Annotated in this window: 81 protein-coding genes (1 of these 81 cut by a window edge); 47 read left to right on the forward strand and 34 right to left on the reverse strand. The window is 69.7% G+C overall.

Features of this window, described 5'->3' with window-relative positions; all coding sequences use genetic code 11:
• The 12 genes from FL344_RS04760 to FL344_RS04815 all read right to left on the reverse strand — a co-directional run.
• On the reverse strand, window positions 1-97 hold the start of the coding sequence (locus FL344_RS04760; protein WP_228564789.1) for a hypothetical protein. Its footprint begins 1,409 nt before the window's first position; the window shows 97 of its 1,506 coding nt (coding positions 1-97); it begins with the start codon at window positions 95-97; its stop codon lies off the left edge, out of view.
• Between the two features lie 228 nt (window positions 98-325).
• Window positions 326-1,618 (reverse strand): hypothetical protein, encoded by a 1,293-nt coding sequence (locus FL344_RS04765; RefSeq protein ID WP_141588063.1) that lies wholly within the window; start codon window positions 1,616-1,618, stop codon window positions 326-328.
• Complete coding sequence (locus FL344_RS04770; protein ID WP_011556698.1) at window positions 1,615-1,926, reverse strand: 4a-hydroxytetrahydrobiopterin dehydratase; 312 nt, start codon at window positions 1,924-1,926, stop codon at window positions 1,615-1,617. Before FL344_RS04770 ends, FL344_RS04765 begins: the two co-directional genes overlap by 4 nt.
• A gap of 53 nt (window positions 1,927-1,979) precedes the next feature.
• A complete protein-coding gene (locus tag FL344_RS04775; RefSeq protein ID WP_228564790.1) occupies window positions 1,980-3,341 on the reverse strand; it encodes a hypothetical protein in 1,362 nt (453 codons plus the stop codon).
• On the reverse strand, window positions 3,338-4,828 hold the full coding sequence (gene glpK, locus FL344_RS04780) for a glycerol kinase GlpK (protein ID WP_141588061.1): 1,491 nt from the start codon (window positions 4,826-4,828) through the stop codon (window positions 3,338-3,340). The genes FL344_RS04775 and glpK overlap by 4 nt, the downstream gene beginning before the upstream one ends.
• Window positions 4,829-4,920: 92 nt before the next feature.
• The gene (locus FL344_RS04785; protein WP_090487895.1) at window positions 4,921-5,145 is read right to left on the reverse strand and encodes a hypothetical protein; all 225 of its coding nucleotides are present in this window, start codon (window positions 5,143-5,145) and stop codon (window positions 4,921-4,923) included.
• A 168-nt stretch (window positions 5,146-5,313) separates the two neighbouring features.
• Window positions 5,314-6,948, reverse strand: a complete 1,635-nt coding sequence (locus FL344_RS04790; protein ID WP_141617683.1) for a hypothetical protein — start codon at window positions 6,946-6,948, stop codon at window positions 5,314-5,316.
• 163 nt (window positions 6,949-7,111) lie between these two features.
• Entirely contained in the window at window positions 7,112-7,996 is an 885-nt protein-coding gene (locus FL344_RS04795; protein ID WP_141617684.1) for a hypothetical protein, read from the reverse strand.
• A gap of 179 nt (window positions 7,997-8,175) precedes the next feature.
• Window positions 8,176-9,414 (reverse strand): lipocalin-like domain-containing protein, encoded by a 1,239-nt coding sequence (locus tag FL344_RS04800; protein ID WP_141617685.1) that lies wholly within the window; start codon window positions 9,412-9,414, stop codon window positions 8,176-8,178.
• Window positions 9,415-9,417: 3 nt separating this feature from the next.
• Window positions 9,418-11,958, reverse strand: a complete 2,541-nt coding sequence (locus FL344_RS04805; protein ID WP_141617686.1) for an FtsX-like permease family protein — start codon at window positions 11,956-11,958, stop codon at window positions 9,418-9,420.
• Window positions 11,955-12,683 carry an ABC transporter ATP-binding protein gene (locus FL344_RS04810; protein WP_141617687.1) on the reverse strand — a complete coding sequence of 243 codons (729 nt, stop codon included), beginning with the start codon at window positions 12,681-12,683 and terminating at the stop codon, window positions 11,955-11,957. The genes FL344_RS04805 and FL344_RS04810 overlap by 4 nt, the downstream gene beginning before the upstream one ends.
• A 65-nt stretch (window positions 12,684-12,748) precedes the next feature.
• Window positions 12,749-13,555 carry a carboxylesterase gene (locus FL344_RS04815; protein WP_141617733.1) on the reverse strand — a complete coding sequence of 269 codons (807 nt, stop codon included), beginning with the start codon at window positions 13,553-13,555 and terminating at the stop codon, window positions 12,749-12,751.
• A 75-nt stretch (window positions 13,556-13,630) separates the two neighbouring features.
• Here FL344_RS04815 and FL344_RS04820 point away from each other — a divergent pair, with 75 nt between their 5' ends.
• The 8 genes from FL344_RS04820 to FL344_RS04855 all read left to right on the forward strand — a co-directional run bounded on the left by FL344_RS04820 (window position 13,631) and on the right by FL344_RS04855 (window position 19,141).
• Window positions 13,631-13,921 (forward strand): DUF3467 domain-containing protein, encoded by a 291-nt coding sequence (locus FL344_RS04820; RefSeq protein ID WP_011556689.1) that lies wholly within the window; start codon window positions 13,631-13,633, stop codon window positions 13,919-13,921.
• Between the two features lie 91 nt (window positions 13,922-14,012).
• The gene (locus FL344_RS04825; protein ID WP_141588054.1) at window positions 14,013-14,771 is read left to right on the forward strand and encodes a hypothetical protein; all 759 of its coding nucleotides are present in this window, start codon (window positions 14,013-14,015) and stop codon (window positions 14,769-14,771) included.
• A gap of 83 nt (window positions 14,772-14,854) precedes the next feature.
• Window positions 14,855-15,760, forward strand: coding sequence for an oxygen-dependent coproporphyrinogen oxidase (gene hemF, locus FL344_RS04830; RefSeq protein ID WP_141617688.1), 906 nt, complete (start codon window positions 14,855-14,857; stop codon window positions 15,758-15,760).
• Between the two features lies 1 nt (window position 15,761).
• Window positions 15,762-16,265, forward strand: coding sequence for a hypothetical protein (locus FL344_RS04835; protein WP_141588052.1), 504 nt, complete (start codon window positions 15,762-15,764; stop codon window positions 16,263-16,265).
• 78 nt (window positions 16,266-16,343) lie between these two features.
• Window positions 16,344-17,276, forward strand: coding sequence for an Immediate early protein ICP0 (locus FL344_RS04840; RefSeq protein WP_228564791.1), 933 nt, complete (start codon window positions 16,344-16,346; stop codon window positions 17,274-17,276).
• A gap of 81 nt (window positions 17,277-17,357) precedes the next feature.
• Window positions 17,358-17,972 carry an RNA polymerase sigma factor gene (locus tag FL344_RS04845; RefSeq protein WP_186817864.1) on the forward strand — a complete coding sequence of 205 codons (615 nt, stop codon included), beginning with the start codon at window positions 17,358-17,360 and terminating at the stop codon, window positions 17,970-17,972.
• A gap of 72 nt (window positions 17,973-18,044) precedes the next feature.
• Window positions 18,045-18,689 carry an anti-sigma factor gene (locus FL344_RS04850; protein ID WP_090487919.1) on the forward strand — a complete coding sequence of 215 codons (645 nt, stop codon included), beginning with the start codon at window positions 18,045-18,047 and terminating at the stop codon, window positions 18,687-18,689.
• A gap of 23 nt (window positions 18,690-18,712) precedes the next feature.
• Window positions 18,713-19,141 (forward strand): hypothetical protein, encoded by a 429-nt coding sequence (locus FL344_RS04855; protein ID WP_043612483.1) that lies wholly within the window; start codon window positions 18,713-18,715, stop codon window positions 19,139-19,141.
• A 16-nt stretch (window positions 19,142-19,157) separates the two neighbouring features.
• On the opposite strand, the gene FL344_RS04860 is transcribed toward FL344_RS04855, so the two are convergent.
• Window positions 19,158-19,943, reverse strand: coding sequence for a hypothetical protein (locus FL344_RS04860; RefSeq protein WP_228557514.1), 786 nt, complete (start codon window positions 19,941-19,943; stop codon window positions 19,158-19,160).
• A gap of 59 nt (window positions 19,944-20,002) precedes the next feature.
• Entirely contained in the window at window positions 20,003-20,578 is a 576-nt protein-coding gene (locus tag FL344_RS04865) for a hypothetical protein (RefSeq protein ID WP_011556680.1), read from the reverse strand.
• Window positions 20,579-21,047: 469 nt separating this feature from the next.
• On the opposite strand from FL344_RS04865, the gene FL344_RS04870 reads away from it, so the two are divergent.
• From FL344_RS04870 to FL344_RS04905, 8 genes are all read left to right on the forward strand, one after another.
• Window positions 21,048-21,287 carry a chaperonin gene (locus FL344_RS04870; protein WP_167371056.1) on the forward strand — a complete coding sequence of 80 codons (240 nt, stop codon included), beginning with the start codon at window positions 21,048-21,050 and terminating at the stop codon, window positions 21,285-21,287.
• 20 nt (window positions 21,288-21,307) lie between these two features.
• The gene (locus tag FL344_RS04875) at window positions 21,308-22,969 is read left to right on the forward strand and encodes a phospholipase D-like domain-containing protein (RefSeq protein ID WP_141617691.1); all 1,662 of its coding nucleotides are present in this window, start codon (window positions 21,308-21,310) and stop codon (window positions 22,967-22,969) included.
• 151 nt (window positions 22,970-23,120) lie between these two features.
• Window positions 23,121-23,615: a hypothetical protein gene (locus FL344_RS04880; protein WP_141617692.1), complete on the forward strand. Its 495-nt coding sequence runs from the start codon at window positions 23,121-23,123 to the stop codon at window positions 23,613-23,615.
• Between the two features lie 132 nt (window positions 23,616-23,747).
• Window positions 23,748-25,163 (forward strand): hypothetical protein, encoded by a 1,416-nt coding sequence (locus FL344_RS04885; protein WP_141617693.1) that lies wholly within the window; start codon window positions 23,748-23,750, stop codon window positions 25,161-25,163.
• Between the two features lie 127 nt (window positions 25,164-25,290).
• Window positions 25,291-25,674 (forward strand): BlaI/MecI/CopY family transcriptional regulator, encoded by a 384-nt coding sequence (locus FL344_RS04890; protein ID WP_090487935.1) that lies wholly within the window; start codon window positions 25,291-25,293, stop codon window positions 25,672-25,674.
• A 4-nt stretch (window positions 25,675-25,678) separates the two neighbouring features.
• Window positions 25,679-28,111, forward strand: coding sequence for a M56 family metallopeptidase (locus FL344_RS04895; RefSeq protein ID WP_141617694.1), 2,433 nt, complete (start codon window positions 25,679-25,681; stop codon window positions 28,109-28,111).
• A gap of 223 nt (window positions 28,112-28,334) precedes the next feature.
• Window positions 28,335-29,504, forward strand: a complete 1,170-nt coding sequence (locus tag FL344_RS04900) for a tetratricopeptide repeat protein (RefSeq protein WP_141617695.1) — start codon at window positions 28,335-28,337, stop codon at window positions 29,502-29,504.
• A 260-nt stretch (window positions 29,505-29,764) separates the two neighbouring features.
• Complete coding sequence (locus tag FL344_RS04905) at window positions 29,765-30,535, forward strand: SDR family NAD(P)-dependent oxidoreductase (RefSeq protein WP_141617696.1); 771 nt, start codon at window positions 29,765-29,767, stop codon at window positions 30,533-30,535.
• A gap of 52 nt (window positions 30,536-30,587) precedes the next feature.
• Here FL344_RS04905 and FL344_RS04910 read toward each other — a convergent pair whose 3' ends face one another.
• The gene (locus tag FL344_RS04910; RefSeq protein ID WP_141617697.1) at window positions 30,588-31,751 is read right to left on the reverse strand and encodes a sorbosone dehydrogenase family protein; all 1,164 of its coding nucleotides are present in this window, start codon (window positions 31,749-31,751) and stop codon (window positions 30,588-30,590) included.
• Between the two features lie 114 nt (window positions 31,752-31,865).
• Entirely contained in the window at window positions 31,866-32,768 is a 903-nt protein-coding gene (locus FL344_RS04915; protein ID WP_141617698.1) for a DUF1684 domain-containing protein, read from the reverse strand.
• 84 nt (window positions 32,769-32,852) lie between these two features.
• Here FL344_RS04915 and FL344_RS04920 point away from each other — a divergent pair, with 84 nt between their 5' ends.
• The 4 genes from FL344_RS04920 to FL344_RS04935 all read left to right on the forward strand — a co-directional run bounded on the left by FL344_RS04920 (window position 32,853) and on the right by FL344_RS04935 (window position 34,836).
• Entirely contained in the window at window positions 32,853-33,743 is an 891-nt protein-coding gene (locus FL344_RS04920; RefSeq protein ID WP_228564792.1) for a 2-oxo acid dehydrogenase subunit E2, read from the forward strand.
• Window positions 33,744-33,773: 30 nt separating this feature from the next.
• Window positions 33,774-34,001: a hypothetical protein gene (locus FL344_RS04925; protein ID WP_141588040.1), complete on the forward strand. Its 228-nt coding sequence runs from the start codon at window positions 33,774-33,776 to the stop codon at window positions 33,999-34,001.
• A gap of 79 nt (window positions 34,002-34,080) precedes the next feature.
• Entirely contained in the window at window positions 34,081-34,428 is a 348-nt protein-coding gene (locus FL344_RS04930; RefSeq protein ID WP_141617700.1) for a TipAS antibiotic-recognition domain-containing protein, read from the forward strand.
• Window positions 34,429-34,530: 102 nt separating this feature from the next.
• Window positions 34,531-34,836: a cyclic-phosphate processing receiver domain-containing protein gene (locus FL344_RS04935; RefSeq protein WP_141617701.1), complete on the forward strand. Its 306-nt coding sequence runs from the start codon at window positions 34,531-34,533 to the stop codon at window positions 34,834-34,836.
• Between the two features lie 28 nt (window positions 34,837-34,864).
• Here FL344_RS04935 and FL344_RS38930 read toward each other — a convergent pair whose 3' ends face one another.
• The 3 genes from FL344_RS38930 to FL344_RS04950 all read right to left on the reverse strand — a co-directional run bounded on the left by FL344_RS38930 (window position 34,865) and on the right by FL344_RS04950 (window position 39,706).
• Window positions 34,865-35,881, reverse strand: a complete 1,017-nt coding sequence (locus FL344_RS38930; protein ID WP_228564793.1) for a hypothetical protein — start codon at window positions 35,879-35,881, stop codon at window positions 34,865-34,867.
• A 544-nt stretch (window positions 35,882-36,425) separates the two neighbouring features.
• Window positions 36,426-37,136 (reverse strand): transglycosylase domain-containing protein, encoded by a 711-nt coding sequence (locus tag FL344_RS04945; protein WP_141617734.1) that lies wholly within the window; start codon window positions 37,134-37,136, stop codon window positions 36,426-36,428.
• Between the two features lie 260 nt (window positions 37,137-37,396).
• Entirely contained in the window at window positions 37,397-39,706 is a 2,310-nt protein-coding gene (locus tag FL344_RS04950) for a TonB-dependent receptor (RefSeq protein WP_228564794.1), read from the reverse strand.
• Between the two features lie 121 nt (window positions 39,707-39,827).
• On the opposite strand from FL344_RS04950, the gene FL344_RS04955 reads away from it, so the two are divergent.
• From FL344_RS04955 to FL344_RS04965, 3 genes are all read left to right on the forward strand, one after another.
• Entirely contained in the window at window positions 39,828-40,712 is an 885-nt protein-coding gene (locus tag FL344_RS04955) for a hypothetical protein (RefSeq protein WP_141617704.1), read from the forward strand.
• Window positions 40,713-40,911: 199 nt separating this feature from the next.
• Window positions 40,912-48,348 carry a HAMP domain-containing protein gene (locus FL344_RS04960; protein WP_141617705.1) on the forward strand — a complete coding sequence of 2,479 codons (7,437 nt, stop codon included), beginning with the start codon at window positions 40,912-40,914 and terminating at the stop codon, window positions 48,346-48,348.
• 122 nt (window positions 48,349-48,470) lie between these two features.
• On the forward strand, window positions 48,471-50,453 hold the full coding sequence (locus FL344_RS04965; protein WP_194862992.1) for an ATP-binding protein: 1,983 nt from the start codon (window positions 48,471-48,473) through the stop codon (window positions 50,451-50,453).
• A gap of 111 nt (window positions 50,454-50,564) precedes the next feature.
• On the opposite strand, the gene FL344_RS04970 is transcribed toward FL344_RS04965, so the two are convergent.
• Window positions 50,565-51,737, reverse strand: coding sequence for an ankyrin repeat domain-containing protein (locus tag FL344_RS04970; RefSeq protein WP_194862993.1), 1,173 nt, complete (start codon window positions 51,735-51,737; stop codon window positions 50,565-50,567).
• Window positions 51,738-52,166: 429 nt separating this feature from the next.
• Here FL344_RS04970 and FL344_RS04975 point away from each other — a divergent pair, with 429 nt between their 5' ends.
• From FL344_RS04975 to FL344_RS04990, 4 genes are all read left to right on the forward strand, one after another.
• Complete coding sequence (locus FL344_RS04975) at window positions 52,167-52,949, forward strand: aldolase (protein ID WP_141617708.1); 783 nt, start codon at window positions 52,167-52,169, stop codon at window positions 52,947-52,949.
• Between the two features lie 180 nt (window positions 52,950-53,129).
• Entirely contained in the window at window positions 53,130-54,023 is an 894-nt protein-coding gene (locus FL344_RS04980; protein WP_141617709.1) for a dihydrodipicolinate synthase family protein, read from the forward strand.
• Window positions 54,020-54,442 carry a hypothetical protein gene (locus tag FL344_RS04985; protein ID WP_141588030.1) on the forward strand — a complete coding sequence of 141 codons (423 nt, stop codon included), beginning with the start codon at window positions 54,020-54,022 and terminating at the stop codon, window positions 54,440-54,442. Before FL344_RS04980 ends, FL344_RS04985 begins: the two co-directional genes overlap by 4 nt.
• A gap of 151 nt (window positions 54,443-54,593) precedes the next feature.
• The gene (locus FL344_RS04990) at window positions 54,594-55,499 is read left to right on the forward strand and encodes an NADP-dependent oxidoreductase (RefSeq protein ID WP_141617710.1); all 906 of its coding nucleotides are present in this window, start codon (window positions 54,594-54,596) and stop codon (window positions 55,497-55,499) included.
• A 3-nt stretch (window positions 55,500-55,502) separates the two neighbouring features.
• Here the strand turns inward: FL344_RS04990 and yedA are convergent, their stop codons facing one another.
• Window positions 55,503-56,486, reverse strand: coding sequence for a drug/metabolite exporter YedA (yedA, locus tag FL344_RS04995; RefSeq protein ID WP_141617711.1), 984 nt, complete (start codon window positions 56,484-56,486; stop codon window positions 55,503-55,505).
• Between the two features lie 233 nt (window positions 56,487-56,719).
• Between yedA and hrcA the strand changes: the two genes are divergently transcribed.
• Window positions 56,720-57,751: a heat-inducible transcriptional repressor HrcA gene (hrcA, locus tag FL344_RS05000; protein WP_011556651.1), complete on the forward strand. Its 1,032-nt coding sequence runs from the start codon at window positions 56,720-56,722 to the stop codon at window positions 57,749-57,751.
• 6 nt (window positions 57,752-57,757) lie between these two features.
• On the opposite strand, the gene FL344_RS05005 is transcribed toward hrcA, so the two are convergent.
• Both FL344_RS05005 and FL344_RS05010 read right to left on the reverse strand, forming a co-directional pair.
• Window positions 57,758-60,607, reverse strand: a complete 2,850-nt coding sequence (locus FL344_RS05005) for a carboxypeptidase regulatory-like domain-containing protein (RefSeq protein ID WP_141617712.1) — start codon at window positions 60,605-60,607, stop codon at window positions 57,758-57,760.
• Window positions 60,608-60,686: 79 nt separating this feature from the next.
• Window positions 60,687-61,796 (reverse strand): lipid kinase, encoded by a 1,110-nt coding sequence (locus FL344_RS05010; protein ID WP_228564795.1) that lies wholly within the window; start codon window positions 61,794-61,796, stop codon window positions 60,687-60,689.
• A 134-nt stretch (window positions 61,797-61,930) separates the two neighbouring features.
• Here FL344_RS05010 and FL344_RS05015 point away from each other — a divergent pair, with 134 nt between their 5' ends.
• Window positions 61,931-62,404, forward strand: a complete 474-nt coding sequence (locus FL344_RS05015) for a transcriptional regulator (protein ID WP_141617713.1) — start codon at window positions 61,931-61,933, stop codon at window positions 62,402-62,404.
• A 56-nt stretch (window positions 62,405-62,460) separates the two neighbouring features.
• On the opposite strand, the gene FL344_RS05020 is transcribed toward FL344_RS05015, so the two are convergent.
• From FL344_RS05020 to FL344_RS05030, 3 genes are all read right to left on the reverse strand, one after another.
• On the reverse strand, window positions 62,461-63,177 hold the full coding sequence (locus FL344_RS05020; protein WP_141617714.1) for an HAD family hydrolase: 717 nt from the start codon (window positions 63,175-63,177) through the stop codon (window positions 62,461-62,463).
• A gap of 46 nt (window positions 63,178-63,223) precedes the next feature.
• The gene (locus tag FL344_RS05025; protein WP_141617715.1) at window positions 63,224-64,027 is read right to left on the reverse strand and encodes a hypothetical protein; all 804 of its coding nucleotides are present in this window, start codon (window positions 64,025-64,027) and stop codon (window positions 63,224-63,226) included.
• A 78-nt stretch (window positions 64,028-64,105) separates the two neighbouring features.
• Entirely contained in the window at window positions 64,106-64,453 is a 348-nt protein-coding gene (locus FL344_RS05030; protein ID WP_011556645.1) for a hypothetical protein, read from the reverse strand.
• Between the two features lie 211 nt (window positions 64,454-64,664).
• Here FL344_RS05030 and FL344_RS05035 point away from each other — a divergent pair, with 211 nt between their 5' ends.
• From FL344_RS05035 to FL344_RS05045, 3 genes are all read left to right on the forward strand, one after another.
• Window positions 64,665-65,663 (forward strand): site-2 protease family protein, encoded by a 999-nt coding sequence (locus tag FL344_RS05035; protein ID WP_194858170.1) that lies wholly within the window; start codon window positions 64,665-64,667, stop codon window positions 65,661-65,663.
• Window positions 65,660-66,415: a hypothetical protein gene (locus tag FL344_RS05040; protein WP_141617716.1), complete on the forward strand. Its 756-nt coding sequence runs from the start codon at window positions 65,660-65,662 to the stop codon at window positions 66,413-66,415. Before FL344_RS05035 ends, FL344_RS05040 begins: the two co-directional genes overlap by 4 nt.
• A gap of 163 nt (window positions 66,416-66,578) precedes the next feature.
• Window positions 66,579-68,567, forward strand: coding sequence for an ATP-dependent DNA helicase (locus tag FL344_RS05045; RefSeq protein ID WP_140868363.1), 1,989 nt, complete (start codon window positions 66,579-66,581; stop codon window positions 68,565-68,567).
• Window positions 68,568-68,570: 3 nt separating this feature from the next.
• Here FL344_RS05045 and FL344_RS05050 read toward each other — a convergent pair whose 3' ends face one another.
• Window positions 68,571-70,862 carry a TonB-dependent receptor gene (locus FL344_RS05050; protein ID WP_141617717.1) on the reverse strand — a complete coding sequence of 764 codons (2,292 nt, stop codon included), beginning with the start codon at window positions 70,860-70,862 and terminating at the stop codon, window positions 68,571-68,573.
• The gene (locus tag FL344_RS05055; RefSeq protein ID WP_090488753.1) at window positions 70,859-71,137 is read right to left on the reverse strand and encodes a LysR family transcriptional regulator; all 279 of its coding nucleotides are present in this window, start codon (window positions 71,135-71,137) and stop codon (window positions 70,859-70,861) included. Before FL344_RS05055 ends, FL344_RS05050 begins: the two co-directional genes overlap by 4 nt.
• 77 nt (window positions 71,138-71,214) lie before the next feature.
• Here FL344_RS05055 and map point away from each other — a divergent pair, with 77 nt between their 5' ends.
• The 7 genes from map (at window position 71,215) to FL344_RS05090 (ending at window position 77,993) form a co-directional block, all read left to right on the forward strand.
• On the forward strand, window positions 71,215-71,997 hold the full coding sequence (map, locus tag FL344_RS05060) for a type I methionyl aminopeptidase (RefSeq protein WP_090488008.1): 783 nt from the start codon (window positions 71,215-71,217) through the stop codon (window positions 71,995-71,997).
• A gap of 95 nt (window positions 71,998-72,092) precedes the next feature.
• Window positions 72,093-72,749 carry a DUF2231 domain-containing protein gene (locus FL344_RS05065; protein WP_228564796.1) on the forward strand — a complete coding sequence of 219 codons (657 nt, stop codon included), beginning with the start codon at window positions 72,093-72,095 and terminating at the stop codon, window positions 72,747-72,749.
• 134 nt (window positions 72,750-72,883) lie between these two features.
• On the forward strand, window positions 72,884-73,486 hold the full coding sequence (locus FL344_RS05070) for a hypothetical protein (protein ID WP_141617719.1): 603 nt from the start codon (window positions 72,884-72,886) through the stop codon (window positions 73,484-73,486).
• Window positions 73,483-75,216, forward strand: coding sequence for a hypothetical protein (locus FL344_RS05075; RefSeq protein WP_141617720.1), 1,734 nt, complete (start codon window positions 73,483-73,485; stop codon window positions 75,214-75,216). The genes FL344_RS05070 and FL344_RS05075 overlap by 4 nt, the downstream gene beginning before the upstream one ends.
• Entirely contained in the window at window positions 75,213-76,073 is an 861-nt protein-coding gene (locus FL344_RS05080) for a hypothetical protein (protein ID WP_228564797.1), read from the forward strand. Before FL344_RS05075 ends, FL344_RS05080 begins: the two co-directional genes overlap by 4 nt.
• Window positions 76,074-76,228: 155 nt before the next feature.
• Window positions 76,229-77,686, forward strand: coding sequence for a S28 family serine protease (locus FL344_RS05085; RefSeq protein WP_141617722.1), 1,458 nt, complete (start codon window positions 76,229-76,231; stop codon window positions 77,684-77,686).
• Window positions 77,687-77,789: 103 nt separating this feature from the next.
• Window positions 77,790-77,993 carry a hypothetical protein gene (locus FL344_RS05090; protein WP_090488020.1) on the forward strand — a complete coding sequence of 68 codons (204 nt, stop codon included), beginning with the start codon at window positions 77,790-77,792 and terminating at the stop codon, window positions 77,991-77,993.
• A gap of 60 nt (window positions 77,994-78,053) precedes the next feature.
• Here FL344_RS05090 and FL344_RS05095 read toward each other — a convergent pair whose 3' ends face one another.
• The 5 genes from FL344_RS05095 to FL344_RS05115 all read right to left on the reverse strand — a co-directional run bounded on the left by FL344_RS05095 (window position 78,054) and on the right by FL344_RS05115 (window position 82,728).
• Window positions 78,054-78,617, reverse strand: a complete 564-nt coding sequence (locus tag FL344_RS05095; RefSeq protein ID WP_141617737.1) for a regulatory protein RecX — start codon at window positions 78,615-78,617, stop codon at window positions 78,054-78,056.
• 66 nt (window positions 78,618-78,683) lie between these two features.
• Window positions 78,684-79,073, reverse strand: coding sequence for a VOC family protein (locus FL344_RS05100; protein WP_141617723.1), 390 nt, complete (start codon window positions 79,071-79,073; stop codon window positions 78,684-78,686).
• 36 nt (window positions 79,074-79,109) lie between these two features.
• Window positions 79,110-80,219 (reverse strand): type IV pilus twitching motility protein PilT, encoded by a 1,110-nt coding sequence (locus tag FL344_RS05105; protein ID WP_141588012.1) that lies wholly within the window; start codon window positions 80,217-80,219, stop codon window positions 79,110-79,112.
• A gap of 1 nt (window position 80,220) precedes the next feature.
• Entirely contained in the window at window positions 80,221-81,939 is a 1,719-nt protein-coding gene (locus FL344_RS05110; protein ID WP_141617724.1) for a type IV pilus twitching motility protein PilT, read from the reverse strand.
• 252 nt (window positions 81,940-82,191) lie between these two features.
• Window positions 82,192-82,728 carry an N-acetyltransferase gene (locus FL344_RS05115; RefSeq protein WP_011556629.1) on the reverse strand — a complete coding sequence of 179 codons (537 nt, stop codon included), beginning with the start codon at window positions 82,726-82,728 and terminating at the stop codon, window positions 82,192-82,194.
• A gap of 288 nt (window positions 82,729-83,016) precedes the next feature.
• Here FL344_RS05115 and FL344_RS05120 point away from each other — a divergent pair, with 288 nt between their 5' ends.
• The 5 genes from FL344_RS05120 (at window position 83,017) to FL344_RS05140 (ending at window position 88,352) form a co-directional block, all read left to right on the forward strand.
• Complete coding sequence (locus FL344_RS05120; protein ID WP_141588010.1) at window positions 83,017-83,736, forward strand: ATP/GTP-binding protein; 720 nt, start codon at window positions 83,017-83,019, stop codon at window positions 83,734-83,736.
• Window positions 83,733-85,226 carry an ATP-binding protein gene (locus FL344_RS05125; protein ID WP_141617725.1) on the forward strand — a complete coding sequence of 498 codons (1,494 nt, stop codon included), beginning with the start codon at window positions 83,733-83,735 and terminating at the stop codon, window positions 85,224-85,226. Before FL344_RS05120 ends, FL344_RS05125 begins: the two co-directional genes overlap by 4 nt.
• Window positions 85,227-85,296: 70 nt before the next feature.
• The gene (locus FL344_RS05130) at window positions 85,297-85,884 is read left to right on the forward strand and encodes an NYN domain-containing protein (protein ID WP_011556626.1); all 588 of its coding nucleotides are present in this window, start codon (window positions 85,297-85,299) and stop codon (window positions 85,882-85,884) included.
• A 143-nt stretch (window positions 85,885-86,027) separates the two neighbouring features.
• Window positions 86,028-86,858, forward strand: a complete 831-nt coding sequence (locus FL344_RS05135) for a hypothetical protein (RefSeq protein WP_228557508.1) — start codon at window positions 86,028-86,030, stop codon at window positions 86,856-86,858.
• Window positions 86,859-86,954: 96 nt separating this feature from the next.
• Window positions 86,955-88,352, forward strand: a complete 1,398-nt coding sequence (locus tag FL344_RS05140) for a di-heme oxidoredictase family protein (RefSeq protein WP_141617726.1) — start codon at window positions 86,955-86,957, stop codon at window positions 88,350-88,352.
• A 24-nt stretch (window positions 88,353-88,376) separates the two neighbouring features.
• Here the strand turns inward: FL344_RS05140 and FL344_RS05145 are convergent, their stop codons facing one another.
• Window positions 88,377-89,906, reverse strand: coding sequence for a hypothetical protein (locus FL344_RS05145; RefSeq protein ID WP_141617727.1), 1,530 nt, complete (start codon window positions 89,904-89,906; stop codon window positions 88,377-88,379).
• A 129-nt stretch (window positions 89,907-90,035) separates the two neighbouring features.
• Between FL344_RS05145 and thiL the strand changes: the two genes are divergently transcribed.
• The 3 genes from thiL to FL344_RS05160 form a co-directional block, all read left to right on the forward strand.
• Window positions 90,036-90,983: a thiamine-phosphate kinase gene (gene thiL, locus FL344_RS05150; protein WP_141617728.1), complete on the forward strand. Its 948-nt coding sequence runs from the start codon at window positions 90,036-90,038 to the stop codon at window positions 90,981-90,983.
• 56 nt (window positions 90,984-91,039) lie between these two features.
• Window positions 91,040-92,425, forward strand: coding sequence for a methyl-accepting chemotaxis protein (locus FL344_RS05155; RefSeq protein ID WP_141588004.1), 1,386 nt, complete (start codon window positions 91,040-91,042; stop codon window positions 92,423-92,425).
• Window positions 92,422-92,945 (forward strand): MmcQ/YjbR family DNA-binding protein (locus tag FL344_RS05160; RefSeq protein WP_141617729.1); only part of this gene is annotated, 524 nt, incomplete at its 3' end. The genes FL344_RS05155 and FL344_RS05160, both read left to right, overlap by 4 nt.

Here is a 92,945-nt window from a genome sequence, read left to right on the forward strand (position 1 = left end):
GGTCCTCCGTACAGCGCTCCTCGCCAGGACGCTCGCTCGTGCTTTTCCCACCACAGCCCAGCCACAACCCCGCCCCACCCAGAACCGCCGCACTCACGACGGTCCGGACCCATCGCCACGCTGGATGCATGCAGTCCCCCCGCTTCGCCCAGGGGAGGGTCGGCATGCGTGTCTGTGTCAGCAACACCCACTGGGGCGTTTGCCTGCCTGGCCGCCCGGATGCGTGAGGCGGCCTCGCTGACCGTGGGAAATGCCGCCCCGAAGGTGGCACTCCCGTTGCCCCATCAGGGGCCTGGCATTCCATGGCCGTGGCGCCCGAGGTGCCTCAGCGCCAGAAGCCCACGGACAGGCCCACGTTGGTGTAGCGGCGCGCCAGGTCGAAGGAGGCCGTCACGGACCAGTCCTCCCAGTAGCGGAAGACGAACACCTCGAATCCGCCGGTGACGTGGGGGCGCGCGGGCCGCTTGTCGAACGGGGACGGCTCCGCGTACGCGCCGGCCCGCAGCCGAATCATGCCCGGCACCGTGTCATGCTCCACACCGATGCGCGGCGCGAAGGAGGTGCCCTTGCCCACCGTGGCCTCGTCCGCCGTGGACGCGAAGGTGCGCGCGGGCACCGCGTTGTCCACGCTGGAGATGAGGTCCACCTGGGCGCTGATGAGCCAGCGGCCAGCGGGCGCGTCCAGGGGCTCGGCTTCCGGCACCGGCAGCGCGTCTCCCTCCACGAGGAGCTGCCGCCGTGCCGCGGGGGACAGCCGGTTGTAGCGCTCCGAGCCTTCGCCCAGCCGCCAGCTGGCGCCCACCGACAGCACGGCGGGGGACACCACCGCGCCGAAGAGGGTACGCCCCGCCAGCTCCGGGAGCTGGTTCGGCTCGCGCCGCCAGTCTCCCACCACCTCCGGCCGCACCGTCACGCCCATGCGCCAGGGGCGGCCGTGTGGCCGGTACAGGATGTCCACCGCCACGCCCGTGTCGCCGTAGCGCAGGTCCGTGCCTCCGGAGTCCAGCCGGAAGGAGGCCTGCGCCGCGTAGATGCCCAGCGCGAGGATGAAGTCGTCCTGGCCAAAGGACATGGCCCCCGCCAGCACCGACTGCGTGAGCGACACGCGGATGCGCTCACCGGGCCCCGCGCACGCGGCCGTGGCGCAGTAGGACACCACGCTGTTGCGCATCGCGAAGCCGATGCCGAAGCGCTTGTACTGGAGCAGCAGGCCGCCCAGCAGCTGCCGGCTGTCGTGGGACTCGTCGGGCTGCCCGTCGTTGTCCACGTCCCGCTTGCGCGAGCCGGTGAAGGGCAGGTCCAGCCAGGACAGGGTGACGCCCAAATCCCAGTCCTTCTCCAAGGCCGGACCCCGGTGCGCCAGCGAGGCCAGGTTGCTGGGCAGCCCCGCGGCGCCCTCGGCGATGCCCACGTACGCGCCGCCCATCGCCACCATGCGCGCGGAGCCCAGCAGCGCGCCGGGGTTGAGGTACAGCCGCTCCGGGCGAGGCTCCAGCGGAGGGGGCGTCTCCTGCGCCCATGCCGCTGACGTGGCGCCCAGCACCAGCGCGCACCCGAACGCTTTCACCCCCCCGCCACCGCGTCCTGCCGGACGCGCCACCGACCTGGAGGGACTCACCGAGCGCGCGTGGCCTCCGTGAAGAGGCGGTCCGCCTCGGTGGCCAGCGCGGTGTCGCGGGCGGTGAGGCCCCCGGCGTCATGGGTGACGAGCGCCAGTGTCACCTTGCGCCAGCGGATGTCGATGTCCGGGTGGTGGTCCGCCTTCTCCGCCGCCTGCGCCACCTGCTCCACGAAGGCGATGCCGGCGAGGAAGGTGGGGGCCTCGAAGGTGCGGCGAATCATCCCGCCCTCGTGCTTCCACTCGGTGTGCTGCGAGAGGAAGGACTGGAGCGCCTCGGGTGCGAGCAGCGTGGGTTTGGAAGCCATGGCTGCCTTTCTACCCGCTCTCAGGCTTGAGGGAAGACACCCGCCGTCCATCGTCATGGGGTGGACGGCCGCGCGTACACTTTCACGCCGTACAGAATGTTCCAGTGCTCCAGGTGGAAGTAGCGCCCACCGACGAAGGGAGGCTGGCGCCCGTCAGGAGACGGCAGCAGCTCCAGGGTGACGGTGCCCGTCTCCGCGCGCCAGCGGGGCACGGCGTAGGACCTCGATGTGCCCGTGGCCGGCGACACCACGGGGAGTCCGAAGCCCGTCGTCCGCAGACGCCTGGCGCTCTGCAACTGGAAGGAGGAGGTCATCTCCAGGACGCCGTCCAGGCGCAGGCGGCCGCTCGCCGCCGAGTACCGGAGCAGCTCCAGGTTCTGCGTGCCGGAAGCGGCGCGCGCCCACAGCACACCCTCCTCGTGGCCCACGGGCAGTCCGGGGACGCTGTGGCAGGGCTCGTCGGGGACGGGCTGCGGCGCGCCCGCGGCGTCGAGCTGGTAGGGGCAGGCCTCGATGGCCATGGTGGCGGGCGCTGGCGCCTCGGCGATGCGGACCACCAGAAGCCGCTCGCCCGCGCGCATCAGCAGCGAGGGGATGTCATCGCTGAACGTGGCCAGCCGCGAGGGGGGAACGGGGGTGGAGCCCATGGCGCGCAGCCCCTCCTCCTCCGAGAAGGCGTAGCGGTGCAGATGCGTTTCATCCAGCAGCAGCAACTCAGTCGCGGTGGCGAGCCGCGCATGGGGCGGCGCATCGGCGGGCGCGCCCGTGGCGGGGAAGGGCGCATCGGCGGAGGTCGCGAGGGGCCCGTTTCCCATGTCGATATAGCGGCGCACCCGGGCGGCCTCCGTCACCCACACCACGTCGCCGGCCACGACGGCGGGGGCGAAGTAGTCGCCCAGGGGCTGGGGCTCCTGGTCCGGCGTGCGCAGCGCCTGGCTGCCGCACAGCCACGTTCCCGACGACGTCCGGTCCACGCCAGGGCACGCCACCACGGTGGACAAGTCCGCCAGGGGCGCCTGGGCGCTGTGGTCCTCCACCACGTAGAGGGAGGACTGGCGCACGCTGCCCACCGGAGAGAAGGAGACGACGAGGTGGTGGTACCCCGTCTGCTCCGGCGTGAACCGCACGATGGCGGACGCCCCATGCACCATCAGCTCCGCGGTGGCGGGGACCACGCGGTTCTGCGGGTCCCTCACCTCCACGGAGACGGACTGCGCCCGGTCTTCCTGCGAGGCGCCACACCTGCTGAAGACGCCGTGGACGGTGAGCGCCTGCGGCTGGCCCACGCCGACCATCGTGCTGTCGAAGAGGGGGGATGGCGCGTGGTCCTCGCAAGGGCCCATGGGGCACCCCACCCCCGTGCCCACCGCCAGCAGCACCGTCAGCAACCGAAGGACGTGGGGTGCCCGTCTCATGCGCGCTCCACGGCCCGCTTCCACTTGGCCAGGTGCCGCTCGCGGGCATCCGGTTTCATCTTCGGCTTGAACGTCTTCTCCGCCTTCCAGGCGCGGCGGATGGCCTCGGGGCTGTCCCAGATGCCGGCGCCCAGGCCGCCGAGGAAGGCCGCGCCCAGGCTCGTCGTCTCCAGGTTGCGCGGGCGCACCAGCGGCACGCCCAGCACGTCCGCCTGGAATTGCATGAGGAGGTTGTTGGCCGCCGCGCCGCCGTCCGCCTTGAACACGGGGATGTCCCGCCCGCTGTCGCGGCGCATGGCCTCCGCCAGGTCATGAATCTGCAGCGCGATGCCCTCCAGCACCGCGCGCGCCATGTGGGCCACGGTGGTGGAGCGGTCGATGCCGGCGAAGAGGCCGCGCGCCTCGGGCCGCCAGTGTGGCGCGCCCAGTCCGGCCAGCGCGGGCACGAAGACGACGTCCCCGGAGTCCTTCACGCTGGCGGCCAGCGCTTCGATGTCCGGCGCGCGCTTGATGACCTTGAGCCCGTCGCGCATCCACTGCACCGCCGCGCCGGCGATGAAGCTGCTGCCCTCCAGCGCGTACGTGGTGGTGCCGGTGCCGCCCAGCCGCCACGCCACGGTGGTGAGCAGGCCCGCCGACGAGCGCACCGGCTCCGAGCCGGTGTTCATCAGCAGGAAGGCGCCGGTGCCATAGGTGCACTTGGATTCGCCGGGCTCGAAGCACGCCTGGCCGAAGAGCGCGGCCTGCTGGTCTCCCGCCATGCCCGCCACGGGGATGCCGTCCGGCAGGCTGCGCATGCCACGCGTGGTGCCGTACACCTCCGCGGAGCCGCGAATCTGCGGCAGGCACGCGGCCGGGACGGACAGCATGGCGCGCATCTCGTCGCTCCACTGGAGCGTCGTCAAATCCATGAGCAGCGTGCGGCTGGCGTTGGACACGTCGGTGACGTGCGCCGCGCCGCCGGTGAGCTTGTAGACGAGCCAGGTGTCGATGGTGCCGAAGCACACGTCGCCCTTCTCCGCCTTCGCGCGCGCGCCCTTCAGGTGGTCGAACATCCACGTGAGCTTGGTGCCGGAGAAGTACGGGTCCACCACCAGCCCCGTCACCTCGCGCACGCGCGGCTCCACGCCCTGCTCCTTGAGCCGGCGGCACTGCTCGGCGGTGCGGCGGTCCTGCCAGACAATGGCGTGGGACAGCGGCTGTCCGCTGCCGCGCATCCACAGGCCCGTCGTCTCGCGCTGGTTGGTGATGCCGATGGCGGCGATGTCCTTGCCGCGAAGGCCCGCGTCCTTCAGCGCCCGGGCGATACACCATTCACTGCTGGCCCAGATTTCATCCAGGTCGTGCTCCACCCAGGACGGCTTGGGGAAGTGCTGGGTGAACTCCTTGTAGGAGCGGCCGACCACCTGCAGCTTCGTGTCGAGGATGGAGACGTGCGTTCCAGTGGTGCCCTGGTCCAGGGCCAGGACGTACTTCGCCTTCGGCATGGGGTGTGCCCTCCCTATGGTGGATGCCAGCGGGGAGGGACCCTACTCCAGTCGAGGGGCCGGGCAGGCGAGCTTCCTGCCCGGCGGCGCGGCTAGTAGCCGTAGGGGCGCCGGTTACCGAGCACCTTCCGGAGGCCGAACGCGGCCAGCCCGCCCAGGGCGATGCGGCCCAGCGAGCTGCCGAACACGCCGCTCGAGGCCGCCCGGCCGCGGCCGTAACCGCCGTGGCCCCGGCGTCCATACCTGCTCCGGCCACGGTTCCATCCACCGAAGCCCGAGCTGCGACGATTCCCCAAGATGTTGTCCAGTAGCGACATGGTGGCTCCTCTGTTCGTCGATGCGTTGAGAGCCCCCGCCGGGGCGGAGATGCCCCGCGGGCGCGGAGTGCCCTCAAGTTGACGCTTCCCTCCGCCGGGGGCAGCCCTGGCCGAAGGAAGTGCCTCCCGGGCCCCCTGGCAGGCACGGGAGGCAATCAGGCGGTCTGCCTACTTCCCGCTGTAGATACCGATGGCCCCAGGGCGGACGATGGCGCCCGCCGCGTCCCGCTGGGCACTGAAGGCCACCAGCACCTTGCGCGCGTCACCGCTGCCCACCATCTGGATGTCCCAGACGGGCAGGGCGGACAGCCCCCCAAGCGCCGGGTTGTGGCTGACGAAGGCCCCCTCGCCGTGCATGCGCCTCAGGCCCTTGCCCCAGCGGTGGCCAATCCAGAGACTGCCGTCGCGCGAGTCCAGCTCCAGCGAGGAGATGTTGCGGTCGCCGTCGCCCTCCAGCAGGTAGCCCGTCACCAGTCCGGCGTCGCTCATCTTCGCCAGGCCCCACGCGAAGCTGGACACCCAGACGGTGCCATCCGGCATCAGCACCAGGTCGCTCACCAGGTCGTCCTTGCGCTGCGCATGGGTGGGGAACTGGGGCTCGGCCACGGCGTCCGGCCACAGGTCGATGCGGTTGGCGACGTGCTTCTTCTCCTCGCTCTGCTTGCGCGCCATCTCGAAGTTCCATGGCGCGCCGGTGCCTTCGTGGCCCACGGCGTTGGTCATGATTTTGAACCGCGTGGTCCGGATGTGCGTGCCCAGCCAGACGTCGCCGTCGGGCCGCACCGCCACGCCCCAGACGTCTCCGGCGAGCCGGCTGTCCTCGCTGGTGCCGTCGCCCATCGCGATGGCGGGATGGATGTGCTCCATGACGCCGAACTTGCAGCGCTGGCGCTTCTCGCCCCCCGTGTAGACCCACGCGTTGGCGGCGACGACCTCGGCGTTGGCGCACGCCTCGCCGCCCTGGTAGTCGGGCTCACCCCACGCCAGGCCGTGGTTGGACGCGAACCACAGGCTGTTGCGTGCCTTGTCCCAGATGATGCGGTTCACCGAGCAGAGCTTCTCGCGGTGGCCGTAACCGGGCACGGAGTGCGCGGGCGAGTGGATGTCGTAGTGCACCACGCGGAGCGTTCCGTCCGGCTGGAGCTCCACGCGGTCCGCGTCACCGCTCTTGTAGATGGCGGGGTCCTCGAACACGCCGGGGGCCTTGTAGAACTCGCTCTCGCAGTTGGGCCGGCCCTCGTAGCCGACGAAGACGGTGCCCGCGGGGCCACCCGTCACCGAGAGGACCTTGAGGTAGCGCGCTTCGGGCGCTGGGTCCTTGCCCTTCCACGGCGCCCAGGGCTTCAGGCCGTCCGCCAGGGTGTAGCAACGCAGGGCGGTGGCGCCCGGGCGCAGGAGGCACAGGCCGTCCTCGCCGCCCGCGACCCAGATGTTGCCTCCCTCGTCCTGGGTGACACCCAGGACCTCGCGAGGGCCGCCCTCGGCGGTACCCCAGAAGCGCCAGCTCGCGCTGTCAGGAGGAATGGGTTCTCCGCCGCCCACGGGACCGTTCGTGCCCGCGTCGGGCTCCACCGGGGGTGGATCCACGGGCGTCCCCGAGTCCGGGCCCTCTTCGGGCGGCGGCTCCTCGCCTTCGCCCGGTGGTGGCTCTCCGGGCGGCTCGGTGGGGGGTGGTTCGTTCCCTTCGCCAATCCCATCGTCTGTGGACGGCGGCGACTGGAGCTGCTCGCTGCCATGACAGCTCAGCAGCAACGTCAGCCCGAGCACGCCCGCCCACCATCTGCCCTGTCCAAGTCCGCTCATACCTGGGTCCGCCTCCGGCGTCTGTCTTTGGACGCGTCACTTCGCGTCCTGACTCCAGAGGCAAGCAGGGTGCCAGGGGGGAATGTCAGGCAGTGGGGTGGAGCAGGGGAAGGCCGAGGAAGCGGCAGGGCTCCGCGCTGCTCTCACGAGGAACCCGGACGCCTCACCCTCGGGGACGTGCCGTGTGTCCGTTGGCCGCGGAGGACAGGACGCGAGGCCTGCGCACGGGCGGGAGCGCGTCGGGGTCCACGTGGTGCGCCACGCAGCCGGGCCGGAGCCGCTCGAGCTTCAGGGCCTCCTGGTGCCCCAGGCCCGGGTTGCCGTCGAACCAGACCTCTCGCAGGTTCTTGAAGGCGGCCAGGATTTCGACGCCCTCCGCGCCCACGCGGGTCTGCACCAGCCGGAGTCTTGGGACGGCGCCGATGTCCGTCTGCTCCCGCAGCGTGTGCAGCATCGCCGTGTCGACCGCGCCGCCGAGCATCTGGAACTCCTCCGTCGGCGTCAGCGCGCTCAAAATCTCCATGTCCAGGAAGCTCGCGTCCCGCAGCACCAGCTCCCGCAGGTGGCCGTCGTCCCGCGTGTTGAGGCCGTAGACGAGCTCACCCTTCAAGCCCCGGCGCTGGATGCGTCCGTCGGGGAACCAGGACGTGTACTCACCGCCGTCCACGTGCATCTTGGGTTGTCCCGACACGTACCAGCGCCGCTCGGACACCTCGGTGGCGAAGCCGCCCGCGTACTCCACCTCGGAGGTACAGTAGCCGTTGCGCGTGAAGGCATAGGCGATGCCCGTGAAGGGCCGGCCCTGGAAGAGGCGAGGGCCGTAGTCCTCGGGCATCTCCAGCAGCGCGCTGTTCACGCGCAGCCCGCCTTCGGGCAGCGGGAGCCAGTCGGGGGAGGGGCCGGTGATGACACCTTCCGACGCCGCCATCAGCGAATCCAGCGTGCCGTCGTGCCTCAAGGAATACGCCAGGCCCGAGAAGAGCGCCTTGCCGTGTCGCAATCTTCCGTCCACGCCCCGAATCAGAAAGCTCGCTCGCATCCGTTGCATGGTCCGCTCCCGTTCTCACCGGGCACGCGCCGGTGAAGGCCCTGGCACCTGCTTCGTGCCACTGGAGCGGAGGCCCGGGCAATCCAGGCAGGCGGCAAAGCGTTTGCCCAAGCCGTTCGGCGATTCCGGCTGTCTGGAGTTGGCGAACGGGATGCCCCCGGGTTGGAGGCGAGGATGCGCTACCGGATGTTCTGCGTGGTTTGCGCCTCCGGCGTGCCTCGCGCCTGGGACTCCCTGCGCCGAGGCCCCTGCGTGTCCGCGTAGCCCGTCAGCTCCACATACCCGCGCCCCGTGAGGGGCTGGCCCGCGCGCGTCCCCTCCAGTCCAACCGTGCCTTCCCAGTACAGCACGCTGACGGGGAGCTCCTGGTCCGCCAGGCGCGGTGTCACGGTGAGGTCCAGGCCCAGCGAATCCACCTGCATGCGCCAGCGTGACGGGTATTCACCGCCACTGTGTGGGCTCTTCCAGGTGTCCAGCACCGTGAGCTTCATGTCGTCGCGGCCGACGTGCACCGCTTCACCCGTGCCTTCGGGGGGCACCCACAGGCCGGTGCTGAACGCGTCCGGCGAGCCGTCCCGGTGACGGAGCTGGTAGTACATCAGCTCGCTGCCATCGGAGAGCTGGAGCGAGAACCAATCCCAGCCCACCTGGTTCGCGCCGAGCGCGCTGGTGCTCCACTCGCGGTCCATCCAGCTATGGCCCTTCACCGCGTACGTGCGCCCGTCCACCCGCACCGTGCCGTGCGAGGGCATGCGCGTCATGGAGTAGTAGTAGGACGCGTTGCCGCGCTCCGCGCTCTTCTGGCTCAGGCCCCGGTCGCCCTGGAGCACCGGGGGTTTGCCCGGCTCCAGGAGCAGCTCCAATGTCACCGCGTCGGTCCGCGCGCGCAGCCGCATGGGCCAGGTGGACGGGCCCGCGCTGGCCGCCTCCCAGTCCTCCAGCCACACCTTGAAGGGTTGCGCGGTGGCGCCGGACAGTCCCAGCGCCACGCGGCTGAAGCGCTCCGAGGCGTGGAATCCGCCACGGGCCACGTCCGTCACCGCGAAGTGACCCATGTAGACCTGGCTCGCGCCCCAGGCGGAGTCACGCGGCGTGGCCTCGGGGGCCAGCGCGTTGCGGAACAGGGTGAACTGGTAGCCGAAGGCGCGCCCGTCCTCCGTCTCCAGGTTGCCGGTCCAGTACCACCACTCCGTGCGGTACTCCGGATGCGGGCCGTGGTCCTCGGGGAAGTGGAAGTCCCGAGGCTCCTCCGCGCGCGCGTAGCCCTCCGTGCTGCCGCTCATGGCGCTGGCCACGGTCAGCGTGCCGCCCTGGCGCAGCGCGGGCAGTGGTGGCTCGCGGGTGATGGCCACCACCGCCGCCGCCAGCCCCACCAACACCACCGCCGTTCCCACGACGAGTCCCCGGCCGTTGCTCATGTGTCACTCCTCCCGCAGCGCCAGCGCGGGATGGGCGCGCGCCATCTTCCAGGCGGGGTAGAGGCCCGCCAGCGCCGCCGCCACCAGCGCCAGCACCACGGCCTGCACCAGTGTCTGGGGCGTCAGGGCCAGTTGCAGCGTCCAGCCGAAGGAACGCTGGTTGATGACGTGCACCAGCACGTAGGCCAGCCCCACGCCCAACGGCACGGAGAACAGTCCCGCCAGCAGTCCCAGCAGTCCCGTCTGCAGGGACACCAGTCCCCAGAGTTGCTCCGGCGTCAGGCCGGTGGCGCGCAGCACGGCGAACTCGCGTGCCCGCTCCAGTTGCAGCGCCATCAGCGCGCTCAGCACGCCCACGAAGGCCACGCCAATGGCGAGCAGCCGCAGCACCTGCGTAATCGTGAAGGTGCGGTCGAAGACGTCCAGGGACGCCTGCCGCAGGGAGCGGTTGGCGCGCACCAGCAGCGCCTGGGCGTCTCCGGCGCGCTCGCGCACCGAGGCCACCAGCGCATCCACGTCCTGGCCGGGCGCCGCGTACAGCGCCACGCCGCTGATGCCCCGGTCGTCGAACCAGTGCTCGTAGGTGGTGCGTGGCATCAGCAGCGTGCCCACGTCGGAGCCGTAGTCGAAGTACACACCCACCACGCGGAAGTCGCGGGGGCCCTTGTCCGTGGCCAGTCGCACGGTGTCCCCCAGGTCCACGCCCCGGTGGAAGCCGAAGGGCTCCGAGACGAGAATCGTGTCGGGCGAGGACTCCAGCTCGCGCCACGCCGTCTCCGCGTCGCCCTGCTTGAAGGTGTAGGGGCGCACCGGCGTGCGCGAGAAGTCGACGGCCATCAGGTCCGTGGGCACACCGTCCACGCGCACGTTCGCCACGCGAAGGGTGCTGCTGCCCGCGACGCCCGGCGTGGCGCGCAGCGTCTCCGCCAGACCGGGGAGCAGCGTCGCGCCTCCGCGCCGCGCCACGAGCGAGGGCGGCGAGATGAACACGTCCGCCTGGAGCGAGGTGTCCAGCCACGACACCACCGTGCCCCGGAAGCTGGACACCATGAGGCCCACGCCCACCGTGGTGGCCACCGCCACCATCAGCGCCGCCAGCGCCACGGACGTGCGGCTGAGGCTGGTGTGCACACCCCGCGCGGCCATGCGCCCCAGCAGGCCAAAGGCCATGCCCAGCGGTCGTGCCGCCAGCGAGGACACCGTCTGCGTGGCCCAGGGCACCAGCAGCGCCGCGCCCAGCAGCACCGAGAAGAGGCCGCCATACGCGGGAAGCAGCGCCTGGGTGGGCCACCGCAGCAGCACGGTGCCCGCGGCCAGCACCCCGAGGCCCAGCAGCGCCAGCCGGGGCGCCCGTCCGCGTGACACGTCCTCCAGCGTGGACCTGCGCATCGTCGTCACCGGCGGCGAACGCGCGGCCTCCCACGCGGGCACCAGCGCGGCCAGCAGCGTGGCGCCCAGTCCCAGCGCCAGCCCCTTGAACAGGGTGAAGGGCTCCAGCGCCAGCCGCCGCACGCTCACCACGAAATACAAATCATTGAGCGTCTGGGTGACGAGCTCCACCAGCCCTCGCGCCAGCAACACGCCCAGCAGCAAGCCCGCCACGGTCCCCACCGCGCCCAGTACGGCCGCTTCGCCCAGCACCAGCGCGAAGAGCTCGCGCCGGGTGATGCCCACCGCGCGCAGGCGGCCCAGCAGCCCGCGCCGCTGCACCACGGAGAACGTCATGGTGTTGTAGATGAGGAACATCCCCACCACGAGCGCCAGCAGCGACAGCGCGGTGAGGTTGGTGCGGAAGGCCCGCGTCATCTGCTCCACCGTGCCTGCTCGCGCGGCGGCGCGCACCAGCTCCAGGCCTTGCGGCAGCGTGGCCGCCACGGCGCGTTCCTGCGCGTCGCCGCCGGTCAGCCGCAGGTCCACGCGCGTCAGCCGGCCGGTGTGCCCCAGCAGCTCCTGCGCGGTGGACACGTCGGTGAGCACCAGGGCCTCCAGGGCGCGCGCGGTGTCCTCGTCCGCGGGCTCCAGCAGCCCCACCACGCGCAGCGGCTTCTCCAATCCCTCCAGGCGCACCGGCAGCGTGTCGCCGGTGGACAGGCCCAGGGCACGCGCGGCGCGGGCGCTCAGCATCACCGCGCCCGGCTCGGTGAGCAGCGCGCTCACGTTCCCCACCGCCTCGTCCCGGGCGTAGTCGCGGAAAGGCCCTTCCGCGAAGGGGTCCACGCCCAGCACGGTGAGCGTGCGCTTGTCGCCTACCGCCGCCTGGACATAGCCCTCCACCACGGGCGCGGCCACGGGGGCGCCGGGGCGCACGCGCAGCGCCTGGTACACCGCCTCCGGCACGCCCGTGGAGCCGCCCAGGAGCTGGTGCGTGGCGCGTCCGGCCACCGCGTCCGTGGAGCGCTCGAAGGCGCGCAGGGCGCTGCCGCTGGCCAGGTCGATGGACACCACCACCGCCACGCCCAGCGCGATGCCCAGCAGCGACAGGGCCGTCAGCCACGGGTGGCGGCCCAGGTGGCGCAGGCTGGAGCGGACCAGCAGCCCCTTCACAGCGCCTCCTTCACCGCGCGGAGGGGCGTGTGCTCCACCTCCACCAGCCGGCCGCCCTCCATCGTCAGGACGCGGTGCGCGCGAGCCACCAGGCCGGGCTCGTGGGTGACGACGAGCGCGCAGGTGTTGCCCTTCCGGGTCAGCGCCTCCAGCAGGTCCAGCACCTGCCGTCCCGTGGCCTCGTCGAGGTTGCCGGTGGGCTCATCCGCCAGCAGCAGCGGTGGCTCATGGGCCAGCGCGCGGGCCACCGCGACGCGCTGCTGCTCGCCGCCGGACAGCCGGTCCGGGAAGCTGCTGGCGCGAGCGCCGAGCCCCACCTGTTCGAGGAGCGCCTGTGCCCGCGCACTGGCCTCCGCGCCGCCATGGCCGTTGAGCTCCAGCGGCAGCCGCACGTTCTCCTCCACCGTCAGCGTGGGGAGCAGGTTGAAGGCCTGGAAGATGAAGCCGATGCGCTCGCGCCGCAGCAGCGTGCGCTCGCGCTCATTCATCCGTCCCAGGTCGCGGCCATCCACGCGGACCTCGCCCTGACTGGCCAGGTCGATGCCGCTGATGAGGTTGAGCAGCGTGGACTTGCCCGAGCCGCTGCGCCCCAGCAGCACCACGAACTCGCCTCGGCGCAAGGAGAGCCGCACGCCGGAGAGCACCTCGCGCGTGGTGTCGCCCTCGGCATAGGCCTTCGTGACGTCGCGCAGTTCGACCAGGGGAGGGGAGTCGGGCGGAGACATGGGGGCTTCTCCATACACGGATGCCCTGTCCGTCGCTCGACCTTCAGCGCATGCCCGCACCCCACTCAGGCGCCAGCGGCGGGCGACGCGGACTCCCACCACGAGGCGCTCCGCTGCTGCGCCAGGAAGTCTCCGACCTCCGCCGCCAGCAAGGGCCCCGCCGTGTCCCGAGGGATGATGTGATACCCCTGCCGCAGCGACAGGACGCGCACCGAAGGCGCCGCGGTGAGGCGCCGTGCGAGCCACCGCCCGCCCTCCGGGTCCACGACGTGGTCCTGCTCCGCCACCGCCACCAGGGTGGGGCAGCGCACGCGGGCCGCGTCCCGGATGGCCAGCGCCTGCAACGTGCACAAGTCCCGCAGCCGGGCCACGGGAAAGGCGGGCAGCACGGGCGCTTCCGCCAGCGCCTCCGGGTCCGAGATGTCGGTGCCCGTCTTCGCCACCCACGGACGCGTCCACTCCAGGACGGGCGTGCGCGCCAGTTGCCGGACCAGGAACATGCGCGGCCCCCGGAAGCGCACGGCAGGCGCCATCAGCGTCAGCGCGCGTATCTCCTCCGGATGCCGCGCGGCCAGCTCGAGCGCCAGCAGCGCGCCCATGGACAGGCCCGCCACGAACACGCTCCGGTGGCCCCGGAGCGCGTGCAGGGCATGCTCCGCCGCCGCCAACCAGTCACGCCAGGTGACGTCGAGCAGGGCCTGTGGGGTGGTGCCATGGCCGGGCAGGCGCGGCGCCACCACGCGCAGGCCACGGACCGCCAGGGCCTCGCCCAGGGGGCGCACGTCCCAGGGGCTCCCCGTGAAGCCATGCAGGAGCAGGCACACCTCCTGGCCCCGGCCCAACTCGAAGGGCGCCGTCTTTCGCGGGTCCAGGGGGGCGGCTTCTGGGAGCGGGCTCACGCCGTGACACTGGCCACGCGCGAGCGCAGGCGCTATGCCCCCTGCCTCATGGCGGACACTCCGAAGCCCCCGGACATGCAGTTGCAGATTCAGATGGACGAAGACGTGGCCAATGGTCAGTACGTCAACATGGCCCTGGTGAACCACTCCGACACCGAGTTCACCCTGGACTTCATCTACGTCCAGCCCCAGCAGCCCAAGGCCCGGGTGCGTTCGCGCATCATCACCAACCCCAAGCACATGAAGCGCCTGGTGGCGGCGATGCAGGACAACATCCAACGCTACGAGGCGAAGTTCGGCCCCATCGCGATTCCAGAGGAAGACGGCGGCATGCACTGAGCGCCGTTTTCGCCAGGGAAAACCCGCACGTCGCGTGTTTCCATGGGCGCTTCGCTGGCCTTCGGGGCCGGTGACGCGCAGACTCGGGGTCATGGTGCTGAGATTCCTGGTCCCCTTGCTCGTATCGCTCTACGCCTCTTCCGCCGCGGCCCAGTGCCTGGGGGATGGCGTGCAGCTCTTCCCCACACCGGGCTCCATCATCCCCACCAACTCCCGCTTCCTGCTGGAAGGCGTCGGGACGGCGCGCCCCCAGGTGGCCGCGCTGGTGGGGAAGAAGCTGCGGCTGGTGTCGGACAGCCACGTCGTCGAGGTGGCGGTGCAGCGCGGCTGGGAGAGCAGCCTGGGCCGCGTCACCGTCATCCTCAAGCCCGCCGGGGCCATGGAGGCGGACAAGCGCTACACGCTGCGCGTGGATGAGGTGCTGCCCAACGTGGCGCTCCTCAACGGCCGGGGCACCATGCTGCCCGAGTGGCGCACGGGCAAGGGGCCGGACAAGCAGGCCCCTCGCTGGCTCAAGCGGCCCGCCGTCTCCGAGGGCTTCCTTCGCCGCACCGCGCAGGGCACCGCCCGCTTCGTGCGGCTCAACCTGTCGCTGAAGGAGGACAGCCCGGCGTACCTGGTGGTGAAGCTGGAGCCGCGCCGTCCTGGCCCCAGCGTGCAGCAGTACGTGGTGCCGGTGAGCAACAACACCGCCTTCATCGGCCATGAGGCCTGCAGCGGCACCTTCGCCATGGAGGACGGCCGCAGCTACCGGGCCCGCATCCAGGCCTTCGACGCGGCGGGGCAGATGGCGCCGTCCGTCCCGCCCGTGGACTTCGAGGCCCCGGACGAATACTCGATGCAGCAGTAGTGCGCGGGAGTTCTCCGCGGGACCGGGAAGTTGGTGTAGGCCTGACGCGGGCGCCCCCGCGCGCCGAGCCTTCGGGAGAGCGAATGACGACGGTGGACGTTGAGAGCCTCAAGGAGCGGATGACGGGCTTCATCCGGTCGCTGCAGGACGACATCTGCGGCGGCCTGGAGCGGCTGGACGGCTCGGCGCGTTTCCGCGAGGACTCCTGGACCCGGCCGGGCGGCGGCGGTGGACGCAGCCGGGTGCTGGAGGACGGCGTCGTGCTGGAGAAGGCCGGCGTCAACACGTCCGTGGTGTACGGCGAACTGGAGGAACAGTTCGCGCAGAAGCTGCAGGGCGAAGGCCGCCACTTCTGGGCGGGTGGCATCTCCCTGGTGCTGCACCCGCGCAACCCGCATGTGCCCACCGTGCACGCCAACTACCGCTTCATCCAGCAGGGCGGGAAGGCGTGGTTCGGCGGCGGCGCGGACCTGACGCCCTACTACCTCTATGAAGAGGACGCGGCGCACTTCCACCGCGTGCACCAGGCCGCCTGTGACAAGCACGACGCGGGCTACTACCCGCGCTTCAAGAGCGCCTGTGACAAGTACTTCTACCTGCGCCACCGCGAGGAGACGCGCGGGGTGGGCGGCATCTTCTTCGAGAACATGGGCGGGGAGCTGGAGAAGGAGTTCGCCTTCGTCCAGGACTGCGGCCGGGCCTTCCTGGACGCGTACCTGCCCATCGCCGAGCGGCGCAAGGCCACGCCGGTGACGGAGGGGCAGCGCTTCTGGCAGGAGGTGCGGCGCGGGCGCTACGTGGAGTTCAACCTCGTCTATGACCGGGGCACCGTCTTCGGCCTGGAGACGCGCGGGCGCACCGAGTCCATCCTCATGTCCCTGCCGCCGCAGGTCCGCTGGCGCTACGACTACCACCCCGAACCCGGCACGCCGGAGGCGCGGCTGGTGGAGGTGCTGCGCCAGCCACGCGACTGGGCGAGAGGAGGCTGAGATGGGTTTGAATGAGTCGGACTGGAATGCGCCGGTACGGAAGAGGCGGGCCCACCCCATCCTCATCGTCGTCGTGCTCGCGGTGACCGCGGGCCACTTGCTGATGACGCAGTGTTCGGAAAAGTCCCCCGCCACACAGGCGGCGCTCCCCAGCGACGCGGAGGCCCGCGTCAACGTGCTCTCGCTGTGTGACGCCGTCCAGGCCTACCGCGACGAGCACGGCGTCTACGTCACCGCGGGCCCCACGCCGAAGGAGGTCCCACGCGGCGGCAGGGCCGTGGCTTTCCCCAAGGACGAAACCTTTCACCGGCTGGGTTTCGAGCCCGACGGAAAGGTCCGCTTCCAGTACCAGGTGGTGGTGCAGGAGAGTCCCGTGGGCGAGCCGGAGGTGTCCTGCATCGCGCGGGGTGACTTCGACGGCGACGGGCTGAACTCCCTCTACCGCGTTCGTCTGGATGCCAACGGAATGACGACGCCCATCGAGGTGGAGCGCGAGGGCGAATAGTCCGTCGCGCAACCCCGCGCTTCCGTCCGCCGAAAATCAGGAAGCCGGGACCCCCCAAGCCAGAATGAGGCATTGCCCATGCCCTCCTTCCGCATCCCCAACGTGATTGACCGCGCCCTCCGCTCGCTGGGGGGCGGTGGTGGCGCCAGACGCCCCGAAGGTCGGGGTGCGCCGGGGCCTCGGCTCCAGGACTGGGGCCCGTCGGTGCAGCCGCCCCGGCCAGGGGACAACTTCCGTCCGCGATTGCCGCCGCCCCTGCACCCACCCATGGGCGGCCAGGAGCGCGCGCCGGTGAAGTCGGTGGCGGAGCTGGTGCCACCGGGCCTGGAGGACACGCCGGGGCAGGAGGCATTGGGGCAGCGCTTCGGGGCGGACGCGGCGCTGCTGGCCTCGCATCTGTCGCCTCCCCAGGTGTCGGGCTCGGAGCGGGCCACGCGGCTGTGGGCGTTCTACACGGCCTATGCCACGGCGGCGGCGCGGCACCCGCCGGAGCCCGAGGCGCGCCAGGCCTTCCGCGAGGCGCTGGAGGGGCAGGGCTTCGCCGAGCTGCGGGACGCGCACACCGGCGAGGACGGCGTGACGCGGGGCCTGTGGGTGATGGAAGCCCGCACCCCCGCCGAAGCCCGGACGCGCGCCGCCGAGGTGCGGCTGGAGCCGCCTCCCGAGGTGCGCCACTCCGAGGAAGCCGCAGCCCGGCCGGCCGAGCAGCCGCTTGTCCAGGCGGCCGGTGCCCGCGCGGCCACGGCCTTTCACGGCCCGGTCATGCCCGCGCTGCGTCCGCGCGACGAGGCCGCTTCATCGGATGACGCGCAGCAAGCCGGGGATGCCCCGCGCCGACGGGGAACGGACCGCCGCCTGGGCGCGCGGATGCTGTGGAACGTGCTGCACCGCTTTCGCGCGGGGCCGGACGACGGGGCGGTGGCGGAGGGGCAGTGGGACCGGCTGACGTTCGGCGCACTGCTGGTGCTGCTGGCCATCGCGCTGGCCGTGACGGCGCTCGTCAGCCTCTAGGCTCGTCGGCCCGTCGGCGGCGCCTTCGCCGGCGCGAATCTCCTTGGATTGTGTCCGCTTGTGCTAGGTTGCCGCACCTACTTGGCAACCGACGACCTCACTCTCGTCAAGCGCGTCCGGACCGGCGACCAGCGCGCTTTCAAACTCCTCGTCGAGCGTTACCAGCGCAAGGTGTACGCCGTTGCGTTGGGCATGCTGAAGGACAAGGAGGAAGCGATGGACGTCTCCCAGGAGGCGTTCGTCAAGGTCTACAAGTACCTGGACCACTTCAAGGGCGACTCGTCCTTCTACACGTGGCTCTACCGCATCACCGTCAACATCTGCATCGACGTCATCCGCAAGCGTGGCGGGGGCGGCGAGGCCGTGGAGTTCGACGAGAGCCAGACCATGGACCTGTCCGAGGCCCGAATCGGCGCCCTGGGCAGCCGGCTGGGCACCAATCCCCAGAAGAGCGCCCTGCGCCGCGAACTGGCGGAGAAGATCCAGGAGGCCCTGGCCACGGTGCCGGAGAAGCACCGGGCCATCCTCTTGCTGCGGGAAATCGAGGGCATGTCCTACGACGACCTCGCACGCACCCTGGACATCCCCAAGGGCACGGTGATGAGCCGGCTTTTCCATGCCCGGGCCAAGGTCCAGAAAATCCTCAGTGAATACCTGGAGTTGGACGAAGCGAAGAGCGGCGTGGGCAGTGAGTGAGGGGGCCTCGAATATCTGAGGGACCTGCCCGTCCCAATTTTCGCAGCCCCTTCCAGCAAGCAGGTGGAACCAATGGCCGGTAATCCCGCGTGTGAGCGTTTCGTACCCATGCTGTCCCCGTACGTCGACGGAGAGCTGAGCTCCGGCGAGCGCGTCAACGTGGAGCGGCACCTGGCGGCCTGCCGGGACTGCACCGGGCGGGCGGCGGACCTGCGCGCGGAGTCCGGGCTGCTGCGAGTGGGCCTGGACATGGCCGTGGACGACGTGGACTTCAAGGACTTCACCCAGCGCGTCATGGCGCGGGTGACGCCGGACAAGCCGCCCCTCATGGAGCGGCTGAAGCTGGCAGTGTCCGAAATGTTCCTCTACCAGCGCACCGCGATGATTTCGTCGCTGGCCACCGCGGCCGTGCTGGTACTGGTGGGAGTACCCCTGCTGACGAGCGACCGGGCGCCGGTGGGGTACGCCTCCGAGCGCATGACGGTGAAGTCCATCCAGCCCTACCGCAACGCCCAGGTGGCGCCGGTGGTGATGGAGACGGACAATGGGGGCACCATCATCTGGCTGGTGGACGAGGACTCGGACGTCCTGTCTCCCGGCGCGGAGAAGGGTGAGCGGCAGGACCAGACAGGTGTCGGTCAGCCAGACGCAAGCGGGCGCAACGTCCCCGCGCGCCCGGCCCCCGACGCCCCCAGGCCGTCGGGAGGTTCCTTGTGAGAAGACACGTGTCGTCGGGCCGGATGCTGTGGGCGCTGCTGGGGCTGGGCCTGCTGCTGCCCATGGCCGCCAGCGCACAAGACGCGAAAGTCCAGGTCCAGGTCGAGGTGGTGCTCGCCTCGAAGAAGGGCACCGAGGTCGACCCGCCCGAGCTGGAGAAGATGAAGGAGCAGTTCCAGAAGCAGAACTTCAGCTTCACCTCGTTCAAGCGCCTCTCGAATGAGGTGCTGACGGTGAGCGCGAAGAGCGCCTCCGAGGTGAAGCTGCCCAACGGCGCCAACGCGACGTTGCAGCTGCAGGGCATCAAGGACGGCACGGCCACGGTGCGCGTGGCCATTCCCCGTCAGCCCACGCTGGACGTGGAGCTGGGCCGCCAGGGCGCCGTCTACCAGAAGGCCGGCAAGTACGTGGGCGGGGAACTCATCCTCGTGCTCTCCCCTCCCGCGCGGTAGTTCCCCCAGCGCCGCCTCAGGCGGCGCGGGCTTCCCCGTCCTCTTCCAGGACGATGATTTCCAGGTCCTCTTCCATCTCCAGGGGGAGGACTTCGGCGGTGGCGGTGTGCGCCTGGAGGCCCGGTGCGGGGGCCTCGGCGTGCTCCCGCTCCAGGTTGACGCGCAGCCCGTCGAACATGGTGTCGAACGCTGCGTAGATGCGGTCCACCATGGCCAGGGCGTCCGCGCGCACCTCCGGGGACAGCTGCATGGCCTCCAGCTCCGCCGCCAGCTCCTGTTCGAACATGGCGTGCTGCGCTTCGGCCTGCATGTGGTGGTCGGAGAAGTACTTCAGCCGGTCGTCCGCGCCCTGCGCCGCGCTGATGATGGCGGTGCGGCTGAAGAAGACATGGCTGGTGGACTCCAGCGCCCACAGCAGGACGATGCGCAGCCGGTCATCCACCGGGCGGTACACCTCGCTGATGATGGCGTAGGCCGCGTCACGCGTCTTCACGTGCGCGCGGCCGTACATGCTGCCGATGCTCAGCGAGCCGCCCGTGAGCGCGGAGATGTCGTCCTCGAACCACTGGTCATGCCCGCCCTCCTCGGCATGGTGCCGCGTGGCCAGCGCCTTGAGGTGCGCGTCCTGGATGAAGTGTGCGTTGAGGCGCAGCACGTCCTGGAACGTCATCACCCAGAAGGTCAGGCGCGGCGCGAAGGCCATCACCTGTTCAATGGGGCGGTCCATCCGCATGTCGGAGAAGAAGGGGTGCGCTGCGAAGCGCGCCTCGCGCACGGCGATGTGTTGGAGCACTTCCTTCATGATGGACCTCCCTGGGGTGTCTGGTGATGCGCCGCCCCCGGCCCGCTGGCGGGTCTCCGCTACCAATTGATGCTGTACGTGCAGGCGCTGTCGCCGCGCCGCCGGCAACTCTTGGCCTCATGTTCAATACGCACCCAAAGCGAATCCTTGGGACGGAACCGGTCGCCAATGGCTTCGATGAGCCCCAGGTCCAAGTCACACGGATAGGGGTTGTCACACACCATGCGAGCGTTTCGCTTATCCACCGGCTCGAAGCGGTAGCCGCCGATGGCGCCCTTGCCGCGGTGGTTCATCCGGTACGCCATGTCCACCGCGCGCAGCCCCTTCTCCAGCGTGTCGATGTCTGGCGGGAAGTGCGCGCTGTCTGGAATCTTCCGGCCAATGGTCCTCACCGTGCTGGGACCAATCTTGTCGAACACCAGCCGGAACGACTTCAGCAGGGCGGGCATGGGGTACCAGGCATCCGCCTTCAGTGGCGCGATGCCGTTCTCCCCCAGGATGCGCAACGCGCGTGACTGGGCGAGCTCCATGCCGTTGACGATGGCGAGAATCGACTGGCCGATGACTTCGATGCCCTGGAACGACATGGGCTGAAGGGTTGGTGCGGTGGCGCTGATGGGAGTCTTCAATTCCATACGGGTTACGCCCTCGTGAGGAGTGACACGTATTGAAGCGGCTTTTTCCTATATTTTCAAATAGACTTACATGTCTGTAATTTTCCGGAAGATTCGATATGGGATTCCCCGTGGCGCAATAACGACCCGCGCGGTCGGTATGAAGTCAGGTGACCTGGGTTTCGCTGTGAGTGGGCGTGTGCTCACGCGGCGCGCGGGAGCGAGCAGCCGTGGGCCGCGTGGGGCGGGATGCCCCAGCGGGGCAACCTGCCCCGGCGGAGCGCCCCGGCGGCCGGACGCCGTCATCCGGCGGCAGGGAAGAACTTCCGTCGGAAGCCTGCCGGGACAGGGCTGAAAAAAAGTCAGAAGTCCGGTCCCTGGGGCGGGGGGGCAGGCAGCCGGCCTTCGAAAAATCGCGGGGTTGGCGCTCGGCACGCCGGTTGCTGAAGGAAGCAGCACAAGCAACCCTCTCACCCTTGGAGACGAAATCATGGCGAAGACTCAGAAGCGTGGACAGGTCATCCGTCGTGAGGCCCAGCAGATGAAGGTGTCGGCAGCGAGCGCGGTGAAGGGGGCTGGCCGGGGCGCCCGCCAGGTGCAGGTGACGCTGGGCGACCTCATCGCGGCGGCCTTCGACACGGTGGGCGGCGAGGTGAAGAAGGTGGCGCAGGTGATGTCCTCCAAGGACATGGCGGTCGCCACGGGCAAGCACATCGTCTTCGTCGGCTGACACACGCCAATCCGGGGCGTGTGCGGTGCAGGAGGACCTGGCGGTGGCGCCAGGTGAGGGCGGCCGAGGCGGGGACGGGAAGGGACGCACCTGTGAGACGCATCATCAGTCCCGGACGGAATTGCTGGACGGTGGAGGAGGCGAGCGACGCGGGCGTGCTGGTGGACGCGCGCGACTACTACCGGGAGCTGTACCGGGCCGCGCAGAAGGCCCGTCGTTACATCGCGATTACCGGCTGGCAGTTCGACAGCGACGTGGCGCTGCTGCGAGGCGAGGACCTTCGCGAGGCGCGCGGCGAGTCACGGCTGCTGCCGATGCTGGACGAGCTGTGCCGGGCCAACCCGGAGCTGCGCGTCTACGTGCTGGCGTGGGACTTCAGCCTGCTGCTCGCCATGGAGCGCGAGTGGATGCAGCGGCTCATCTTCAATTGGACGGCGAACGGGCAGGTGTGCTTCCGCTTCGACGCCTCCAGTCCGTTGTATGGCGCGCATCACCAGAAGGTGGTCGTCATCGACGGCGCGCTGGCCTTCACCGGCGGCATGGATGTCTGTGATTGCCGGTGGGATGACCGGGAGCACCGGGTGCACTCGGAGCTGCGCTGTGACAGCGGGAGGGATCCGCACGGCCCCTACCATGACGTGCAGTCCGTGCTGACGGGGCCGGTGGTGGACCGCCTGGCGGAGTTGTTCGAGGCGCGCTGGGCGCACTCGGGCGGCGGTGAGCTGCGGCTGCCCAGGGTGTCTCGGGATGACGTGGACTTCACGCCGAGCCTGCCAGCGCCGCCGGGGCCGGTGGCCATCAGCCGCACCTTCGGCAAGACGCTCCTCCCGCCGCAGCCCGCGGTGCAGGAGGTGGCCATGCTGTATCTGGACGCCATCGCTTCGGCCGAGCGCTTCATCTACATCGAAAACCAGTACTTCTCCTCGCGGGCCATCTTCCAGGCGCTGGTGAAGCGCATGCGGTCCTCCTGGCGGGGACGGCTGCAGATTGTCCTGGTGCTGCCGCGGCAGCCGGAGGCGCTGCGCGAACAGCTGGCCATGGGCATCGCCCAGGTGCGGTTGCTGCGCACGCTGGAGCGCGTGGCGCACGAGACGGGACATGCCTTTGGCGTGTACTGCTCCGCGGGACACGACGCGCGCACCGGCGAGGACATCTACACGTACATCCACTCGAAGGTGATGGTGGTGGATGACCGCTTCCTCACGCTGGGCTCCGCGAACACCACCAACCGCAGCCTCGGGTTGGATTCGGAGCTGAACCTGAGCTGGGAGGCGGAGGCGCCGAACGACGCGACGGCGCGCGCCATCCGCCGCATCCGCGTGTCGCTGATGGCCGAGCACGCGGGGCTGGAGGGCATGGCGGCCCTGCGCCTGCTGGCGGCCGCGGACAGCGGACTGGTGGAGTGGCTGGACGACGTGGCCGTCATGGGGCTGCGGCGCCTGCGCGTCCACCCGATGTCGACGGTGTTCGACCAGAGCCCGCTGCTCAAGTCGCTGGAGCCCGAGGAGCTCATCATCGACCCGGAGCAGTCGGTGCTGGACGAGTCCCTCTTCGAGGCGCTCCACCGCGCCGAGGACGGGCTGTTCGCCTCCGGTGTCCGCCTGCTGTCGCGCTGGCTGGTGGGCACGGGCACCGAGCGCCCGCACCGCGCCATCCTTCCCTGCGCGCAGGACGAAGGGTAGCCGCGCGCGGAGGCGGGAGGCGGCCAAGGGTCTGCCCGCTCGCCTGCCTTGGGACGGGCCCGAAGGCACGGGCACGGCCGGCGGGTTGTCCCTGTCGCGCGGGACGCCACCTTGTCGAGAGCACAACTTCTCTCACGCAAGGGGATTCACCATGAAGCTTCCTCTCATGGCCGCAGTGGCTGCGCTGGCCTTCTGGGGTTGTTCGAGCAACTCGGCGAACACGCGCGCGGATGACAGCGCCATCGGTGGTTCGGGCACGGAGACGACGGCGCCCGAGTCCGTGGACACGTCTTCTGAGTGGGATGACCGCAGCGCGGGTGAGGCCGCGGACGTGACGAAGAACGAGCGCCGGGACAGGCAGGACGCGCCCACCGTCTACGACGGCGAGGCCACCGGTGGCAGTGGCCCCGGCATGGGCGCGGGCACTTCGGTGACGACGCCGGAGGGCGAGAAGTACGACGTGCAGGACGGCCCGCTCCTGGGTGGCCAGCAGAGTGAAGAGGCCCGCAAGGATGGCGTGGGCGGCTCCGGCAACATCCAGCGCGAGCCGGTGGACGGGAAGTCCGACGTCAAGGAGCTCGACGCCAGCGACGTCGAGACGCGGGAAGTGGAAGCCGACGAGGTTGAAGTCGACGGCAACCGTTGATGCGCGTGAAGGTCGCGCGTCGCCCGCTGGCGCCAGGCGGGGGCGCGTGTACCGACGGTCCGCAGTGGCACCCACACGCGGATGCAGTCACCTGCTTCGTCTCGCGCCATGGACAGGTAGAGTCGGGGGACGATGACTGGCGCCCCCCTCTTCGCTCTACTCGCCCTGGTGTCCACGCAGTACGACGGCAGCTCTACCGTGGAGGAGGTCTCTTCGGAGGAGGAGGTCTCCTCGACATCGCGGAGGGAAGGTGCCCCCGTCTCCGCCGCGCGGCTGGATGAGCCCGCGCCTCCGGGCAGTGCCCACACGGGCGGCGTGGGCTTCGGCTTCAGCGGCCAGTTGGAGGTGGGTGGCCTGAGCCTTCCCTCGGGGCCTCGCGGCGGGGGGCAGGACTTCTTTGCGCGCATCTACCCCTCGCTGGGGCTGACGCACGGGGAGACCTTCGTGCTGCGGCTGGGGGCGAACCTGCGGCTGCGGGTCGTGGACGAAGCGCCCACGACCACGGAGGACTACAGCGGCGGCCTGCGCCGTGAGGACTGGGATGAGCTGAGTGACTTCGGGCAGGTGGTGCGCATGCTGCGCATCGGCCAGGAGGGTCGCCCCTTCTTCCTCCGCGTTGAGCCTTTCTCCGAAGAGACGCTGGGCCGCGGCTATCTCGTGGGCCGCTACAGCAACGTGCTGGCGCCGGACTATCACCCCGCGGGTGGCTCGCTCACCTTCGTGAAGGGCGCGGTCCGCGCGGAGATTCTGGCCAGTGACGTGCTCGCCGCGCGCATCTTCGCGGGCGAGGCGCTGCTGGACATCGGCCGCATGGCCAGTGACGACGCCAATCGTTTCGACCGCTACCTCATCCGGCTGTCCGCGGCGCATGACGCGGGCCGCGCGGGCGGCACTTCGCCCGACCTCACCCTGGCGTCAGTGGGCGGAGACGTTGCCCTGTACAAGGGTGAGCGCCTGCGCGCGTGGGCCCTGCTGGGCGGCGGCGCGCGCTTCACGCGGGCCTACACGCCGGCCTTCGGCGGATTGCTGGGCGTGGCCTTGGAAGGACAGATGGCCAGTGGCACGCAGGTGAGCGTGACGGTCCAGGGCCGCAAGCAGGGGGGCCGCTTCCGCTTCGGCATGTTCGGTCCTGACTACGAGCTGGGCCGCTTCTCCGGCGTCGGTCTGTCGGAGACGCCCATCGCGGACGAGGTGCTCCCGTCGGGCTTCGCTGGCTACGTGGAGCTGAGCGTCGCGAAGGGGAATCCCAACGAGCTGCTCCTGCTGGGCAGCGTGGCGGCGCAGTACTTCGGCTTTGGCAGGACGGACACGGATGTGTCCGCTGGCTTCGAGCTGCCGGGCGGCAGGACGCGGGCGCTGGCGCGCGTGGTGCTGACGGGCCTGGGAGACAGGCCGCGTTACTCGGCGGGCGTGGAGCTGCGGCAGCGCATCGTCAACCACGTCTATGCCTGGGGCTCCGGCGGAACCGTTCATTTCCCTCAACCGGACGGTACGCTCGTGCGAGGTGTCACCGCGGGCGCTGGCGTCGGCGTGGACTTCCAGCGCTGAACGGCAGTGACTCGAGCGGCGAGTGGGCCTTCAGGGGCCTGCCGCCGCTGTCTTTTTGTCCGGCTTGACTACGGTTGTAGTCAGTCGTACCTTCCTCGTGACTACAGTTGTCGTCACGGGGCGGTCCATGAAGAAGCCGGTGGGAGAGCAGGAGCTGTTGGTGCTGCGGTACGTGGCCGAACACGGTCCGGCGACCGTGGGCGAAGTGGCCGAGCGCTTCGGCGAGGCGCAGGGGCTGGCGCGCTCCACCATCCTCACCGTCATGGAGCGGCTGCGGCTCAAGGGCTACCTGACGCGGCGCAAGGTGGAGGGCGTGTTCCAGTACGCCTCACCCGTGCCGGCCTCGGAGCTGCTGCGGGACGTGGTGGGGGACTTCGTGCAGCGCTCGCTGTCGGGCTCGCTGTCGCCGTTCGCCGCGTACCTGTCCGAGGCGGAGGACGTGTCCGACGAGGACCTGGCGCAGCTCCAGGACGTCGTGGCGCGGCTGCGCTCGAAGAAGCGGAAGGGATAGCGACATGGGCACGGACTGGCTGTCGCACGTAGGGGCGTGGGCGTCGTCGGGTCTGTGGCGGGCGTCGTGGCAGGGGGCGCTTTGCGCCGTGCTGGTGTGGGCGGTGGCGAGGGCGTGGCCGAAGCTGCCGGCGTCGCTGCGCGCGGGGCTCTGGTGGCTGGTGGCGCTGAAGTTCGTGGTGGCGCTGGGGTGGCTGCCTTCCCTCGCGTTGCCGGTGCTGCCCGCGTCGGTGGCTGCTGGCGTGGCGCGGGTGGAGGCCTGGTGGGGCGGGAGCTCCGCGTGGGAGGCGGTGCCTCGCGTCTCGGAGGCTGTGGCGGTGGACGCTCAGCGACACGTGTCTCCGGGGGAGGGCTTTGACTCCGAGAGGCCCGTGGCCGAAGCGGCAACCCACGGGCCCGTGCTCTCTCCGCAGCGGGATGGCTCATCGTGGGAGCGCACGGCCTTCGCGACGTCCGGGGCGGAGGCTGCGCGGCGTGGCGCCCTTCAGACCGGTGCTGTCGATGCGGGCACGGTGGCCGAGCCCGATGGTTCCTTTCCGTGGGGCCGCGCCATGGTGGGGCTGCTTCTGGCGGTGTGGGGAGCCGGCGTGCTGTGGCAGGTGTATGGCCATGTGAAGGGCGGGCTCGCGGTGCGTCGCCTTCGCCAGTCCGCACGTCCGTTGGTTCACCCGGGATTGGAAGCGGAGGTGCGGGCGCTGTCCGCTGCCGCGGGACTGCGGCGCGTGCCGGGACTCCTTGTCTCCGAATCGGTGGCCAGCCCGCTGGCCACGGGACTGCTGGCTCCAGTCGTGGTGCTGCCCGGGAGGGCGGTGCGACGGTTGCCCGTGGCGGCCCTGCGCATGGCGCTGGCGCACGAGCTGGCGCACCTGCGTCGCGGTGACTTGTGGCTCGGCTGGGTGCCGGCGCTGGCGGAGTCGCTCTTCTTCTTCCATCCGCTCGCGCGGCGGGCGGCTCGCGAGTACGCGCTGGCCCGTGAGGAGGCGTGTGATGCCGAGGCCATCCGGCTCACGGATGCGGAGCTCGCGGACTACGGCGAGCTGATTCTCGCTTTTGGAATCGCCAGAACTCCCGGCACGGCTGCTGCGCTGGGGGCGTCCTCTCACGTTGATGCGTTGCACAGGAGGTTGAGCATGCTGGAGCACGTCGATGCCGTTCCCCCTCGAATCCGGCGCCTGTTGAGGGTGGCGCTCTCCGCCATGGGTGTTGCTGCGCTGGTGCCCTTCCAGGTCGTCGCACGGGAAGCGAGTGGTGCACCTCGCCTGGCGCCCGAGTCGGCGGCGTCTGGACAGAGTGGCACCGCGTCGTCGAAGCCTGCGTCCACCGCGGCCCAGAACGCGCCCATACCGGGCACACAATCTGCGTCCCCGGTTGCCAAGAGCGCGCCGTCACCGAGTGCTCGGCCCTCGACGGCACCCGCATCCGCGCCGGAGGCCCGGCCCGCCCCCGCTGCGACCCCGTCGGACGCACAGGCTGAGCGCACCGTCATCAAGCAGGGCGTGGTCGTGTCGTACTCCACGGGCGTGATGACCTCCGAGCCTCCTCCGGTGCCGCCCGCTCCGCCCGCGTCACCCGGCTCCGCTCCGGTGCCGCCCGTCCCGCCCAGCGTTGCTCTATCGCCATCCGTTCCCAGAACGCCGCCGGCGCCTGCTGCTCCGCGTCTCGCCGTCGTCACGCAGCGGCACATCGTGGGGGGCACGTCGCACATCGCGGCCGTTCCGCCGACTCCTCCGTCTCCACCCTCGCCGCCTGCGCCGCCCGCGCCGCCCGCGCCCGGCGACCCGGACCGCGGTTACGTGCTGCTGACGGACGGCATGGCGATGATGAACGGCAGCACTGTCGACCTGGAGCTGGCGCGCACCTTCAAGCAGAAGGACAAGGAGCTCCTGTTCGTCCGCCGCAAGGGCGAGGCGTTCATCATCCGCGACGCGGCCACGCTGAAGTCCATTCGCGAAGCGCACTCCGTCACCCGCGAGCTGGGCGAGGCGCAACGCGCGCTGGGAGCGAAGCAGGGCGCCCTGGGGCAGCAGCAGGCGATGCTCGGCCAGAAGCAGGCCACCCTGGGCCACGAGCAGGGCGGGCTGGGACGCAAGCTGGGCGACCTGGCCTACAAGCAGTCAATGCTCCACCTGGAGGAGTCGCGTCTGGACACCCTGCCCGAAGCCGAGCGCGAGCGCCGCCGCTCCGAGCTGAAGAAGCAGGAGCGCGAGCAGGAAGAGGGAATGAAGGCCCTGGAGATGAAGATGGCGGGCCTGGCTGAGAAGCAGTCCGTCCTGAGCAAGGAGCAGCACCAGCTCAGCGAGAAGCAGCACGCCCTGCACCTGGAGCAGTCCAAGTTGAGCGAGCAGCACCAGTCCCGCGCGAAGGAAGCGGAGGCGAAGGTGCAGGACCTCATCGACGAGGCGCTGCGCAAGGGCCTGGGCCAGCCGATGCCCACCTGAGACGCTCGGGGGCTCGAGGGGCTGGGGAGCGCGTCAGCCATGCGCTCCCCAGGGTGGGTCCTCGGTACCTCCCGCCGGAATGGCAGGCAGCGCCCTCGCACTTCGAGGCGAAGGCGGATGCCGCTGCGAGTATGGGCCGTGCTCGGTCCCGCGGGCGCGGACCGCACGGGCAAGTGGCTCCGTGAACTGCCGGGACTCGACACCCCGTGGTAGATGCTGATGCATGGCTTCGACGCATGCTCAGGAAGGGGGTCGCTTCCTTCAAGTGGGACAGACCCAGGACGCGGTGAAGAGCTTCCAGAAGGGGCTCTCCATTGATCCGAATGACGTGGATTGCCTCCTGGGCCTGGTCCGTGTGCACCTGAGCACCGGCGCGGCGGCGGATGCGGAGGCCGCCGTGCTCCGCCTGCTGAAGGCGAAGCCGGACCACACGGAGGGGCAGGCGCACCTCGCCATGCTGCGCGCCCAGGCGGGCAACCCGGAGGCGCTGGAGTCCCTCAAGGCGCTGGCCGCCGCCCCCACCGCGGGCTACTTCGAGCGCTTCAACCTGGGCTCGCTGCTGTTCGAGCGCGGGGACCTGGCGGGAGCGCGCGCCGCCTTCGAGTCCGTGCTCCAGATTTCCCCCAGCAGCACCCACGTCCACTTCGAACTGGGGCGCATCCGTCTTCAGCAGAACGAGCCGGATGGCGCGGTGTCGCACTTCCTGCGGGCCGCCGAGGGCGCGCCACAGGAGGCCATGCCGCTGCTGATGTTGTCGCGAGCCCATTCCGCATGCGGCCAGCTGGGGCTGGCCATCCAGGCCGCCACGCAGGCGCTGGAGAAGGCGCGGGGTGGGCTCCAGCGCGCGGTGCTGGAGGACCTCTTCAGACTGTACCTGTCCGCCGGCAGCTCGGATGGCGCCAAGCGCGTGGCTCAGGAGTTGCGCAAGCTGGACCCTTCCAGCATCACCTATCTCTACCTGCTCGGCCTGGCGACGATGAGCGCTGGCGCCTTCGCTGAGGCCAAGGACGTCTTCGCGGAGGTGCTACGGCAGGCGCCCGGAAGCTGGCAGGCCCAGCACGCGCTGGCGCAGATGCACCTCGCCCTGGGCGAGCGCGCCGAGGCGGTGACGCTGCTGGAGGCGGCCGTGGCCACGGTGCCGACGGACCCCGGCCCCACCAACGACCTCGCGGTGGTGCTGATGCAGGACAACGGGCACTCGCGGGTCGCGGCGTTGCTTGCGCCCGTGCTGGGCGCGCACCCGAATGACGCGGGCACGCACCTCAACATGGCCCTGGGGACCTTCCCCGCGGACAAGGAGCTCTCAGCGCGCCACGCGAAGCAGGCGCTGTCGCTGGGCGCCGAGGACGTGCGCGCGCGGGCCGAGCAGTTGTTGAAGCAGCTCGGCGCCTGATGTACCGGCAGGAGGGCGTCAGCCCTCCTCATGCGGCTCGAAGTACATGCGCGGGAGGATGGGTTCGCGCGCGACGTTGACGGGCAGGGTGATGCGCCCGCGCCCGCGCGAGCCCCTGGCTGCCTGGAACAGCGTGCCGAGCTCCGCTTCGAGCGCTGTCGAAACGGTGTGTCGGAGCGCAGCCCCTTTCTCAATCCGCTCACGGCTCCCAATTCATGGACAGGTGCGGCGCACCGCCGCGTCACCGGAAAGGATTGGAGATGAGCACCTCGAAGAACATGCCCGTGGCTCTCATCACGGGGGGGAGCCGTGGACTGGGGCGGAACATGGCGCTCAAGCTGGCGGCCCGGGGCACCGGCATCATCCTGACGTACCGCACCGGCGCGGATGAAGCGGCGGCGGTCGTGAAGCAGATTGAAGCAGCAGGCGGCAAGGCGGTGGCGCTCCCGCTCGATGTGGGGGACACGCGGGGCTTCGGCGCCTTCGTGGACGCGGTGCGGACGGAGCTGGGCCGTCACTTCGGGCGCGAGCGGCTGGACTTCCTGGTGAACAACGCGGGCATGGGCATCCAAGTCAGCTTCGCGGAGACGACCGAGGCCCAGTTCGATGCGCTGATGAACGTCCACCTCAAGGGGGCGTTCTTCCTCACGCAGCGGCTGTTGCCGGTGCTGGCGGATGGGGGGCGCATCCTGAACATCTCCTCCGGGCTCGCGCGCTTCACCTTCCCTGGCCACGCCGCCTATGCGGCCATGAAGGCGGGCGTGGAGGCGCTCACCCGGTACCTCGCGAAGGAGCTGGGACCTCGGAGGATTTCCGTCAACGTGCTCGCGCCGGGCGCGACCGCGACGGACTTCGGGGGCGGCGTCGTCCGTGACAACCCGGAGCTGAACAAGACGCTGGCCGCCCAGGTTGCGCTCGGCCGTGTGGGTCAGCCCGACGACATCGGGGATGCGGCCGCCATGCTGCTGTCGCCGGAGAGCGCGTGGGTGACGGGCCAGCGCATCGAGGCCTCGGGCGGGATGATGCTCTGACGGCGCGTGCTCCAGCGTCCTTGGGCAAGGCTGGAGCGCTGAAGGCCCGTGCTCAGCGCTTCAGGCGGAGGATGACGTCCTTGTCCGGGCCGCAGTCACCGCGTCCGTCGCAGTTGCTGGTGGTGACGTAGAGGTGGCCATCCGGCCCCATGATGACCTCGCGCAGCCGGCCGTAGGTGTTGCGCAGGTACACTTCGTGCCTGGTGACGCGGCTCGAATCCGGCGCGAACTCCACGCGTTGGAGGTGGCGTGAGCCCAGCGTGCCGATGAGCAGCGAGCCCTTCCATTCGGGGATGGCCGTTCCGGTGTAGATGGCGGCGCCGCCGGGGGGCATGGCGTCCTTGTAGGTGATGGACGGTGTGATTTGCCCCTCGCGCGTCTCGCACGAGTAGATGCCGGGCCAGCCCAGGTTGTCACCGCGGTGGGCGACGCTGACCTCGTCGTGTCCCCGGCGCAGCGTCTCGCCGCTGGGGCCGTGGTCCACGATGTACAGCGTGGAGGCGTCGCGCCAGTCGAAGGCCTGGAGGTTGCGGATGCCGGTGAGGAACGCGGGCGAGCCAGGGATGGGATTGTCCTGAGGCACCGCTCCCTCCGGCGTGAGGCGCAGCAGCTTTCCGGCCGGGTCGTTCGCGTTCTGCGAGCGGTCCGGGTCTCTCGCGTCGCCCGTGCCCGCGTACAACATGCCATCCGAGCCGAAGCGCAGGCGCCCACCGTCGTGATACTTGGCGGAGGCGATGCCGCCGAAGATGACGCGCTCGTGCGTCGCCGTGGTGTGGTCCTCCGACAGCGTCCACCGCTCGATGCGGTTCTCCTCGGGGCCGCCCGCGTCCGTGGTGACGTAGATGTAGAACTGGCGGTTGTTCGCGAAGTCCGGGTGGGCCGCGATGCCGAGCAGGCCGCCCTCCGCGGCGTCCGTGACGGGCACCGTCGCCACGGGCCGCGGCTGGAGGACGCCGTCCTTGAGCAGGCGGATACGGCCCGGGCGCTCGGTGACGAGCGCGTCGCCTCCGGGGAGCCACGCGATGCCCCACGGCGTCTCCAGGCCCCGCGCCACCACCTCGACGTTGAAGGGCACGGTGCCGTCGGCGCCCCAGCCTTTCTCTACGAGGATGCAGTCCTGGGGAGACGCGGTGCCTTGCGCCTGGCTCTTGCGGCAGGCGGAGGCGGACAGGGCGAGCACCACGAGAGCGGGGAGGAGCGTCAAAGAGGCGCGCATGCGTGGATTAATGTCCGCGAGCGCGTGGATGCGCCAGCCTCCCGGGGCACGGAGCGTCCAGGGACGGACGCGCGTGCCGGGCTGCTTGCTCGAGACCTGGAGGCAGGCCCGGCGTCAGTGGTCCGCGTAGCGTTTCTCGCCGGCCTCCACGCGCGTGGCGAGCCGGTTGCCGCGCGGAGGCAGCGGGCAGGTGGCGAACTTCGTGAATGCGCAGGGCGGATTGTAGGCCCGGTTGAAGTCGAGCACGACGCGCCCGTCGGTGGGCATGTCCGCGGAGAGGAAGCGGCCCGCGCCGTAGGTCGCGTCGCGGTTGGTCTCATCCGCGAAGATGATGAAGAGCTTGCCCGAGCCGTCCTCCACGGGCGTCAGCCGGTGCTCCTTGCCCGCCACCGTGAACACGAGCGTGCCGGGGGCCTTCATCTCGTCGATGGTTCCCAGCACGTTGGGGACCTGCAGCATTCGAGGCGTCTGCGCGGGCTCGAAGCGCGCCTCGATGCGCCAGTCGTTGCTCGCCGGGTACGTGGGGATGCCCTGGAACTGCTTGCGCGTCGCCGCGCCGGAGTCCCTCACGCGGACGCCCAGCTTGTCGCCTCGGAGGATGAGCTGGAAGCGGACGTTGCCGAGCTTGAGCACGTCCGGCGTGCCCTGCTCGTCCGACTGGAGCGCGCCGCCCGTGAAGGGCTGGCCGTTGCGGGTGAAGGTGAGGCCGGGCGCCGGCTGGAAGCGCGCGGTGTTGCCCTGCCGCGTGAAGGTGCCCAGCTTCGCGGGCGCGCCCGCGGGGAAGTCCAGGTCGCTCTCGGGCGCGGAGCCCGCTGTCTGCTCGCCTTCCTTGAGCCAGAACAGGCCCACGAGGGTGAGCCAGCCGTCCTCCGCCTGGAGTCGCTGGACGCGCTGCTCGTGCCAGGCGCGGGTGGACGTCTGCAAGTCATCGGCGGTGGGCGCGGTGGTCTGGGACATGTTCTGGGGGGCTGGCGAGGCTTGGAGGGCGAGAGACAGGGCCAGGGCGATGGGCGTCATGTCGGGGCCTCGGGGGAGGGAAGCCCCTGTCTAACAGGGCGGCGGGCCAGGCGCAGGGCTCACAGTTGCAGGGGACCGGGCTCCGTGCGAAGGCGGACGCTGCCCGTGCACCTCGACCTTCAGCCCGCACCGCCGGCCGGTGCCTTCCGCAAGCTCGCCCTGGGGACATGGCGTTCGCCGGGAGACCCCAGCGCCTATGCGGCGGTGGAGGTGCGCATGGAGCGAGCGGTGGCCTTCCTCGACGCCTTCCGCGCCCGGACGGGACAGCGCCTCACGGTGACGCACCTGGTGGCCAAGGCCGCCGCGGATGCGCTGCGCCGCCATCCCGAAGCGAATGTCCTGATGCGCTGGAATCGCCCCTGGCGGCGCAAGGAGGTCGGCGTCTGCGTGTTGGTGGTGCAGCCCGCGGAGACGGGGCGCGCGGACCTGACGACGGCCACGGTGCATCGCGCGGACTCGCTGTCATTGGGGGCTTTCGCGGAGACGATGGCCTCGCGCATCGCAGCGGTCCGAGCGCGCCGGGATGCCGTCATCGAGCGTGGCAAGCGGCGCTCCTCGCTCATCCCTGGCTTCCTGATGGGATTGGCGCTGCGGATGTTGTCCTTCGTCTGGTTCACGTTGAACGTGGACCTGCGCCGGGTGGGCATGCCGTGGGACCCGTTCGGCTCGGTGGCGGTGACGAGTCTGGGCTCGTTGGGGCTGGAGCGGGGCTATGTGGCCCTGGTGCCGTACACGCGCGTGCCCTTCCTGCTGGCACCGGGCGCGGTGCGGACGGAGCCCGTGGTGGATGCGGGCGCGCTGGTGCCTGGGCTGGTGATGACGCTCACTTGCACCTGGGACGCCCGGCTCATTGGCGTGGAGGACGCCGCGCGTGTCTTGCGCGACATCGGCGCCGCGCTGGAGGATCCGGAGGGGACGTGGGGCTTGGCTTCGCCAGACGGGCGCGGGGCTGCGAGTGGTGCGGAGGTGGGGTAGCATCGGGCCGCTGCTTCGAAAGGGGCCTTCATGTCCGTGGATACGAACCGCCGTGTCATTGCTTCGCGCCCCGTGGGGCGCGCGCTCGGTGGGCAGGACCGCTTCGAGAAGGAGGCGCTGGAAGGGCCCGCGGAAGGCGGCCTCGCGCTGGCGCGGCGGCAGCGGATGGCGGGCGGGACGCTGCGGGCGGGGGAGGAGAGCCCGTTCGCCGCGAAGCTGCGGAAGCTCGCGGGCGGCGCTTCGGATGACGAGCGTTGAATCCGCTTGAGCCTCACGCCGCGTGAGGCCGTACCCATCTCATCACGCCACACTGCCGTGGCGGGATGAGGTGTGAATCATGTTCGAGAAGCACTACACGCCGGAGCAGCTCCAGCAGTTGAAGGCCCGCCGCGAGGCACTGGGCGAGGAAGCCATCCGCCAGGTCGAGGCCGAGTGGCCCCAACTCATCGCTCGCGTCCGCGCGGAGATGGACCAGGGCACGGACCCCACGAGCGAGCCGGTGCGCTCGCTGGCCATTCGCTGGCGGGAGCTGCTGAAGGCGTTCACGGGGGGCGACCCTGGCATCGAAGGGGCGCTGAATGCGACGCATCAGCAGGAGCCCGAGGTCGCGGCGAAGCACGGATTGGACCCCGCACTCTTCGCGTACATCGGCAAGGCGATGGCCAGTCTGGAGGGGCAGGCGTAGCCGTGGTGAGGCTGCTTGCTTCATCGTCTTCGCTGGATTCAGTCACGGTGCTCCATGCGCGTCCCTGGGGCCCTGTGTCACCGAACGCGAGGCGTGGATGCCATGAAGGTCTATCTGGATGACGAACGGGCCACTCCCGACGGCTGGGTGCGTGTGTGGTGGCCCGAAGAGGCGATTTCGCTGCTGGCGTCCGGGCAGGTGACGGAGCTGAGCCTGGACCACGACCTGGGCGACGACACGCATGGCACCGGATACGACGTCTTGCTGTGGTTGGAAGAGGCCGTGGCGACCCGTGGCTTCGTGCCGCCACGGGTCCAGGTGCATTCGGCCAACAGCTCCGCGCGACAGAAGATGACGCTGGCCATCGCCCGCATCGAGCGCTTCGCCCAGGATGGGCAGGGTGGTTGAGCTCGTCCCCAGGTGAAGGGGCGGGGCTTCAGCGCCTGCGGCCGGGATAGGCCCGAATCTGGGTGGCGTAGGTGTCACCATCCGCGATGTAGTTGAACGCGGCCTGCACGGGGGTGCCCTCGGAGAGTTGCTGCGGTGAGACGCGCTTGCCGTTGGCGCTGATGCGGGTGGTGTTGGTTACAAAGAGGTTGAAGGTGTCTCCGGACTCCGCGTCGCGGACCACGACGTGGTCCTTTCCGACGGAGGCCACCCGCCCTTGCATGACGACGCTGGCCAGCACCGTGGAGCCCGTGTCCGCGTCAGGCGCCGTGGCCTGCGTCCCTGCGCCTCCCGTCCCCGTACCCTCGCGCCGCAATGTGTTCACCTCGGCTTCGAGCCGCTGGACCTGGTCGCGAAGCCGCGCGACCTCTTGCTCGAGGTTCTCGGGTCGCGCGCCGCTGGCTTCCTGAGTCTCTGCTGCACCGCCGCTGACCGCGCCGCCCGTGGGCGCGCCAGCCGGTGTTTCACTGCCACCTGTCGAACTGCCCGGGCTCGTCGCAGAGGGCTGGGGGCCCATCGTGTCGCTGCCGGCAGCGCCACCCGTCGCGGAGCCTGTCGTCATGCCGCTGCCGCCGGTCGCCGTACCGCCGACACCGGAGCTGGAGCCGGTCGTCATGCCGCTACCGGTCGCCGTACCGCCGACATCGGAGCTGGAGCCGGTCGACACGCCGCTGCCGGTCGCCATACCGCCGACATCGGAGCCTGTCGACACGCCGCTGCCGCCGGTTGCCGTACCGCCGACATCGGAGCCGGAGCCGGTCGTCATGCCGCTGCCGGTCGCCGTACCGCCGACATCGGAGTCTGTCGACACGCCGCTGCCGGTCGCCGTACCGCCGACATCGGAGCTGGTGCCTGTCGTCATGCCGCCGCCGGTCGCTGTACCGCCGACATCGGAGCTGGAGCCGGTCGTCATGCCGCTGCCGGTCGCCGTACCGCTGACGCCGGAGTTCGAGCCTGCCGTGTGCGTGCTGCCGCTGGTCGTGCCCGTTCCACCGGTGCCACTCATGCCTGACCCACCTGTGCCGGTCGTGCTAGTGGAAGGAACGTTCAGTCCAGTTCCCCAGGTGCCGTCGGCGGCGTTCGTGGATGTGTCAGGTAGTCCGCTGCCGCCAATACCCGGTGGTGGGGTGTACCCGCGTGTCGCGCCCGCCGGTGGCGCGGCAACGGGCTCCGCGCCAGTGTTGGTCTCAATCGTGTCCATTGAGTTTCTTCCCGAATCGCCGGGAGCCGTTTGCGGCGGAGGCGAGAAGTTGCCTGGTTCATAGGCGTCCTGTGGTTGGACGATGCCCGGCGCTCCGCCAGACGCCGCGCCTCCGGCCGAGCCACTGCCTGCTGATTGGGCGAGACCGGCCGACGACGTGAGGAGGCTGAAGGTCAGGGCGGCATGGGTGATGGCGCGTCGCATGGTCGGTTCCTTTCCCTTTGCCTCGCAAAGGTGAGGTCCGGGAGCGAGGCGGCAAGCGCGGGACCAGGCGAACAGCCAGGAGGATGGCCGCATGTAGGGATCGTCGGCGTCAGGAATCCACTGTCGAGTCCACCCGACGGGCTTCTCAGCGCCGGGGACATGACGGCTCACGAGCGGGGGAACTCAGCGCCGGTGGCGACGTGCACACTGCTTCAGCCTCAGCCGCACTGACGACGCCAGCGTCGGACAGGTGTCCCAGCAGCCTGTCTCGCCGCTGTCGAACTCGGTCTGGAGCGCAGCCGGCGTCGCGAGGGTTCTCGGCAATGGCGAGGAGCAACGCTGCGTCTGTCGCATCGAGCCGTACCCACTCCTTGCGCAGCAGCACGGGTGCGGCGGCATGTGCGCCGATTAGGTCACGACCCAACCAGAGGTGCCTCGCTTCGAACGCAAGCAACTCCTCCGCGGTCCAATTTCGGGTGAGCCAGATGGTCAGGGCAAGTGTTTCAAAGACGCGTATCCGCCTTTCGCCTGCTCCTTCCTGAATGCGTGACCACGTGTGAGCAACACTGCCGGCAAGCCTGAACCCGTGAGGCATGGTGCCGCGCATTCCTCCGACCGTGGGGCGACTCAGCGTGACCTTCATCAGGGTGAAGAGGAGGGTGGTCGGCCAGACCGGTTGTACGCGAAGCGCCGACGTGTGTTCGCTCTGCGCCCACCGCACCTGATTCCAGGATGCCGGGGGCGATGGGCCTTCCACCTTCAGGGGAAGGGAGGGCACCCGCGCGAGCATGGCCTGGTAGACGCACTCCACAGTGGCCAGCGGCACCACAAGCCCGAGGCTCAACAGCCACAACATCACCTTGAAAGCCCGTCTCCAGCGCATGGCCCAGGCGCCTGAGCAACCTTCAGGCCAGCGATGCCACCCGTGAGCACCGCTGCCTCTGTCCTGGCCGCATTCCCATGGGGACTCCGGCGCCCAAACGAATGAGCGCGTGGCGAGCCCGGCCCTGGACGGGCTTCAGAGCTTGCTGTTCGGAAATGTCGGGACATTTCGCCGCTCAAAAGTCCCGACATTTCCGAACAGCAGCCGGCACCCTCGGCCGGAGGAGGTCTGCCTCAGAAGGCGTAGCGAACCCCGAGGCGGAGCTGTCGTGGCGTCTGGTACCGCAAGGGCAGCAACGTCTCCTCACGGAGGACAGTTTGTGCATTGAGCACATTGAACGCGTCGATGCTCATCGTCACGATGTGCTGGTCGGCAGTGCCGTAGCGCGCGCTCAGCTGGGCATCGATGGTGTGCACCCACGGCGTCCGCGTGCTGGCCGCTTCGCGCGGTGCCCCAGCCGCGCCCAGGTAGGCGAGGCCCGCGTTGAGCGTGAGCCTCCGCGTGAGCGTGAACTCCTTGGATGCAAAGGCCTTGAAGACATGGGGCCGGTCCGCTGCGAGCAATCGCGACTGTGACAGCGGCCGTCCGCCATCAGTGCCGAAGGGGCCTGTGTAGTTCCCATGGAGCCGAGACCATGTGTAACGGAGCTGGGCCTGCCAGCCGTCCCAGAAGCTGCGGCCAAGCTCCACCGTGACGGCATCGTAGGTGCGCGTTGCCTTCGGCAAGCTGGCAGCAGGGCCCGCGCCGGGATTGACGATGAGGAACCCGCCCGCACCGTCGTCCGCAATGGTCGCGAGCGCAGCATCCAGGCGGCGGCGCGTGTAGGTCACACCCGCCTTCGCGAACAGCGAGAGCTCATGCTCCGCGCCCGCCACGAACTCGGAAGACGACGTCGGGCCGAGCCGCGAAGCGATGCGCGCGTCCGGCGTGAGCAACCCCAGGGGAACCATCCCCTGATACTTCGCGGCGTGCGCGAACAGCTTCATCCGGCCGTTCCCACCGGGGTCGAAGACGAGCCCGAATCGCGGTGAGAGCTGGTGATGCGTCATGTTCCCACGCACGTCCGCATCGAGGACCTGTGCGTCGTAGCGAAGACCTCCATTCAGCGTGAGCCGGTCGCTCAAGGTCCAGCGGTCCTGCACGAACCCGCTCAAGTGGCTGCTGGTGATGTCGGCGGTCTGCGATGGGCGTTGGACGACATGTTCGAGCTCCAGGCCCGTTGCCAGCGCATGGTGTCCCAGGGCCTTCAGCCAATAGGAAGCCTGCGTCTTCGCTTGGAATCGGTCCGTGTCGACGCTCGACGGGCCAACAGGTGACAGCCGGGTGACATCGTGGCCCAGCCAACTCGCCTTGGCATCGAGCGTGACGCGTTCGTCGAGGACCATGGCGTTGTAGGCGAGCACGGTCATGACCGTGTCGCTGTCCACCGCCCACGGAGCCTGCGCGCCTTCCATCCCCCGCATCAATGCGGGAGCGGTGACAACCGTCAGCGATGTCCAATGCCTGTGTTTGAGGGCATACGTCAGCCTGGCCAGTGCCTGGAGGCTGCGCTGGTCCATGAAGCCGGCGCCCTGTTCGACGCGGCTGAGCGCGGGGACGATGCCCGCGAAGAACCAGAGCCGGTCCTTGAGCAGCGGTCCGCCCAGTGTCCCGCCGAAATCCCCCAGGTGACGGAGCGCGCCGTCCGAGGAGACGGCGGGGCGGGGGCCTGTCGCGGGCCTCCATGCCCCTTCCAGCGCGCCCGGTGCCCAGTTCGCGAAGACCTCACCATGCAGCTCATGGGAGATGACCACTGGCTTCAGGTCGATGATACCGCCCGTGGTACGTCCGTACTCTGGCAGGTATCCGCCGGTGAGCACGCTGATGTCGCTGACCAGTTCCTGGCTCAGCGGGAGCAGGTTGCGGCCCGTGGTCGGATCGCGAGTCGAAAGCCCATCCAGCAGGTATTCGTTTTCAAAGGGAGTGGCACCGCTGAAGGACCGTCCGTCCACGCTGTCCACCGTGCCGGGGACCCACTCCGCGAGGCTGTCCGAGGTGCGCATGGCGCCAGCCCACTTCGTTGGGCGGCTGACCGGAACGCGCGAGGCGCCTTCTCGCCACTGGATGAACCGAAGTGTCGAACTGCTCGTGTCGACAGTCGGGCCTCCGCAGAACAATCCAACGGCCTCTCCTGGCTCCGCCGGCTGTAGCTCGACGTTGACGCGTAAGGCGCGCCCTTCACTGACGGAGAGGGGGAGGGAGTAGGGCTCGAACAGCTCGCGCTCGAAGCGGAGCGTGTAGTCGCCCGGAGGCAGGTCGGGAATCCGATACCTTCCGTCGGGCTGGGTCACGGCGATGCGCTCACCGCCCTGCGCGGACAGGCTCGCCGTCACGACGACCTCCGCGAGGGGCTGCTGTGACTGGGCATCGATGACCGTGCCCAGAATGGCACTCCGTGGATTCTCCGCCGCACCGGCCGTCAGCAACGCGGCCAGGGTGACTCCCACGATTCGCAGCGCCTTCTCCCCCACCATGCGGGCGTTGTCTCCCCTCCAGAACAGCATGGCACGGCCACCCTTCGGCCCCGTTCTGTGCTGTCGTGGGGAAACGAACTGGGACGTGGCGCCGGGCCGCTGTTGACACCGCCACCCGGCAAGGTCAGGAACACCGCCGCGAGGAGCCGCCGTGAGTGGACGCGAGAGTCCGGTGTCAGGAGGCAAGGCGGCGCGCGCCTCCGCGAAGGAGGCTCGCCTGCGCCGAGCCGGTCCATGGCCGCTCACCGTGGCCACCGCCGCCGCGCTCGGGTTGCTCATCTACGTCGCCACCACCAGCCTGCCCTACCTCATCTCCGCGCCCACCTCGGATCCGCACTTCGGCGCGCTGAACCACTGTCTCGCCCGTCTCCTGCAACGCCCCCTGCTGGGCTGGGCCGTCTCGCCGGATGCCTCGCGCGCCGCCGTCTATGGCGCCCAGGCCATGGCGGTCTGCACCCTGCCGGAGGGCTCACAGCGGTTCCCCCTGGCGGGCGTACGCGCGGTCACCTTCGACCGGGAGAATCGCCTCTGGTGGTCGCAGGCCGGACAGCTCTGGCGCGACGACGGTGCCGAGCCCATGCGCATGGGCGACTTCTCCCCAGTATCACTCGTCAGCCACGGGGGCGGGGTGCTGGCGCTCGACGCGGAGGGGCAGCTCGTCTCGGTGGCGCCTGACGGAGCGGTGCTTGGACAGGTGCCGGTATCCGGGGCGGAAGCGCGGCTGTCCGTGGGAGCGGAGGGCACCTTCGCCGCCGTGCTCGACGAGGCCTCGCTCCGCTTCTACGAAGCGCGAACCCTCACTCCGCTCCCCGTGGAGTTGCCGTGTGAAGTAGCGGGTTTGTGGTGGCTCGAGCGCCCCGAGCGCGTCCTGATCGCCTGCGCCCAGGGGGACGAGCAGGCTTTCGCCGTGGATCTCCAGACCGCAAGGTACGAGCCGGCGCAGCGCCCGCCAGGGGAGCCTGCTCGGAGGCTCCTCGGACGGCCCCTCTATGTGCACGGCTGCGACGGATTTCCGTGCACGGCCCCTGCCCCCTGAGATGTTGGTAGGAGGTGCGGCGCCGGGTGCCTTTCACGGGCGGTCCGGGCCTCTGAATCACTGCGTTCATTGGTGAACGCTCAGGGTTCCGCGGGACCTGCATTGAATCGACAAGCCCGCGAACTCCCTGGAGATTCGCGCCAGCCCGGGCGCCGCTCAGCGCAGCCAGCAGCGTTCATCCCGATCAGAGGTTTCTCGCGTGGACGACACCAAGGTTCCCCAGTCCCCATCCAACGGCCGTAAGCGTGCCTCCGCGCGCAAGCCTTCGGGGAACGGCACTTCCCGACCGGAGGCGCCCACCCGCGAGGTGGCCCCTTCCGAGCACCCCGCGGCCAACCGCTTGCGCGGTGACCGAGGACGAACCCGCTCCACCTCGCCAGCGGACCTCGAAGTGGCGGCGCCGAAGCCCGCCCGCCGCAACGGCCGGGGCCGTGGCGCTCGCGTGTCCACCCCGCGTGGCCAGGGACGCGGCGGCCATCCGCTGCAGCCCCTGCTCGCCGCGCTTCGTTCGGTGCACGGCGGAGACTTCTCCGTGCGGCTGCCTGGCGGGGACGCCGATCCGGTGATGGAGGAGATTGCCACTGCCTTCAACGCCGTGGTGTCGCTCAACGCCACCCTGACGCAGGAAGTGGTCCGCGTGGAGCGCGTGGTCGGCCGCGAGGGCCGCATGGGCGAGCGCGTGTCACTGGGCGACGTGCGCGGCGACTGGGCCCACAGCATCAACTCCATCAATTCGCTCATCGGCGACCTGGTGCAGCCCACCACCGAAGTGGCGCGCGTGCTGGTGGCGGTGGCGCAGGGCGACCTCACCCAGAAGATGGCGTTGGAGATTGATGGCCAGCCCGTCAAGGGCGAGTTCCTCCGCATCGGCACCACCGTCAACGCGATGCTGGACCAGCTCAACTCGTTCGCCGCCGAGGTGACGCGCGTGGCGCGCGAGGTGGGCAGCGACGGCAAGCTGGGCGGTCAGGCCGAAGTGCGCGGTGTGTCCGGCGTGTGGAAGGACCTCACGGACAACGTGAACCTGATGGCCAACAACCTCACGGCCCAGGTGCGCAACATCGCCGAGGTGTCCACGGCGGTGGCCAACGGCGACCTGTCCAAGAAGATTACGGTCGATGCGCGCGGCGAGGTCTTCGAACTCAAGAGCACCATCAACACGATGGTGGACCAGCTCAACGGCTTCGCCTCCGAAGTGACGCGCGTGGCGCGTGAAGTCGGCACCGAAGGGAAGCTGGGCGGTCAGGCCGCGGTGCCCGGCGTGTCCGGCACGTGGAAGGACCTCACGGACAACGTGAACTTCATGGCCTCCAACCTCACCACGCAGGTGCGGGGCATCGTGAAGGTGGTGACGGCCGTCGCCAACGGCGACCTCACCCAGAAGCTGATGGTGCCGTCGCAGGGTGAGATTGCCGCGCTGGGCGCCACGCTCAACGCGATGACGGACACCCTCAACGTCTTCGCGCAGCAGGTGACCAGCGTCGCGCGCACGGTGGGCGTGGAGGGCAAGCTGGGCGCCCAGGCCCAGGTGCCCGGCGCCGCCGGGACGTGGAAGGACCTCACGGACAACGTGAACCTGATGGCCAACAACCTCACGGCCCAGGTGCGCAACATCGGCGAGGTGACGACGGCCGTCGCCAAGGGCGACCTGTCCAAGAAAATCACCGTCGACGTGCGCGGCGAGGTGCTGGAGCTCAAGGACACCATCAACACCATGGTGGACCAGCTCCGCGCCTTCGCCTCCGAGGTGACGCGCGTCGCCCGCGAGGTGGGCACCGACGGCAAGCTGGGCGGCCAGGCCGACGTGAAGGGCGTGGGCGGCGTGTGGAAGGACCTCACGGACAACGTGAACTACATGGCCTCCAACCTCACCACGCAGGTGCGCAACATCGCGCTGGTGACGACGTCGGTGGCCAATGGCGACCTGTCCAAGAAGATTACGGTCGACGCGCGCGGCGAAATCCTGGAGCTGAAGAACACCATCAACACCATGGTGGACCAGCTCAACAGCTTCGCCTCGGAAGTGACGCGCGTGGCGCGCGAGGTGGGCACCCACGGCAAGCTGGGTGGCCAGGCCGAGGTGCGCGGTGTGTCCGGCACCTGGAAGGACCTCACGGACAACGTGAATGTCATGGCCGTGAACCTCACCACCCAGGTGCGCGGCATCGCCAAGGTGGTGACGGCGGTGGCCAACGGGGACCTCACCCAGCGCCTGAAGATGGAGGCCAAGGGCGAGGTGGCCGAGCTGGCCGACACCATCAACGCGATGACGCAGACGCTGTCCATCTTCGCGCAGCAGGTGACGGACGTGGCGCGCACGGTGGGCGTGGAAGGCAAGCTGGGCGCCCAGGCGGTGGTGCCGGGCGTGGCGGGCACGTGGAAGGACCTCACCAACAACGTGAACCTGCTCGCCAACAACCTCACCGACCAGGTCCGCAACATCGCCGAAGTCACCACGGCCGTGGCCAAGGGTGACCTGTCTCGCAAGATTACCGTCGACGCCAAGGGCGAGGTGCTGGAGCTCAAGAGCACCATCAACACCATGGTGGACCAGCTCAACAGCTTCGCCGCCGAGGTGACGCGCGTCGCGAAGGAAGTCGGCACCGAAGGGAAGCTGGGCGGTCAGGCCGAAGTGCGCGGCGTGTCCGGCGTGTGGAAGGACCTCACGGACAACGTGAACTTCATGGCCGTCAACCTCACCACCCAGGTGCGCGGCATCGTGCGCGTGGTGACGGCGGTGGCCAACGGCGACCTGAACCAGAAGCTGACGATGGATGCCAAGGGCGAGATTGCCGCGCTCGCGGACACCATCAACGCGATGACGCAGACGCTGTCCATCTTCGCGCAGCAGGTGACGGACGTGGCGCGCACGGTGGGCGTGGAAGGCAAGCTGGGCGCCCAGGCGGAAGTGCCGGGCGTGGCGGGCACGTGGAAGGACCTCACCAACAACGTGAACCTGCTCGCCAACAACCTCACGGCGCAGGTGCGAAACATCGCCGAGGTCACCACGGCCGTGGCCAATGGTGACCTGTCCAAGAAAATCACGGTCGACGCCAAGGGCGAGGTGCTGGAGCTCAAGAGCACCATCAACACCATGGTGGACCAGCTCCGCGCCTTCGCCGCCGAGGTGACGCGCGTCGCGAAGGAAGTCGGTACCGAGGGCAAGCTGGGCGGTCAGGCCGACGTGAAGGACTTGTCCGGCGTGTGGAAGGACCTCACGGACAACGTGAACGTGCTGGCCGGAAACCTCACGGACCAGGTGCGAAACATCGCCAAGGTGACGACGGCCGTCGCCAACGGCGACCTGTCGCAGAAAATCACCGTCTCCGTGAAGGGCGAGGTGCTGGAGCTCAAGAACACCATCAACACCATGGTGGACCAGCTTCGCGCCTTCGCCTCCGAGGTGACGCGTGTCGCGAAGGAAGTCGGCACCGAAGGCAAGCTGGGTGGTCAGGCCGCGGTGCCCGGCGTCGCCGGCACCTGGAAGGACCTCACGGACAACGTGAACGTGCTGGCCGGAAACCTCACGGACCAGGTGCGAAACATCGCCAAGGTGACCACCGCGGTGGCCAACGGCGACCTGTCACAGAAAATCTCCGTGGAGGCCCGGGGCGAAATCCTGGAGCTCAAGAGCACCATCAACACCATGGTGGACCAGCTCCGCGCCTTCGCCGCCGAGGTGACGCGCGTCGCGAAGGAAGTGGGGACGGACGGCAAGCTGGGCGGCCAGGCCGCGGTGCCCGGCGTCGCCGGGACGTGGAAGGACCTCACGGACAACGTGAACAGCATGGCCTCCAACCTCACCGCGCAGGTGCGAAACATCGCGCTGGTGACCACGGCGGTGGCCAATGGGGACCTGTCCAAGAAGATTACGGTCGACGCCAAGGGCGAAATCCTGGAGCTGAAGGACACCATCAACATCATGGTGGACCAGCTCAACAGCTTCTCCGCGGAGGTGACGCGCGTCGCTCGCGAGGTCGGCACCGAGGGCAAGCTGGGCGGTCAGGCTGAAGTGCGCGGCGTGTCCGGCGTGTGGAAGGACCTCACGGACAACGTGAACTTCATGGCCCGCAACCTCACCACGCAGGTGCGCGGCATCGTCAAGGTCGTGACGGCCGTCGCCAACGGCGACCTGAAGCAGAAGCTGGCCGTGGAGGCGAAGGGCGAGGTCGCCGCGCTGGCGGAGACCATCAACAACATGACGGACACGCTGGGCACCTTCGCCGAGCAGGTGTCCACGGTGGCCCGCGAGGTGGGCGTCGAAGGGAAGCTGGGCGGTCAGGCCCGCGTGCCAGGGGTCGCGGGGACGTGGAAGGACCTCACGGACAACGTGAACTTCATGGCCTCCAACCTCACCACGCAGGTGCGCGGCATCGTCAAGGTCGTGACGGCGGTGGCCAACGGCGACCTGACGCAGAAGCTGGCCGTGGAGGCGAAGGGCGAGGTCGCCGCGCTGGCGGAGACCATCAACAACATGACGGACACGCTGGGCACCTTCGCCGACCAGGTGACGACGGTGGCCCGCGAGGTGGGTATCGAAGGGAAGCTGGGCGGCCAGGCCCGCGTGCCCGGTGCGCGCGGCACGTGGCGGCAGCTGACCGACAACGTGAACCAGCTGGCTGGCACGTTGACGAGCCAGCTGCGCGCCATCTCCGACGTGGCCACCGCGGTGACGAAGGGTGACCTCACGCGCAGCATCACCGTCGTGGCGGAGGGCGAGGTCGCCGCGCTGAAGGACAACATCAACCAGATGATTGTCAACCTGCGTGAGACGACGCAGAAGAACCAGGAGCAGGACTGGCTCAAGACGAACCTGGCGAAGTTCAGCGGCATGATGCAGGGCCAGAAGAGCCTGGACGCCGTCAGCCGCCTCATCATGAGCGAGCTGACGCCGCTGGTCTCCGCGCACCACGGCGCCTTCTTCCTGGTGGACGGCGCCGAGGCCGGCACGCCGCTGCTCAAGCTCACCAGCACCTACGCGTACCGGGAGCGCAAGCACATCGCCAACCGGTTCCGCTTCGGTGAGGGACTGGTCGGCCAGTGCGCCCTGGAGCGGAAGACCATCCTGCTCACCCAGGTGCCAGAGGACTACATCACCATCTCCTCCGGGCTGGGCGAGGCCGCGCCGCTCAACATCATCGTCCTGCCCGTCCTCTTCGAGGGCGAGGTGAAGGCCGTCATCGAGCTGGCCTCCTTCCACGCGTTCAGCGCCATCCACCAAATCTTCCTGGATCAGCTCACGGAGACCATTGGCGTGGTGCTGAACATGATCATCGCCAACATGCGCACGGAGCAGTTGCTGCTCCAGTCGCAGGACCTGACGCAGGAGCTCCAGAGCCAGTCCAAGGAGCTGACGCAGCAGCAGGAGGCCCTCAAGCGCAGCAACATCGAGCTGGAGGAGAAGGCGACACTGCTGGAGGAGCAGAACCGCCGCGTCGAGGAGAAGAACAACGAGGTGGAGCGCGCCCGCGTCAGCCTGGAGGAGAAGGCCGAGCAGCTCACCGTCATCTCCAAGTACAAGAGCGAGTTCCTGGCCAACATGAGCCACGAGCTGCGCACGCCGCTCAACTCGCTGCTCATCCTGGCCAAGCTGCTGTCGGACAACAAGGACGGCAACCTCAGCACCAAGCAGGTGGAGTACGCGAACACCATCTACGCCTCCGGCGGAGACCTGCTCAGCCTCATCAACGAAATCCTCGACCTGTCCAAGGTGGAGGCCGGGAAGATGCAGGTGGAGCCGCGGGACATCGTCCTCACCGAGCTCAATCAGTTCATCGAGCGCAGCTTCCTCCCTGTCGCGGAGCAGAAGGGCTTGTCCTTCACCGTGGAGGTGGGGCCCGGCGCGCCACGCCACATCCGCACCGACCCGCAGCGGCTCCAGCAGGTGCTGAAGAACCTGCTGTCCAACGCCTTCAAGTTCACCGACGAGGGCAGCGTCCAACTGAAGGTGAAGCTGGCCGAGGTCGGCACGCACTTCGACCACGAGATTCTGCGGCGCTCGCGGTACGTGCTCGGCTTCGCGGTGTCGGACACGGGCATCGGCATCGCGCGGGACAAGCAGCGCCTCATCTTCGAGGCGTTCCAGCAGGCGGACGGCTCCACCGCGCGCAAGTACGGCGGCACGGGCCTGGGCCTGTCCATCAGCCGCGAAATCGCCAAGCTGTTGGGCGGCGAAATCCAGGTGACCAGCGAGCCCGGCCGCGGCAGCACCTTCACCCTCTACCTGCCGCCCGAGTACATCAGTCCGGAGGAGGAGGGCCTGCCGTCCATTCCGTCCCCGTACGAGCCTCCGCCCCGGCTGCCGCCTCCTCCGGCGCCGGAGTCGCCGCGCGCGGAGCCGCCTCCCGCGCCGCCGGTGGTGGACAGCGGCCACGTGCTGGACGCGGCGCTGCCGCCGCCCATCGAGTCGCTGCTGACGCCCGTCGCCGTGGAGGATGACCGCGACCACATCCGCGAAGGGGACCGCGTCCTGCTGCTCATCGAGGACGACGTGAAGTTCGCGCGCATCATGGTGCAGATGGCGCGGGAGAAGGGCTTCAAGGCCCTGGTGGCCACGCGCGGCGACACCGGCCTGTCCATGGCCAACGAGTTCCAGCCACACGCCATCACCCTGGACATCCAGCTCCCCGTGGTGGACGGCTGGAGCGTGCTGGACCGGCTCAAGCGCAACCCGCGCACGCGTCACATCCCCGTGCACGTCATCAGCGTCATGGACAAGAACCAGGGCAACTCACAGGGCGCCTTCGGTTACCTCACCAAGCCCGTCAGCAAGGAGGGCCTGGAGCGGGTGTTCAACCAGCTGGCCAGCTTCCTGGAGCGCAAGGAGCGCCGGCTGCTGCTGGTGGAGGACGACGACGTCCAGCGCGACAGCCTGGTGAAGCTGCTCAGCGAAGGCGGCGATGTCGAGGTGACGGCCGTGGCCACCGGCGAGGAGGTGCTCCAGAACCTGGAGACGGGCGAGTTCGACTGCGTCGTCATCGACCTGATGCTGCCCGACACCGACGGCATCCGGCTGGTGGAGGAGGTCAAGACGCAGAACCGCTTCCGCGACCTGCCCATCGTCATCTACACCGGCAAGGAGCTGACGCCCAAGGACGAGGCCCGGCTGCGCCGCTACACCGGCAGTGTCATCCTCAAGAGCGGGACGAAGAGTCCGGAGCAGCTGCTCAGCGACACGGCGCTGTTCCTCCACCGGTTGGACCAGAACCTGCCGCCTCGCGCCCGCGCCGCCCTGGCTCAGCGCAGCGAGAAGGACGCGGAGCTGTCCGCCAAGAAGGTCCTGGTGGTGGATGACGACATGCGCAACATCTTCGCGCTCACCAGCGTGCTGGAGAACCACGGCATGCAGGTGGTGTTCGCGGAGAACGGGCGCGCGGCCATCGAGATGCTCGAACAGCACCGCGACGTCGACATCGTCCTCATGGACGTGATGATGCCGGAGATGGACGGCTATGAGACCATGCGGGCCATCCGCAAGGACCTCAAGTACTCCAGCCTCCCCATCATCGCGGTGACGGCGAAGGCGCTGAAGGACGACCGGGAGAAGTGCATGGCGGCCGGCGCGAGCGACTACCTGCCCAAGCCGGTGGACACCGACAAGCTTCTGGAGCTCATCCGTCTGTGGGTGACGGCTTGATTCGCTGAGTGATGGTTACCGTACGGCGCCTCTCTTCCGGGCTTGGGTCCGGTCGAGGGGACGCCTAGCCTCTTCCACCTTGAGAACAGGTGGGACCGGGGCAGATTCATCCGCCGACTTCAATGACGCCTAGCGAACACATCTCCGCGGACCGCAATCAGGAAAGGGCTTCCCAGCCCCGGGCGAGCATCCTGATGGTGGACGACCATCCGTCCAACCTGCTCGCGCTCGAGGCCATTCTCGAGCCGCTCGGGCAGGAGTTGGTGAAGGCCACCAGCGGTGAGGAGGCCCTCAAGTTCCTGCTTCAGCGCGACTTCGCCGTCATCCTGATGGACGTGCAGATGCCGGGGCTGGACGGTTTCCAGACGGCCACGCTCATCAAGCAGCGCGAGCGCACGCGCACCATCCCCATCATCTTCCTCACCGCGCTCAGCCGCGACGCGGCCCACGTCTTCAAGGGCTATGCGCACGGCGCGGTGGACTACCTGCTCAAGCCGTTCGATCCGGAAATCCTCCGCTCCAAGGTCAGCGTCTTCGTGGACCTGTTCCTCAAGGAGCAGCAGATTCAGCGGCAGGCGGCGCTGCTCCGGCAGCGCGAGCGCGAGGCGCTGGAGCGGCAGAGCGAGCTGCGCCACCTGCGGCTCACGGAGTCCTTGCCGGAGGTGATGTGGGCGGCGCGCTCGGACGGCAGCTTCACCTACGCCAACCGCGCCTCACGGGACTACACCGGCATCCAGGTGGACCAGCCGCTGTCACTCAACACCTTCCTGGAGTTCGTCCACCCGGCGGACCGCGAGGCCATGCGCGCCGTGTGGACGCAGGCCATCCGCATGGAACAGCGCGTGGAGCGCGAGTTCCGCCTGCGCCGCTTCGACGGCGTGTACCGCTGGCACCTGGCGCGCGCGGTGCCGGAGCGGGACGAGAATGGCCTGCTGGCCGGCTGGATTGCCGTGGCCACGGACATTGACGACAAGCGCCGGGCGGAGGAGGCGCTGGGGCGCTTCAAGGCGACGCTGGACGCGACGCTGGACTGCGTCCTCATGTTCTCCCCGGACTCGCTGACGCTCACCTACGCCAACGCGGGCGCGGCCAAGCAGCTGGCCAGCAGCACCGAGGAGCTGGTGGGCCTGTCGGTGCTGGAGGTGGAGAGCGCCTTCGACGAGGCCGGCTTCCGCAAGCTGCTGGCGCCGCTGGTGAGCGGCACGTTGCCCAGCCAGACGTACTCCACCAGCCACCGCCGGCGGGATGGCTCGGAGGTGCCGGTGGAGGTGGTGCTCCAGTACGTGGCGGCGGACGGCGGCCCCGGGCGCTTCATCTCCGTGGCGCGCGACATCACCGAGCGGCAGCGGGCGGAGACGGCGCTGCGGCTGGCCAGCGAGGCGAAGGATTCCTTCCTCGCGGCGGCCAGCCACGAGCTGCGCACGCCGCTGGCCGCGGCCAAGGGCCACGCGCACCTGGCGCTGCTGAAGCTGGGCGGTGAGACAGAGGCCGGTCCGGGCAAGTCGCTCAAAATCATCAACCGGCAAATCGACCGGATGGCCAAGCTGGTGGAGGACCTGCTGGACATCAGCCGGCTCCAGGCGGGGCGCCTGTCGTTGGAGCTGGAGCGGTTCGACTTGAGCCATCTGGTGCACGAGACGCGGGACCGCATGGCGGTGCTGTCGCAAGGCCATGAAATCCACGTCGAGGCGTCGGAGCAGCTCGAGGGGACGTGGGACCGGGGCCGGTTGGACCAGGTGCTCACGAACCTGCTGTCCAATGCGCTGCGCTACTCGCCCGAGGGCGGGCCCGTGTGGGTTCGGGTGCAGGGTGAGCGCGACGAGGGCGTCCACCTGTCGGTGACGGACACCGGCGTGGGAATCCCCAAGGAGAAGCAGGCGCTCATCTTCGAGCGCTTCGGCCGCGCGCACGGCAGCAAGTACGGCGGTCTGGGCCTGGGGCTCACCATCAGCCAGGGCATCGTGGAGCAGCACGGCGGCCGTATCTGGGTGGAGTCTCCGGGCGTGGCGGGGGAGGGATCCACCTTCCACGTCTGGCTGCCGCGCGAGACGGAGGCGCCTACCGGCGGCGTGCATCCGGACGCGGCGACGCGCTCCACCAACTGAGCGCGTCCCACGCGAAGTATCCCGGCGTCCGTGCAGCGGAAGGGCGTCGGGGGCTGCCCCCGTGACGCTCCGGCGCCTTTCGCGCTCAGGGCCCGGCTGGAGGGGAGAGGCTCAGCTCAGCCGCTCCGCCAGCTTCGTGTGGCCTTGCTGGCGGGCACGGTCCGCCGCGCTCTCACCGGCCGCGTTGCGCAGCCGCGCATCGGCACCGCCCGTCAGCAGCAACTCGATGACCTCGGCGTGTCCGTTGCGGGCCGCGGTGTGCAGCGGCGTGTTGCCGCCCTCGTCCGCCAGGTCTGGGTTTGCTCCCCGTCCGAGCAGCGCCGAGACGCTCGCGCTCAGCCCCTTCCAGGCGGCGAGGAACAGCGCCGTGGCGCCGCTGTCGTCCCGTGGGTTGACGTCCTGCTCGGGCCGAAGCTGAAGGATGCTCTGCACCGCGTCGTCGCGCTTCATCGCGGCGTAGTGCAGCAGGTTCTGCGCGTCGGGCTCCGTGGGCTGCGCCGTGTCGATGCCTCGCTTCAGCATGGCCACGAGCACCTCCACGGGTTGGCCCAGGCCAATCGCCATGGCCGCTGGTGAGACGAGGAGCGTCGCCGGCTTCTTGCCCAGGTCCACGCGCTCATCCAACGGCGCCCCCGCGGAGACCAGCGCCAGGATAAACTCCGCCGGCAACTTGTGGAGAAGTGCCTTCGCCAGCGCGGACTCACCCTGCTCGTCGCGTGCCGTCGCGTCGGCGCCGTGCGCGAGCAGCAGCTTGACGGCGTCGATCGCCATCGCTTCGACCGCGCCCGGCTGATAGTTCCCCGTCTTGCGCTCACGATAGAAGTGGATGAGCGAGTGCACCGGCCTGCCCGTCTTGAACGGGGCGTTGGCGTCGGCCCCCGCCTTCAGCAGCGCTTCCGCGATGCCCAGGTGGTGCGTCTTCAGCGCGAAGAAGAGTGGAGAGAAGCCGCTATCCCTGGCGTTGCCATTCGGGGTGGCGCCGCGCTCAAGCAGCAGCCGCGCCGCATGGATGGCATCCGGAAACGTACCCTGGAGGCAGACGTGGTGCAGCGCCGTCCAGCCCGTCTCCTCGTCGCTGTCCTCCCCTTGCACCGCGTTTACGTCGGCGCCCGCGTCCAGCAGGGCCCGGAGGACTTCGACATCCGCCGTGCCCGCCCGTGACGCCGCCGCGCTGAGCGCTGGACGTCCGAATTCGTCGCGGAGGGTGTGGTCCGCGGTGGCGGCGAGGGAGCGGACCGCGGCGGCATCACCGCGGGCAATGGCTTCGAGCAAGGCTTGGGACACGGAGGTTTCCTGCGAAGTGTGAACGAAGATGGACTGATGCACCGGCGAATGGCCGCGCTTTTCTAGGGGAGATGCTCCCACGCTGCCACGGTCGCGTGTCCAATGGCGCGTGGAGAGAAAATGGCCGGGGGACTCATGGTAGCCCACGGATTCCTCGCGCTCCGTGGATGACATCGAGTTGCTCGTCGTGATGGGCGGTCCGCAGTCGCCCTCGACGTCCCGGGAGGAATGTCCCCTTTCTCCGCCGCGCACCGCGACGCGCGCCCTCGTCGGCGCGGTCCTCGCGGTCGCAATGTCCTCGGGAGCACCGTCCCTGGGCTCGGCCAACTGGCCCCGTAGTCGTTTCTGTTCTGGATGATGCACGGGGGCCAGCATGCCCTTACACCCGTGTTGCGTAGCGACGCGCACCAACACGAACGAGGAGCTGAGATGTCGAAGACCTTTACGCAGACGAAGGAGGAGCTGGTCGGAAAAGCGAAGAAGCAGATGGACACCACCTTCGGCCAGAGTGACTGGACCGTGCGTCAGAAGCTGGCGCTGACCTGCCGGATTTTGTTCGAGGGCGGCCACGACTCGGGGTTGGCCGGGCAGATCACCGCCCGCGCTACGGAGCCCGGCACCTACTACACGCAGCAGTTGGGCCTTGGCTTCGACGAAATCACCGCGTCGAACCTCCTGGTCGTCAACAGCGACCTCGAGGTCCTCGAAGGCAAGGGGATGGCCAACCCGGCGAACCGCTTCCATAGCTGGGTCTACGAGGCGCGGCCCGACGTCAACTGCATCATCCACACGCACCCGACGCACATCGTCGCGCTCTCCATGCTCGAGGTCCCCCTGCAGGTCTCGCACATGGACATGTGCCCCCTCTTCGATGACTGCGCCTTCCTGAAAGATTGGCCGGGGGTGCCGGTCGGCAACGAGGAGGGGGAGATCATCTCCAAGGCGCTCGGCTCCAAGCGCGCGCTCCTCCTCTCCCATCACGGTCAACTGGTGGCCGGCGATAGCATCGAGCAGGCGTGCGTGCTCGCCGAGCTCTTCGAGAGGGCGGCTCGCTTGCAGCTCCTCGCCTCTGCGGCGGGCGACATCAAGCCCATACCGGAGAAGCTGGGAAGGGAAGCGCACGACTGGATCTTGCGGCCCACGCGCAGCGCAATCACGTTCGCCTACTTCGCGCGCCGAGTGCTGAAGAAGCACGGGGACGCACTGGCTTGAGCCGCATGCACGCAGCACTGGACCCTTCGTTCTTTCTCTTCTGGAGGTCGCTCAGGGTCCAGCCGCCCGGTACACGAACGAACCGTGCGCAACGACGCGCACAGCAGGCTTGGAGGCCCACATGACAGCGAACCGTTACACCGACATCGAGATGCGGCACGAGGCGGCGGGGGGAGCACGATGAGCGCGCTGCTTCGCGGTATCGTCGCGTACCCAATCACGCCGTTCACGTCGAAGGGACGTGTCGACGAGGTGCTCCTCGGCAAGATCGTTGACGACATGGTGAAGGCGGGTGTCCACGCCATCGCGCCGCTCGGCAGCACCGGCGTGCTGCCGTACCTCTCCGATGACGAACGGGAGCAGGTTGCGGAGATCGTCATCAAGCGGGTCGCCGGGCGCGTACCCACGCTCGTCGGCGTTTCGAGCCTCACCACCGAGCGCACCGTCCACCACGCGAAGCACGCCGAGAAGCTCGGTGCCAGCGCGGTGATGATCATCCCGATGAGCTACTGGAAGCTGAGCGACGCGGAGATCATCACCCACTACGAGACGGTGGCGAAGCGCATCGCCATCCCCATCGCGGTCTACAACAACCCCGCAACAGGTGGCCTCGACCTGAGCCCCGACGTCATCTCGCGGCTGCTGAAGATCCCGAACGTCACGATGGTCAAGGAGAGCACCGGCGACGTGAACCGCATGCACCGCCTCGTCCAGCTCTGCGGTGAGGATGTGGCGTTCTACAACGGGAGCAACCCGCTCGTGTTGGCCGCCTTCGTGGCCGGTGCTCGCGGCTGGTGCACCGCAGCGCCCAACATCATCCCGAAGCTCAACATCGAGCTCTACGACGCCATCCAGCGAGGAGACGTCGCGGCAGCGCGTCAGAGCTTCTATCGGCAGCTTCCTTTCCTGCAATTCATCGTCGCTCACGGCCTCCCGCGTGCAATCTCGGCGGCGCTCGAGCTACAGGGGACGTCTGTCGGGCCGCTCCGCGCGCCCCTGCAGGCGCTCCCTGCAGAGCGTGTCGAGGAGCTCCGTCGAATCCTCGTCGGGCTCGAAGTCATTCCCGGCGAATGAGGATAGAGGGAACCTCCATCCTCGCCGCGGGCGCCTTGCTCGCGGTGGGGATGGCTTCCGGTGTCTGGAAGTGGCGCGCGATGGTGCGCAGCCCCGAACGCCGCGCCCCGATGTACGTCGACATTTTGCATCGCGCGTCGCTCCTCTACGCGAGCGCGACGTTGGTGCTCGGTCATCTCGCGGCAGCGAGCGCGTTCTCTGCCACGCTCAACCGAGGCGCGTTCTGGACGGCGTACTTCTATTTCGTGGTGACCCTCGTGGTGTACGCGTTCCACGGTATTCGCCGGACCGAGCGCACGATGTTCACGCAGCGCAACCTCGTGACGGGGCCAGGGGTCGCGCTGCTCGTTGTCGGCGAGCTGGGCTCGACGCTCTTGCTGCTCGTCGGTGCAGCGCTCGGCGAGGGACGCGCGCCATGAGCAGCCGTGCCTCGTGAAGCTCGCCTGCCTGGCGCCTGTCAGCTGCCCTTCCAGCAAGGGGGAGGTAGGGCCGGGCAGGCGCCGAGGTGGGCGGCCTCCATGGGTGATTACCCTTCGCGCGACGTCAGCTCTTTCGCTTTGGGAGGCGCTCATGAAAGCCGTGGTGCTCAAGTCCTATGGAGACGTGGATGCGCTCGCCGTTCAAGACATGCCCGAGCCGAAGGTGGGTCCGGGCGAGGTGAAGGTCCGTGTCACCGCCGCGGGCATCAACCCCGTGGACTGGAAGATTCGACGCGGGGACATGAAGGCGGTGATGCCCGTGCAGTTCCCCACCATCCTCGGACGGGACGTGGCCGGCGAGGTCATGGAGGTGGGCCCGGGCGTCAGCGACTTCAAGCCGGGTGACCGCGTCATGGGCGTGGTGAACGCCGGCTACGCGGAGAAGGTCGTCGCGCCCGTGGAGTCCTGGGCGAAGGTCCCCGAGTCCATGGACCTGAAGGACGCCGCCGCGCTCCCCCTGGTCACGCTCACCGGCGTGCAACTGATGGAAGAGGCGGTGAACCCCCAGAAGGGGGACACGGTGCTCGTCATCGGCGCGCTGGGGGCGGTGGGCCGCGCCGCCGTCTTCGCGGCGAAGGCCCGGGGCGCGAAGGTGCTGGCCGGCGTGCGCGCCAGCCAGAAGGCGGAGGCGCAGAAGCTGGGCGTGGACGGCGTCTTCGCGCTCGACGTCGCGGACGAGTTCTCCAAGCTGCCGATGCTGGATGCGGTGGCGGACACCGTGGGCGGCCAGGTGGTGGCCCGCGTGCTGGAGAAGGTGAAGCCCGGAGGCACCCTGGGCAGCGTCCTGGGTGAGCCTCCCGAGGCCAAGGGGAGGCAAATCACCGTGCGCGCCATCCTCTCGCACCCGGACTCGCGCCGCCTGACGCAACTGGGGCAAGCCGTCGCCAAGGGCGACCTGGTCATCCCCGTCAGCAAGCGCTTCCCGCTGGAGCAGGTGAAGGAAGCGCAGAAGCTCGCGGAGCAGGGCGGCGTGGGCAAGGTGCTGCTCGTCAACTGAGCGTCACTTCTTGCGCGTCAGCAACACGACCGCGCCCAGGATGGCGCCCATGGCCAGCCAGGCCGTGGGCGTCATCGTCTCGCCCGCCAGCAGGCCGCCCAGGAACACCGCCAGCACCGGGTTGACGTAGGCGTAGCTGGTGGCCAGCGACGGGCGCGCGTTGCGCAGCAGGTAGCCATAGGCGCTGTAGCCCACCAGCGAGCCGAAGACGACGAGGTAGAAGAACGCGAGCACCGCCTTGGGCGTGGGCATGACGGTGGGGCGTTCCCCAATCAGCAGGCTGAAGCCCAGCATGACGACGCCACCGCACAGCATCTGCGCCGCGGTGGACATCAGTCCCTGTGGCATGGGCAGCCGGCGGCTCCACACCGAGCCCAGCGCCCAGCTCATGGGCGACACCAGCATCGCCAGCGTCGGCAGCAGGCCGCCGCCCATGTCACCGCCCAGGTTGAGCAGGACGATGCCGCCGAAGCCGACGGCCAGTCCCCAGCGCTCCGCGCGCCCGGGCCACTGGCCGAAGAGCCCCCCGAAGAGCGCCGTCCACAAGGGAAGGCTGCCCACCACCAGCGCGGCCACGCCCGACGGCACCGACTGTTGCGCGAAGACGAGCCCCCCGTTGCCCACGCCCAGCAGCAACAGCCCCACCAGCGCGCTGGCGCCCCACTGACGGGCCGTGGGCATGGGCGCCCCGCGCAGCCACAGCACCGCGAAGAGCAGGGCGCCGGCGAGCACGAAGCGCACCCCTGACATCTGGAACGGCGGCATGCCGCCTTCCAGCGCCCACCGGATGGCCAGATAGGTGGAGCCCCAAATAATATAAAGGGACAGGAGGCTGGCGATGAGCCACCCGCGCTTGGGGCCACCGGGGAGGACGTCTCCGGAGGGCAGACTGACGGGGGCTGGCTGTGAAGCGGGGAGCGGCGCGGCACGCGAGGCGAGCACGGCGCGGCTTGTATCGTTGGCGATTTTCGCCGGCCATGTGGGCATTGCCGCACCTCACAGCCGGGCCTTTTTCGGAGCAGTACAGTGGCGGGCACCGCGCTCGTGCGTCGGGGCGGCCGTCCGGCTGGCCGGAATGTGGGCGTCGGGAATGTCGCGCCGGGTCGCCCGTAGGGACAGGGCGGCTCCTGGATTGAATGCCCGGGGCCGCTTCCTTAGACTTTCCCAGGGAGCCAGGGCGGAGGTGCCGCCGCACCGTGGCTCCGGAGTGAGCGCCAGGGATGTCCGAAGAGCTGGGTGAGCGTGAGAAGGAAGTCCTCCGGGCGGTCGTCCAGGAGTACATCTCCACGGGCGGGCCGGTAGGCAGTCAGCAGCTCACCCGCAGGCCGGGGTTCGAGGTGTCCTCCGCCACCATGCGCAACGTGCTGGCGGACCTGGAGGAGCTGGGCTTCCTGGAGAAGCCCCACACCTCCGCCGGGCGTGTTCCCACCGACCAGGGCTACCGCTTCTACGTGGACACGCTGGTGAAGCTGAAGGACCCGACGCCCCGGGACAGGGAGCTCATCCACGCGGGGCTCGCGCACGAGGCCGACCTGGCGGAGATGCTGGGCGAGGCCAGCCGCATCCTCCACTCGCTGACGCGACACGCGGGCGTGGTGGTGGCGCCGCGGCCGGAGTCGGCGGTGTTCCGGCGCATCGAGTTCGTCCGGCTGCGCGAGGACCGGGTGCTCGCCATCCTGGTGGGGCAGAGCGGTCAGGTGCACAACAAGGCGATTACGGTGGAGTTCCCCATCACCTCCGACGAGCTGCTCAAGGCGAGCAACTACCTGTCGGAGTTGCTGCGGGAGGTGCCGCTGGAGTCGGCGCGCGAGCGCATCCGCGCGGAGATGGACCAGGAGCAGGCGCTCTACAACGCGCTGACGGCCAAGGCGCTGAAGCTGGGCGCGGCGGCCACGGACCTGGCGTCCACGGAGCGGATGCTCATCCAGGGCACGGGGTCCTTCTTCGAGCAGCCGGAGTTCGCGGACGTGGAGCGCATGCGCGCGCTCTTCAGGGCGCTGGACGAGAAGCACAAGCTGCTCTCGCTGCTGGACCGGGTGCAGGTGGCCAACGAGATGCAGATTTTCATTGGCGCGGAGAGCGACTTCTCCGCGGCCGGCGACGTCACCGTCATCGCCAGCCCCTACGGAAACCAGGAGCAGGTGCTGGGCACGGTGGGCGTCATCGGCCCCACGCGCATGGACTACCGGCGCGTGATTCCCCTGGTGAACTTCACCGCGCAGGTGCTGTCGCGCGTGCTGGAGAAGGTGTAGCGGGCCTCACTCCGCGCGGGTGACGAGCACCTCCTGCTCACCATTCGCGCGCCGGACGTGGAGCCGCACGGGCGTGCCGGGCGCACCCCGGGTGCGGGACTCCGCCTCCGTGCTGTCGCGCACCACCTGACCATCCACCGCCACCAGCCGGTCCCCCACGTTGACGCCCGCGCGCGCCGCGGGCCCGTCCGGCGTCAGCCACGCGAAGGCGACGTGGCCCCGGTCCTCACTGAAGCCCGCGCCCAGCGTGCCCGGCGTGGCCCGGCGCGGGGACACCGTGACGTCACCCACGTCGGTGGCCTCCGCCTCCGCCACCTTCACGGTGCGCGTCTCCACGCGGCCCTCCGGAGGCAGCAGCCGCACGGTGTGGATGCCCGGGCGCACGTCGCTCAGGCGGAAGCGTCCGTCCTGCCCGGTGAAGGCATCCGGGCGCCCGCCCACGGCCTTGTCGAGGAACACCGCCACCCCTGGCGCAGGGCCTCCCCCCCGGCTCCACACCGCGCGCCCGGAGATGGACGCCACGCCGCCGGTGAGCGGCACCTCCACGTCCGAGGTGCCCCCGGGCCGCAGCGTCACCTGGGCTTCGCCCGTGCGGCCGTCCTCGGTGCGCACCGTCACCTTCAGCGCCTGGGCGGGCGCGTCTGGAAGCAAGAAGGTGCTGCCAGCGAAGCGCCGCGTGGTGGGCCAGGCGCCGGCCCAGGGCAGGGCCTCACCGTTGGCCTCGAGCAGCTCCAGGGTGAAGCCATCCGGAGCCGCGCCGCTGCCCGCCACCACGCGCCCGCGCAGGGTGGCCGCGGGCTCCAGCCGCACCGTGAGCGGCGCCTGGTCCTCATGCGCGGCGGGCAGCCGTCCCACGCGCCCCGCGTTGTGGGCCACCAGTTCCAGGGGCTGGGCGCCCTGGGGGCGCGGCGGCATGGCGAACTGGCCCGCCTCGTCCGCGCGCTCCTTGCGCGTCATGGGGAAGTCCCCGCCCTGGATGGCGGCCACGATGGCCAGCGGGCTGGGCACCCCGGAGGGCTCCAGCACGACGCCGGACAACACGGAGTCCTCCTTCAACAGCAGGTCCTGCCGCACGGCGCCGCCCGAAGGCACCGTCACGAACGGGTCGCTCTCCATGTGGAAGTAGATGGCGGGTGTCTGGTGGAGCAGCGCGACCAGTTGGTAGACGCCCGCGGGCAATTCCAACTGGAACTGGCCCTGCGCATCCGTCTCCGTGGAGGCCGTGCCCGAGCCGCCCCGAGGCACGGCGTGGACCAGCGCGGGCTCGGTCAGCGGCCCGCCCGACGCGCGCGTCACCTGTCCCCACACGGAGCCGGAGTCCGCCAGGGTGAAGTCCGCGCGGGTGACGACGCCCGCCTTCAGCGTCTCCATGCGGGACGTCCATCGCTGCGAGCCCTCGCGCCGCGCGCGCACGGAGGTGGGCCCCGCCTCCAGCCCCTCCAGCTTCCAGGCGCCCTCGGCGTCGGTGAGCGCCGTGTGCGCCACGCCAGAGAAGGACGACGGTTCGGCGCGCACCTGCGCGCCTCCCAGCGGCCGTCCCTCCGCGTCCACCACCAGGCCTTCCAGCACCGCCGTCGCGGGCTCCAGCCGCACGTCCAGGGGCGTGTGGCCGCCCGGGTTCACCACCACGGCTTCGAACACGCGGCCCGTCATTCCCGCCGCGCGCACCGTCACGTCGTATTCGCCGGGAGGGACATCCATCCGCCACCCGCCATCGTCCTCGGACGCCGCCCGGCCCAGCTCGCCCTGGCCGCCCGCGGGAGACGCCACCAGGATGGCCCCGCGCACCGGCGCGCCCTCCACCGTGGACACCGTGCCCGTCAGCCCACTGGCCGCGCCCAGCGTCACCACGAGCCCGCGCAGCGTCTCGCCCGGCGCGACGGACAGCGGCCCCGGCACGCGGCCCAACTGGTCCCCGCGGCGCGCGGACACGACCCACGTCCCGGCGTTGACCTCCAGCGCGAAGCCGCCGCCTTCCCCGGTGGTGACGCGCACCGGCGCGGTGCCTCCCGCCGCCACCACCTCCGCGTCCGCGACGGGCTGACCCTTCGCGTCGACGACGAAGCCCTCCAGGGTGCTCGCGCCCCAGAGCCCCACGACGACTTCACCGGCCCGCGGCACCTGGAGCAGGCGCAAGGTGCGGCGGCTGAAGCCCGGCGCCTCGGCGGTGAGCTCGTAGCGTCCGGGCGCCAACTGCGTGAAGGCGAAGCGGCCCTGGGCATCACTCGTCGTCTCCGCCGCTTCTTCCGGCAAGCCGGTGGGGGCCGCCCAGGCCGTGGGCGTCCCGGGGTAGGGCCGCAGCGTCAGTGAGGCGAGCGGCACCGGCTCCTCGCGCCCTTCCGCCACGGTGCGCCCGCTCAGCGTCACGCCGTCGGGCAGGCGCAGCTCGACGGCCGTCTCCGCCTCGCCGAGCGGACGCGTGGCCTCCAGCCGCACGGGGCCGTGGCCCGGGGCATGCGCGGACAGCAGGTAGTCGCCGGGCGCCGCGGGCAGGCGGAGCACACCGCCGTCCGCCGTGGTGCCCTCGCCCGCGCGGCGCCACGGCGTGGCCCCGGTGCCGTCCGCGCCCACCCGCAGGTAGGCCCGCACGCGCGCGCCCGTCACGGGCCCCTGGGCGTCCACCACGCGCACCACGAAGGCGCCCAGCTCGGCGTCGGGGGCGGTCTCCAGCGGCGGGGTGGGCGGCGTGCTGGCGCGGGACGGGGCGCCGCTGGTGACGGGCGCTGGTGCGCTCAAGGCCGCGGCCTCCGGGCGTGCGCCAGCGGGGGCCGCGGGGACGGGCATGCGGAACCACAGCAGCAGCACCGCCGCGATGGCCAGGCACAAGGCAATCAAGAAGGGGGTTCGATGGCGCACGGGCTCGGCCTCCCCCGCGTCCGGCCGTCGCCGTCGCGGCTGCCCACAGTGTAGGCCAGCCTCGCAGTGAACCGAAACTTCAGGAGGGAGCGGGCGCGTAGACGCGCAGGGCCGCGGGGGCTACCTCGAAGCGCATGGGCGTCTTGCCCACGAGCTCGCCGTCCGCGTTCACCTCCTGGATGGGGTCGGCCTCCACGTAGAGCCGCGCGGCGCGCAGGGCGGTGACGGCGGGGTGCTCCACGTGCTCGCCCGAGCGCAGGGACAGGGCCACGCGCATCAACGTGGCGATGTCCTGGAGCTGGCCCAGGCCCGTCCCTTCGTGCCCCGACGCGGCGGAGGGCGCGGCGATGGCGTAGATGTCCAGCCGCCGGTCATCCAGCCGGGCATCGGGCGCCACCATGTTTCCGGCGCCGTGGTAGAGGCCGTTGCCCACCACCAACTGGAGCACGTCCAGCGCCAGCTCCTGGTCATCCGCCTTCAGCCGGATGTGGAAGGGGCGCAGGTCCTTCACCTCCGCCGCGGCCGCCACGGGGTAGGCCAGCTTGCCCGCGCGCTGCTTCAGCCGCTTCGTCAGCCGCTTGGCGATGCCGGTGGCCAGTCCCAGGCTGGCCGCGTTGAGGAAGGGGCGCCCATTGGCCAGGCCCACGTCCACGCGGGCCGTGTAGCCCTGGGCGATGACGTCACAGGCGGCCTCGATGTCGGGCGGAATTCCCAGCGAGCGCGCGAAGTCGTTGCCAGTGCCCAGCGGGAGGACGCCCAGCGTCACGTCGCGGCCCAGCAGCCGGACCACCGCGCGGCTCAGGGTGCCGTCGCCTCCTCCCACGATGAGGCGGCGGGTGCCCCGTGCCACCATCCGCTCCACCACCGCGTTCAGCCGATCCGCTCGGGACAGCGCGTGGCATTCGACGATGGAGACACCCCGCGCCACGAGTGTTTCCCTGGCGGTCTCGAAGGCCTCACGCCCTGAACGCGAGCGCGTATTCACCACCAACACCGCGGGGCCGTCATCCAGGACGGGCCTGCATGGGGGCTTGATGAGGGCGGGTTCCAGGGTGCCTCCTCTTTCGTGTCGCCCGCCAATCTGTGCACGCACTGTCCGTCCGACCAGCGGGACGCGAGGTGGTGTCGCGCGCGCATCCTCGCGGTGAGTCGCCCCGTGCTCCGGTGCATTCCCGATGTCGGGTGCCACGTGGGCGTGCATGCGTGCGTCGGCGGGTGAACAAGTCCATCCGGCTGCACGCTTCCGGATGAGTGGATGACTGCCCACCTCTGCGCTGGAGCTGGCCCCATGCAGGTGTCAGTCAGGCCTGGAGAGCAAGTCGCATGGCACGAGGAAGCAAGGCGAAGTACACGGCGAAGCAGAAGCGGATGGCCGAGCACATCGAAGAGGGCTACGAGAAGCGCGGCGTCTCCGACGAGACGGCCGAGTCCCGGGCCTGGGCTACCGTGAACAAGCTCACGGGCGGCGGGATGAAGAAGGGCGGCTCGGGCAGCAAGGCCAAGGTCGCGCGCAGCCGTCCCCTGGCGCGGAAGAACGCGCGCAAGGCGGGCCGCAAGGGAGGCAAGGCCACCGCCGCGAAGCGCGCCGGCACCCGTCGCAGCGCCGCCACCGGCCGCACGCGCAAGCCCGCTGCTCGAGCCACGCGTTCGGGTTCCAAGTCCACCGCTGCCCGGAGCACCGCGGCTCGTCGCGCCACCGCGCGTCGCACCACCACCGCCGCGAAGCGGCCTGCTTCCAAGTCCCGGAGCGGCACGCGTCGCGGAACCAGCAGCCGCGGTCCACGCAGCCGCACCTAGCACGCCGCCGCTTCCCCATCCCTCTCGCGGGGGTGGGGAAGGGCGGGGGCGCGGCTTCAGCGCCGCTCGTCGTCCTTCCCCACCTGGCTGGTGCCGGACTCGTTCCAGGGCCATTCGCGCCGGGACGCCTCGTAGCGCGCGAGCAGCGCCGCCGGGTCCTTCACCAGCGTGCGGCAGCCCGCGGCGCGCAGGTCATCCGGAGGAAAGCCGCCCGCCAGCACGCCCACGGAGGGCAGGCTCGACTTGTTGGCGGCGAGCGCGTCATAGGGCGTGTCGCCCACGACGACCGTCACGTCCGGAGAAGGCTTGCCCAGCCGCGCCAGGGCGGCCTCGAAGATGTCCGGGTGGGGCTTGCTCTTGTCCACCTCGTCCGCGCTCGTCTTCGTCTCGAACAGGCCTTCGATGCCGCACAGCTTCACGTAGTGCTTCAGCTCCTGCTCTTTCGCGCTGGAGGCCAGCACGATGCGGATGCCGCCCGCGCGCAGCCGCTGGAAGAGCTCCCGTACCCGGGGGAAGGGACGCACCTTCGGCAGGAACTCGTCCAGGAACAGCTTGCCGCGGTATTCGTCCAGCTCCTTGCCGAAGCGCTCCACTTCCTCGTCGTTGAAGAAGACGGGGATGATCTGGTCGGCGCCCTTGCCAATCTGGCTGCGCACGTGCGCGAACGGGATGTCCCGGCCGAAGTGAAGGAAGGCGCGCCGCCATGCCTCGGCGTGCTCGTCCACCGAATCCACCAGGGTTCCATCCACGTCGAAGATGACGTTTTCCACCATGTGCCTTGTCCCTCGGCCTCGAAGGTGGGGATGCCGAGGGTGGCGGTCAACCGTCCGTGGGCTGGGTGGTGGGGGTGGACTCCACCAGTGTCCGCGTCTGTACGTCGTAGCCTTCGGGCGCGGTGAGGGTGAAGCCGTCGTTGGGCAGGGCCGCGTTCAGCTCCACGCGCGTGAGCACCGTCTCGCCTACGCGCTTGCCTCCCTGCCACCGGCCAAGGCGCTTGGGCACGCACAGCGACAAGGCCGCGTCGCAGTGCTCCTCCTCCACGCGCTCCTCGGCCGCGGCGCCGTCCGGTGAGACGGTGCGCCGGCCCAGGAAGTCCAGCTGGGGCCAGCGCAGCACGTAGACCATCTCCAGTCCCGCGGCGTCACCGTCCAGCTTCTGCACCAGCTCCACCGCCTGCGGCGCCAGCGGGTGCGTGGCGCGGCGGACCGTCGCGTGGCTCAGCAGGAGCGGCGTCCGGAAACCCTCCGGCATGAAGGGGTGGAACGTCTCCGACAGGAAGCCGGCGAGCTTCGCGGGCGGCAGCTCCGAGGTGAAAGTCGTGAAGCGCTTCTCCCCGTCGAGCTGCTGGAAGAAGTGCGCGCCGTCCCACGCGAAGGTGCGCGAGGCGGGCGGGCCCAGCGTGCCACGCAGGCGCTGCGGCGCGCGGTATTCGAAGGTGAATGTCACCGGCTCCAGCCCCGCGTCCTGCACGGTGCCGGCGATGCGGTAGCTCTTCAGCTTCGCTTCGCGGGTGACGAGCCCGGCTTTGACTTCGGGCAGCAGTGTGGCCGCGTCATCGCCGCCCTTCTTGGGGCAGCCGGTGAGGGCCGTCAGGGCACACAACAGGAGGAGGCGTTCACGCATGGGAGGGCACAAAAGCAAGAAGGCCCGCCTGTCGCCAGGGGGCCTTCCGCATGAACCGCGCGGCTTGCGCGGTGTGGACTACTTGACCGCCACGCCCACGGCGCTGGAGCTGGTCACGCCGATGATGGTGCCGGTCAGGGCGTAGATGCCGTGACGCGCGGTGGTGCCCGCGGTCAGCAGCTCCACCTTGGAGGCGCCCATGGCCTTGGCCTCGGCGATGAGCAGCTTGTTGATGACGGTGTCGAGGTCGCTCTGCACGATGTCGACGATGTGGAAGATGGCGGTCAGGCCCAGGGCGTTGGCCTGAACAACGGCCACGGCCTCACCGTTGGAGGCGATCTCCGTGCCGGAGACAACGGCGCTCTCAACGCTGGTGCAGGCAACCATGCTGCTGGCGGCAACGGCGGACAGGACGAGCTTCTTCATGTTCTTTCCCCTCTTGAATTGGATGCTTGTGTGGCGGCCGGACGCCTTGGAGAGCAACCGGCCGTTGTCTTGAGACCTTCAAGCGGGCGGGGTCGTAGCAGATGTCGACTCCATGTCAAGGTCCGTCCGAGACACTTGGTATCGCTCCGGTTGGGCGGCTGCGCGTTGCAATGCACACCTCCTCTTGCTAGCCAACCTCGAGGCTCCCTTCATGGACACCGTCTCCGCTGCCCGCCCCGCGCCGCGTTACTGGGTGCACCTGTTGCTCCTGGTGCTGACGGTAGGGACCACCTTCACCTCGTACCTGCTCTACTTCCATTTCCAGCGGCCCTACTCACTGGGAGAGGTGTCCCCCGAAGCGGCCTTCCGCGCGCTGGCCTTCAGCCTGTCGCTGCTGGCCATCCTGGGGACCCACGAGATGGGGCACTACCTGTTGGCGCGCTGGCACCGGGTTGAAACATCCCTGCCATATTTCATCCCGCTGCCGGTGCTCGGCGTGGGCACGCTGGGCGCCGTCATCCGCATTCGCGACCGCATCCCGAACCGCAACGCCCTGGTGGACATTGGCGCGGCGGGACCGCTCGCGGGGTTGGCGGTGGCCCTGCCCATCCTCTTCTGGGGGCTGGCTCACTCCACCGTGGTGGATGCGCAGCACATCCCGTCCACCCTCTTCCCGGGGGACGGCTCGCTGTGGGCCATTGGCCGGGACGTCTTCACCTGGGTGATGGACCGCGTCACCAACGCGCCGCCCGCGCCGGAGACGCCTTTCAACGGCGTGCAGACGCTCTTCGGCGACAGCCTGTTGATGCAGGGCCTGACGCGCCTGGCCCTGGGGCCGCTTCCGGAGGGCAAGGACATCCTGGTCCATCCGGTGGTCATCGCTGGCTGGTTCGGGCTGCTCGTCACGCTGCTGAACCTGATGCCCGTGGGGCAGCTCGACGGCGGGCACCTGGCCTATGCGCTGTGGGGCCGGCGCGCCCACTGGGTGGGCCGCGCGGTGGCGTTGGTGCTGTTGGTGCTCACCCTTTTCGTCACCGCGTCCTGGGGCTTGTGGCTGCTGGTGACGAGCAAGCTGGTAGGCTTTGGCCATCCCGAGGTGGTGGAACCCCAGCAGCCGCTCAGTCCACTGCGGAAGTGGATCTGCGCGCTGTGCCTGCTGGCACTCATCGGCTGCGCCATGCCCATTCCCCTGCGCCAGGTGATGACATGAAGTTCCAGTGTGACGCGTGCGAGCGGCTCGTGCCGCTGGAGACCTACCGGATGGAGGCCGGGGGGCTCGTGGTGACGTGTGGCCGCTGCGGCGCGGACAGCCGCGTGGGCCCGCCGGTCACCACCGCGCCGCGAACGGAGGTGCCGGCTGCTCCCGTCGCGGTGGCTGCGCCGTCGCTGGCGGTGCCGGTGGTGCCGCCCTCCGACAGCTGGAGCGCTTCCGCGCCAGTGACGCCGGCCCTGCGGGTGGTGCGCTCGGAGTCGGCGCCGCTGACGGACGACGCGCTCTTCGAGCCGCCCCCTGGCGTCTGTCCCAAGTGCGTGGCGCCTCGGCGCGAGGAGGCCCTGTCCTGTCCGCAGTGCGGGCTCGTCTACGTCAACTACCAGCCCGAGGAGCACCCCCTGTCGGACGTGCTGGCGGACGCGTGGCGCAAGCTGGCGGCGCGCTGGGAGGACTGGGACACCCATGACCGGCTGATGACGCTGGCGGTGGGGCGGGGCGAGCTGGCCATGGCGGGGCGGCTGTACCGGATTCGCCTGGCGCGTGCGCCCGACGATGCCGTCGCCCGGCGGGGCCGTGATGAGGTGGTGCGCAGGGCCACCCTGGTGGTGCCGTCATCGGTGGAGCCCGCCGGAACCCCCAACGTCTTCCGGCGCCTGAAGACGGTGGCGGTGGGCGTGGGCTTCATCGTGGTGCTGGTGCTGGCCGTGCTCGTCTTCCAGCACCTGTGCACGCTGAGCGCGGGGTACTGAGGGCCGGGCTGTCCGGGCGCCGTGCCGCCGAGGGCGGTGCGGCTCGCTGGCGGAGGAGCAGGCGGCCACCCGGGCCAGAGGGCGCGACCGCGGCCGGAAACGCGCTTGAAACGGCGGTCGCTGCTATTTTGTCCGGCCGCTTCCCGTCTCCCCCTCGGTGCCGATGTCGCTCTCCGTCTCCACCCCTCCGTCCGTCGACAGCCTGCTCGGTCCGGGAGGCGCGCTCGAGGTCGCGCTGCCCGCGTATGAGCACCGCCCGGAGCAGCTTCAGATGGCGCGCGCCGTGGAGCGGGCCTTCGCCGAGCACAGCTACCTGCTGGCCGAGGCGGGGACCGGCACGGGCAAGACGCTTGCCTACCTGGTGCCCGCGCTGCTGTCGGGACGCCGGGTGGTCGTGTCCACGGCCACGAAGACCTTGCAGGACCAGATTTTCTTCAAGGACCTGCCGCTGATGCGGGAGAAGATGGGCCTGCGCTTCGAGGCCGCGTACCTCAAGGGCCGCAGCAACTACCTCTGCCTGCACCGCTATGACGCCTTCTCCAAGGAGCCGCAGTTCGGCTCGCGCGAGGAGTCGCGCTACTGGCCCAAGCTGAAGGCGTGGGCGGAGGAGACGGACACCGGCGACCGCAGCGAGCTGGACCTGCCCGAGTCCTTCAGCGCCTGGTCGCGCCTGTCCACCACATCCGAGACATGCGTGGGCACCAGGTGTCCGCAGTACGAGACGTGCTTCGTCACGCGCATGCGCAAGCGCGCGGAGCAGGCGGACCTGCTGGTGGTCAACCACCACCTCTTCTTCGCGGACCTGGCGCTGCGCAGCTCCGGCAAGCGCACCGAGGGCGTGCTGCCCTGGTACGAGGCCGTCATCTTCGATGAGGCCCATGCGCTGGAAGACGCGGCCAGTGGCCACTTCGGTTGCAGCGTGTCCAACTACCGGCTGGAGGAGCTGGCGCGGGACGCGGTGGCGTCGCTGAAGGAGGACGACGCCCGCCACGCCATGCTGCGCGCGCTGGCGGCCCGGTTGCGCGCGGGGGCGGATGCGCTCTTCGCGCAGGCGCCCCGGGCGCTGGGGCTGTCCGGCCACGAGGCCTCCGTGGCGTTGCGCGCGGAGGTCATGGCGAAGCTGTCCACGCCGCTGGAGGGCGTGCGGGACGCGCTGGCCGCGTTGTCCGCCTTCACGGTGGGCGAGCGCGAGCCGGAGCTGGCCGCCATCACCCGCCGCTCGGACGAGATGGAGGAGCAGCTCTCCTTCCTGGAGAAGGCCGAGTCCTCGGACCACGTCTACTGGGCGGAGCAGCGGGGCAAGGGCCTCTTCCTGCGCGCCAGCCCCATCGACGTGGCGAAGGAGCTGCGCGAGCGGATGTACGGCGCGCTGGACACGGTGGTGTACACGTCCGCGACGCTGGCGGCCGACAGCCGCTTCGACTTCTTCGCCAACCGCATGGGCCTGTACGGCGAGGACGGCCAGCCGGTGACGCGCGTGCGGACGCTGGCGGTGCCCAGCCCCTTCGACTACCCGTCGCAGGCGGCGCTGTACCTGCCCACGCACCTGCCGGACCCGTCCGCGCCGGGCTTCATCGAAGAGGCGGCGGAGGAGATTGAGCGCCTCTGCGAAGTCACGGGTGGGCGCGCCTTCGTGCTCTTCACGTCCCTGCGCAACATGGTGCGGGCCTATGAGCTGGTGGCGCCCCGGTTGCCCTATCAGTCGCTGCTGCAAGGCGAGCGTCCCAAGCAGCAATTGCTGGAGGCCTTCCGCGAGACGCCGAGCGTCCTCTTCGCGGCGCACAGCTTCTGGGAGGGCGTCGACGTGCCGGGCGACGCGCTGAGCCTGGTCATCATCGACCGGCTGCCCTTCGCGTCGCCAGGAGACCCGCTGGTAGCCGCGCGCATCAATCAGCTCCAGCAGCGAGGCGAGGAGCCCTTCGAGCAGTACCAGCTCCCGCACGCGGCGCTGGCGCTGCGGCAGGGCTTCGGCCGGCTCATCCGCACGCAGTCGGACCGGGGCATCGTGGCGATGCTGGACCGGCGCATCGTGACGAAGGCGTATGGCCGCGTCTTCCTCGACAGCCTCCCGCCCGCGCGCCGCATGGAGGACGTGGTGTCGCTGAGCCGCTGGTTCAACGGCCCGGTGCGGCCAGTGCGCACCATCCGCTGAGCCTCAGGGCGCGTCGCGCAGCCGCAGGCCGATGCGCGCCAGCAGGGGCGGGCCCAACGTGTCCACCCCGGCGCGGCCCGCGAGGTACTCGCGGTCGAAGAGGTTCTCCACCGCGCCGAAGACGTGCAGCTTCCAGAAGAGACGGCGGCTGGCGGACACGTCCACCACGGCGTAGCCACCCATGGGGCGCTCGTTGAGGTCGTCCTCGAACTGCGCGCCCGTCACGCGAAGCTGCACCGTGGCCGTCACGATGTCGGGGTCGTGGAAGGTGAGGATGGCGGTGCCCCGGTGTCGTGGGTCCTGGGCGAGCTGCTTGCCCACCAGCCCGGGCTGCCCGGGCGAGCGCGTCACGACAGGGTCCACGAAGGTGTACGCGAGCAGCGCCGTCCACTGGCGTGCCAGCTTCCAGTCCACGCTCGCCTCCACGCCGCGCACCCGCGCCTGCCCCAGGTTCTCCCGCTGGCGCGAGGAGCCATCCGGAAGCGGCTGCTCCAACGTGACGTTGGTGATGGGGTCGTCGAGCACGTTCCAGAAGCCCGTCACGCGCGTGGTGAGGCCCAGCGAGGAGGACTCGGCTTCCACGCCGGCCTCGGCGCCCCACAGCCGCTCCGCGCCCAGGTGGGCGTTGGCGGCGGTGAGGATGGTGCCCACCTGGAAGGGGCGGTACAGCTCGTTGAGCGTGGGGGCGCGGAACGCACGGTAGGCGGAGGCGCGCAGGGTGAGCCCCTCCAGCGGGCGCACTCGCAGGCCCAACCGTGGGCTGAGCTGCTGCTCGGTGCGGTCGTCGAAGCGCGTCGTGTCCACCGCGCCGTTGGCGCGCTCCAGACGCTGCTCTCCGTTCTGGTTGCGCCACACGTCCATCCGGAGCGCGGCGCTGAGCTCCAGGGCGGGCGAGGGCGTGTAGAGGTCCTCGATGAAGACACCGCCGGACAATTGGGTGCCTCCGGTGTCGCGCAGTCGGAGGGAGGTCTCCGAGGGCGCGGGCGGGAAGATCTGCTCCCGGGACGTGCCCGCCATGCGGCGCGCGTCCAGGCCCGCGGTGAGGACGTGCGTGCCCAGGGCCGTCCAGGACGGGCCGGTCCAGACGAGGGACGCGCCCTGGTCGTTGGCGGGTACGTCCTGGCTGGCGGTCAGCGCCTCGGAAGAGCGGTCCTGGGCGATGCGCGCGCGGTCCTGTTCGAAGCGCTGCACGCGGCCGAAGAGGTCCAGCGTGAACGTGCCGCTGTCCGCGGTGCGCAGCCGTGCGCCCGCGCCGAAGTGTGCCAGCTCCACGCGCGCGGTGGTGAGCCGGGTGCCGCCGTTCTGGTCCTCGCGGAACAGGCCGGCGCGGGCGGAGAGGGTGAGCGCATCGGTGGCATCCGCTTCGACGCGCCCGTTGAGGACGGCGTGGCTGCTGGGTGTGTCCGCGTCGATGGCGCCGCGCTGGGCGGCACTGACGATGGGGTAGCCGTCGCTGTCGAGCAGCTCTGCCTCCAGCGAGGCGCGGACGGGACCCCACATCTCCGCGCCGCGTGCCGCGAGCATGCCCGTATGCGCGTTGCCATAGGTGGCATCCGCGTCGAGCTGCGCTCCGGTGATGTCGCGTGACACGAGCTGCACGACACCGCCGAGCGCGCCACTGCCGTAGAGGGCGGAGCCTCCGCTGGGGACGACCTCGATGCGCTCGAGCCCGAGCCGTGGCAGCGAGCGCCAGAAAATCCAGCCACCGAACGGGTCGTTGACGGGAATGCCGTCGAGCAGCACGAGGCTGCGCGCCACGCCCGAAGGCGCGAGCCCGCGCAGGTTGAGTCCCTGCGCCGTCGGGTCGGAGACGAGGCTGGGCGTGCGGCGGAAGGTGGCGGCGGAGGGCACGGTGCGGACCAGGGAGTCCTGCGTCAGCGTGGGGCTCCGGTCGATTTCCGGGCGGGGGAGGACCGTGGTGGTGGCGGGCACGTCCCTCGCTGGCCGGGGACGCCGCGAGCCCGTGACGACGGTCCGCCTCACGTCAGCGTCTTCTGCCTCCGCCCGCTCCCGCGTGGGCGCATCCTTTGGTGGCTGCCCGTTCGTGTCAGGAATCTCCTGGGCCTCGGGAGCAGGCGCCGCCATCACCGTGGAGGAGGCGAGGGCCCAGAGCAGGGGCGCGAGCACCCGGATGCGGCGCACGTGAGGACTCCGATGAGTGACGAGGAGGTCGGGCATCGATGCCCGCTCTAGCAGCCCGACGCCTCGGTTCCAGGTCTTCGGGCGGATGACGCCGCCAAAGGTGGCGCCTGTCCGTCTGATGCTGAACGCACGCACCCAACCCGGCTGCGTCATCCGCCGGCGCGGTTGCCCGCTACGTCCCGCACGGTGAGCACTGCGGCGTCCACCTCCGCCAGGATGCGACGCGCGTGCCGCAGGAAGGCTTCGCCCGCGGGGAGCAGGCGCATGCCACCCCGGGTCCGCTCGAAGAGGCGCGCTCCGAGTTCGTCCTCGAGCGCCTGGATGTGACGGCTGAGCGGCGGCTGCGTCAGGTGCAGGCGGCGCGCGGCCCGGCCCACGTTGCACTCCTCGGCAACGGCGACGAAGGACTGGATGTGCGTAAGGCTCACGTCCGCCACTCTAGCGCTGTCGGCCATACCGAAACAGCATTGGACGCCAGGCACCCTGGACCCTCACCTTGGCGGCCATGAGCATTCCCTTGTTCAAGGGCACGGACGTCGAACGTCTGCGCCGAGCGAGTCAGGCCGCCGCCGGTACGCTGGCTTTCGTTGCCTCGAAGCTGACCCCCGGTGTCACCACGGCGGACATCGACCAGTGGGTTCGCGAGGACACGGCGCGCCGGGGTGGCAAGCCCAGCCAACTGGGGTTCAAGGGCTACCCGGCTACCGTCTGTACCAGCCGCAACCACATCGTCTGTCACGGCATCCCGAACGCAGGCGAGCAGCTGGTCCGTGGGGACATCATCAACGTGGATGTGACGACGTGCCTGGACGGCTTTCACGGGGACACCTCCGCGACCTTCCTCATTGGTGAGGTGTCCGAAGACGCTCGTCGCATCGTGGACGTGGCGCGCCGGTGCCGTGACGCAGGCATCGCCGTCGTCCGCCATGGCGCGCGGCTGGGGGACATCGGCGCGGCCATCGAGGAGCTGGCGAAGAAGGAGGGTTGCAGCGTGGTGGAGGAGTTCGGTGGGCATGGCATCGGCCACCAGATGCATGGGCCGCCCACTGTGCCCCATACCGGAAAGCGCGGCTCGGGCATCAAGCTGCGCTCGGGCATGGTCCTCACCGTGGAACCCATGGTGAACCTGGGTCGGCCGGACATTCGCATCCTGGCCGACGGTTGGACGGTGGTGACCGAGGACGGCAGCCTGTCCGCGCAGTTCGAGCACACCATCCTGGTGACCCCTGACGGCTGCGAGGTGCTCACCCAGCCCGAGCTCGCCCTTTCGCTCGAAATCGCCTGCTGAACGCTTCCCCGCCCTGGGAGGGCGGGCAGGCGGCCATGCCTGCCATGGGTCCTAGGGGTGCCTACCCTTGGAGGATAAGGGCAGGAGGCCGCGCGATGAAGAAGGAGATGCTGTTGTACGAACTGCACCCGGCACTGGTGCACATGCCACTGGCCTTGCTTCCCACGGCGGCGGTGGCGGACCTCATCTCGGTGACGACGGGCGACGGCGCCTGGGCCCGGGTGGCACGCCGCATCTGGGTGGCTGGCTCCATTGGCGGCTTGCTCGCGGGCGTGTCGGGACTGGCGGCCAGCCAGGAGGTCCGACTGGAGACGCCGCGTGCCCGGGACATGACGTTCCTGCATGGCGTGGGCAACGCCTCCGTGCTGCTCGGCGCCTTGGGGGTGACGGTGTGGCGGCTGCGGCGCGAGCCCACCGCGGTCACCGTGGCGCTGGGGCTGGGCGCCTGTGGGCTGGCGCTCTGCACGGCGACACTCGGCGGAAAGATGGTCTACGAGCTGGGCGTGGGACAACCCGCTTCAATGCGCGATGCGAACGCCCCCGCGTTGCTGTCGCGCGACGCGCCGCTGCTGCTGGTGCGCGACGCGCTTCGGGGAGTGCAGTGGCTGGTGACGCGTGCGCGGGAGGTGCTCGCCGGTGGGCGTCCGCTCGCGAAGGGCGCCGCGGGCACGGCGCCTGAGGACGCGTCGCTCACGTTGTCCTCGCCCGTCGCCGTGTTCCACGGCCCGGGCCGTCCCATGCCTCAGGCGTAGTGCCCGCCCTTCCGGCGTCCATGTCATGACACTTCGGCGTGACGTGGATACCCCCGCACAGACTGCTGCGGGGTGGGTTTGCCGTCCCCGGCAAATGGCGCTAGAGCTGCGCGCCAGCGAGTGGGGGACGACGCATGCGCACACGAGGGGAAGTCGCAGCGGTAGTGCTGGGCATCATGCTGGTCGGAGCGAGTGCTTCGTTGCTGGTCCCCCGGTGGGCGCTCGGCAATCAAGGGGCAGCGCGCGAAGTCGCCCGGACGCCCGCGGCTCCCCCCAAGGTCGCCGCCGAGCCGCGCTTCCACGTCGAACCCGCGAAGGATGACACCGGCCGCTCGGTGCAGGTGGCGAGCCTTCGCGACGAAGCGCCGGAGTGGGAGCGGTTCGCTGCGCGCGCGTTGGTTCCGCTGACGCCGGACGAACGGGCCTTGCTTCAAGAAGAGCCGGTGGACGACCTGGCGGCGCTGGTGACGCGCACGGAGCGCGCCTTCATGGACGCCACGCCCGAAGCACGCGTGGAGAAGGAACGCCGCTATCTGGCGGCGCTGAACCTGGTGGCGAAGCTGGCCCCGCCGCCGGAGCCGTCGGCCGAGGACCTCCGCGCGCGCGAAGTGGACGCGCGCTACCAACAGGCGCTCACCGTGGAGCAGGTGAAGTGGCGGTCGCTTCCGCCAGAGGAAGGGTCGCGTCAGCACGACGCCTTCAAGGAAGCCTTCTTCCGCGCGGAGGAGACGCGATGAAGGCGCTCTTCACGCTGATGTTGCTGGCGCCCGCGTTGGTGCTGGCCGGGCCGCACTACGTGGCCTCGCGCGACTGGGGCACCTTCATCTGGTTGAGCACGTGGCTGGACGCGGGGCAGACGTACACCTTCGAGACGCGGGATTTGACGGGCACCGCGCCGGACACCGTCCTTCACGTGCTCCGAGACCGGGGCGGCTGGAGCCAGGTGGCCATGGGCGATGACTGCGCGGGCGCGGCGCGTTCCTGCGTGACGTTCACCGCGCCGGACTCCGGGCTCTACCGCGTCTGGGTGCGCGCCTATGCGGAAGGACGCGGTGGGACGGCCAGCCTGTATCGCAACGGAGCGCTTCTCCTGAGCAACCAGCCCTTCGGCGGCGTGCCGCTCAGCTTCGCCTGGAACGTGAAGGACACCTTCCGGGCCACGTCCACGACGCCGGGCGCGGGGGACCACCTGGTCTTCCTGCTGCGCTCCAACGCGGAGTACCTGCAACACGACGATGACAGTGGGCCTCGCTCCTACCCGTTGGTCGTCGCGGCGAGCACACAGAACGCGGGCGCCCAGCGCGTGGTGGTGGGCCGCTTTCCCGGGAGCACGGGCACGGCCAGCTTCGTCCACGACGACGCGCTGTGGTCCACCATCTTCAGCGACAACGACGAGGATGAAGACGGCATCTCCAATGCCCTGGAGCCGCTGGTGGGGATGAACCCGGACTCGAAGGACTCGGACGGGGATGGGATACCGGACACGCTGGAGCTGTTCGGCAATGACGGCTTCTCCTTCTCCGAGTGGGGCAGCCCCACGGTGAAGGACCTCTACGTGGAGGTGGATTGGATGGAGCACCCCACCAATCCCTATCTCACGCGGAAGCCCTATGCCGGGCTGGTGGCGGACGCGGCGGCGGTGTTCGCGCGGGACGCGGGCGTGCGACTGCATGCCTTCGTCGACAGCGCGCTGCCCTGGCATGAAGTGGTGTGCTTCGGCGCGTGCAGCGGCGGCGTGGACTTCTATTCGTTGAAGCAGGGCGGGTTCTCCACCGGGTACCCGGAGCGGCGGCCCTACTTCCACTATGCGGTGTGGGCCTACCGGCAGGGCAGCAGCACGTCGTGTTCATCCGGCAAGGCGGAGGTGCTGGGCAATGACCTCATCATCAGCCTGGGGTGCTGGAGCAGCCCGAGCATCCAGGAACAGCGTGGCACCTTCATCCACGAGCTGGGCCACAACCTGGCGCTGGACCACAACGGCAACGACGTGGCGGGGCAGACCAGCGTGGTGCACGCCAGCGTGATGAACTACCGCTATCAGATGCTCGGCGTGGGCTCGCCGGGCTCGCACACGTACTCGTTTGGAGGCAATGCGTGCGCGGCGTGTAGCGCGTCCCCCAAGAGCAAGTGTGTCTCCTGCCGGAACGGCTTCCTGGGGTGCGGCTTCCCTGGGTGCGGCTCGTGCGACTGCGATGTGAATGAGTGGGGCGCCGTGGAGCTGGACTTCCTGGACGACGGCGACGCGGACGACGGCACCCACCGCGCGCTGCTGGCGAAGTACGCTCCGGACGACAAGGGAGGGCCGGTGCGGTTCCAGCCGCGCGTGCCCCACGCGGAGCCACCCGTCGCGGCGCGTCGCCTGAAGGTGGAGCGCACGCGGGAGCGGCTGCGGGCGCGGGGACAGGTGGAGGGGCAGGACTTCTTCGTGTCGACCGACGGAACGACGCTGTACGCTGAGTGCCCATGAGCATTCGCCCGCGTCCGGCCCGTTGGCGTGCCCCGGTGCGCTGGGCGAGCGGTGCCGCGGGGCTCCTCCTGACCGGCTTGATGGGCTGCCAGATGAAGTGCTCCGAGCAGGTTCCCGACGCCAGGCGCGCTTTTTCACTCCGGCGCGAGAGCCCATGTGTCCAGGTCTGGCGCGCGGCCCAGGTGGACGTGGCGTTCAAGGAAGAGCCCGAGGACGCCGCGCAGCAGCGCACGGACACGCGGCTGGAGCGCCGCTTCACCGTCGCCCGGCAGTTGCGCGGTGCGTACCGGCACCAGGACCGGTGGGCCTCCGTGCTGGAGTACGAGGCGGGGCCGGTGCGCGGCGGCGTGAGCTACGGCCTCCAGGTGCCGGACGTGCTGGCGGACCTGACGGGGCAGGTCGTTCAGTGGACCAGCCATCGCGAGCCCGCGTCCTGTCCGACGAAGGAGGATGGCGAGGTTCCCGTGCTGTTGTCGGGGGACACCCTGCGGGACGCGGAGGGCCGGCTGTTGCTGCTCACGGTGCCGAGTGCTCCCACCACCATCGCGGGAGACGTGCTGCTTCCTCCAGGGCTCGTTCCGGAGCTGGGCTTTCAATGGGAGGACGCGGGCTGCACGCTGGCGGATGGGACGCATGCGCTGGACGTCCACCTCCGTGTGACGCACGCGAATCGTTCGCAAGGCCCGGGGACCACCGTGACGGTCGAGGTAGGACAGCCGGCCCCGCTGCCCCTGGACGGTGTGCGCTATGTCGTTCGGGTGGCGCGTGCCACGGCGGATATGCAGGGCCGATGTGGGCAGGCTGTGTTCACGCTGATGCGCGAGGACCTGCTCGAACAGGGGCAGTCCGGGCCCTGAGTCACGGCGTGGGTGCCGTTCCTGGAAATAGTCTGCCTTACCGCTCGTTGTGCGGGACCGGTATGTAGGCATGCCGCGCCCAAGCGCTTCATGCGTCGTGTGGGCCCAAGCCTGCTATCTTCGCGGGCTTCAACGGACACCTGAGGGACGACACCATGCGAAGCGGGCTGAAGCGGAACTGGGCGGGGTTCGCGGTGGGCGGCCTGCTCGGCGCATGGGTGCTCGGCTGTGGCGGCTCGACGACGGAGGGCTTGGAGTCGTTGGAGCAGGGGACCGCGCCGCCCCCGTCCGTCTCCGTGGACCTGTCGAGCGTGGACCTCCGCACCCGGTTGGAGTCCATCGCCGGCCTCACGGTGCTGACCGACGTCGAGGTCAACGGCTTCCGCTTCTTCACGATGGACTACGAGCAGCCGGTGGACCACCTGCGTCCCTGGGGCACGCGCTTCCAACAGCGGGTGACGCTGATGCACCGCTCGGAGACGGCGCCCATGGTGCTGGACACGGAAGGCACCGCCCTCTTCGAGGAGCCCATCCCCGCCGAGCCCACGGACCTGCTCCAGGGCAACCAGCTCACCGTGGAGCACCGCTTCTACGGCGCGTCCAAGCCGGCCGACATGGACTGGCGGAAGCTGACGATGTGGCAGGCGGCCGCGGACGCCCACCGGCTCGTCGAAGCCTTCAAGCCGCTGTACGGCGGGCGCTGGTTGTCCACCGGCGTCTTCAAGGGCGGCACCGCCGCCCTGGCCCACCGCTTCTATTTCCCGAACGACGTCCACGCCACGGTGACCTATTCGGCGCAGCACAACCGGGGCCTCCATGACGCGCGCCACGGGCGCTTCATCCTCACCAAGGTGGGCGACGCGGCCTGCCGCCAGCAGCTCGCGTCCCTCCAGTACGCCGCGCTGACCCGCCGCGACGAACTGCTGCCCTTCATGGATGGCTACGACGCCCAGGGCTTCACCTTCAACACGCTGGGGAAGGACCGCGCCTTCGAGTTCGCCGTCATCGAGGTGCCCTTCATCTTCTGGCAGTACTACGGCATGGCGGGGACGTGTGAAGGGCTGCCCTCGCCGGAGGCGAGCGCGGAGGAGCTCTTCGCCTTCTTCAGCTACGTCTCCACGCTGGAGTTCACCTTCTCCGACCAGGCGCTGGAGGAGTCGGCGCCGCTCTACTACCAGGGCGCCACGCAGCTGGGCGGCCCGGGGTACCCGGAGGTTCACCTGCGGCCGTTGATGCGCTACGCCGGTGAGCACATCCCCACGCGCTTCCCGCCCACGGGCGTGCGCAAGCAGTACGAGCCGTGGACGGTGGGCCTGCTGGAGGCGTGGACCCGCTTCGAGGCCAAGCGGGTGCTGCTCGTCTATGGAGACCTGAGCCCCTGGTCCGCCAGCGCCTTCAGCACCACGACGGGCAACGACGCGTACCGCGTCATCGCCGATGACAGCATCGGCTTCTTCGGCACGCTGAGCGCGCTGCCGGAGCCGCAGCGGAGCTTCCTGCTCGGGCGCCTGTCGGAGTGGGCGGACGCCCCGGTGCAGCTCCCGACGGGGATGGATGCCCTGCGGCGCCGCGAGTCGAGCGACGCGCGCATGAAGGCCTACCGCGCCCGGTAGCGGGCCGGACTTCATGTGCGTGTTTTGACATTCTGCTCAACCCCTCCTTGGCGTCCAGGCGGCCGTGACTACCTTCCGCCCGACTTTCAGGAGGGGTGTACGAATGCTGAAGAACATGCTGATGGCCGCGGCGTTGGGCGTTCTGGTGGTGGGCACGGGCTGCCACCGCAACACGCGGGAGAGCGCCGAGAACGACGCCGAGCGCGCCGTCGACAAGACGGAGGACGCCGCGGATGAGGCGGGCGACAAGATCGAGGACACGGCCGAGGAGGCCGGGGACAAAATCGAAGACGCCACCGACAACTGAGCGTGCTCGCGCGGTGGTCTGCTCCGAGCGGGCAGGCCGCCGCTGTTTCACCGGGCCGGCTCAGGCCGGGCTGGAGTCGATGACCTTCTTCGCGATGCCGAAGGAGAAGCCCGCCCGGGCCAGCGCGGCCAGGTCTCGCTTCCGATTCTCCTCCCGGGTGCCGGGCTGCGTGCGGAAGGGACCCAGCCGCTTCTTCCGCGCCCAGATTCGTGCGGCATCTTCCTCGGACACCTCGTGGGTGGCGTCGGCGACCTTCTTCGCCACGACTTCCGCGGGGACGCCCTTGAGGCGCAGCTTCTGGGCAATCACCCGCGTGCTGCGGCCCGAGGCGCGCAGTGAGTGCGCCTTCATCTGGGCATAGGCCTCGTCGTTGAGCAGGCCGTTGCGCACCAGCTTCGCGACCAGTGCCTCCACCCAGGCCAGCGCCTCGCCGCGCTCACCACCGTGGAACTTGATGGAGCGGTCCACCCGGCGCAGCAGCACGCGCTGCAACTGGCTCTTCGTCGCCGCGTAACGCTTCAGGTAGTGCAGCGCCGCGTTCTCCAGGTAGGTGGGGGACACCTTCCGGGGCCGCTTCGGACCGCGCTCCTTCTTCTTGTCGGGTCCTCCCCGTGACTCATCCATCACGGGCCTGGGTCTACCACCCAGGTCCGACACCTGGAAGGAACGCTGGGAGGAGCGTGCGGCCCGTCAGTCGCTCCCTGACTGGTAGAGCGCGCACGTCGTGCCGGACGGGTCTTCGATGAAGCAGAAGCGGCCCGTCTTGGCGGAGCCGCGAATCTCCCCGAGCACCCGGCCCCCCATCGCGGTGACGCGCTCCAGGCTCTGCTCCAGGTCCGCCACGGTGATGTAGACCATCCACCCGCCGGGGATGTCCGCGTTCTTGCCGCGCGCATGGCAGATGCCTCCGGCGGGCGTCTCGCCGCCGCCCGGGGGCATCATGACGAAGTCCTCGTAGCCGCCCATGTCCAGGCCGGTGGCGGACCAGCCCACCACGTCCTTGTAGAAGTCCCTCACCGCCACGGCGTCCTTCACCGTGAGGTCCATCCAACCCACGCTCCCTACCGCTGGCTTCTTCATGTCCGTGCTCCTGCCCTTCGAAGTGCCCGAGGCGCGTTAGCCCAGCGACTTCAGGGACTCCGGCACCTGCCAGTCCGGCTTGAGGCGGGAGATGACCTTGGCCAGGTTCTCCTTGTCCTGCGCCTTCTCCAGCGCGGCCTCGGGCGTAATCACGTTGTCCTTCACCAGGCGCTCCAGGTGCATGTCCAGCGTCTGCATGCCCTGGCCCTGGCCCGCCTGCATCTTGGAGGCAATCTGGAACACCTTGCCCTCGCGAATCATGGAGGCGATGGCGGGCCCGCCCACCAGGATTTCCAGCGCGGCCACGCGGCCCTTGCCGTCCGCCGTCTTGATGAGCTGCTGGGCGACGATGCCCGCCAGGCTCTCCGCCAGCATGCCGCGCACCTGCTGCTGCTCGTCGGCGGGGAAGGCGTTGATGATGCGGTCGATGGTGGCCGGCGCGCTGTTGGTGTGCACCGTGGCGAACACCAGCACGCCGAAGCTCGCCAGCTGGAGCGCCAGCTTCATCGTCTCGTTGGTGCGGAGCTCGCCAATGAGGATGACGTTGGGGTCCTCGCGGCCCGCTGAGCGGATGGCGGTGGCGAAGCTGGACGCATGCGGGCCCACTTCCCGGTGCGTCACCTGCGCCCGCATGGACTCGTGCACGAACTCCACCGGGTCTTCGATGGTGAGCACGTGCGCGGGCCGCGTCTTGTTGATGTAGTTGATCATCGCGGCAAGCGTGGTGGACTTGCCGCTGCCCGTGGGGCCGGTGACGAGCACCAGCCCGCTGCGGCGCTCCGACAGCTTGCGCACCACCTCCGGCGTCTTCAGGTCCTCCAGCGACAGCACCTTGCTGGGGATGGTGCGGAAGACGGCCGCCAGGCCCGTCATCTTGTTGAAGTAGTTGGCGCGGAAGCGGGCCTTCGTCCCGTAGCTGTAGGCGAAGTCCAGGTCCAGGTCCTCGACAATCTGCCGCTGCTGCTCCGGCGAGCAGATTTCGAAGAGCAGCGCCTGCATCTCCGGCGCGCTGAGGGGCTGCTCGCGCAGCGGCACCAACTCGCCGCGGATGCGGCCCATGGGCGGGTAGCCGATGCCCAGGTGCAGGTCGCTGCCCTTCTGCTCCAGCAGCGCATCGAACAGGACGGCCAGACGGGGCGTCGTCATCTCAGGAACCCTTCCTTCCCATCAGCGAGCCCATCTTGCTGAGCAGCCTCGCGCTATCCTGCTGCGTCTCCGGCGCGGCCACGGTGGCGCCGGACCGCTTGCCCGTCACCACCGCCTCCAGCTCGTCCGGGTTGTCCGCGAAGCCCTTGGCGACCTCCAGCTTCACCTTCCCGGCGCGCACCAGGTCCGCCAGCGAGTCCTCGAAGCGGATGATGCCCAGGCTCTTGCCGCGCTGCTGGAGCGAGGGAATCTGGAACGTCTTGTTGTCGCGGATGAGGTTGCCCAGCGACACCGAGCCCGGCAGCACCTCCGCCGCGGCCACCAGCCCCTTGCCGTCCGCGCTTGGCATCAGCCGCTGGCTGACGATGAGCCGCAGGCCGCTGGACAGCGACAGGCGCACCTGCTGCTGGTCCCCCGGCGGGAAGAGGTCGATGAGCCGGTCGATGGTCTTCGCCGCGCTCGGCGTGTTCATGGTGCTGATGAGCAGGTGGCCCGTCTCGGCGGCGGACAGCGCCATGCGCACCGTCTCCGTGTCGCGCAGCTCGCCCACCACGATGACGTCCGGGTCTTCACGCAGGCTGCCCTTCAGCGCGCTGGCGAACGTCTTGGTGTGCGAGCCCACCTCGCGCTGGCTGATGAGCGCGCGCTTGCGCGGGTGGACGAACTCCACCGGGTCCTCCACGGTGAGCACGTGGTGGGACGTCTCGCGGTTGATGAGGTCCACGAGCGCCGCCAGCGTGCTCGTCTTCCCGTGGCCGGACGGGCCGGTGATGACGATGAGTCCCTGGTGGTGGTGTGTGGCCTTGGCGATGTCCGCGGGCAGGCCCAGCGACTCCAGCGTGGGCACTTCCCGCGCAATCAGCCGGAAGGTGCCCTTGAGGCCGGTGCGCTGGCGGCTGACGTTGACCCGGAAGCGCCCCATCTCCGGCGTCTCCAGGGAGAAGTCACAGCTGCCCTCGCGCTCCAGCACGGGCCGCAGCCGCTCCGGCACCACCGGCAGCAGCAGCTTCTCCACCGTCGTCGCGTCCAGCACCGGGCCCTGCGCCATCAGCTCGCCCGCGAAGCGGAAGAGGGGCGGGCGCTCCGCGATGATGTGCACGTCGCTGGCCAGGCCCCGGCGGCCTTCTTCCAGCAACACGGCCAGCTCGCGCCCCGCGCCCGTGAAGGTCCGGGCCGGCGCCGCCACCGGACGGGCCGCCGCGGGCTCGGGCGCACGGACTGCCTGGGCTACGGCGGGCTCGGGCGTGCGGTAGGGCTGTGACGCAGCGGGCTCGGGCGTGCGGTATGCCGGAGCAGGGGCGGGCTCGGGCGTCCGATAGGACGGTGCCGCGGCCTGCACGGGCGCTGGGGCGGCGGGACGCGCGGCGGGCGCGGGCTGCGCGGGACGCGCGGTGGCGGCCTGGGCGGCGGCCCCCGCGTCGGCGGCCCGGCTGAGGCGCAGGTGGATGAGGTCCCCTCGCCGCATGGCGGCGATGGACAGCGAGCCCAGGCCGGTGGCGTTGACGGTCCACTGGACCGGCGTCTCCGTGACGGTGGAGGCCCGGGCCACGCCCACCATGGCCTGCAGGGCGCGAGTGATGTCCTCGGCCGTGGCGGTGGTGGGGTCCACCGGCTCATAGCCATTGGCGCCGCGGATCATCGGAGGACGGCCGGTGGCCAGGGTCAACTCGGTGACACCCGGACGCGACAGGTGCCGCAACAGTTCTGCGAGCGATTTCATGCGGGATGTCGGCTCAGCCGCGACGGCGCGCGGGCGCGGGGGAGCCGCAGGATAGACGACATCGCGCGGAATCCGGCCACCCCTTGTCCCAGGATTGCCCGCCTGCTTCCGGACAGATGGAAATCATCCGTGCCTGACGGAGACTGTCACCTGGAATGCGGGGGAGGGAGCTCCGGGACCCACCAGGGGGCCCGCTCGGAGCAGCAGGCGGGAGGAGGGCCCCCCGCCCTGCGGCATTACGTCCCGTGGGCTCTAGAGCTCGCGGGACATCAGGAGGCGAAGCTTCCCGGACTTCTTGGAGACCACCGTGGCCACCGTGGTGAAGCCTTCCTTCCGGTAGAAGCTCACCGCGGGCGAGTTGGACGGATCCACCCGCAGGGCGATGGTCTTCCGGTACATGTCCCGGGCCGCCTTCAGCGCCTGCTCCAGCAGGATGTTGCCCAGGCCCTTGCGGCGCAGCTCGGGCTTCACCACGATGTTGCGCAGGTACGCCGCGCCCGGAACCGGGCCGTCCCGCTCCACCGTGACATAGCCGACAAGCTGGCTTTGCAGCTTCGCCACATGGATGAAGGGCTTGAGCTGCGTCAGGGCCTTGAGGCTGTCCTCCTGCGTCTCACCCCGGCTCTTCCAAGGCTCAGAGCCGGCGCGCAGGTCCGCCACCGCCGTCATGTCTTCGTCGGTGGGCAGGCCGAATTTCACCGCCGCCATCAGGTCGTTGGGGAGGCCAGCCACATCCAGTATCGGTGCTGGGGCCACCTCCACGCCTGCGTCCACCTGCTTCATCGTCATCGCCTTGCTCCTCCGTCGAGTTGCGATCCTAACCGCTCCGGCGGCACCGGTGCACGCAGTGATTCCGCGCACATTGTCCCATGAAGTGAGGAGAGGCCCTCCTCTCCGCTGGTGAGGAGCCGGATTTCGTCGAACCGGTCATGCGTTCAGGCCATTCCAAGAATGATCATCGCCTCCACGCCTGGCACCCTGCCGGCCTTCCGTGTCGGGCCGCTTCCCACTATAAAACCCGTAGTCGGGCGCGAAGGCGTCAAACTCCTCCGCTCGACCGTCAGCCAGAGCCCCACCTTGCAACTCAACCATGCCCAGCGAGAGCTGACGCTCAAGATCGTCTACTACGGGCCCGGCCTCAGCGGGAAGACGACCAATCTGCGTCACCTCCACGCGAAAGCGTCCCCGGAGGTGCGGGGGCGGTTGCTGACCGTGGAGACTCACGACGACCGCACGCTCTTCTTCGACCTGCTGCCCGTCTTCTTCTCCACGTCCTCCGGCTTCAAGGTGAAGGTGAAGCTCTTCACCGTGCCGGGCCAGGTCATCCACAACGCCACCCGGCGCATCGTCCTGCAGGGCGCGGACGCGGTGGTCTTCATCGCCGACAGCCGCCGCGGCGCCACGGCGGACAACAACGCCTACTGGCGCAACCTCCAGGAGAACATGAAGGAGAACAACCTGGACCCCAGCCAGGTCCCGGTGGTCATCCAGTTCAACAAGAAGGACCTGCCGGACGCGCGCACGGATGCCGAAATCGAGGAGTCGCGCCGGCGAGGCGGCGAGGCGGTGGTGGGCGCGGTGGCGCTGCGGGGCGAAGGCGTGCTGGAGACCTTCCACGCCGTGGCGCAGGCAGCCTACCGGCGGCTCGACATGCGCGCCCACCTGGCGCGCAACCTGGGCCTGACGGAGGCGGAGTTCCTGGGCCAGATTTTCCGGCGCATGGACCTCACGGGCACGGCGTTGGCCTCCCTGTACGGACGCGCGGCGGGTGAAGCGCGCAGCGGAGACGGGCGATGAGCGGCGCGTCGGACGGCGTGGGCGCCTCGCGCCGTGAGTCCGTGCTCCAGCGGAGGCTGTCGCTGGCGGACATGCTGGACCTGCCCTCCTTCGTGGAGGTGGTGCGGAGCTTCAGCGAGCTGTACCGCGTGGGCATCAAGGTGATGGACACCGCGGGCGACAAGCTGGCCGACGTGAAGGTGGGTCACGGCGACTTCTGCTCGTACGTGTTCGGCTTCCCGGAGGGCCGCTCGCGCTGCACCGCCACGGTGGCCCGCGTGAAGGACGGACCGGTGGCCCTGGTGCAGGGCGCCCGGCCCGCGCGCGGTGATGGCTCGGAGGCGGCGGGCATCATCGCGCTGCCGTGCTTCACCGGCCTGCGCTACCTGGTGATGCCGGTGCGCTGGGAGGGTGACGAGCTGGGCCGCGTCATCCTGGGCCCCTTCACGCCGGAGGAGCTGGCGGACTTCCCGCCGTCGCTGACGGACATCTCCGGGGTGGACCTGTCGCGCGCGCACGAACTGGTGGCCCGCGTGCGGCGCGTGCCGGAACGCACCGCCGCGCAGGTGCTGGTGCACTTCGGGCAGGTGCTCGCCGCGCTGGTGGCCAGCGGGCAGCGCGCCTTCCTGGCGACGCAGCTCCACATCGAGGCGATGCTGGAGACGCACCGGGATTTGGAGGCGAACAACGCCCGGCTGGCGCAGGCCAACACCCGCCTGAAGGAGCTGGACCGGCTGAAGTCCACCTTCCTGGGCACGGTGAGCCACGAGCTGCGCACGCCGCTGGCTTCCATCATCGGCTACTCGGAGATGCTGGCTGAGGGCCTGGCCGGCGCGCTCAACCCGGAGCAACTGCTCTACGTCCGCACCATCGTGGAGAAGGGCGAGTCGCTGCTCAACCTCATCTCCTCCATCCTGGACCTGAGCCAGATTGAAGCCGGACGGCTGCGCCTGGTGATGGGCCCGGTGGACCTGGGCAGCGTCATCCAGACGGCGGTGTCCAGCGTGGCGCCCCAGGCGCAGCGCAAGGGCGTGGAGCTGGAGGTGCGCCTGCCGCCGTTGCCTCAGCCGCGCCTGGCCGCGGACGCGGACAAGCTGCGCCAGGTGGTGGTGAACCTGCTCGCCAACGCGGTGAAATTCACCTCGTCCGGGGGCCGGGTGTCGGTGGTGATGTCGGAGGCCACCGCGCAGAAGGAGCTGGCCGCGCCGGGCTACCGCGTGAGCGTGGAAGACACCGGCATGGGCATCCGCGAGGACCAGTTCGAGAACATCTTCCAGAGCTTCTACCAGGTGGACGGCAGCTCCACGCGCGAGCACGGCGGCGCGGGGCTGGGACTGGCCATCGTGAAGAGCCTGGTGGAAGGCCACGGCGGCCGTGTGTCCGTGGAGAGCGAGTTTGGCCGGGGCTCTCGCTTCACCGTGGTGCTGCCGCTCCAGCCGCCGCTGTCGGAGCACGGCGGCTTCTCCGCGCTGGCGCCCACGCCGTCACCCAGCGGACACGACCGCTTCTGACGCGCCCTGACGCACCGGGGGACTGAACTGAGTTCCCCGGCCGGAAGGGCTCCCGCGTATCCTCGCGCGCATGCTCTCCGGACGTCCCCCCGCCTCCTCCTACGTACTCATCGACGCAGAAAACATCGACTGGGCTGTGTCCAACGTGGTGGGGCGCAAGCCCGAGTCCCAGGACCGCGTCCAGTTCGACCGGCTCGTGTCCTTCTGTGAGACGAACTTCCCGGCGCCCGTGCGCTGCGTGGTGGTGCTCAACGCCCGCGGAGAGCAACTGCCGGACGTCATGATTGGCTTCGTGCGCGCGCTCAAGTCCGCCGGCTGCGACGTGGCCCTGCTCTACGGCCGCCCCGACCAGAAGGTGGTGGACCTGGGCATCCTGAAGCTGCTGGAGAACATCCGCACCCAGCGCCCCGGCGCGGCGGTGGTGCTCGCCAGCCATGACGGCGCGGACTTCGCGGACGCGCTCAAGCCCATGCTGGAGGAGAAGCGCCAGGTGGCCGTGCTCGGCCTGCGTGAATACGTCAGCCAGCGCTTCCGGGAGCTCGTCCCCTCCGGGCTCAAGATTCTGGATTTGGAGTTGAACGCCAAGGTGTTCAACCGGCCCCTGCCGCGCATGCTCCCTGTCAACGTGGACGAGTTCGACCCAGGGCTGTTCTTGTAGCAATGGCAGTCACAGGACCCGCCTGGGCTGTGGTGATTCCTGTCACAGCCCGGTGTATTCTGAGAGTGCGGTAAAACATGGCATGACGCTTGAACTGGCTCCTCCTGAGCTCAGGGATTCCCTCTGGGTCATCAGGAGCCTTCATGCGTTCGTCTCGTCGCGTTGGAACCGCCCTCTGGGCCGCCGTCTTCTCGCTCGCTCTTCCGCTCAGCCAGGCCCACGCCGCTGACGACTGTGTGGAGTTCCAGGGGCTCCAGCACTGTGGCCTTGGCGCCGTCAAGGTGAGTGGTTCGGAGAAGGGCGTTCGCATCGACAGCCTGGAGAAGGAGCCGTCCGGTAAGGCCGGCGTCGCCATCCACACGCCGCCCGCGGCGGCCTGGACGGCGGAGACCCAGTCGGACGGTGCGCAGCGCAACTTCTTCACCGCCTACGCCGAGGATGTGCCGGTCAGCACGTCCACCGTCAGCTCGTCGCGGGAGTCCACCTCGTACTCCGCGACGTTCACCGGCTCCGGTGACGCGACCACCTACTCCGTGCTCGCGTACTACAACGGCCGGCTCCAGGCCGCCGTGGGTGGCATCAGCAGCGGTGACACGGGCGCCGTGGGCATCATGGTCCCCAACCCGGGCTGGACGCCGAACTGCCGCCCGCGCACCCAGACGTATGCCCAGTGTGAGTCGGCCTGCTACGCGAACGGCTACTCCAACTGCAACTACTGCAACACGGTGTGCTCCCTCACCGTAGGCTTCGCGAGCGCTCAGCTCAGCAGCGCCTGCTTGTGGCAGTACACCGTCGCGGAGCCGGGGGTCCGGCTGCCGAACGGCCAGATTGTCCGGGCTGACCAGATCGTGTTGCAGGAGGAGATCTCGGGCCCGTCCAACTACCCGTACCTCAACTTCAACCGCATCGACGTGCAGACCACCGCGCGCTCGACGGTCATCACCGGCGAGTCCCTGGTCCCCGCCGGCAAGTAGTCACCGCGTCGTTTCGGCCTGGAGCGGGCTCAGGGGGGACGCCCGCTCCAGGCCGTTGTCTTTCCCGTTCCAAATTCTCTCTCCGAAGAGCGTCCCATGAAGGCATCGTGGTGGTTGACGGCCCTGCTGCTCACGGCGGGAGCTCCCAGGCAGGAGAACGACGCACCCGCGCCGGGCGCGGCCGTCTCGGAGGTGCCCGGGCGCCCGGACGACGAGGCTCTGGCAGGGGGCGGCACCACGGTGTTTGACGTCTCGCACAATGCCTATGGCCGCGCGCTGGGAAACCTGGCGCCCACGCGCTGGTACCAGATGCGCGAAGGCAAGGTGTTGTTCATGCGGGACTGGGCCGCACATGAAGAAGGGCTGGCGGGCCCGCTGACGAACGCCGCCGGGTGTGGTTCGTGTCACTTCAAGGATGGCCGGGGCCGCCCGCTGCCCGACGTGGGGCCAGAGGCGCCGCTGCTCGTCCGGTTGAGCGTGCCCGCGAAGGACGCGCCCGCGGGGCATCACGAGCCCGTCTACGGCGTGCAGCTCAATGACCGTGGGACCGCGGACGTCCCGGCCGAGGGCACGGTCCAGGTCACCTATACGGACGTGAAGGGGAGGTACGCGGACGGGACGCCGTACACGCTGCGCCAGCCGCGCTACCGCATCAACCAACTGGGCTATGGGAAGCTGGCTCCCGAGGTGATGCTCTCGCCGCGCATCCCCTCCCAGCTCTTCGGCCTGGGGCTGCTGGCGGCCATCCCGGATGAAGCCATCCACGCCCTGGCGGACGCGGATGACCGCGATGGGGACGGCGTCTCCGGCCGTCCGAACCGCGTGGTCAGCGTCCACTCCGGCAAGGTGGCGCTGGGCCGCTTCGGGTGGAAGGCCAATCAGCCCACGCTGGAGCAACAGGTCGCCAGCGCCTTCTCCGAGGACCTGGGACTGACGTCACCGCTCTATCCGGAGAGCAACTGCACGGCGAAGCAGGATGGCTGCATGACGCGAGTGGCCGCCAAGGGCCCCGCATTGTCGCGCCACGTCCTGGAGCGGACGACGCTGTACCTGCGGCTCATCGGCGTGCCCGCGCGGCGCGACGTGTTGGAGCCCACCGTGATGAAGGGACAGGTCCTCTTCCAGAAGACGGGCTGCGCGGCGTGCCACCAGCGGGAGTTCACCACGGGCACCGTCGAGGACGTCCCCGAGCTGTCCAACCAACGCATCCGTCCGTACACGGACCTGCTGCTGCACGACATGGGGCCGGAGCTGGCGGACGGCCGCCCGGACGGAGATGCGAGCGGCACCGAGTGGAGGACGCCGCCCTTGTGGGGCCTGGGGCTGCTGGAGACGGTGAACCGTCAGGTGCGGATGCTCCACGACGGGCGCGCGCGCAGCTTCGAGGAGGCCATCCTGTGGCACGGTGGCGAAGGCGCGCGTGCCCGCGAGCGCTTCAAGGCCTTGGGCAAGGCGGAGCGTGAGGCATTGGTGGCCTTCCTGCGCTCGCTCTGAACGCGAGCGCAGGGGGCGTCGCCGTCAACTGTTGGCCATGGCGGTGCGGAGGCTGTCCAGGATGTAGTACCGGAGCTCCTCGCTCGTCATCTCAGGCGTCTCCTTCAGCTTCTTTTCGGCGAACTTCTTCCATTCGTGCAGCTCGTTGGGCGTTGGCTCGCTCGACGGTTGTGAGGGCCCGGCCTCGTTGAGGTAGATGAGCCAGCCGTAGGCCGCCCGGATGTGGTCTTCGATGCGATTGCTGGCGGGAGCGTCCGTCCCCATCTTCTCGTCGCGCATCGCGTCCTGGATGGCGAACTTGAGCTCCTCCGGGGAGATGTCCTTGTTCTCCTTCTTCTTCTCGTTGGCGAAGGCGCGCCAGCGCCGCATCTCCTCGGGCGTGGCGTCGCGCTCCTGCCCCTCGTAGCAGAAGGACACCCACTTGACGGCGTCCTGGATGAACTGGTCGATGTTGGTGCTGCCCGTGCCGTCCATGCCCGTCGCCTTCACGCGGATGGCGTCCTGGATGGCGAACTTGAGCGCCTCCGGCGTGATGTCCGGGTTCGCCTTCTGGTGCTTCCGGGCGAAGTCGCGCCAGTGCGCCAGTTCCCCGGCGGTGGGCTTGCGCTCCTGGCCCTCGTAGCATTGGGTGACCCACTTGACGCCGTCCTCGATGAACCTGTCGATGTTCAGCGGCGTCGCCTCACCGGTCCCCGTCATCTTCGCGCGAATGGCGTCGGTGATGGCGTACTTGAGGTGCTCCGGCGAGATTTCCGGGTCCTTCTTCAACTGCTCCTGGGCGAAGGCGCGCCACTCCTTCAGCTCCGCGGGCGTGGCCTCGCGCTCCTTGTCGTCGTAGCACTGGGTGACCCACTTGACGGCGTCCTGGATGAACTTGTCGATGTTCTCCGGCGTCACCGCGTCCGTCCCCAGCACCTTCGCCCGGACGGCGTCGATGATGGCGTACTTGAGCTCCTCCGGGGTCGTCTTTGGATTCTTGCTCATCAGGTCGGCGGCGAAGGCGCGCCAGTGCTGCATGTCCGCCGCCGTGGGAGGGGGCGCCTTTTCGTCGTAGCACTGGTGGACCCACGCGAGGGCCTCGGAGATGAACCTGTCGGTGTTCGCCGGCGAATGGGCGTCCAGTCCGTCCCGCTCCAATCGCAGCTTGTCTTGGATGGCGAAGCGGACCTCCTCGGCGGTGATTTCGGGGTTCTTGTTGCGGAGCTCCCGTGCGAAGTCCATCCACTTGGAGCGCTCGGGCCCGCTCGGCCAGCGCTCGCCTTTGAAGACCTCTCGGAATGCCTTGTCAATGCAGGCCGCCAGGCGCTCATCCCTGAGCGGGCCCAGGGCGGAGGGGAGAATCTCCTTGCCGAAGGGGGGCTGCGGGGTGCCCGAAGTCCCCGGGGCCTGCGCGGCGAAGGTGCTCGCGGGGGCTGCTTTCGTCACGCTCTGCGTTGGAAGCACGGAGCCGAGCAGGTCCACCCACTGCTGGGGGCTGACGTCCTTTGGGCCCGTGGGGCTCGTCTGGGTTTTGGACGTGGAAACGAAAGGCAGCCGCTCGCCAATCTTCGACATGAAATTCCCCCAGGAGATGGAAGTCCCAATCTTTATGTTGTCTTGGATTGGTGGGAAAAAGTTGCGTCTGCCCAAGGTACCAAAAAGTGTCGTTGCCCTGACACGCCGTCTGGTCTTACGTGTGCGTCCATGTCTGGTGAGTTCGATTTCATCCGCCGGTTCCTCGCGCACTTCCCGGCCGCGCGTGTGCCCGTGGGGCCCGGGGACGACTGCGCGGTGCTGCCCCCCTCACGTGGGGCGCAGTGCGTCACCACGGACGCGGTGGTGGAGGACGTGCACTTCACGCGCGCCGCGTTCTCCCCCGCGGACATCGGCCACAAGGCGCTGGCGGTGAACCTGTCGGACCTGGCGTCCATGGGGGCCACGCCGCGCTGGTTCGTCTGCGCGCTCGCGCTGCCGAAGGACTATCCCTTGCGGGAGCTCACAGGCCTGGCGCGAGGCATGGCCGCGCTGGCCACCGCGCACCGGATTGCCCTGGTGGGTGGCAACTTCACCTCCGCGCGCGAGCTCTCCGTCACCATCACCGCCGCGGGCGAGCTGTCACGCGCGCCCCTCACCCGCGCGGGGGCGCGGCCCGGGGACCTCCTCTATGTCTCCGGCACGCTGGGCGATGCGCGCCTGGGACTGGAGCACCTTCGTGCGGGGCTGCGCCGGGGCGCCGCCGTGCGCCGTCAGCGCCGCCCCGAGCCTCGCGTGGCGCTGGGCCTGCTCGCCTCGCGCCATGCATCCGCCGCGCTGGATGTTTCCGACGGACTTGCACAAGACCTGGGTCATCTCTGCACCGCCTCGGGTGTCCGCGCGGAGCTGGAGGTGGAGCGGCTGCCACTGTCAGCGGCGGTGCGCAAGGCCCTGGGGCCCGAAGGCGCGCTGGCGGGGGGCGAGGACTATGAGTTGCTGCTGGCCGTTCCCCCGGGGCGTAGCCGGGCATTCGAGCGCGCGTGCGCTACAGGCGGGCACGCCATCACCCGCATCGGCCACTGCACAGAGGGGCGCGGGTGGGTGAGCCGGGACAGGACAGGCCGTGTTCTCCCACTGCCAGAGGGGTTCGACCACTTCCGACCTCGGGCGATGGATTGACCCTGCGGAGCAGCAAGGCTAAACCCGAGACGCTTCTCATCCCCCGAAAGCAACCCGTGCGCCGTCCCCTCCGCGACGACACAGTCCCCGGACACACTCCCCGCCGCGAGCCCCTGCAGCGACTGCTGCGCGCCGTGGACGGACCTCGCGCGACCCGCGAGGTCTCCCTTCACCGGAAGATTCTCAACGGCTACGTCTTGATGGGGCTGGCGCTGACGGGGTGGATGTACGCGTCGGACGGCCTCATCAGCTTCGTCTTCCCCGCGCTCAGCACGGGGGGGAAGGACGCCGTGCGCATCGGCGTCGCCATCATCATCACCGGGGCCGCCGCCGCGCTGCTGCCTTCGTGGCTCGCGCGCGTCACCCGCGTGAAGGTGCTCAGCCGCTCCGCATACGAAATCTCGCAGGGCGACCTGTCCAAGCCGGTGGCCGCCGAGGGCGGCAGCAAGCGCGACGAGATTGACGAGCTGACGGGCGCCATCACCCGCATGCAGGAGAACCTGCGCGAGCTGGTGGGCAAGATTCAAGAGACGGCCAAGAGCGTGGCCGACACGGCCATCGACCTCCAGCGCTCGGCGGAGAACGTCAACGGCTCCACCGAGGAGGTGGGCTCGTCGATGGAGAAGATTGCTGGCGGCGCCGAGTCCCAGTCGCAGCTGGTGTCGAAGGCGTCCAAGGTCATCACCGAGATGGCCGGCAGCATCCAGCGCACCACGGCCAGCGCCGAGGACGCGGCGCGGACGACGGCGGAGACGAGCAGCGCGGCCGAGGACGGCTCCAAGGCGGCGCGGCTGGCCGGCGACAAGGTGAAGAAGGTCTTCAACCGCATCGAGTCCGCCAGCCAGCAGGTGTTCGCCTTCGGCGAGAAGACGCAGGAAATCTCGAAGATCGTCGACGCGATTACGCAGGTGGCGCAGCAGACGAACCTGCTGGCGCTCAACGCAACCATCGAGGCGGCGCGCGCGGGTGAGTACGGCCGCGGCTTCGCGGTGGTGGCCGATGAAGTGCGCAAGCTGGCCGAGAGCGCGGGCCGCTCCGCCGAGCAGATCTCCAAGCTGGCGCGCGACATCTCCGGGCAGTCCACCTCCGTCGTGAGCGCCATGAAGGAAGGCATCGCGGAGCTGGCCGAGGGCCGTGAGGACCTGACCAACATCGTGCGCTCCATGGGCGCCATCACCGACACCATCCGCAAGGGCTCCGAGAAGGTGCACCTCATCTCCGAGAGCGCCCGCGAGCAGCTCAAGGGCAGCGAGGAGATGGTGACGGCCATCGAGGAAATCAAGCTGGTGGCGCGCAACAACGCCTCCTCCACGGAGGCCATCCAGGCCGTCATCCAGGAGCAGACCGCCGCCGTGTCCCGCATGACGTCGCTGGCCAGTGAGCTGACCAACCTCTCCGTCGAGCTGCAGAGCGTCGTGCGCAGCTTCCGCCTGGGCCCATGAGTCAGACGCCCTCGGACAACGTCGACGCGAAGCTGAAGGCCGCGGAGGACCACCTGCGCGAGGTGATGCTCGCGCTCCCCGAGGTCACCGAGGAGTTCCCCTGGGGCCACCGCACGGTCAAGGTGAAGGGGAAGATGTTCGCCATCCTCGTGCTGGACAACGACGGGCTGGGGGTCACCACCAAGCTCCCGGAGTCCAACGAGGCCGCGCTCACGCTGCCCTTCACCGCGCCCACCGGCTACGGCCTGGGCAAGAGCGGCTGGGTGTCCTCTCACTTCAAGCCGGGCAGCGAGGTCCCCATCGGGCTGCTGGCCCAGTGGATTCACGAGAGCTTCCGCGCCGTGGCGCCGCAGAAGGTGCTCAAGGCGCTGATGGCTCCGGGCGCGGCGCAGGCTCCGAAGGCGAAGCCGGTGGCTCGGAAGGCGAAGTCGGCGGCGAAGCCCGCGGCCCCTGCAAGGACGTCCGCGGCGGCGAAGCCAGGGGCCGGTGCCGGGAAGGGCGGGGCGGCGAAGCGGGGTGT

The sequence above is a fragment of the Myxococcus sp. AB036A genome (assembly GCF_006547355.1).
Taxonomy (GTDB): domain Bacteria; phylum Myxococcota; class Myxococcia; order Myxococcales; family Myxococcaceae; genus Myxococcus; species Myxococcus virescens.

Bases quoted from the DNA above. Each gene is read 5' to 3' on its own strand.
- FL344_RS04770 (WP_011556698.1), bottom strand. From the start codon at position 1,926: ATGGCTTCCAAACCCACGCTGCTCGCACCCGAGGCGCTCCAGTCCTTC.
- FL344_RS04775 (WP_228564790.1), bottom strand. From the start codon at position 3,341: ATGAGACGGGCACCCCACGTCCTTCGGTTGCTGACGGTGCTGCTGGCG.
- glpK (WP_141588061.1), bottom strand. From the start codon at position 4,828: ATGCCGAAGGCGAAGTACGTCCTGGCCCTGGACCAGGGCACCACTGGA.
- FL344_RS04785 (WP_090487895.1), bottom strand. From the start codon at position 5,145: ATGTCGCTACTGGACAACATCTTGGGGAATCGTCGCAGCTCGGGCTTC.
- FL344_RS04790 (WP_141617683.1), bottom strand. From the start codon at position 6,948: ATGAGCGGACTTGGACAGGGCAGATGGTGGGCGGGCGTGCTCGGGCTG.
- FL344_RS04795 (WP_141617684.1), bottom strand. From the start codon at position 7,996: ATGCAACGGATGCGAGCGAGCTTTCTGATTCGGGGCGTGGACGGAAGA.
- FL344_RS04800 (WP_141617685.1), bottom strand. From the start codon at position 9,414: ATGAGCAACGGCCGGGGACTCGTCGTGGGAACGGCGGTGGTGTTGGTG.
- FL344_RS04810 (WP_141617687.1), bottom strand. From the start codon at position 12,683: ATGTCTCCGCCCGACTCCCCTCCCCTGGTCGAACTGCGCGACGTCACG.
- FL344_RS04820 (WP_011556689.1), top strand. From the start codon at position 13,631: ATGGCGGACACTCCGAAGCCCCCGGACATGCAGTTGCAGATTCAGATG.
- FL344_RS04825 (WP_141588054.1), top strand. From the start codon at position 14,013: ATGGTGCTGAGATTCCTGGTCCCCTTGCTCGTATCGCTCTACGCCTCT.
- hemF (WP_141617688.1), top strand. From the start codon at position 14,855: ATGACGACGGTGGACGTTGAGAGCCTCAAGGAGCGGATGACGGGCTTC.
- FL344_RS04835 (WP_141588052.1), top strand. From the start codon at position 15,762: ATGGGTTTGAATGAGTCGGACTGGAATGCGCCGGTACGGAAGAGGCGG.
- FL344_RS04840 (WP_228564791.1), top strand. From the start codon at position 16,344: ATGCCCTCCTTCCGCATCCCCAACGTGATTGACCGCGCCCTCCGCTCG.
- FL344_RS04850 (WP_090487919.1), top strand. From the start codon at position 18,045: ATGGCCGGTAATCCCGCGTGTGAGCGTTTCGTACCCATGCTGTCCCCG.
- FL344_RS04855 (WP_043612483.1), top strand. From the start codon at position 18,713: ATGCTGTGGGCGCTGCTGGGGCTGGGCCTGCTGCTGCCCATGGCCGCC.
- FL344_RS04860 (WP_228557514.1), bottom strand. From the start codon at position 19,943: ATGAAGGAAGTGCTCCAACACATCGCCGTGCGCGAGGCGCGCTTCGCA.
- FL344_RS04865 (WP_011556680.1), bottom strand. From the start codon at position 20,578: ATGGAATTGAAGACTCCCATCAGCGCCACCGCACCAACCCTTCAGCCC.
- FL344_RS04870 (WP_167371056.1), top strand. From the start codon at position 21,048: ATGGCGAAGACTCAGAAGCGTGGACAGGTCATCCGTCGTGAGGCCCAG.
- FL344_RS04880 (WP_141617692.1), top strand. From the start codon at position 23,121: ATGAAGCTTCCTCTCATGGCCGCAGTGGCTGCGCTGGCCTTCTGGGGT.
- FL344_RS04885 (WP_141617693.1), top strand. From the start codon at position 23,748: ATGACTGGCGCCCCCCTCTTCGCTCTACTCGCCCTGGTGTCCACGCAG.
- FL344_RS04890 (WP_090487935.1), top strand. From the start codon at position 25,291: ATGAAGAAGCCGGTGGGAGAGCAGGAGCTGTTGGTGCTGCGGTACGTG.
- FL344_RS04895 (WP_141617694.1), top strand. From the start codon at position 25,679: ATGGGCACGGACTGGCTGTCGCACGTAGGGGCGTGGGCGTCGTCGGGT.
- FL344_RS04900 (WP_141617695.1), top strand. From the start codon at position 28,335: ATGGCTTCGACGCATGCTCAGGAAGGGGGTCGCTTCCTTCAAGTGGGA.
- FL344_RS04905 (WP_141617696.1), top strand. From the start codon at position 29,765: ATGAGCACCTCGAAGAACATGCCCGTGGCTCTCATCACGGGGGGGAGC.
- FL344_RS04910 (WP_141617697.1), bottom strand. From the start codon at position 31,751: ATGCGCGCCTCTTTGACGCTCCTCCCCGCTCTCGTGGTGCTCGCCCTG.
- FL344_RS04915 (WP_141617698.1), bottom strand. From the start codon at position 32,768: ATGACGCCCATCGCCCTGGCCCTGTCTCTCGCCCTCCAAGCCTCGCCA.
- FL344_RS04925 (WP_141588040.1), top strand. From the start codon at position 33,774: ATGTCCGTGGATACGAACCGCCGTGTCATTGCTTCGCGCCCCGTGGGG.
- FL344_RS04930 (WP_141617700.1), top strand. From the start codon at position 34,081: ATGTTCGAGAAGCACTACACGCCGGAGCAGCTCCAGCAGTTGAAGGCC.
- FL344_RS04935 (WP_141617701.1), top strand. From the start codon at position 34,531: ATGAAGGTCTATCTGGATGACGAACGGGCCACTCCCGACGGCTGGGTG.
- FL344_RS38930 (WP_228564793.1), bottom strand. From the start codon at position 35,881: ATGAGTGGCACCGGTGGAACGGGCACGACCAGCGGCAGCACGCACACG.
- FL344_RS04945 (WP_141617734.1), bottom strand. From the start codon at position 37,136: ATGTTGTGGCTGTTGAGCCTCGGGCTTGTGGTGCCGCTGGCCACTGTG.
- FL344_RS04950 (WP_228564794.1), bottom strand. From the start codon at position 39,706: ATGCTGTTCTGGAGGGGAGACAACGCCCGCATGGTGGGGGAGAAGGCG.
- FL344_RS04965 (WP_194862992.1), top strand. From the start codon at position 48,471: ATGACGCCTAGCGAACACATCTCCGCGGACCGCAATCAGGAAAGGGCT.
- FL344_RS04975 (WP_141617708.1), top strand. From the start codon at position 52,167: ATGTCGAAGACCTTTACGCAGACGAAGGAGGAGCTGGTCGGAAAAGCG.
- FL344_RS04980 (WP_141617709.1), top strand. From the start codon at position 53,130: ATGAGCGCGCTGCTTCGCGGTATCGTCGCGTACCCAATCACGCCGTTC.
- FL344_RS04985 (WP_141588030.1), top strand. From the start codon at position 54,020: ATGAGGATAGAGGGAACCTCCATCCTCGCCGCGGGCGCCTTGCTCGCG.
- FL344_RS04990 (WP_141617710.1), top strand. From the start codon at position 54,594: ATGAAAGCCGTGGTGCTCAAGTCCTATGGAGACGTGGATGCGCTCGCC.
- yedA (WP_141617711.1), bottom strand. From the start codon at position 56,486: ATGCCCACATGGCCGGCGAAAATCGCCAACGATACAAGCCGCGCCGTG.
- hrcA (WP_011556651.1), top strand. From the start codon at position 56,720: ATGTCCGAAGAGCTGGGTGAGCGTGAGAAGGAAGTCCTCCGGGCGGTC.
- FL344_RS05015 (WP_141617713.1), top strand. From the start codon at position 61,931: ATGGCACGAGGAAGCAAGGCGAAGTACACGGCGAAGCAGAAGCGGATG.
- FL344_RS05020 (WP_141617714.1), bottom strand. From the start codon at position 63,177: ATGGTGGAAAACGTCATCTTCGACGTGGATGGAACCCTGGTGGATTCG.
- FL344_RS05025 (WP_141617715.1), bottom strand. From the start codon at position 64,027: ATGCGTGAACGCCTCCTCCTGTTGTGTGCCCTGACGGCCCTCACCGGC.
- FL344_RS05030 (WP_011556645.1), bottom strand. From the start codon at position 64,453: ATGAAGAAGCTCGTCCTGTCCGCCGTTGCCGCCAGCAGCATGGTTGCC.
- FL344_RS05035 (WP_194858170.1), top strand. From the start codon at position 64,665: ATGGACACCGTCTCCGCTGCCCGCCCCGCGCCGCGTTACTGGGTGCAC.
- FL344_RS05040 (WP_141617716.1), top strand. From the start codon at position 65,660: ATGAAGTTCCAGTGTGACGCGTGCGAGCGGCTCGTGCCGCTGGAGACC.
- FL344_RS05045 (WP_140868363.1), top strand. From the start codon at position 66,579: ATGTCGCTCTCCGTCTCCACCCCTCCGTCCGTCGACAGCCTGCTCGGT.
- FL344_RS05050 (WP_141617717.1), bottom strand. From the start codon at position 70,862: ATGACGCAGCCGGGTTGGGTGCGTGCGTTCAGCATCAGACGGACAGGC.
- map (WP_090488008.1), top strand. From the start codon at position 71,215: ATGAGCATTCCCTTGTTCAAGGGCACGGACGTCGAACGTCTGCGCCGA.
- FL344_RS05065 (WP_228564796.1), top strand. From the start codon at position 72,093: ATGAAGAAGGAGATGCTGTTGTACGAACTGCACCCGGCACTGGTGCAC.
- FL344_RS05070 (WP_141617719.1), top strand. From the start codon at position 72,884: ATGCGCACACGAGGGGAAGTCGCAGCGGTAGTGCTGGGCATCATGCTG.
- FL344_RS05075 (WP_141617720.1), top strand. From the start codon at position 73,483: ATGAAGGCGCTCTTCACGCTGATGTTGCTGGCGCCCGCGTTGGTGCTG.
- FL344_RS05080 (WP_228564797.1), top strand. From the start codon at position 75,213: ATGAGCATTCGCCCGCGTCCGGCCCGTTGGCGTGCCCCGGTGCGCTGG.
- FL344_RS05085 (WP_141617722.1), top strand. From the start codon at position 76,229: ATGCGAAGCGGGCTGAAGCGGAACTGGGCGGGGTTCGCGGTGGGCGGC.
- FL344_RS05090 (WP_090488020.1), top strand. From the start codon at position 77,790: ATGCTGAAGAACATGCTGATGGCCGCGGCGTTGGGCGTTCTGGTGGTG.
- FL344_RS05095 (WP_141617737.1), bottom strand. From the start codon at position 78,617: ATGGATGAGTCACGGGGAGGACCCGACAAGAAGAAGGAGCGCGGTCCG.
- FL344_RS05100 (WP_141617723.1), bottom strand. From the start codon at position 79,073: ATGAAGAAGCCAGCGGTAGGGAGCGTGGGTTGGATGGACCTCACGGTG.
- FL344_RS05105 (WP_141588012.1), bottom strand. From the start codon at position 80,219: ATGACGACGCCCCGTCTGGCCGTCCTGTTCGATGCGCTGCTGGAGCAG.
- FL344_RS05110 (WP_141617724.1), bottom strand. From the start codon at position 81,939: ATGAAATCGCTCGCAGAACTGTTGCGGCACCTGTCGCGTCCGGGTGTC.
- FL344_RS05115 (WP_011556629.1), bottom strand. From the start codon at position 82,728: ATGACGATGAAGCAGGTGGACGCAGGCGTGGAGGTGGCCCCAGCACCG.
- FL344_RS05125 (WP_141617725.1), top strand. From the start codon at position 83,733: ATGAGCGGCGCGTCGGACGGCGTGGGCGCCTCGCGCCGTGAGTCCGTG.
- FL344_RS05130 (WP_011556626.1), top strand. From the start codon at position 85,297: ATGCTCTCCGGACGTCCCCCCGCCTCCTCCTACGTACTCATCGACGCA.
- FL344_RS05135 (WP_228557508.1), top strand. From the start codon at position 86,028: ATGCGTTCGTCTCGTCGCGTTGGAACCGCCCTCTGGGCCGCCGTCTTC.
- FL344_RS05140 (WP_141617726.1), top strand. From the start codon at position 86,955: ATGAAGGCATCGTGGTGGTTGACGGCCCTGCTGCTCACGGCGGGAGCT.
- FL344_RS05145 (WP_141617727.1), bottom strand. From the start codon at position 89,906: ATGTCGAAGATTGGCGAGCGGCTGCCTTTCGTTTCCACGTCCAAAACC.
- thiL (WP_141617728.1), top strand. From the start codon at position 90,036: ATGTCTGGTGAGTTCGATTTCATCCGCCGGTTCCTCGCGCACTTCCCG.